The organism is Vibrio sp. 1S139 (genome assembly GCF_041439475.1).
In the GTDB taxonomy this organism is placed as follows: domain Bacteria; phylum Pseudomonadota; class Gammaproteobacteria; order Enterobacterales; family Vibrionaceae; genus Vibrio; species Vibrio crassostreae_C.
The window spans coordinates 115,344-197,825 of sequence record NZ_JBGOOD010000001.1; the positions used below are offsets into that span (position 1 = coordinate 115,344).

At 45.1% G+C, this 82,482-nt stretch carries 71 protein-coding genes, 1 tRNA gene, 1 pseudogene and 1 other annotated feature (1 of these 74 cut by a window edge); of the genes and pseudogenes, 42 read left to right on the forward strand and 31 right to left on the reverse strand.

Annotated elements, in window-relative coordinates; translation table 11 throughout:
- The 4 genes from mukF to fdhF form a co-directional block, all read left to right on the forward strand.
- Positions 1 to 236 carry the 3' portion of a chromosome partition protein MukF gene (mukF, locus tag ACED46_RS00470; protein WP_136982373.1) on the forward strand. 1,102 nt of this gene lie to the left of the window's left edge, so the window shows 236 of its 1,338 coding nt (coding positions 1,103-1,338); its start codon lies beyond the left edge, outside the window; it ends in the stop codon at positions 234 to 236.
- On the forward strand, positions 217 to 1,023 hold the full coding sequence (gene mukE / locus ACED46_RS00475; RefSeq protein WP_371720705.1) for a chromosome partition protein MukE: 807 nt from the start codon (positions 217 to 219) through the stop codon (positions 1,021 to 1,023). Before mukF ends, mukE begins: the two co-directional genes overlap by 20 nt.
- Positions 1,020 to 5,480, forward strand: a complete 4,461-nt coding sequence (gene mukB, locus ACED46_RS00480; RefSeq protein WP_371720706.1) for a chromosome partition protein MukB — start codon at positions 1,020 to 1,022, stop codon at positions 5,478 to 5,480. Before mukE ends, mukB begins: the two co-directional genes overlap by 4 nt.
- Positions 5,481 to 5,816: 336 nt before the next feature.
- A complete protein-coding gene (gene fdhF / locus ACED46_RS00485) occupies positions 5,817 to 10,046 on the forward strand; it encodes a formate dehydrogenase subunit alpha (RefSeq protein WP_371720707.1) in 4,230 nt (1,409 codons plus the stop codon).
- Between the two features lie 124 nt (positions 10,047 to 10,170).
- Here the strand turns inward: fdhF and ACED46_RS00490 are convergent, their stop codons facing one another.
- The 6 genes from ACED46_RS00490 to ACED46_RS00515 form a co-directional block, all read right to left on the reverse strand.
- On the reverse strand, positions 10,171 to 11,151 hold the full coding sequence (locus ACED46_RS00490) for an alpha-L-glutamate ligase-like protein (RefSeq protein ID WP_029235462.1): 981 nt from the start codon (positions 11,149 to 11,151) through the stop codon (positions 10,171 to 10,173).
- A 3-nt stretch (positions 11,152 to 11,154) separates the two neighbouring features.
- Positions 11,155 to 12,660, reverse strand: coding sequence for an inactive transglutaminase family protein (locus ACED46_RS00495; RefSeq protein WP_029235905.1), 1,506 nt, complete (start codon positions 12,658 to 12,660; stop codon positions 11,155 to 11,157).
- A gap of 17 nt (positions 12,661 to 12,677) precedes the next feature.
- Entirely contained in the window at positions 12,678 to 13,418 is a 741-nt protein-coding gene (locus ACED46_RS00500) for an ATP-dependent zinc protease (protein ID WP_371720708.1), read from the reverse strand.
- A gap of 312 nt (positions 13,419 to 13,730) precedes the next feature.
- Positions 13,731 to 14,702 (reverse strand): tRNA 5-methoxyuridine(34)/uridine 5-oxyacetic acid(34) synthase CmoB, encoded by a 972-nt coding sequence (gene cmoB / locus ACED46_RS00505; protein ID WP_017062084.1) that lies wholly within the window; start codon positions 14,700 to 14,702, stop codon positions 13,731 to 13,733.
- 186 nt (positions 14,703 to 14,888) lie between these two features.
- Positions 14,889 to 15,617: a carboxy-S-adenosyl-L-methionine synthase CmoA gene (gene cmoA / locus ACED46_RS00510; RefSeq protein ID WP_017062083.1), complete on the reverse strand. Its 729-nt coding sequence runs from the start codon at positions 15,615 to 15,617 to the stop codon at positions 14,889 to 14,891.
- Between the two features lie 139 nt (positions 15,618 to 15,756).
- A complete protein-coding gene (locus ACED46_RS00515) occupies positions 15,757 to 16,662 on the reverse strand; it encodes a DUF72 domain-containing protein (RefSeq protein ID WP_029235140.1) in 906 nt (301 codons plus the stop codon).
- Between the two features lie 314 nt (positions 16,663 to 16,976).
- Here ACED46_RS00515 and aspS point away from each other — a divergent pair, with 314 nt between their 5' ends.
- From aspS to ACED46_RS00600, 17 genes are all read left to right on the forward strand, one after another.
- Positions 16,977 to 18,755 carry an aspartate--tRNA ligase gene (aspS, locus tag ACED46_RS00520; protein ID WP_017062081.1) on the forward strand — a complete coding sequence of 593 codons (1,779 nt, stop codon included), beginning with the start codon at positions 16,977 to 16,979 and terminating at the stop codon, positions 18,753 to 18,755.
- Positions 18,756 to 18,926: 171 nt separating this feature from the next.
- Entirely contained in the window at positions 18,927 to 19,448 is a 522-nt protein-coding gene (gene ruvC, locus ACED46_RS00525) for a crossover junction endodeoxyribonuclease RuvC (protein ID WP_371720709.1), read from the forward strand.
- Positions 19,449 to 19,601: 153 nt separating this feature from the next.
- Positions 19,602 to 20,213 carry a Holliday junction branch migration protein RuvA gene (ruvA, locus tag ACED46_RS00530; RefSeq protein ID WP_017062079.1) on the forward strand — a complete coding sequence of 204 codons (612 nt, stop codon included), beginning with the start codon at positions 19,602 to 19,604 and terminating at the stop codon, positions 20,211 to 20,213.
- 103 nt (positions 20,214 to 20,316) lie between these two features.
- A complete protein-coding gene (ruvB, locus tag ACED46_RS00535) occupies positions 20,317 to 21,333 on the forward strand; it encodes a Holliday junction branch migration DNA helicase RuvB (protein WP_017062078.1) in 1,017 nt (338 codons plus the stop codon).
- 552 nt (positions 21,334 to 21,885) lie between these two features.
- Positions 21,886 to 23,472: a cytochrome ubiquinol oxidase subunit I gene (gene cydA / locus ACED46_RS00540; RefSeq protein ID WP_017062077.1), complete on the forward strand. Its 1,587-nt coding sequence runs from the start codon at positions 21,886 to 21,888 to the stop codon at positions 23,470 to 23,472.
- Positions 23,473 to 23,485: 13 nt separating this feature from the next.
- Positions 23,486 to 24,622 carry a cytochrome d ubiquinol oxidase subunit II gene (gene cydB, locus ACED46_RS00545; RefSeq protein ID WP_371720710.1) on the forward strand — a complete coding sequence of 379 codons (1,137 nt, stop codon included), beginning with the start codon at positions 23,486 to 23,488 and terminating at the stop codon, positions 24,620 to 24,622.
- A 31-nt stretch (positions 24,623 to 24,653) separates the two neighbouring features.
- The gene (gene cydX / locus ACED46_RS00550; protein WP_000270284.1) at positions 24,654 to 24,761 is read left to right on the forward strand and encodes a cytochrome bd-I oxidase subunit CydX; all 108 of its coding nucleotides are present in this window, start codon (positions 24,654 to 24,656) and stop codon (positions 24,759 to 24,761) included.
- A complete protein-coding gene (ybgE, locus tag ACED46_RS00555) occupies positions 24,754 to 25,056 on the forward strand; it encodes a cyd operon protein YbgE (protein ID WP_017062075.1) in 303 nt (100 codons plus the stop codon). Before cydX ends, ybgE begins: the two co-directional genes overlap by 8 nt.
- A gap of 172 nt (positions 25,057 to 25,228) precedes the next feature.
- Positions 25,229 to 25,666, forward strand: coding sequence for a tol-pal system-associated acyl-CoA thioesterase (gene ybgC, locus ACED46_RS00560; RefSeq protein WP_017062074.1), 438 nt, complete (start codon positions 25,229 to 25,231; stop codon positions 25,664 to 25,666).
- On the forward strand, positions 25,656 to 26,339 hold the full coding sequence (tolQ, locus tag ACED46_RS00565) for a protein TolQ (RefSeq protein ID WP_017062073.1): 684 nt from the start codon (positions 25,656 to 25,658) through the stop codon (positions 26,337 to 26,339). The genes ybgC and tolQ overlap by 11 nt, the downstream gene beginning before the upstream one ends.
- Before the next feature lie 3 nt (positions 26,340 to 26,342).
- Positions 26,343 to 26,786: a protein TolR gene (tolR, locus tag ACED46_RS00570; RefSeq protein ID WP_017062072.1), complete on the forward strand. Its 444-nt coding sequence runs from the start codon at positions 26,343 to 26,345 to the stop codon at positions 26,784 to 26,786.
- Positions 26,787 to 26,799: 13 nt separating this feature from the next.
- On the forward strand, positions 26,800 to 27,867 hold the full coding sequence (gene tolA / locus ACED46_RS00575; protein WP_017062071.1) for a cell envelope integrity protein TolA: 1,068 nt from the start codon (positions 26,800 to 26,802) through the stop codon (positions 27,865 to 27,867).
- Between the two features lie 12 nt (positions 27,868 to 27,879).
- Positions 27,880 to 29,232 (forward strand): Tol-Pal system beta propeller repeat protein TolB, encoded by a 1,353-nt coding sequence (gene tolB, locus ACED46_RS00580; protein ID WP_017062070.1) that lies wholly within the window; start codon positions 27,880 to 27,882, stop codon positions 29,230 to 29,232.
- A gap of 113 nt (positions 29,233 to 29,345) precedes the next feature.
- Positions 29,346 to 29,888 carry a peptidoglycan-associated lipoprotein Pal gene (gene pal / locus ACED46_RS00585; RefSeq protein WP_017062069.1) on the forward strand — a complete coding sequence of 181 codons (543 nt, stop codon included), beginning with the start codon at positions 29,346 to 29,348 and terminating at the stop codon, positions 29,886 to 29,888.
- A gap of 33 nt (positions 29,889 to 29,921) precedes the next feature.
- Complete coding sequence (ybgF, locus tag ACED46_RS00590; protein ID WP_371720711.1) at positions 29,922 to 30,704, forward strand: tol-pal system protein YbgF; 783 nt, start codon at positions 29,922 to 29,924, stop codon at positions 30,702 to 30,704.
- Positions 30,705 to 30,937: 233 nt separating this feature from the next.
- Positions 30,938 to 31,999 carry a quinolinate synthase NadA gene (nadA, locus tag ACED46_RS00595; protein WP_010437921.1) on the forward strand — a complete coding sequence of 354 codons (1,062 nt, stop codon included), beginning with the start codon at positions 30,938 to 30,940 and terminating at the stop codon, positions 31,997 to 31,999.
- 174 nt (positions 32,000 to 32,173) lie between these two features.
- A complete protein-coding gene (locus tag ACED46_RS00600; RefSeq protein WP_371720712.1) occupies positions 32,174 to 33,205 on the forward strand; it encodes a potassium channel family protein in 1,032 nt (343 codons plus the stop codon).
- A 75-nt stretch (positions 33,206 to 33,280) separates the two neighbouring features.
- Here ACED46_RS00600 and ACED46_RS00605 read toward each other — a convergent pair whose 3' ends face one another.
- Positions 33,281 to 33,850: a UPF0149 family protein gene (locus ACED46_RS00605; RefSeq protein ID WP_371720713.1), complete on the reverse strand. Its 570-nt coding sequence runs from the start codon at positions 33,848 to 33,850 to the stop codon at positions 33,281 to 33,283.
- A 170-nt stretch (positions 33,851 to 34,020) separates the two neighbouring features.
- Here ACED46_RS00605 and ACED46_RS00610 point away from each other — a divergent pair, with 170 nt between their 5' ends.
- The 6 genes and pseudogenes from ACED46_RS00610 (at position 34,021) to ACED46_RS00635 (ending at position 41,566) form a co-directional block, all read left to right on the forward strand.
- Complete coding sequence (locus tag ACED46_RS00610; RefSeq protein ID WP_371720714.1) at positions 34,021 to 36,474, forward strand: ATP-binding protein; 2,454 nt, start codon at positions 34,021 to 34,023, stop codon at positions 36,472 to 36,474.
- A gap of 248 nt (positions 36,475 to 36,722) precedes the next feature.
- Positions 36,723 to 37,172 (forward strand): L-alanine exporter AlaE, encoded by a 450-nt coding sequence (locus ACED46_RS00615; protein WP_017062062.1) that lies wholly within the window; start codon positions 36,723 to 36,725, stop codon positions 37,170 to 37,172.
- A gap of 180 nt (positions 37,173 to 37,352) precedes the next feature.
- Positions 37,353 to 37,443, forward strand: a tRNA-Ser gene (locus ACED46_RS00620).
- Between the two features lie 254 nt (positions 37,444 to 37,697).
- Positions 37,698 to 38,910, forward strand: a pseudogene (gene gltS / locus ACED46_RS00625) (sodium/glutamate symporter).
- 250 nt (positions 38,911 to 39,160) lie between these two features.
- Positions 39,161 to 40,087 carry a LysR family transcriptional regulator gene (locus ACED46_RS00630; RefSeq protein ID WP_017063521.1) on the forward strand — a complete coding sequence of 309 codons (927 nt, stop codon included), beginning with the start codon at positions 39,161 to 39,163 and terminating at the stop codon, positions 40,085 to 40,087.
- A gap of 225 nt (positions 40,088 to 40,312) precedes the next feature.
- The gene (locus tag ACED46_RS00635; protein ID WP_171732034.1) at positions 40,313 to 41,566 is read left to right on the forward strand and encodes a D-amino acid dehydrogenase; all 1,254 of its coding nucleotides are present in this window, start codon (positions 40,313 to 40,315) and stop codon (positions 41,564 to 41,566) included.
- A gap of 75 nt (positions 41,567 to 41,641) precedes the next feature.
- Here ACED46_RS00635 and ACED46_RS00640 read toward each other — a convergent pair whose 3' ends face one another.
- The 4 genes from ACED46_RS00640 to ACED46_RS00655 form a co-directional block, all read right to left on the reverse strand.
- Positions 41,642 to 42,379: a dienelactone hydrolase family protein gene (locus tag ACED46_RS00640; protein WP_371720715.1), complete on the reverse strand. Its 738-nt coding sequence runs from the start codon at positions 42,377 to 42,379 to the stop codon at positions 41,642 to 41,644.
- A 202-nt stretch (positions 42,380 to 42,581) separates the two neighbouring features.
- The gene (locus ACED46_RS00645) at positions 42,582 to 43,529 is read right to left on the reverse strand and encodes a pyridoxal-phosphate dependent enzyme (protein ID WP_371720716.1); all 948 of its coding nucleotides are present in this window, start codon (positions 43,527 to 43,529) and stop codon (positions 42,582 to 42,584) included.
- 92 nt (positions 43,530 to 43,621) lie between these two features.
- On the reverse strand, positions 43,622 to 44,920 hold the full coding sequence (locus ACED46_RS00650) for a HAMP domain-containing sensor histidine kinase (RefSeq protein WP_017063525.1): 1,299 nt from the start codon (positions 44,918 to 44,920) through the stop codon (positions 43,622 to 43,624).
- Positions 44,917 to 45,594 (reverse strand): response regulator transcription factor, encoded by a 678-nt coding sequence (locus ACED46_RS00655; RefSeq protein WP_371720717.1) that lies wholly within the window; start codon positions 45,592 to 45,594, stop codon positions 44,917 to 44,919. The genes ACED46_RS00650 and ACED46_RS00655 overlap by 4 nt, the downstream gene beginning before the upstream one ends.
- 125 nt (positions 45,595 to 45,719) lie before the next feature.
- Here ACED46_RS00655 and ACED46_RS00660 point away from each other — a divergent pair, with 125 nt between their 5' ends.
- Genes ACED46_RS00660 through ACED46_RS00670 form a run of 3 tightly spaced genes read left to right on the forward strand, consistent with a single transcriptional unit; the run spans position 45,720 to position 48,674 of the window.
- Positions 45,720 to 46,739: a glycosyltransferase family 2 protein gene (locus ACED46_RS00660; RefSeq protein WP_050634924.1), complete on the forward strand. Its 1,020-nt coding sequence runs from the start codon at positions 45,720 to 45,722 to the stop codon at positions 46,737 to 46,739.
- Entirely contained in the window at positions 46,736 to 48,223 is a 1,488-nt protein-coding gene (locus ACED46_RS00665; protein ID WP_017063527.1) for a glycosyltransferase family 39 protein, read from the forward strand. Before ACED46_RS00660 ends, ACED46_RS00665 begins: the two co-directional genes overlap by 4 nt.
- Positions 48,210 to 48,674 carry a GtrA family protein gene (locus tag ACED46_RS00670; protein WP_017062031.1) on the forward strand — a complete coding sequence of 155 codons (465 nt, stop codon included), beginning with the start codon at positions 48,210 to 48,212 and terminating at the stop codon, positions 48,672 to 48,674. Before ACED46_RS00665 ends, ACED46_RS00670 begins: the two co-directional genes overlap by 14 nt.
- An 85-nt stretch (positions 48,675 to 48,759) precedes the next feature.
- Here the strand turns inward: ACED46_RS00670 and ACED46_RS00675 are convergent, their stop codons facing one another.
- Positions 48,760 to 51,069, reverse strand: coding sequence for a YgiQ family radical SAM protein (locus ACED46_RS00675; RefSeq protein ID WP_371720718.1), 2,310 nt, complete (start codon positions 51,067 to 51,069; stop codon positions 48,760 to 48,762).
- A gap of 237 nt (positions 51,070 to 51,306) precedes the next feature.
- Here ACED46_RS00675 and ACED46_RS00680 point away from each other — a divergent pair, with 237 nt between their 5' ends.
- Both ACED46_RS00680 and ACED46_RS00685 read left to right on the forward strand, forming a co-directional pair.
- Complete coding sequence (locus tag ACED46_RS00680) at positions 51,307 to 51,987, forward strand: hypothetical protein (protein WP_371720719.1); 681 nt, start codon at positions 51,307 to 51,309, stop codon at positions 51,985 to 51,987.
- Between the two features lie 132 nt (positions 51,988 to 52,119).
- Positions 52,120 to 52,320, forward strand: coding sequence for a DUF4250 domain-containing protein (locus ACED46_RS00685; RefSeq protein ID WP_004736508.1), 201 nt, complete (start codon positions 52,120 to 52,122; stop codon positions 52,318 to 52,320).
- Between the two features lie 139 nt (positions 52,321 to 52,459).
- Here the strand turns inward: ACED46_RS00685 and ACED46_RS00690 are convergent, their stop codons facing one another.
- Positions 52,460 to 53,371 carry a LysR substrate-binding domain-containing protein gene (locus tag ACED46_RS00690; RefSeq protein ID WP_371720720.1) on the reverse strand — a complete coding sequence of 304 codons (912 nt, stop codon included), beginning with the start codon at positions 53,369 to 53,371 and terminating at the stop codon, positions 52,460 to 52,462.
- A 280-nt stretch (positions 53,372 to 53,651) separates the two neighbouring features.
- On the opposite strand from ACED46_RS00690, the gene metE reads away from it, so the two are divergent.
- A complete protein-coding gene (gene metE / locus ACED46_RS00695) occupies positions 53,652 to 56,015 on the forward strand; it encodes a 5-methyltetrahydropteroyltriglutamate--homocysteine S-methyltransferase (RefSeq protein ID WP_371720721.1) in 2,364 nt (787 codons plus the stop codon).
- Between the two features lie 92 nt (positions 56,016 to 56,107).
- Here metE and ACED46_RS00700 read toward each other — a convergent pair whose 3' ends face one another.
- The 6 genes from ACED46_RS00700 to ACED46_RS00725 all read right to left on the reverse strand — a co-directional run bounded on the left by ACED46_RS00700 (position 56,108) and on the right by ACED46_RS00725 (position 59,705).
- Positions 56,108 to 56,503, reverse strand: coding sequence for a GspS/AspS pilotin family protein (locus ACED46_RS00700; RefSeq protein WP_017062026.1), 396 nt, complete (start codon positions 56,501 to 56,503; stop codon positions 56,108 to 56,110).
- A gap of 1 nt (position 56,504) precedes the next feature.
- A complete protein-coding gene (locus ACED46_RS00705) occupies positions 56,505 to 56,801 on the reverse strand; it encodes a YciI family protein (RefSeq protein WP_004741234.1) in 297 nt (98 codons plus the stop codon).
- A gap of 195 nt (positions 56,802 to 56,996) precedes the next feature.
- Complete coding sequence (gene yciA, locus ACED46_RS00710; RefSeq protein WP_009846426.1) at positions 56,997 to 57,395, reverse strand: acyl-CoA thioester hydrolase YciA; 399 nt, start codon at positions 57,393 to 57,395, stop codon at positions 56,997 to 56,999.
- Between the two features lie 188 nt (positions 57,396 to 57,583).
- Entirely contained in the window at positions 57,584 to 58,150 is a 567-nt protein-coding gene (locus ACED46_RS00715; protein ID WP_017061509.1) for a septation protein A, read from the reverse strand.
- A gap of 133 nt (positions 58,151 to 58,283) precedes the next feature.
- On the reverse strand, positions 58,284 to 58,532 hold the full coding sequence (locus ACED46_RS00720; protein WP_017069991.1) for a hypothetical protein: 249 nt from the start codon (positions 58,530 to 58,532) through the stop codon (positions 58,284 to 58,286).
- Positions 58,533 to 58,817: 285 nt separating this feature from the next.
- Positions 58,818 to 59,705 (reverse strand): LysR substrate-binding domain-containing protein, encoded by an 888-nt coding sequence (locus ACED46_RS00725; RefSeq protein WP_371720722.1) that lies wholly within the window; start codon positions 59,703 to 59,705, stop codon positions 58,818 to 58,820.
- Between the two features lie 181 nt (positions 59,706 to 59,886).
- Here ACED46_RS00725 and hisC point away from each other — a divergent pair, with 181 nt between their 5' ends.
- Together hisC and ACED46_RS00735 are read left to right on the forward strand one after the other, a co-directional pair.
- The gene (hisC, locus tag ACED46_RS00730; RefSeq protein ID WP_371720723.1) at positions 59,887 to 61,029 is read left to right on the forward strand and encodes a histidinol-phosphate transaminase; all 1,143 of its coding nucleotides are present in this window, start codon (positions 59,887 to 59,889) and stop codon (positions 61,027 to 61,029) included.
- Positions 61,030 to 61,039: 10 nt separating this feature from the next.
- Positions 61,040 to 61,813: an ABC transporter substrate-binding protein gene (locus ACED46_RS00735; RefSeq protein ID WP_371720724.1), complete on the forward strand. Its 774-nt coding sequence runs from the start codon at positions 61,040 to 61,042 to the stop codon at positions 61,811 to 61,813.
- Between the two features lie 122 nt (positions 61,814 to 61,935).
- On the opposite strand, the gene ACED46_RS00740 is transcribed toward ACED46_RS00735, so the two are convergent.
- The 8 genes from ACED46_RS00740 to ACED46_RS00775 form a co-directional block, all read right to left on the reverse strand.
- Positions 61,936 to 63,255 carry a dicarboxylate/amino acid:cation symporter gene (locus tag ACED46_RS00740; protein ID WP_321163247.1) on the reverse strand — a complete coding sequence of 440 codons (1,320 nt, stop codon included), beginning with the start codon at positions 63,253 to 63,255 and terminating at the stop codon, positions 61,936 to 61,938.
- Between the two features lie 310 nt (positions 63,256 to 63,565).
- Positions 63,566 to 64,372, reverse strand: a complete 807-nt coding sequence (gene trpA / locus ACED46_RS00745) for a tryptophan synthase subunit alpha (protein ID WP_371720725.1) — start codon at positions 64,370 to 64,372, stop codon at positions 63,566 to 63,568.
- The gene (gene trpB / locus ACED46_RS00750) at positions 64,372 to 65,562 is read right to left on the reverse strand and encodes a tryptophan synthase subunit beta (RefSeq protein WP_048613233.1); all 1,191 of its coding nucleotides are present in this window, start codon (positions 65,560 to 65,562) and stop codon (positions 64,372 to 64,374) included. The genes trpA and trpB overlap by 1 nt, the downstream gene beginning before the upstream one ends.
- A gap of 131 nt (positions 65,563 to 65,693) precedes the next feature.
- Positions 65,694 to 67,133, reverse strand: a complete 1,440-nt coding sequence (gene trpCF, locus ACED46_RS00755; protein ID WP_017061499.1) for a bifunctional indole-3-glycerol-phosphate synthase TrpC/phosphoribosylanthranilate isomerase TrpF — start codon at positions 67,131 to 67,133, stop codon at positions 65,694 to 65,696.
- 25 nt (positions 67,134 to 67,158) lie between these two features.
- Positions 67,159 to 68,154, reverse strand: coding sequence for an anthranilate phosphoribosyltransferase (trpD, locus tag ACED46_RS00760; RefSeq protein ID WP_102332468.1), 996 nt, complete (start codon positions 68,152 to 68,154; stop codon positions 67,159 to 67,161).
- 9 nt (positions 68,155 to 68,163) lie between these two features.
- Positions 68,164 to 68,772, reverse strand: a complete 609-nt coding sequence (locus ACED46_RS00765) for an aminodeoxychorismate/anthranilate synthase component II (RefSeq protein ID WP_017063544.1) — start codon at positions 68,770 to 68,772, stop codon at positions 68,164 to 68,166.
- A 2-nt stretch (positions 68,773 to 68,774) separates the two neighbouring features.
- On the reverse strand, positions 68,775 to 70,364 hold the full coding sequence (locus tag ACED46_RS00770) for an anthranilate synthase component 1 (protein ID WP_371720727.1): 1,590 nt from the start codon (positions 70,362 to 70,364) through the stop codon (positions 68,775 to 68,777).
- A gap of 125 nt (positions 70,365 to 70,489) precedes the next feature.
- Positions 70,490 to 70,604 (reverse strand) — a sequence feature (Trp leader region).
- Entirely contained in the window at positions 70,551 to 70,676 is a 126-nt protein-coding gene (locus ACED46_RS00775; RefSeq protein ID WP_009848753.1) for a trp operon leader peptide, read from the reverse strand. (Overlaps the previous feature by 54 nt.)
- Positions 70,677 to 70,796: 120 nt before the next feature.
- On the opposite strand from ACED46_RS00775, the gene ACED46_RS00780 reads away from it, so the two are divergent.
- The 3 genes from ACED46_RS00780 (at position 70,797) to rluB (ending at position 73,528) form a co-directional block, all read left to right on the forward strand.
- Positions 70,797 to 71,651, forward strand: coding sequence for a PHP domain-containing protein (locus ACED46_RS00780; protein WP_017061496.1), 855 nt, complete (start codon positions 70,797 to 70,799; stop codon positions 71,649 to 71,651).
- A gap of 62 nt (positions 71,652 to 71,713) precedes the next feature.
- Positions 71,714 to 72,334: an L-threonylcarbamoyladenylate synthase gene (locus tag ACED46_RS00785; RefSeq protein WP_009848751.1), complete on the forward strand. Its 621-nt coding sequence runs from the start codon at positions 71,714 to 71,716 to the stop codon at positions 72,332 to 72,334.
- 159 nt (positions 72,335 to 72,493) lie between these two features.
- On the forward strand, positions 72,494 to 73,528 hold the full coding sequence (gene rluB / locus ACED46_RS00790) for a 23S rRNA pseudouridine(2605) synthase RluB (protein ID WP_017055112.1): 1,035 nt from the start codon (positions 72,494 to 72,496) through the stop codon (positions 73,526 to 73,528).
- Positions 73,529 to 73,746: 218 nt separating this feature from the next.
- On the opposite strand, the gene ACED46_RS00795 is transcribed toward rluB, so the two are convergent.
- The 3 genes from ACED46_RS00795 to yeiP all read right to left on the reverse strand — a co-directional run bounded on the left by ACED46_RS00795 (position 73,747) and on the right by yeiP (position 75,286).
- Complete coding sequence (locus ACED46_RS00795; RefSeq protein ID WP_017061495.1) at positions 73,747 to 74,229, reverse strand: RNA methyltransferase; 483 nt, start codon at positions 74,227 to 74,229, stop codon at positions 73,747 to 73,749.
- A 147-nt stretch (positions 74,230 to 74,376) separates the two neighbouring features.
- Complete coding sequence (locus tag ACED46_RS00800; protein ID WP_004741258.1) at positions 74,377 to 74,706, reverse strand: HI1450 family dsDNA-mimic protein; 330 nt, start codon at positions 74,704 to 74,706, stop codon at positions 74,377 to 74,379.
- Between the two features lie 10 nt (positions 74,707 to 74,716).
- Positions 74,717 to 75,286 carry an elongation factor P-like protein YeiP gene (yeiP, locus tag ACED46_RS00805; RefSeq protein WP_017055115.1) on the reverse strand — a complete coding sequence of 190 codons (570 nt, stop codon included), beginning with the start codon at positions 75,284 to 75,286 and terminating at the stop codon, positions 74,717 to 74,719.
- A gap of 137 nt (positions 75,287 to 75,423) precedes the next feature.
- Here yeiP and ACED46_RS00810 point away from each other — a divergent pair, with 137 nt between their 5' ends.
- Complete coding sequence (locus ACED46_RS00810; RefSeq protein WP_017061494.1) at positions 75,424 to 76,191, forward strand: hypothetical protein; 768 nt, start codon at positions 75,424 to 75,426, stop codon at positions 76,189 to 76,191.
- Positions 76,192 to 76,284: 93 nt separating this feature from the next.
- Here the strand turns inward: ACED46_RS00810 and ACED46_RS00815 are convergent, their stop codons facing one another.
- Positions 76,285 to 78,648, reverse strand: coding sequence for a DNA polymerase II (locus ACED46_RS00815; protein WP_102333648.1), 2,364 nt, complete (start codon positions 78,646 to 78,648; stop codon positions 76,285 to 76,287).
- 418 nt (positions 78,649 to 79,066) lie between these two features.
- Between ACED46_RS00815 and uvrY the strand changes: the two genes are divergently transcribed.
- From uvrY to pgsA, 3 genes are read left to right on the forward strand one after another with little or no spacing between them, the layout of a single operon-like run.
- A complete protein-coding gene (uvrY, locus tag ACED46_RS00820; RefSeq protein WP_004729778.1) occupies positions 79,067 to 79,711 on the forward strand; it encodes a UvrY/SirA/GacA family response regulator transcription factor in 645 nt (214 codons plus the stop codon).
- A gap of 15 nt (positions 79,712 to 79,726) precedes the next feature.
- Positions 79,727 to 81,559 carry an excinuclease ABC subunit UvrC gene (uvrC, locus tag ACED46_RS00825; RefSeq protein ID WP_371720730.1) on the forward strand — a complete coding sequence of 611 codons (1,833 nt, stop codon included), beginning with the start codon at positions 79,727 to 79,729 and terminating at the stop codon, positions 81,557 to 81,559.
- A gap of 46 nt (positions 81,560 to 81,605) precedes the next feature.
- Positions 81,606 to 82,166: a CDP-diacylglycerol--glycerol-3-phosphate 3-phosphatidyltransferase gene (pgsA, locus tag ACED46_RS00830; RefSeq protein WP_371720732.1), complete on the forward strand. Its 561-nt coding sequence runs from the start codon at positions 81,606 to 81,608 to the stop codon at positions 82,164 to 82,166.
- The last annotated feature ends 316 nt before the right edge of the window (positions 82,167 to 82,482 follow it).

The following is an 82,482-nucleotide window of genomic DNA, read 5'->3' on the forward strand; positions in this document are numbered from 1 at the left end:
CAGAGATGTTAAAAGCTCACAAACAGCAAGGCGCGCCAATTGATCTTGGCCTTGTGTTACGCGATTACCTCGCTGCACACCCTCGCACACACCATTTTGATTTAGCCAGAATTGTTGTCGACCAAGCCGTGCGCTTAGGTTACTCAGAGTCTGACTATCAGGCTATTCAGCCAGATTGGCAGGCAATTAACGATTTCGGTGCAAAGGTACAAGCAAATGTCATTAACAAGTACTGATGATTATATGCCAGAGAAACTGGTAAAAGCGATAGCGAACCCACTGTTCCCTGCGCTAGATAGCATGCTGCGTTCAGGTAAGCATGTTTCAACAGAAGACCTAGATAACCACGCGTTGCTGTCTGATTTTGAAGTTGAGCTTCAGCATTTCTATCAACGCTACAATACGGAATTGGTAAAAGCGCCGGAAGGTTTCTATTACCTGCGTCCGCGTTCTACGTCTCTGATTGGTCGTAGTGTGTTGTCTGAGCTCGACATGTTGGTTGGAAAGGTGTTGTGTTTCTTATACCTAAGCCCAGAACGTCTTGCTCATGAAGGTATCTTCACCAACCAAGAACTGTTTGATGAGTTGATGTCGTTAGCGGATGAGAAAAAACTCATGAAGCTAGCAACCAACCGTGCGTCTGGTTCTGACCTAGATAAAGAAAAGCTGTTCGAAAAAGTACGTACTTCTCTACGTCGCTTACGCCGTATCGGTATGTTGATTGCGATTGGTGAAACCGGCAAGTTCCGTATCAGCGAAGCGGTATTCCGTTTTGGCGCTGACGTTCGTGTTGGCGATGATATGAAAGAAGCGCAGTTACGTCTTATCCGTGATGGTGAAGCTATGGTGCATACCCAAGAGCCTAACCAAGGTAGCTTGTTGAATGAAGAACAAGCGGAAGCCACATCAGAAGTAGATGCAGACGTAGACGAAAACGGTCAACAAGACATTTTTAACGATCAAGCTGACTTTGACCTTGAGTCAAATGCTGGCGAACAAACAAAAGTAGAAGGTGAAGCATGATTGAAAGAGGTAAGTATCAATCATTAACCATGGTCAACTGGAACGGCTTCTTTGCGCGTACTTTTGATATTGATGGATTGGTTACAACGCTTTCTGGCGGTAACGGTGCGGGTAAGTCGACCACAATGGCGGCATTCATCACAGCACTGATCCCTGACCAAAGCCTTCTGCATTTCCGTAACACAACGGAAGCGGGTAGCTCACAGTCATCTCGTGATAAAGGCCTTTACGGTAAGCTTCAGCCAGGCGCATGTTATGCCGCACTAGATGTTGTGAACTCTCGTAATCAGCGTCTATTGTTTGCAGTAAAACTGCAGCAAGTCGCGGGTCGTGATAAGAAAGTCGACATTAAACCGTTCGTTATCCAAGGCCTTCCAAGCCATGTGAAACCAACGGATGTGTTGATTCAGAACGTTTCAGACAGCCACGCTCGCGTATGTCAGTTGAACGACGTGAAAGCGGCGGTTGCACAATACGAAGGCACGCATTTTAAGGCCTTCTCTTCGATTGTTGATTACCACTCGCAAATGTTTGAATACGGTGTGGTACCGAAGAAACTACGTAACAGCAGCGACCGTTCTAAGTTCTACCGCCTAATTGAAGCATCACTTTACGGTGGTATCTCAAGTGCGATTACGCGTTCTCTGCGTGATTACCTGTTACCGCAAAATGGTGGTGTGAAGAAAGCGTTCCAAGACATGGAATCAGCACTACGCGAAAACCGTATGACGCTAGAAGCGATCAAAACGACTCAGTCGGATCGTGATTTGTTTAAGCACTTGATCACTGAATCTACCAATTACGTGGCAGCAGATTACATGCGCCATGCTAACGATCGTCGCAACAAGCTTGATCAAACCATGAAGTTCCGTGGTGAGCTGTTTGGTTCTCGTGAAACCTTGCTTGATCAAAACAACTTGTTGAACCGCGTTCAAGAAGAACTAGAGTTACTTGTCGATCAAGAATCAGCACTAGAGCAAGATTACCAAGCGGCTTCGGATCATCTGCAATTAGTTCAAACTGCACTTCGTCAGCAAGAGAAAATTGCCCGCTACAGCGAAGATCTAGAAGAGCTTAACGAGCGTCTAGAAGAGCAAATGATGGTGGTTGAAGAAGCTCAAGAGCGAGTACTTCTTGCTGAAGAGCAGGCAACCATCACTGAAGAAGAAGTGGATAGCCTGAAAACTCAGCTTGCTGACTACCAACAAGCGTTGGATGTTCAGCAAACGCGTGCACTTCAATACCAGCAAGCGGTTCAAGCATTAGAGAAAACTAAGCAGTTGCTTGGTGATGAATCTATTACGGCAGAAAGCGCACTAACTCTGGTTTCAGAGCTAAAAGCACAAGAAGAATCAAGCACTCAAACGCTACTGTCGACGAAGCATAAACTAGACATGTCTTCTGCTGCTTCTGCACAGTTCGACAAAGCGCTCGCTCTTGTTAAAAGTATTATCGGTGACGTTGAGCGTAAAGAAGCGTCTAGCAGCGCTAAGCAAGCTTTAGAAAAAGGCCGTAACGCAAAACACGTTGTTGAAAATGAACAGCAGTGGCGTGCTCAACACCGCGATATGGCTCGTGATGTGGCTCAGCAGCGTCAAGCAAAAGAGCTTGCGACTGAATACCAAAAGCAACACAACATCTCACTGACTGACGAAGCGGTTTTCGATGAAGAACGTGAACGTCACGCTATGCAGATCGAATCTCTTGAGTACGCTCAAGAAGAACTGCGTGAAGCGAAGAGTGAGCAACGTCGTGTGCAACAAAACCACGACCAAGAGATTCAAAAGCTTGAGTCCATTGCTCCAGCGTGGATCACGGCAAACGATGCGCTTGAAGCATTAAGAGATCAAACCGACGCTGAGCTAGAAGATAGCCAAGCGGTGATGACTCAAATGCAGCAAGTGCTTGAAGATGAGAAATCTCAAGCGGTAGCAAAAGATCAGTTGGCTACGCGCCGAGCTGAACTTGAGCAAGAGATTGAGCGTTTAGCTTCGCCAGGTGGCTCTAACGATCCTCGTTTGAAAGGTCTGGCGGATACGCTTGGTGGCGTGTTGCTTTCTGAGATCTACGATGACATCACGATTGGTGATGCGCCGTACTTCAGTGCGATGTACGGCCCAGCTCGTCACGCAATTGTGGTTTCTGATCTTGATGGTATTAAAGAGAAGCTGGTGGATCTTGATGATTGTCCAGAAGACCTTTACATCCTAGAAGGCGATGTCGACGCGTTTGATGACAGTTCATTTAATGCCGATGAGCTTGAAGGCGCAGTATGTGTTCAGCTGAACGATCGCCAAATGCGTTACTCACGTTTCCCTGAGATCCCACTGTTTGGCCGTGCGGCTCGTGAACAACGTCTAGAGAAATTGCGCGAAGAGCGTGACGTTGTTGTTGAGAACCACGCGAAAGCCGCGTTTGACTCTCAAAAGCTGAATCGTCTATATCAAGCATTCAACAGCTTTGTTGCGAAGCACCTGCACGTTGCGTTTAACGCAGACCCAGAACAAGCACTTGCTGCGATTCGTGATAAGCGTAATCAAATTGTTCGCTCTCTGGCTGAGCTTAACTCTAAAGAGCAGCAGCAACGTAGCCAGCTTCTACAAAGCAAGCAGGCACTCGGTGCGCTAGATAAATTAGCTCCAATGGTTCGTATTTTAGAAGACGAAACATTGGCTGAGCGCTTAGCTGAATTAGAAGCACAACTAGAACGTCTGAGTGAAGCTAAGTCTTACTTGAATACGCACGACAAGGCGCTTGCTTCTCTAGAACAGATCGTATCTGCACTAGACGCTGACCCAGAGCAGTTCGAAGCTTTGGAAGCCGAATATCGTCAATCTGATAACGCGCTACAAACGCTAAAAGGCAAAGTGTTCGCACTGTCTGATCTGATTGAGCGTCGTCACTACTTTGCTTACGCAGATTCTGTTGACTTGCTTAACAAGAGCAGTGAACTGAGCGAGCAACTGAAAGCGAAATTGGTTCAAGCAGAACAAGCAAGAACCAAAGGCCGTGATGGCTTGAAGCAAGCTCGTGAACAGATGAACCAATACAACCAAGTATTGGCGGCATTGAAGAGCTCACATCAAGCGAAGCAAGAGACGGTTCAAGAGTTCAAACAAGAGCTACAAGAGTTTGGCGTAAACGCTGATGAAGGCGCTGAAGAGCGTGCTGTACGTCGTCGTGACGAGCTTCAAGAGCGTCTACATACATCTCGCAGCCGTAAGAGTGAATACGAGCGTACGATTACGTCAACAGAACTTGAGATGAAAGCCCTAGCTAAGCGTCTTAAGAAAGTTCAAAAAGAGTACACCGAGCTTCGTACTTTCGTTGTTGCAGCAAAAGCAGGCTGGTGTTCAGTACTTCGCTTAGCTCGTGAAAATGATGTTGAACGTCGTCTACACAAGCGTGAACTGGCTTACCTAACGGCGGGCGAGCTTCGTTCTATGTCGGATAAATCACTGGGTGCTTTACGTCTAGCTGTAGCTGACAATGACGACCTACGTGATTCGCTGCGTCTATCTGAAGACAACGCACATCCAGAGCGTAAGGTTCTGTTCTATATTGCGGTTTACCAACATCTTCGCGAGCGTATTCGCCAAGACATCATTCATACGGATGATCCGGTAGAAGCAATCGAAGAGATGGAAGTTGAGCTAGCCCGACTAACAGAAGAACTGACGCAGCGTGAAAACCGCTTGGCGATCAGCTCTGAGTCGGTAGCAAGCATCATCAAGAAAACGATTCAGCGCGAGCAGAACCGTATTCGTATGCTGAACCAAGGTTTGTCGAACATCTACTTTGGTCAGGTTAAGGGCGTACGTCTGAACGTTAAGATTCGTGAAAGTCACGAGATCTTGCTATCAGGTCTAGCGACTCAGCAAGAGCAACACAAAGACTTGTTTGAATCAACACGCTTTACCTTCTCAGAAGCGATGGCGAAGTTGTTCCAACGTGTTAACCCACATATCGATATGGGTCAACGTTCTCCACAAGTTCTAGGTGAAGAGCTACTGGATTACCGTAACTACCTAGAGCTAAGTGTTGAAGTTAACCGTGGTTCTGATGGTTGGTTACAAGCTGAATCGGGCGCACTTTCTACCGGTGAAGCGATCGGTACTGGTCAATCTATCCTATTGATGGTTGTTCAGAGCTGGGAAGAAGAGTCTCGTCGACTTCGTAGCAAAGACATCGTTCCATGTCGCTTGTTGTTCCTTGATGAAGCAGCACGTCTAGATGCGAAATCTATCTCTACACTGTTTGAACTGTGTGACCGTCTAGGTATGCAGCTTCTGATTGCAGCACCAGAGAACATTAGCCCTGAGAAAGGCACAACCTACAAACTGGTTCGTAAGGTCTTTAAAGATCACGAGCACGTACATGTTGTTGGCCTGCGCGGTTTTGCTCAAAACAAACCGGCATCCCCAGTTCAAGAGCTTATTGAAGAAGCTGAGCAATAACCTTGATAGCCGAGCAATAAGCTTGATAACTGAGTTATAAGCTCGAAAGCGACTCAATGATATTTGTACAAAGCCCCTAATCAATAGGGGCTTTTTTGTATCTTGAATCTAATTTCCTCAACTGAACTCCTCTCGCCTAATTCTTTTATCGATACTGATAAGACCACTCATACCTTATGGTTATTATCAATGGAACTTGTTTGAGGTCACACGCACAAAACCACAAATAATGTATGGTAATGACATAGATTTAATAATATTAATAATATTATTGTATTACTTAAATTTTAATTATTGATTACTCGCGTGTGCGAAAGGTAAAGGTAGGACTTAGGTATGATTCAAATCGTGATTGATGGGAAATATCGAATCGTCGAGCAAGGACAAACCGTTCTTGAAGCGGCAAAAACATGTGGTTTGGAAATCCCATCTTTATGTGGTTTGAACAAAACAGCGGATAAAGTGCCGTGTGATTTGTGTGTCGTTGAAGTTGATGGCGTTGGTGTTACTCGCTCTTGTGAGCTTGAAGTGTCTAATGGGTTGAATATTACCACTCAGTCAAAACAGTTAACGAATCATCGACAAGAAGCGTTGAATCGCATTATGACCGATCACTACGCTGACTGTGAGGCGCCATGCCAAACAGCCTGTCCTGCTGGGGTCGACATCCAATCTTACCTGCACCATATTGCTCAAAATGATCACATCAAAGCGATTGAGGTGATCAAAAAGACATTACCAATGCCGCTTTCAATTGGTCGTGTGTGTCCTGCTTTCTGTGAAACCGAATGTCGTCGTAACTTGGTTGATGAATCCATCGCGATTCGCCAACTCAAACGACACGCTGCCGACGCGGATTTAGCGGCTCAAGAGAGCTACATGCCAGCTAAGAAACCGAATAAAGGCAAGAGTATTGCAATTGTCGGTAGTGGCCCCGGTGGGCTTACGGCGGGTTATTACCTATCTAACGAAGGCTATGATGTCAGTGTCTATGAGTCGATGCCGCAAGCGGGTGGTTGGCTGCGTTACGGTATCCCTGAATATCGCTTACCTAAGTCGATTCTAGATAAAGAAATCGAGTTGATGTGTCGCAACGGAATGGTGGTTGAGTGCGGTAAAAAACTCGGTGTTGATTTTACACTGTCTGATTTAAGTAACGATTTTGATGCGGTTTGTTTAGCCGTTGGTGCATCGCAAGCGGTCGAGATGAATTACCCGGGTAGCGAACTCGGAGGTTGTTATTTGGGTGTCGATTATCTGAAAGATTACGTGACCGACCAGCAGTACGTCACTGGTAAAAAGGTTGCCGTGATCGGTGGCGGTAATACAGCGATTGACTGTGCTCGAACCGCAGTTCGTGATGGCGCGGATACTACGCTGATTTATCGTCGTACTCGAGATGAGATGCCAGCAGAAGATTACGAAATCGAAGAAGCTGAACATGAGGGTGTGAAGTTCCACTTCTTAACCAACCCTGCAGAAAACATAGCCGATGAAAATGGTCATGTATCAGAAATACGATTAGAACGAATGGCTTTGGGTCCTGCTGATGCTTCAGGCCGCCGCAGCCCTAAACCAACTGGCGAGTTCTTTGTTGAAGCGTTTGATACGGTTATTGCTGCCGTGTCGCAAAAGCCTGATCTGAGCTTTATGGACAATGAAGCGATTGATATTCCTCTTACTCGTTGGAATACCGCAGATGCTGATCCACAAACCATGCATACCGGAACCGGAAATATTTTCAGTATTGGTGATTTCCGACGCGGCCCTGCAACCGCAGTCGAAGCGGTGGGGGATGGGCGTATTGCTGCACAAGCGATCGATCGCTTCTTCCACGGTGATATGGACAATATTCCGGCCAAACCGTTTAACTCAAGAAAACACAAACAGCTCAAAGCGGTGGATCCTGAGCAATACCAGTCGATACAACGTATGGCTCGTAAGATCATGCCAGAACTAACGCCCGAGCAGCGTGAACAAAGCTTTGATGAAGTAGAAACAGGGTTTGATAATGCTGATGCAATAGCGGAAGCAGCAAGATGTCTAGAGTGTGGCTGCCAAGCCAATACCGATTGCGACCTACGAGACTACTCGACCGAATACAAAGCAACGCAAACGCATCCAGAGTACAAAATCGATGTGGCTTCGAATGAGAGTTGGCAGGCGATTCGTGCTGAAGAAGCGAAGGTCGGGTTAACAAGACAAAAATTTTCGGTCGATGACAGTTCTGAGTTCATTATCTTTGACGCCAACCGCTGTATCAGTTGTGGCCAGTGTATCCAAGCCTGTCGCGAACAGAATGTTCATGGCGTTCTAAGCTTCATGAACCAATCCGATGGCAAACCTGCATCAAGACCCGAATGTCGCCCTAACTTTGGGGCGGACAAGACCTTAATGGGCGACTCAAACTGCGTTCAATGTGGATCGTGTATTCAGGCGTGTCCAACCGGTGCAATGGTGGATGCTCGCGACAGAAAGCAGGGAGACACAGACGTACTCAAGAAAGTCGATACCATCTGCACCTATTGCGGTGTCGGCTGCAAGCTAACCATGCATATCGATGAGCAGAAAAACAAAATCCGCTATATCGAAGGCGGAGACTCTCCGGTTAATGAAGGCATGTTGTGTGTTAAGGGACGATTTGGCTTCGATTTTGTGGGCAGCGATGCGCGTTTAACCACACCATTAATTCGTAAAGATGGCTGGTTGCAACCTGCAAGTTGGGATGAGGCAGTTAAGCTTATTGCCGAGAAGTTTACTGCGATTAAGCAAGGCTTTGGCAGTAACGCTTTAGCGGGGTTCTCGTCGGCGAAAACCACCAATGAAGATAACTATGCCTTCCAAAAATTCATACGTCGTGAACTCGGTACCAATAACGTCGATCACTGTGCGCGCCTTTGTCACGCATCTACTGTTACTGGTTTAGAGGCTTCGCTAGGTAGCGGGGCGATGACCAATGATATTCCAAGCATCAAGCACTCAGATGTGATCTTTATTATTGGCTCCGACACCACGTCAGCACACCCAATTATTGGCTCGCATATCAAGCAAGCTGTGAGACATGGTGGAGCGAGATTGATCGTTGCCGATCCAAAACGAATCGATATTGCTGACCATGCTGAACTTTATTTAGCGCACCGACCGGGTACTGATGTAATGTTGATCAATGGTGTGATGCAGCAAATCATCAAACACGGTTGGTACGACCAAGAGTATATCGAAGACCGTGTGGATGGCTTTGATACCTTGCTTCAAGAGGTAATGTCACCAAGTTATTCACTAGACAAAGTGGAGCTGGTAACTGGCGTTAAAGCGGAAGACATCTTCGCAATGGCGCGATTGATTGGTACTGCAGAGCGTACAGCGGTGTACTACTCGATGGGCATTACGCAACATACCACTGGTCACGATAACGTTCGATCAATCGCTAACCTACAGCTCTTGTGTGGCAATATCGGAATTGAAGGCGGCGGTATCAACCCATTACGTGGTCAATCCAATGTTCAGGGTGCGTGTGACATGGGCGCATTGCCAAATAACCTTCCGGGTTATCAGAAAGTGTACAACCCAATGGTTCGTCAAAAATTCGCGATGGAGTGGGGTGTTTCTGACCTACCGGCTGAAACAGGCTTAACGTTGACCGAAATTATTGATGGAGCGTGTCATCGAGATGTTCGTGGTCTGTACGTAATGGGCGAGAACCCAGTGCTGAGTGACCCGAACCAAGCGCATGTGATTGAAGGTCTTGAAGCGTTAGATTTCCTCGTGGTTCAAGATATTTTCTTAACCGAAACCGCTCAATATGCCGATGTGGTGCTACCGTCTTGCTCGTTTGCTGAGAAGTCTGGTCATTTTACTAATACCGAGCGTCGTGTTCAGCGTATTAACCCGGCGGTATTGCCTCCAGGTGAAGCGAAAGAAGATTGGGTGATTATCCAAATGTTGGCTAATGCGATGGGCGGCAATTGGGAATATGACTCGGTTGCTGATATCACCAATGAGATAGCGCGTGTCACGCCACAGTATGGTGGTTTACGTTGGGAGAACATTACGGTGAACGGCGTGCAATGGCCAAGTAATAAGAACAACCCTGATGGCACACGTATCATGCACCAGACCCAATTTACGCGTGGGCGTGGTCAAATGGAGGCGATTCCGTTTAGATACGCTGCTGAGCTACCGGATGCGGAATACCCGTTAGTATTAACGACAGGCCGTATTCTAGAACAGTTCCACACCGGAACCATGACACGTAAAACAAAAGGGTTGGATAACTTAGCAGGGCCGCGTGCCATGGTGAGTGTTCATGATGCTGAAGCGCTAGGTATCTCTAATGGTCAGATGCTTAAGGTCTCAACACGTCGTGGTGAAATCGAAATCGCGGCCTTTGTGACTAAACGAATGCAAAAGGGTGTGGTATTTATTCCATTCCATTTTGTTGAATCACCAGTTAACCGTTTGACTACCACAGCGACTGATCCACACGCGAAGATCCCTGAATTTAAGGTGGCGGCTGTGCGTATTGATCCTATTCGTGAGCCTGAGAGTGAAGTAACAGAGGCTTAATCATATTAGCTCGGTGAAGACGGCTGGCATTAAAAAGCCGCGTAACTCTCAGAGTTATGCGGCCTTTTTATCGAGCTAGATTCAGTATCAATAACTGAGTCGTTTCGCTTTAATTTAGATGAGCTTAGTTTGGAACAATTTCGCTACCGTGAACACCAAATTGCTTAGCAGCGTAGGCAACGCGCTCTGCTGGTTTTGGGTATTCAGCCGGTGTGCCCAGGTTTTCAATATGATGCAAGCGAGGTAATAAACCTGCGCCGTTTGCAATCTGTATTGCTAATCCAGGGCGAGCGTTTAGCTCCAGTACCATCGGGCCTTCTTCTTGGTCTAAAACCATGTCCGTACCCATGTAACCAAGGCCTGTCATTTCCCAAGCACTTGATGCAAGTGTCAGCAGCTTTTCCCAATGGGGTACTTGTAGTAGCGCCAACTCTTTACCCGTATCTGGGTGGTGAGTCACTGGGTGGTCAAATTGAACCGCACGAACGGCTTTACCCGTAGCGATACAAATACCTACGCCCACAGCACCTTGGTGCAAGTTAGCTTTACCATCAGAAGCCGAAGTCGATAGACGCATCATCGCCATTACAGGGTAGCCCTTGAATACAATGATTCGTACATCTGGTACACCCTCGTAACTGAAGCCGTCAAAACACTCGTCAAACTTGATGAGGTTTTCAACTACAGCAACATCGTTCTTACCACCGAGTGAGAAAAGACCCGCGAGAGCGTTACTGATGTGGCGCTCTACGTCTTCTTCATTGATAGTCGAACCCGATGGCTTGGTGTAAACGCCGTCCTTGTGAGAAGTCACAACAAGGATACCTTTACCACCACTGCCTTGAGCTGGCTTGATTACGAAACCCGGCCACTCTTTTACCATCTTGTGGATTGTTTTTACTTCAGCTTGATGACCAATCACGCCAATCAGTTTTGGTACAGTAGCACCAGCCTGTTCAGCAATGATCTTCGTCTTAAGCTTGTCATCAACGAGTGGATACTTGGAACGATCATTGTAGCGACCAATATAACTATGGTTACGCTTGTTCATTCCCATTATGCCTTTGTCTTTCAACCTAAACGGTGAAGTAAACTGATCAAACATAACTTAGTCCTCCGCTAGCGGTTTAAAGCGACGAAGCTCGGTTAGACGGTATCCTGTGTAGTTACCTAGTAGCAAGATGGTCGCTAGAATAACAAGTTGTAAACCAATAAAGTTAAACGTTAAGTGCTGAATGAACGGGTTAGTCATGCCTAAGTAAACAAGAACCGCAGTGAATAGAGAACCACCACCTTGCAGCATTACTTCTTTCGCGCCTTCTTCTTCCCATAGGATAGACATACGTTCGATAGTCCAAGATAGGATAATCATAGGGAAGAACGTAATAGATAGACCTTCAGTCAGACCCACTTTAAACGCGACTACAGTAAACACAGAGATAATCATGATTACCGTGATGATTACGGCGGATATCCTGGCTACCAAGAGCAAGTTGAGTTTGGACAAGTAACTTCGAATAATCAGACCCGTACCTACAATAAGCAGGAAGCCAACAATACCCGTTACCAGTTGTGTTTGTACAAAGGCTACCGCAATCAGTACTGGCATGAACGTACCAGACGTTTTCAGGCCGATGATGACACGTAGGAACACAACAATCAGAGCACCGATAGGAATCAGCATGATGGTTTTAAACATCGCTTGCTCTTCTAACGGTAGGCTGTGAATTGAAAGGTTTAACAGTTGATCAGCAGAGACTTTACTATTGGTTGCTTCCGTTGGTGAAACCTCTTGAGCAATCATAGAGAAGTGAACTTTACTGTTCTGACCGCCAACAACATCCAGTAGAGAAACGTTTGATTCGTCCCAGATGAGTAGGTTTGGTTGAACTTGTTGTTCGCTTGATTCAGGAGAGAATAGAACCCACTCGTCGTTATCCCAGATCTGAATCATGTTTTGAATCGACTGACGACGACGACCATCTTCTAGCTCGATAACACCAACCACTTTGTTGTGTATTTTCGCCGCTGAAAGTAGCTTGTGTGTCGCTTCCACTTTGGTCATGTTGTTCAGAATCAGCGCTGAGTTTTGGCTGTCTGGATCATTAAGTGTTTTGATGAGCTCACGGGTAAAAGTGATATTGTCTGCAGAACGTTTTGTCGCTCTATCAATCAATGCAAGAGAAGCCGCTTCTTCAGGGCCGTCGAAGCTTGGTTGCGAGACTTCACCTTCTGGTGCGATAGCATCAACTTTTGCTTGGTTGTCGACTAGGAATTGTGTTTTGTAGTAGATGGTTTGAGGGCCATCTGCGTATCGAATAGACCACTCTGCGCGGCGACCTGATTCGGTATTCAAGTAAGAGATACCGTAACCCGGCGATGAAGCCGATTCGCCGATAAGTGTGTAGTTAGACTGAGTATGAGGAGCCGCTAAGGAAACTTTTGCTTCTTTGCCTACTGCGTTGAACTCGATGCGAGCTTCAACGTCCCAAACCTGTCTGGTTTCCCCTGGAGTCCAAGGTACACCGTAGGTCGTATGTCTGAACATACTCAGTGTTATACCTGCCACAATAAGCAGGAATATAGAGATATAAAATGGAATTCTTGACGTCATAGCTTACCCTACTATTGTTATTTAACTTCCGTTTGTACGTACTTTTTACTTACATCTACTAGCGCTATGTCTTTGATAAATTCGCTCCCTAGTAACACAGGGTGACTCATTTGAGAGCGATCCGCCAATGTAAATTGCGCTTTTTCATGGATTTTTCCAACTTTCACCCATAATTCGATCACAGCTCGACGTTCTGCTTGATCATTGGTTGATTGACGGATTTTTACATAACGTACAACAGGCGCTTCAATCCATTTCTGGTCTTCTTTAGCTTGGGCTTTGTCGTCTAGGTGAAATTTAACCCAGTTCTTGCCGTTACGTTCGAATTCTTTGATATCGACAGCGTTTAAAGAAGAGGTGGTTGCACCTGTATCAACACGAGCATCAAAGCTTTGCTTGATAGAGTCGATAAACACTTTTTCGATGCCGCCAAGGATAGTCGGTTGTGATATAGGAGCGATAGGAGCAACGGCAATAGCGACCGGTTCCCCTTCCTCTAGCTCTTCAATAACCTTGTGTTCCATGCTCGTTAGATGGGTATCTAATTGACTAGAAAGGGTAGTAATTTCGTCTTCTAAGCTTTCAATATAGTCACTTTGATTGCTTAGTTGCAGTTCAAGATTTTGAACCTTATTTGCGATGTTTGTCTCTGAGCGGGAAATAGCGTCGAGAGTTTCTTGGTGGTAGGTAGCACCATTTGTAAGAGTACAACCAGAGAGCAAACCAACCGCCACAATAGGCGATAATCGCTTAAACATAAAAAAACCTTTGAGAATTAGAGAATAGTTCAGACTATTTAGAAGTTTAGCCCACAAAAAAGGATGCGTGAAGCATCCTATTGTAAGAGTCTGGTCATATTGAATCGCAATGTGAGCGCTACGCCAATTATTGCTATTTGGAATAGCTCACTTATTAAACACAAGTCAATTTTTGTTCAATTCTTAAGCTAAGGAAGCAAGGTTCACCGCGAAATTAACAGTGGCTTTTTGACCATGCAAGCAATTGTTTTGCTGCCTTAATAGGCTTGTGCTTTATTTACTCAATATGCCACTGCTTTGTGGGCAGTAAATCTATGGCTTTGTTGCTACCAGAATCGCACGTCTCGGTGCAGGGTGACCTTCAACCGTTTTACTTGGATCGTTCGGATCGAGGTAATCTGGAAGAGAGTTGTGTGTCATCCATTCTGTGGTGCGTTGTTCACCAATTGTCGTGACATTTTCGTCAACGATTCGTACGTCTTCAAAACCAACTTGTTCTAGCCAGCGTTTCAGTGCGCGAGCTGAAGGGAAGAAGTAGACGTTTCTCATTTGCGCGTAACGGTCAACCGGAACTAATACTGCGTTCTCATCGCCTTCAATCACCAAGGTTTCAAGAACCAGTTCACCGCCAGACACCAATTGGTCTTTCAGTTGAATCAAGTGGTCCAGTGGTGAACGACGATGGTAAAGCACGCCCATGCTGAATACCGTGTCGTAGGCTTCTAGCTTTGGGAGCTGCTCAATACCTAGAGGTAATAGGTGAGCTCGTTGGTCATCGCCCATCAACTTACGAATTGCTTCAAACTGAACCAAGAATAGGTGGGAAGGATCGATACCAACCGTTAAGCGAGCACCTTCACCCAGCATGCGCCACATGTGGTAACCATTGCCACAACCTACATCGAGAACCGAACGGTTTTTTAATGGAGATATATGTGGAAGCACACGATCCCATTTCCAGTCACTGCGCCACTCTGTATCGATATGGATGTCGTGAACCGTATAAGGACCTTTTCTCCACGGGTGGAAAGTCTTCAATAAGCTTTCTAGCTTTTTCAGTTCGCCTGTGTGGTATGGCGTAGAACTACCAATCGTCACTGAATTTTTCAGGTCAACTTGATCTGGCACGTCTTGTGGAATCTTGTTTAGTGCACGTAGCCAGCGGTCAAAGTCACCGTGCTCTGCATTTTGCCAATCGGTCAGTTGCTGTGGCAGGACATTTAGCCACGGCTGAAGGCGAGTATCTTGGGCAATAAGTTGATAAAAATTGGCAAAATTAAACATAGGTTTTCACTGAGTTGGTGGTGTAGAAATTAAATTTGTCACTCCATTAAGAGTGTGGACAAACATGCTAGGGAATCTCGTTTATCGTGTTTGATAAGAGATCCCCAATTCGTTTGTTCCTCGCTCTTGAGGATGACATTTTAGTACGTGCTAACGGTGTCGCGACGGTTACGTAATCTAAAATGTTTACTTTATCGCGAACATTGAACCAAAGTTGAAACATTGGAACCAGACTTCGCTGCTTGAGAAGCCAATCTTATCAAATCGCTCTCTGTGAACAGGGATCGAATCCGGGCGCATCACGTTTTCAATTGCGCTACGTTTCTGACTTACTTCTAGCTCGCTGTACCCGTTAGCACGTTTGAAATCATGGTGCAGGTCGATAAGCAGTTCATTTGAGCTTTCATCTTCGAATACGTATTTTTCTGACAGGATTAAGATCCCGCCTGGGCGCAAGCCAGCATGAATTTTCTCAAGCAGAGCGTATCGATCGTCTGGAGAAAGAAATTGCAGCGTAAAGTTAAGCACCACAACAGAAGCGTCTTTGATTTCCACTTCACGGATGTCGGCTTCAATCACTTCTACCGGTGTGTCACTGCGGTAAGCATTAACGTGCAATTTGCAGCGCTCAACCATGGCTTCTGAATTATCGATCGCGAAAATCGTGCAGCCTTCTTGCTGAATGTGACGACGCATAGAAAGTGTCGCAGCACCAAGCGAGCAGCCAAGGTCGTAAATATTTGAGTGTGGCTTTACAAAGCGCTCAGCCAGCATGCCGATTGCAGAGATGATATTGCTATAGCCAGGCACCGAACGTTGAATCATATCCGGAAATACTTCAGCAACCCTTGCATCAAAGGTGAAGTCTCCAATTTTATCAATAGGAGCGGAAAAGATATTGTCTGTGTTGCTCATAGCATTTTCTCTCGACAGTCAGCGTAATTGGCACAAAATTCGTACCAAATAAAAGGGGGCGTATTTTACGTAAAAAAAACGCCACTGTCACGAAAACTGAGATTTAGCTCAAGGTTCGAAGCTACTTACAAGTGAGAGGTTAAAACATCGAGATTTGGTGATTGCCTTTTTGAGCTGGAAACTGAGCCAGTTCGGGCAGTAATAATGATGTATTTTCAGAGACTTGCTTTTGTAGCCTCTTATAAATAGCAATCGCAAGTTCAGGTGCGTGGTTATTGTCTGGGGTGTGGATCATTAAATAGGGCTGCTTGCCTTCATTAAGCCAGTTTGGGATTTTGGCAAACCAAGGCTTAAAAAACTCAATATTAGGTTCTTGGTCTGGGTGACCAATAAATCGAATCATCGGGTTATTGGCGGTAGCAATTGCATGAACAGGAACACGCGGTTTTTTCTGATGCGCATCGATCACCGCTTCTGTGGTGGGTGGCGCAGAGAAAACGGGGCGGCTGTCCATAATGATGCGATTGATGCCTTCCTCAACCAGCCATTGGTTGAAGCGTTTTTCCGCATCGCCCTTATCAAAGAAACCTAAGTGTCGAACTTCGACGCCAAGCTGCATATCTTTTGGGAATAAGGTGCAAAACTTTTGTAGGGCAGGCAGCATGCTGGGCTCAAAACTGTGCGGCAGCTGAATCGTCCATTGACCAATACGGTCATGCAGTGGCGACATCGTCATCAAGAACTCTTTGAGTTCGGCTTGGCAGTGTCTCAGTTGTTGCTGGTGGGTGATGAATTTGGGCAATTTGAAGGTGAACTTGAAATCATCGTGACTGGCGGCTTTCCAATTGTGAACGGTAGACATACTTGGCGTAGCGTAAAAGGTGGTGTTGCCCTCAACGGTATGGAAAACTTGGGTGTATTTTTCCAAGCGTTCGGCAGGCTTGGTGCCTTTACCGTAGAACTGACTTTGCCACTCAGAATGAGACCACATAGTTAATCCAAGTCTTAGAGGTAAAGTTTCTGTTGTTATTACACGATTATCCATCTATTACACCGTTATCCATCACGCCATCAGTCATTACAAAAAGTTTTTGGGTTGAAACGAAAATCTACTTTACGAGAGTTTTGCTGATTAAGGTACTTTCGAGATATAATTATCGCAATTTTTTCGGTTTTGATGAATCTTTGCGCACTTGATGGGCTAAAAAGCAGCAAAGCCAGATAAAACACAATAAATTCGAATGTGGAAGGTCGATTTTAAGCGAGTTTCCGCGTATAAATGTTCCTTTGCTCTGTTGTGTGGAATGACCACTGACAGCTTGGAAATTAGTAAATAATTAAGAGATTGGGAAATTCATTATGCGTACCCATTACTGTGGTAACCTGAACAAGTCCCTGGCGGGACAAACTGTAGAATTGTGCGGCTGGGTAAACCGTCGCCGTGATTTAGGCGGTCTTATCTTTATTGATATGCGTGATCGTGAAGGCATCGTTCAGGTTGTTGTCGATCCAGATATGAAAGATATCTTCCCGATCGCTAACCAACTGCGTAATGAATTCTGTATCAAGTTTACTGGTGAAGTACGAGTTCGTCCGGACAGCCAAGTAAATAAAGACATGGCTACTGGTGAAGTAGAACTTTACGCGACGGGTCTAGAGATCATTAACCGTTCAGAAGCGCTTCCACTAGACTTCAACCAAACGAACTCTGAAGAGCAGCGTCTTAAGTACCGTTACATCGATCTTCGTCGTCCAGAAATGAGCGACCGTATTAAGCTTCGTGCACGTGCTTCTAGCTTCGTTCGTCGTTTCCTAGATGAGAACTTATTCCTAGACATCGAAACGCCAGTACTAACGAAAGCGACACCAGAAGGTGCTCGTGACTACCTAGTTCCAAGCCGTGTTCACAAAGGTAGCTTCTACGCACTTCCTCAATCTCCTCAGCTTTTCAAGCAACTGCTGATGATGTCTGGTTTTGACCGTTACTACCAAATCGTTAAATGTTTCCGTGATGAAGATTTACGTGCTGACCGTCAGCCTGAATTTACTCAAATCGATATCGAAACATCTTTCATGACTTCTCAAGAAGTACGTAACGTGACTGAGAAGCTTGTTCACGATATGTGGAAAGAACTTCTAGATGTTGAACTAGGTCAATTCCCAGTAATGCCTTTCTCTGAAGCGATTCGTCGTTTCGGTTCTGATAAGCCAGATCTACGTAACCCACTAGAGCTAGTGGACGTTGCTGACTTGGTTAAAGATGTTGAATTCAAGGTATTCTCTGGCCCAGCTAACGACGAAAAAGGTCGCGTAGCAGTTATCCGTGTTCCAGGTGGTGCTAAGCTAACTCGTAAGCAAATCGACGGCTACGCTGAACACGTAAACATCTACGGCGCGAAAGGCCTAGCTTGGATGAAGGTTAACGACCGTGCTGCAGGCATGGAAGGTATTCAATCTCCAGTTGCTAAATTCCTAAGCGAAGACGTAATCAACGGTATTCTAGATCGTACTCAAGCTGAATCTGGCGATATCATTCTGTTCGGCGCAGACAAAGCGGGCATCGTTGCTGAAGCAATGGGCGCACTTCGTCTTAAACTAGGTACGGATCTAGAGCTAACAGACACATCTGCATGGGCTCCACTGTGGGTTGTTGACTTCCCAATGTTCGAAGAAGACGGCGAAGGTAACCTACACGCAATGCACCACCCATTCACATCACCACTAGGTGTGAACGCGGAAGAGCTAAAAGCGAACCCAGCAGCAGCAAATTCTGATGCATACGACATGGTAATCAACGGCTACGAAGTAGGCGGCGGTTCTGTACGTATCCACAACGCAGAAATGCAAACAGCGGTATTTGGTATCCTAGGTATCGAAGCACAAGAGCAACAAGAGAAGTTCGGCTTCCTACTTGAAGCGCTTAAGTACGGCACGCCACCGCACGCTGGTCTAGCATTCGGTCTTGACCGTCTAGCAATGCTGCTTTGTGGTACTGAGAACATCCGTGACGTTATCGCATTTCCGAAAACAACAGCTGCAGCATGTCTACTGACAGACGCGCCAAGCCTAGCGAACCCAGCATCACTGGAAGAGCTAGCAATCGCAGTTAAATTGGCAGAGAAAAAAGAGCAAGCGTAAGCCTGTTATCTTTTCTTGTTGATGAAGAGATCCTAGTTGATAGAGAGCTCTCAATTAATTAGCCAAGACTTGCCAGTAAATTAGAGAATGCCCGTTAATTTGACGGGCATTTTTTTTTGCGTTCGATATACTAAGCTCATAAAGCATGTATAAATAATCAGTATTGAAGTTATGTCTATTATCTTAGGAATTGACCCTGGCTCGCGTATTACCGGCTATGGCGTGATTCGTCAAAATGGTCGCCATCTATATTACTTAGGTAGCGGTTGTATTCGCACCTCTGAAAAAGACCTGCCGGGCCGACTCAAACAAATCTACGCCGGTGTGAGCGAAATCATCACTCAGTTTCAACCGGATGTGTTTGCGATAGAACAGGTCTTCATGGCGAAGAATGCAGACTCAGCGCTTAAGCTTGGGCAAGCTAGGGGCAGCGCGATCGTAGCGGCTGTAAATGCGGATTTGCCTGTTCATGAATACGCGGCTCGTTTAATTAAGCAAGCGGTGACGGGTAATGGTGGTGCGGACAAGTCTATGGTTCAGAACATGGTGATGAACATGCTTAAGTTACCCGCTAAACCACAGGCCGATGCTGCCGATGCTCTAGGCGTAGCGATCACTCACGCCAACACCAATAAAACCTTGTTAGCTCTTGCTGGTAAAGCGACAGGCGCAAGAAAAGGGCGTTACCGATAACCATAGGCTATGGCGTTTCTGAAGACAGAATCATTCGGTTTCTTAAGCTAAGCAAGCTTAAATAAATCATCCTAATAAACACAAAGAACTGGATAAGCATCCAGTTCTTTTATATTCTGTCCCTCAAATTATATTCCATCAAGAGAGTGAATTGTGATCGGACGTCTACGCGGTACATTAATAGAAAAACAGCCACCAGAATTACTAATCGAAGTGAGTGGCGTTGGCTATGAAGTTCAAATGCCAATGAGCTGTTTTTACGAATTACCAAACGTGGGCGAAGAGGCAATCATCTACACGCACTTTGTTGTACGTGAAGATGCGCAGCTACTTTATGGTTTTAACACGGTTAAAGAGCGTGCGCTGTTCCGTGAAGTGATCAAAGCGAACGGTGTGGGCCCTAAGCTAGGCCTTGGCATTCTTTCAGGCATGACGGCTAGCCAGTTTGTTCAAAGTGTTGAACGTGAAGACATCTCGACGCTGGTTAAACTTCCGGGTGTGGGTAAGAAAACCGCTGAACGTCTGGTTGTTGAAATGAAAGACCGCCTGAAAGGGTGGGGCGCGGGTGACTTGTTTACTCCAGCGACAGATGCAGCTCCGATTGATTCTATGCCAACCGTTCACGACGCGGAAGAAGAAGCGGTAAGTGCGCTACTTGCATTAGGCTACAAGCCGACTCAAGCTTCCAAGGTGGTTTCTCAAGTGGCTAAAGATGGCATGACCAGCGAACAGTTGATTCGCGAAGCTCTGAAATCGATGGTTTAATACCCAATATACTTGTTCGACAAAATAGACTCATTCACTTTGCCTTTACACAGAGTCAAGAAGCGCAGAGTCAACAAGAGCATAGTTAGGAATAGCAGAATTTATGATTGAAGCCGATCGCCTTATTGCACCGGATAACCCAGTATTCAAAGATGAAGATGTCATTGATCGTGCAATACGCCCTAAAGCACTGGCTGACTATCAAGGTCAGGATCACGTTCGTGGCCAGATGGAGATTTTCATCAAAGCGGCACAACTGCGTAACGAGGCGCTCGACCATCTGTTGATATTTGGCCCTCCAGGCTTGGGTAAAACCACGTTGGCGAACATTGTTGCCAATGAGATGGATGTCAACATTCGTACGACTTCAGGCCCTGTTCTAGAAAAAGCAGGCGACCTAGCGGCGTTACTGACCAATCTCGAAGAAAATGATGTCCTGTTCATTGATGAGATTCACCGTTTAAGCCCTGTGGTTGAAGAGGTGTTGTACCCTGCAATGGAAGACTACCAATTAGATATCATGATTGGTGAAGGCCCAGCGGCACGCTCTATCAAGATTGACCTTCCTCCTTTTACTTTGATTGGCGCAACCACTCGTGCTGGCTCACTGACATCGCCGTTACGTGACCGTTTTGGTATTACTCAGCGTCTTGAGTACTACAAGGTTGAAGATCTACAAAACATCGTTCAGCGCAGTGCAGATTGCCTTGGTCTTTCTATGGAGTCCGAAGGGGCGCTAGAAGTTGCTCGCCGAGCTCGTGGTACGCCACGTATTGCTAACCGTCTACTGCGCCGTGTTCGTGATTATGCGGAAGTAAAAGGCGACGGGCATATTTGTCCGGAGGTTGCTGACAAAGCGCTAAACATGTTGGATGTCGATGCTAAAGGTTTCGACTACATGGATAGAAAGCTTCTGCTGGCGATTATGGAGAAGTTTGGTGGTGGTCCGGTAGGTATCGACAACATGGCTGCCGCGATTGGTGAAGAGAGAGACACTATTGAAGATGTGTTAGAACCTTACTTGATTCAACAAGGTTACCTACAAAGGACGCCAAGAGGTCGAATCGCGACCGACAGAGCGTATTTACACTTTGGAATAGATAAACCCTCCAATCGTTAAATTATTCATTTTTAAAGATCCCAGTTGCATAAGCGCTGGTTTTTTTTGCTTTTTACTGAATAACAACTCTTTGAGCGAGTCGATAAAAAGATCGAAAAGGGAGCTTCAAAAATGGAAACTTTGATTTCAGGTTTGATTTAGATAACAGGAAATGAAATAAGTTGTCATATTTTTTGTTAATACTTTATAGGTAGTTGTAATTCGGATGTTGAGGCGGTGCTGAGCATTTGTCACAGATATCATGCGCTGTTATTAAGACAAGCATAATTGGTGTGATTTTAATCATAATTGTACAAAAATAACTCTAATTTGCTCGAATAAATTTGATACAAATCAACGCAGGGTTCTCCCATAAACCTTTTGAAACATACTGATTTTACCAGTAATATTAGCGCCAGCTATATTAGCTCATGCTTAACAATAGTCTAACTATAACGGTACGTTTTTGCTACAAATTTCAACTTGTAATAACAATTACATAAACTGTTTTAACATGGATTTTTGCGGTGAATAATCACACAAGTGTCATTCAGCCGACACAAAGGAGTTACCATGATTGATGTTGTTGATCTGTCGCGATTGCAGTTTGCATTTACAGCGATGTATCACTTCCTATTTGTTCCACTGACTTTAGGTATGGCATTTCTACTTGCCATTATGGAGTCAGTTTATGTAATGACTGGCAAGCAAATTTACAAGGACATGACCAAGTTCTGGGGTAAATTGTTTGGTATTAACTTTGCTCTTGGTGTAGCGACAGGCTTAACCATGGAGTTCCAGTTTGGTACTAACTGGTCTTACTATTCTCACTATGTTGGCGACATTTTTGGTGCTCCGCTAGCTATCGAAGCGCTTGTTGCATTCTTCCTAGAGTCTACTTTTGTTGGCCTATTCTTCTTCGGTTGGGACAGACTGTCAAAGCGTCAGCACTTAGCGGTAACTTGGTTAGTAGCACTTGGCTCTAACTTCTCTGCGCTTTGGATCTTGGTAGCAAACGGCTGGATGCAAAACCCAGTGGGTGCGGAATTTAACTTTGAAACTATGCGTATGGAAATGGTGAGCTTCGCTGAAGTTGTACTAAACCCAGTAGCACAAGTTAAATTCGTACACACAGTAGCGTCTGGTTACACAACGGGTGCAATGTTCATCCTTGGTATCAGCTCATACTACATTCTTAAAGGTCGTGATCTTGCCTTTGCTCGTCGTTCTTTCGCGATTGCAGCGTCTTTCGGTATGGCGGCGATCTTGTCAGTAATCGTACTAGGTGATGAATCTGGTTACGAGCTTGGTGAAGTTCAAAAAGTGAAGCTCGCTGCTGTAGAAGCGGAATGGCACACTGAAGAAGCACCAGCAGCATTTACTGTTTTTGGTATTCCGAACCAAGAGACAATGAATACTGACTACGCAATTAAAATTCCTTACGTAATGGGTATCATCGCAACGCGTTCGCTTGATACTGAAGTAACGGGCCTACGTGACCTACGTGATGACCACGTTGATCGTATCCGTACTGGTATGTACGCGTACGAGCTGCTTGAAAAGCTACGTGCAGGCGATAAGTCTGAAGAAAACATGGCTGCGTTCGACGAAGTGAAAGGTGACCTAGGTTACGGCTTGCTTCTTAAGCGCTACACAGACGACGTTGTTGATGCAACTGAAGACCAAATCCAAATGGCTGCGGATGATTCTATCCCAACAGTTTGGCCTCTATTCTGGTCATTCCGTCTGATGGTTGCTTGTGGCTTCATCATGCTGTTTGTATTCGGTGCTGCGTTTGTTCAAACGTGTCGTCAGAAAATCGAACAGAAACCATGGGTACTTAAAGCTGCGCTATTCTCAATCCCACTTCCTTGGATTGCGATTGAAGCAGGTTGGTTCGTTGCTGAGTTTGGTCGTCAACCATGGGCGGTTGGTGAAATCCTACCGGTTAACGTTGCTGCATCAGCACTGACTATTGAACAGCTTTGGACTTCTCTATTCGCTATCCTGGCACTTTACACAGTGTTCTTGATTGCTGAAGTTTACCTAATGCTGAAATTCGCACGTAAAGGTCCAAGTAGCTTGAAGACAGGCCGTTACCACTTCGAACAAAACGATAACTCTGTTGAAGACAAAGTTAGCCGTTCAGTTGAAGTATAAGTGAGGGAATATTATGTTTGATTACGAAAGCTTACGACTTATTTGGTGGGTATTGATCGGTGTTCTACTGGTTGGTTTCGCCGTAACTGATGGCTTTGATATGGGTGTTGCCGCTCTGTCACCTGTTATCGGTAAGAGCGACACTGAACGTCGTATTATGCTAAACACGATTGCCCCTCACTGGGATGGTAACCAAGTTTGGCTTATCACTGCGGGTGGTGCATTGTTTGCTGCATGGCCACTGGTTTACGCGACGTCTTTCTCTGGTTTTTACTTCGCAATGTACGTAACGCTAGCTGCACTTTGGTTACGTCCACTTGCTCTTGACTACCGCTCTAAGATCGAAGATCCAAAATGGCGCAAAACTTGGGACTACGCACTTTGCTTTAGTGGCGCAGTACCACCAATCATTTTCGGTGTGGCATTTGGTAACCTACTACAAGGTGTTCCATTTGAACTGAACGAATTTATGATGTCTAAGTACCATGGTACGTTCTTCGCTCTGCTTAACCCATTTGCATTGCTTTGTGGTGTGTTGGCTCTGATGTTGTTCGTGATGCAAGGTGCAACATGGCTTCAAATGAAGACAACAGAAGCGCTGCACGCTCGTGCTCGTAACGTTGCTCAGATCACTGGCCTAATTGCTATTGCTCTATTCGTTATTGGTGGTTTCTGGGTTCAATCTATCGAAGGCTATGTAATTACGAGCACTATCGATACGTTTGCTGACTCAAACCCACTAAACAAAGAAGTATCACTTCAAGTGGGTGCTTGGATGACAAACTTCGAAACTTATCCAGCAATGTGGGTTGCGCCGATCCTTGGTGTAGCAATGCCACTGCTTGCTGTGATTGCATCTCGCTTTGAGCGTGGTGGTTTCGCATTCTTGTTCTCAAGCCTATCGAACGCTGGTGTTATTCTAACGGCTGGTTTTGCAATGTTCCCATTCGTAATGCCATCAAGCCTGAACCCTAACCAAAGCTTGACTATGTGGGATTCAACAGCGAGTGAGCTAACGCTTGGTCTTATGACTGTCGTTGCGGCGGTAATGGTTCCTGTGATTCTTGGCTACACAACTTGGACATACTACAAAATGTTCGGTCGTCTAGATAAGAAACACATCGAAGATAACGACGTTTCAGCTTACTAAGCTAGAAGTTAAATAACTTAGGAGAAATTTTATGTGGTATTTCGCATGGATTTTGGGTGTACTTCTAGCATGTGCATTCGGCATCATCAATGCTCTATGGCTAGAGCATTCAGAAATGATGGACAAAGACAGTGAGTAATCTCGCAGAGCAAATCGCTAAGCTGCATCAACCAATGGATAAGACTCTGCTTAGAGCCTTAGCCCTAGTATTGGGTTTCATGCATGTGGGTTTAGTGATGTGGGATCCTGAAGCGTATGCGACAAGCATCGGTGGCTTTAACGCGATCATCGGACCAATGTTTATTTGGGCAGTATGCTCAAGCATGGTTTACGGTATCGGATTTAAGCCAAGAGCTTGGATGTGGCAGCTACTGTTTAGCCCATATGTTTCACTCACAATTTTGCTCTACCTAACGGTGCTGCGCCTTCTATAAAAGGCAAAGGATTTAGGTTCATAACAACGTGAGCCTTTATACTTGTTGGGTTTTTAGCCAAAAAGAGGTCATCTTATACAGATGGCCTTTTTTTTCGTCTCTTAAATCAAAAAATTCACAGCGATATACTATTAATGATAAGGAGTTAGGTTATAGTGAGATCTTTATCGTTTTGGATTGTGGTAGCAAATTGCAGGGATTATCTAAGCTATTTACGTGGCCAGTGACTGTGTATTACGAAGACACCGATGCGGGTGGCGTTGTATACCATTCAAACTATCTTAAGTTTTTCGAACGCGCTCGAACTGAGATGTTGCGCTCAATTGGCGTTTCTCAGCAAGTATTGTTAGAACAAAACATCGGTTTTGTAGTCCGACATATGGACATTGATTTTATTCAAGGCGCGCGTCTTGATGATTCTTTACAAGTCATTACAAATATTTACGAGTTGAAGCGAGCTACCTTGGTCTTCTGTCAAGAGATCGTAAATCCTGATGGCAAGGCATTGTGTAAAGCAATGGTTAAGGTAGCATGTATCGATAATCAAAAAATGAAACCCAAAGCAATGCCAACATTTATTCTCACGGAGTTAACGAATAGTGACTGCTGAAATCTCAATCTTAGGCCTAATTTTAGAGGCTAGTTTACTCGTTAAGATGGTCATGCTGACTCTTATGGGCATGTCTGTTGTTTCTTGGGCGATGATCATAAAAAGAAGTAAAGTGTTATCTCAAGCTTCTAAACAAACAGAAGTGTTTGAAGACAAATTTTGGTCAGGCGTTGATCTTGCAAAACTGTACCAAGAGAGCAACAAACGCAAAGACGAGCTTTCTGGTACTGAAGAAATTTTCTACGCAGGCTTTACTGAGTTCGCTCGCCTTCGTAAATCGAATGCAACATCACCTGACTTCATTATGGAAGGCACTGGCCGTGCGATGCGCGTTGCCGTTGCTCGTGAAGTCGATGAACTAGAAACTAACTTACCTTTCTTGGCGACTGTTGGCTCTATCAGCCCATACATCGGCCTATTTGGTACGGTTTGGGGCATCATGCACTCATTCATCGCACTAGGTGAAGTGAAGCAAGCGACGCTCGCAATGGTTGCCCCTGGTATTGCAGAAGCACTGATCGCAACAGCAATGGGTCTATTCGCTGCGATTCCAGCGGTAATGGCGTACAACCGCTTCAGCAGCCGAGTAGGCAAGCTAGAACACAACTACGCGACTTTCTCTGAAGAGTTTCACAGTATTCTTCACCGTCAAGCGATGGCTGGCAGGGAATAATAGATGGCTGGATACCAACCTAAAAAACGCAAAATGACAGCAGAGATTAACGTTGTACCTTACATCGACGTTATGCTTGTTTTGCTGATCATTTTTATGGTGACTTCGCCGTTTGTTACTCAAGGCGTTGACGTTGAATTGCCTCAGGCTTCAACGGCTAAATCGGCACAAGACCTACTGGGTGACGACAATGCAAGTTTCATCATCGTTGAAGTGAACAAAGACGGTGAACTTGGCTTGAGCGTTAATGACGAAGAAGTACAGCGTGGCTTATCAATGGAAGATATTATCGTCCGTGTGAAAGCCGAGTTGTCTCTGAAGCCAAACTCTCCAGTGGCGGTTGGTGGTGATGCCGCAACGCCATACGCTGAAGTGGTTTTATTACTTGATGAATTAAGCCGTGCAGGTGTGCCAAAGGTTGGCCTTTTAACGGATATAAGGGAATAGCTCCGTAGCATTCATGAAAGCGAATAATAAAAAATCCAATAATTTCAGATCACCGCTTCTTATTTCTCTTGGGCTGCACGTCATTTTATTCGTTGCGCTCATTTGGGGGGCGGATTTCACGATGTCAGAGCCAAAGCCTACAGGGCAGATGGTTCAAGCAGTGGTGATTGATCCTCAGTTGGTTCGCCAGCAAGCTCAACAGATTCGTCAACAAAGAGAAGCGGCAAGCAAGAAAGAGCAAGAGCGTCTTGACAAACTAAGACGTGAAAGCGAACGACTTGAAAAGAATCGTAAAGCTGAAGAAGAAAATATTCGCAAGCTAAAAGAACAGCAAGCGAAAGAAGCTAAAGCAACTCGTGAAGCTGAAAAGCGTCGAGTTGAGAAAGAGAAACAACGCAAAGCTGAAGAAGCGCGTTTACAGCAAGAGCAAAAGAAAGCCGCTAAAGCCGAAGCTGACCGTAAGCTAAAAGAAGCTGCGTTAGTGAAAGCCGAGAACGAGCGTAAAGCCAAAGAAGCGGCAATCGCAAAAGCTGAACAAGAACGCGTGGCAAAAGAAAAAGCAGCGAAAGAGGCAGCAGACAAAGCTCGTAAAGAGAAAGAAGCCGCTGAACTCGCGGAAAAGCAACGCATAGCGAAAGAGAAAGAAGCGGCAGCCGCAGCAGAGAAAGCCCGTAAGGCAAAAGAAGCTGCAGCAAAAGCAGAAAAAGAGCGTAAACAACAAGAAGCCGCATTGAACGATATCTTTGCTGGGCTTGAAACGGAAGCGACTCAAAACTCTTCAGCAAGACAACAATTTATCACTGATGAAGCGCAACGTTACGGGGCTATCTATACCCAACTGATTCAACAGAACCTGTTGTTAGAAGACAGCTATCGAGGACGCTCATGTCGAGTGAACCTTAAGCTGATTCCAACGGGCTCTAACGCGATATTGGGTAGTTTGAGTATCTTAGATGGCGATAGCCGTTTATGTGCAGCAACCAAGCGTGCGGTGGCACAAGTACAATCTTACCCGTTGCCTAAAGACCCAGACATTGTGAACTCACTGAAAGACATTAACTTAACTGTATCACCAGAGTAAAAGGACGAACTTGTGTTAAAGAAACTATTACTGAGTTTTGTTTTCTTAATAGCTACAAGCAGCCAGTTTGCACATGCAGCGCTGGAGCTGGTTATTACAGACGGTATTAACTCTGCAAGACCTATCGCTATTGTACCTTTCCGTTGGGAAGGCTCAGAGCCATTGCCACACGATGTATCAGCGGTTATCGCTTCTGACTTACAGCGCAGTGGTAAATTCAGCCCAGTTGCGACAAGCAAAATGCCTCAAACGCCTTACAGCGAAACTGAGGTTAACTTTGATGCTTGGACTAACCTAGGTGTTGACTCATTGCTTACCGGTAGTATCACTAAAAATGCCGAAGGGCAGTATGTGGTGAATTACCAATTGATCGACATTGTTCGTGGTCAACTGACCAAAGGACAAAGTCGTGCGCTGAGTGATGAAGGCCAATTAGTGCTTTCTAAAGATCACGTTCTATTCAATAAGAAGGCTACGGTTCCTGGTAATCGCTTGAGAGAGTACGCACACCGTATCTCAGACCTAGTGTATGAAGAGCTAACTGGTGAGAAAGGCGCGTTCTTAACTCGTATCTCTTACGTGGTAGTGAACGATAAAGACAAGTACCCGTATCAACTTCGTGTTGCTGACTACGATGGCTTTAACGAGCGTTTAGTACTTCGTTCTAAGCAGCCTCTCATGTCTCCAGCATGGTCACCAGACGGCAAAAAGCTAGCTTATGTGAGCTTCCAGAATGGCCAAGCTGAAATATTCATCATGAATATTTACACGGGTGAACGTGAGAAAGTGACGTCATACCCTCGTCACAATGGTGCGCCAAGATTCTCGCCAGATGGTAAAACATTGGCATTGGTATTGTCGAAAACGGGCAGCCTTCAGGTGTACACACTTGACCTTGCTAGCCGTAAGCTGACTCAAATTACCCGCGGCCGTTCGAATAATACTGAACCATTCTGGCACCCAGATGGCAAGTCTCTTATTTTCACATCGGATCGTGGTGGTAAACCACAGATTTATAATGTAAATTTGTCCAATAATTCGACTTCTCGTATTACTTGGCAAGGTAGCCAAAACTTAGGTGGCCAGATCACTCCTGATGGTCGATTCATGATCATGGTGAATCGCAGCAACTCAGGTTTTAACTTGGCTAAGCAAGATTTGGAAACCGGTGCGGTTCAGGTACTAACAAAAACATTGTTAGATGAGTCTCCAAGTATTGCACCGAATGGAGGTATGGTTATCTATAGCTCTATTTACAACAAAACAAATGTACTATCGATGGTTTCTATCGATGGACGTTTTAAAGCTAGATTACCGGCAACTAACGGACGCGTAAGAGCGCCTGCATGGTCACCGTTCCTCTAGGGAAAATTACATATTCTTTTAGCTATTGATAGTGTTAACTATTGTGGCATTTAACTATCTATAGCACTCTTAGTCGCTGTAGAAACTAAGTTTGATAACGTAAGGAAAAAAAGATGCAACTTAACAAAGTTCTTAAAGGCTTGATGATTGCACTACCAGTGATGGCAGTAACGGCATGTAGCTCAACTGATGAAGCAACATCTGCAACATCTGGTACTGAAAGCAACCAAACAACTTCAGGTTCAGAAGGCAATGTAGACACAACTGTTGTAACGCCAATTGACGCTAACGGTCAACTGTCTGAGCAAGAGCTTAAAGAGCAAGCGCTACGTGAAACTCAAACAATCTACTTCGCATTCGATAACTCTACTATCGCTGGCGATTACGAAGAAATGCTAGCAGCTCACGCAGCATACCTAGTTAAGAACGTTGACATGAACGTTACTATCGAAGGTCACGCTGATGAGCGCGGTACTCCTGAGTACAACATCGCACTTGGCGAGCGTCGTGCACAAGCTGTAGCGAAATACCTACAAGCTCTAGGTGTTCAAGCTGACCAAATCTCTATCGTAAGCTACGGTGAAGAGAAGCCACTTCTTCTAGGTCAATCTGAAGATGTGTACGCTAAAAACCGTCGCGCAGTACTAGTTTACTAATTTTAGTAGACTATATAATTGAGGAATTGCCTCATGTTCAGTAACACAAAGCGAGTCATTTTGCTTTCGTTACTGGCAAGTGCAGCGAACACCGCGTTCGCTGCACCAGCTCCAGTATCCGATCTCAATAGCACCGCAACCAATTCATCATCTTCCTCTCGATCAGCATCTAACGAATCAGATATTGAGCGTTTAGAGCGCCTGCTTCAAAATCGCAATCTCGTTCAGCTTCAAATGCAACAGCAAATCGACGACATGGCACTGGAGATCAGTGAACTTCGTGGTGAGCTGGAACGAAACAGCTACGATATGAAGCAAATGCTAGAGCGTCAGCGTGAACTGTTCATTGAACTGGATCGCGTAAGAGGCGAGGTGAAAGCAGCAGGAACAGCAACGGTAGCAGTGGCGGCGAGCGAAGGCTCTAAAGACGCTTCTGGTACGTTCAGTACTGATGTGGATGAGCAAACTGCTTATCAAAATGCTGTAGATATGATTCTAAAGCAACGAGACTACACGGGTGCTATCGCTGCATTCCAAAAGTTTCAAAAAGACTTCCCAGATTCTACCTTCACGCCTAATTCTCATTACTGGTTAGGTCAGCTTTATTTTGCTAAGAAGCAAGATAAAGAAGCCGTGAAAAGTTTTGCCGCTGTTGTATCTTACAAAGACTCAAATAAGCGAGCAGATGCTCTGGTTAAGCTTGGTGATATAGCAACGCGTAACAACAATGCGACGCAAGCTAAAAAATATTACCAACAAGTCGTGACCGAGTATCCAAACAGTGCCTCGGCAAAAGTGGCTAAGACTCACTTATAAATCAAAAATAGAGGTGCTTAGGTACCTCTTTTTTTATATCCGCAGTATTTCGATAAATACTGGCTTACTGCTGTTAGGTAACCAGTTACTCCCTTCGTAATAGTTACATAAAGACTTGTTTATGCTTTTTGAGTATTAGCGAGTAGCCGTTTGCAACCAATCCTTTTTGATCCCAATCGCTGTCCTGTGTAGAATACTCGGATTCTCGGAAGAAGTTGCGTAGAGCAAGAGCAATGAGTCATATACTAGATAAAATTGATACAGTTTACCCGTTTCCGCCTAAGCCAGTTCCTTTGAGTGATGCTCAGAAACAGGCACACATCGCGAATATCAAAACACTACTTCAAGAAAAAGATGCAGTTCTAATTGCACACTACTACACAGACCCTGAAATTCAGGCTCTGGCTGAAGATACTGGTGGTTTTGTTGGCGATTCATTGGAAATGGCCAAGTTTGGTAACCGTCATTCAGCAAGTACGCTGATCATCGCTGGTGTTCGTTTCATGGGTGAGTCTGCAAAGATTCTGACTCCCGAGAAGCGCATATTAATGCCAACGCTGGAAGCGGAATGTTCACTTGACCTTGGCTGTCCTGCTGATAAATTTACAGAATTTTGTGATGCTCATCCTGACCATACCGTGGTTGTATACGCGAACACCTCTGCGGCTGTTAAAGCTCGTGCAGACTGGGTGGTTACGTCGAGTATCGCTTTAGAAATCGTTGAAAGCCTAGACGCCGAAGGCAAACCCATTATTTGGGGCCCAGACCGTCACCTAGGTTCTTATATCGCAAATCAAACTGGCGCCGACATGCTGCTTTGGCAAGGTGAGTGTATCGTTCATGATGAGTTCTCAGCTGATGCTTTGAAGAAAATGAAATCGGTATACCCAGAAGCGGCTATTTTGGTTCACCCAGAATCACCAGCAAGTGTGGTTGAACTGGCGGATGCTGTAGGTTCAACAAGCCAGCTTATTAAGAAGGCGAAAGAGCTTCCTCACCCACAGATGATCGTGGCGACAGACAAAGGCATCTTCTTCAAGATGCAGCAATTGGTTCCTGAAAAAGAACTGATTGAAGCGCCAACAGCGGGTGCTGGTGCAACTTGTCGCAGCTGTGCACACTGTCCTTGGATGGCGATGAATGGCCTTGAAGCGATTGAAAATGCGCTTGAGAACGGTGGTGAGCAACACGAGATCTTCGTTTCTGACGAACTGCGTGTGAAGTCTCTTATCCCACTGAACCGCATGCTAGATTTTGCTGAGCAGTTAAATGTGCAGGTAAAAGGTAACGCGTAAGCCGTTCTTTTATCTAACCAACGAAAAACCAGCCAATAGTGCTGGTTTTTTTGTGTCTAAAGATAGCTCGCTAGTATCAATCTTGTGGTCATGTATCTTTTTCTGATGATACATCTTGTTGATATCAGGTATTTTTTCTAGCATGTAAGTAAGATCGAAGGATTTGAGGCTCGAATGATAATCTGGTTACAACTCAAACGTTGGGTCAAAGCAAATATCTTTGTTTTGAATGGAAAAAACTTACTGTTCACCTTCTTAGGCTACGTATTTCTGTCGTGGTCGAGTTTGTATTTAGCGGGTGAAACAGCGCTAACCAGCTCGTTTACCACGTTCGCTTACTACCTAGTCGTGACTGCGTCTACGGTTGGCTACGGTGATTTATCGCCCACAACAGAAGCAGGGCAATGGATCGTTATATTGTTTGTGATTCCGGGTGGACTGAGTCTTTTCGCGGCCTTGCTAGGTAAGGTAGCGACAGAAGGTGTTGAATATTGGCGAGCGGGCTTGCTAGGAAAAAGGAGAGTTAGAGTGGACAACCACATTTTGATGTTGGGGTGGAATGAGCAAAGAACCATTCATCTCATCCGCATGCTACAACACGAAGAAACGGGTAAACGACCAATCGTGCTATGTACGCGTTCAGATATCGAGAACCCGTTACCCGGTGAAATCAATTTCGTCAAAGTAAACAGCTACACCGATGGCAAAGAGATGGAGAAAACGGGCATTGAGTCTGCAAGTTGCATCCTGATTGATAACCCAGAAGACGACATTACGTTATCTGCGGCGCTTTACTGTGCCAACCGAAACCCTAAAGCGCACCTTCTTGTTTACTTTAAAGATGAAGCGCTGAGCGACCTGCTACACAAACATTGTCCAAACTCTGAATGTATTCCGGCTGTGGGTGCTGAGATGCTAGCAAAGGCTGCGGTAGACCCAGGTTCCAGTGCGCTTCACCAAGAATTATTGAGCTCAACAAGAGGCATGACACAGTATTCAACGTATTTCCCTGAAGACGCTGAGTCTGTCACCGTCGCGCCTATTTTCTCAGTGTTTAAAGAGAAGTATCAAGCAACTCTGATCGCCATTGATACGGGGAGCGGTATTGAACTCAACCCAGAGTTAGATCAAGTGGTCAGCAGTGGCACTAAGCTGTTTTATATTGCTGATGAGCGAATTGATGACTTCGATTGGAAAGGCTTCTAAAGCGACTATTTTATTTCGTCTGAAAACTAAAAAAGGCCTCATAATGAGGCCTTTTGGCTTGTATAAAGCTAACTGTTATTGAGCTTCAGCCAGTGCAATGCCATGCTGCGTTAGTCCGCAAAGCATCACAGGAACAGCGTTAAAGATCTCTTCGAACTGCTCTAGGCCTTCGATGCCTTGCTCTGCAAGCGTAGCAATTGACGTTTCTGGATCGTAAAGCATGCTCAGTGACAGCAGGACACCGCCAACGAGTGCGTTATCTTCGCTCTCTTCAGGCATTAGTGTTTCCCAATCGTCGCGAGCAATCTGCCAGCCTTGAAGCAAGCCTTCACAAAAATCACGAGCGGCAGTGTTCACCACTTCTTCGTCGTCTAATTGACAAGCTTCAGGCCAAACCCAAGTCCCTTCAATCAGTTCTGGGCGGGTTTTATTCCAAAGCTCGATGATAACTTCAATGTAGCTTTCTAGCTGTTCACCATCCGTAAAAGGTGCGACTTCTTCGCCACCCCATAAGAACGGTAGCCACTCATGCGGGGTTAACACATTCGGTGCCGCTGCCATTGCAGTGACAAAGCCCATTGTTTTGTGTTCTGTGATTAGCTTTCCTTCCAACTCTGGAAGCGCAAGAATATCTTGTAAAGTCAAAGTGAGGTACCGTAAAGGGAACATATTTGCGCTTATAGTACCAATGAACTTGTGCCAATCAAGCTTCAATCTAAAAAGGCTTGATGTCATGGATGATAAACACTAGGTTTAACAGAAAAGAAAACAATAAAAGAATTATGCAGATACGGTCGTCTTTAAAGAAAAAAAGCATGGTAGCGCTTGGATTATACCTTGCGATGTTTATTGCCATTGTCGGTAGTGTGACGTATTACGTCGTAGAATCCCCTGTGCGCGCCAAATTACAACAAAACCTCGACTTGCGTACGCAACTGTTATCCGCATTGATTACAGAGCCACTCAGTAGTTCTCGAGGCTTCGTAGACAGTCTCGTTGGGTTTGCTCAAGCGCATCGTAACGGTGAAGATGTTATTCCGCTCTTTAAGTCCATGTTGGCGGCGAGCGACGATACGATTGTCAGTGCCGGTATTTGGCCCGAACCTTATACGCTTGATTCTAAAAAGCTTCTCAACAGTTACTTTTTTAATAAAGCCGACGATGGAATAATCGACCAGATATATTCTTACAACAACCCCCAAAATGCCCCTTATCAAGAAGAGTATTGGTACACCTCTGTCGTCAACCAAAAACAAGGCACGATCTCTTGGAGCGATGTGTATATCGATCCATACACACACGTTCGAATGATTACGGCGTCTTCCCCTTATTATTACGACGGTACTTTTGCCGGTGTTGCCACGGTGGATCTCTCGCTCGAAGAGCTGCTTGGTTTTATCAAGAACCACGCCGAAGAATACAACCTTGGCATTACGCTCAGAGATAAGCTTAACCAAGTGTTGGTTTCGCATAACTTTAATCTCGTTGAAGGCATTTACATCAGTAGCAATCAATTTGGTGATTTCGGCTGGCAAGTGGATGTGGTGAACTCCAAATCACGAGTAGAAGACGAAGTGTTTCGTCAGGTGATGAGCATTGAAGGCGGTATTGTTCCGCTATTGCTACTTTGTGTCATGGCGGGGTATTACTTATTGAACCGTTATTTGATTAGTCCAATCACAAGGATTGCAGCACAGGTTGATAGTTCGAAAGCCGGCGAAATCATTGATGTGGATTACTCGAGTGATGACGAAATCGGCCATTTGATTAAAACCTTCAACGAAAAGACCATTTATCTCGAAGCGGAAAAGGTTAAAGCTCAGGCATCCACCAATGCAAAAACCGCTTTCCTTGCGACCTTGTCACATGAAATTCGCACTCCGATGAATGGGGTATTGGGTACCGCTCAAATCCTATTAAAAACGCCTCTAAATTCTGAACAAGAGAAGCATCTTAAGAGCTTGTATGAGTCCGGCGATCATATGATGACTCTACTCAACGAGATCTTAGACTTCTCGAAGATCGAGCAGGGCAGGTTGGATCTTGATGAAACGCGTTTCCCGCTTGATTCGATCATCGGCAGTATTAACAGTGTTTACTACACATTGTCTTCCGAGAAAGGGCTTCAATTCAAAGTGTACTCTGAGGTGACTTCGGGTCGTTGGTACTTCTCAGATAAAGCTCGCCTTCGCCAAATTTTGTTTAATCTATTGAACAACGCGGTGAAGTTCACCTCCAGAGGCTTTGTTGAGGTGTACCTGAAAGAAGTTGTAGAGGGGAGTGACACCTATCTGAGCATTCGAGTTCGTGATACCGGAATTGGTATTTCTAAAGAAGCTCAGAAGCGTATTTTTAAACCGTTTGAACAAGCGGAGTCTTCGACCACAAGGCGTTTTGGCGGTACTGGCCTTGGCCTCGCGATTGTGAAGAAAATTGCCCAGTTGATGGATGGCAGTATTACCGTCACCAGTGAAGAAGGGATAGGCACGAGTTTTGATGTTCGCTTGAAGATTCAGCCATGTCAGCCAGGAGAAATCGAGAGTTTGCCACATAAGAAGTTGGACTACTCTGGCTTAAAGGTACTGATCGTCGAGGACAACCGAACGAATACGGTGATCATTGAAGCCTTCATGAGCAGTAAAGGCTTTACCTGTAAGAGCGTCGAAAACGGTGAACTTGCGATACAAGCCGTGGTTGCTGAGCGCTTTGATTTGGTGCTCATGGATAACCATATGCCTGTGATGGATGGCGTTGAATCAACCACTGCTATTCGTGCTTTGATAGGCGATGTGTCATCGGTATTGGTGTTTGGTTGTACGGCTGATGTCTTTAAAGAGACTCGTGAGCGTATGTTGGGGGCAGGTGTGGATTATATTATTGCTAAGCCGATTGACGAGCGTGAACTGGATGATGCCTTGTTCCGCTATTCAAATAAGCTTTATCAATACCATGAAGTAAAAGCGGATGAGCTCGAAAGCCAAGACGTAAAACCACACGATTCGAAAAGTAAAAGCGAGTCACTGCCTAAACCTGATCTTCGCAACAAAGATAACACTGAAGAGCTGTTAGTGACGTTGTATGTGGCGCTAGAAGACAACAACCTAGAACTGATTCAATTTGCACTAGAGAGCCTACGTGTCCACGTTGAAGCTATGAACAACGCGGAACTTACTGAACAAGTCGATAAAGCGTTAGAGCAGGTTGCTTTAGGATCACCACCTACACAAGATGTCATTAATATCATTACTGTAAATCTACCTATGGCTTAAATGTTGTTTAATTACGGTTAGTAAATGACGAACTGTCCAATATTTGACCTTGGTTGGATTTTTTGGTGAAAGTGACTGCTTTTAAAGTGGTTTTTGGTTGTTAATTTACAACTTGATTTTTAATTTGGAGTGTATGACTACTAATCTTGTGATTTAATAGCGACATTATCTGGTGAGGTGCAAATGTGCCTTGTTTATATGTTACTAAATCACTAATTAAGCAGTGATATATTTTAGGTTTGTCGTCAATGAAGTCTCGTGGTCCATTTTGTATTCGAAACGCAGCTGCGGATACATTTGCTATGGTCGTTTTCTGTTTTATTTCTGGCATGATCGTAGAAGTGTTTATTTCTGGTATGACGTTTGAGCAATCTCTTGCTTCTCGAACGTTATCTATTCCTGTAAACATTGCTATCGCTTGGCCTTATGGCGTTTTTCGTGATTGGTTCTTACGCAATGGTGCAAAACTTTCAGAAAGCTCATTGATGAAAAACTTGTCTGATTTGATGGCATACGTGTTATTCCAGTCTCCAGTGTATGCGGGTATTTTGTTGGCAGTGGGTGCTTCAGGCGACCAGATCGTTACGGCTGTCACCAGTAATGCAGTTATCTCGTGCGGTATGGGCGTACTTTACGGCTACTTCCTCGATATGTGTCGTAAATGGTTTCGAGTTCCTGGCTACTATCAACAAGCTTAAGAAAAGCAACAAGCGTAAGTGCAGCGAAAGAATGAAATTTGGTTTGTTTTTGATCTAATGAGTTAATTTGTAATCGAACAAACCGAAAAAGGCACTTTTTTTGAGAATGCCCCTTGACCAAAGCAAGCAGAATCAATAAAGTAGCGCCTCGTTGAGTGACATGCTCAACACACAATTTGTGGAAGGATGGCTGAGTGGCTTAAGGCGCTCGCCTGGAAAGCGAGTATACGTTTATAGCGTATCTGGGGTTCAAATCCCCATCCTTCCACCACTATTCAAAACCCTAGCAGAAATGCTGGGGTTTTCTCGTTTTAGAGCCTCTATATCCCACCTCATCTGTATACCTCCCTAATATCCGTTCCTTTAATCATTGCTTTATAGTTATAATCTCTATTAATACCGTCGCAGAATTAACCATATTAGGTGTTTTTATCATAGATAATCGCTTGATTTTTTGGCCTGAATCTAGATTATTAATAGTACGCAATATTATGAATAATCTAACTATTAGGAACCCATAGCCTCATGACAGAAACCCTAGTTTCTCCAATGCTCTCTTTTACGATCGCGATTTCGTTACTGTTTATCGGTAAAGGTTTGATTGAGCGATCTGAAGTATTAAGAAAGTATTCACTGCCAGAGCCTGTGATTGGTGGCTTTGTCTGCGCAGCGACCGTAGCGGCGCTTTACTATATTTTTGAAATCCAAATCACCTTTAGCCTAGATGTCAGAGACTTTTTGCTTCTCTACTTTTTTGCTGGCATCGGGCTACAAGCGGATATTAAAACACTGATTAAAGGTGGGCGACCGTTGTTCATCCTACTGTGTCTTGCTGCCATTTTTATCGTGTTGCAAAACGTAGTCGGAATGGCAGTCGCTTCTGGCTTTGGAATGGATCCTAAAGCAGGCTTGCTATCTGGGTCTGTTAGCTTGATAGGCGGCGTAGGCACAACGTTAGCGTGGGCGCCAATGTTTGTGGAAGAGTTTGGTATTGCTAACGCGCTCGAACTTGGTGTCGCTTCAAACACGGTTGGTTTAATTGCAGCGTGTGTGATTGGTGGCCCGATTGCCAACTACCTGCTCAATAAACACAAAGTAAGCCCTTCTAATGAAGAAGAGGTTACGGTTGGTGCATTCCAAGAGAGTGAAACAAAAACGGATCTTAGTCACTACGGCGTTCTATGGGCGTGGTTGATTCTTAACTTAACACTAATGCTGGGTTACAGCTTGAGTGAAGTTATCGACTCTATGGGCCTAAAACTGCCGTTATTCGTTAGCTGTTTAATCGCTGGTATCTTAATCGGAAACGTCGGTCGTGCATTGTTTAAGAAGCGTCGTACACAAGAGAAAATCGCTCAAGGCCGAAAAGGCTTAGCGATGATCTCTGATATCTGCTTAGGCATGTTCTTAACCATGGCATTGATGGGGTTACGTATCTGGGACCTCGATGGACTGTTTGGCTATATCTCTGTTGTCATGAGTATCCAGATCTTGCTTTCCCTGTTGTTTACTGTGTTTGTCGTTTATTACTTGATGGGAAGAAACTACGATTCTGTGGTGATATGTTCAGGCTTTGGTGGTATCACTCTAGGCTCGACCGCAACAGCAATTGTGAACATGACCGCAGTAACTCACCGCTATGGCGCAAGCCCACAAGCGTTCATTGTGGTGCCATTAGTGTGGTTTCTTTGTTGATTTGATCAACGCATTGGTGATCAGTTTCTTTGTTGGTCTGTAGTGAAGTGACCGGTTATTGACTGCTTGAGGTTTACATCGGGATAATGACCACAAAGGCGATGACGAAAGTTGTCGCCTTTGTGTTATCTACAGCAAAAAATACACGTATATCAACCTTTGATGTAATGCCTTGAAGTGACTCGGTGCACAAGTTAGTAAGAGCAATTACGATCTTGATAAATTGGGATATATGTTCGCAGCAAATTTGTGAGACGCTTGATTAAGTGTCAGTTGAATTACAAGGAAGTTGAATGCACCACTTTAATATCCGTGCTCTCGAGTACTTAAACGCGTTATCAAAATACAGGTCGTTACGTAAGGCATCTAAGATGATGAACGTTGACCCTGCCGCGATGAGTCGAATGCTGACACAGTTAGAAGCGCAAGCGGAAATGAAAGTATGGGAGCGCAACAACCGCCAATCTCTGCTGACTGAGGCGGGGAACGAACTGTTGAACTACTATCGCTCCATTGTTCGTGGAGAGGCGGCAGTGCTTGCTCGACTAACCAAGCTTAAAAACCTCAAGGGCGGTAATGTTAGCATCGCGATTGGAGAAGGATTTATTACTAACTTGGTCTCTAAACCGATGCAAACCTTCATGACTCGTTATCCTGATATCAATCTTTCTATTGAGATCGCAGGGGCATTGGATGCAGTCAAGATGTTGGAAGATCAACAGATAGACTTTGCGATAACCTATGCGTCTGCACCACATCCTAAACTGCACTCTCACGTTGAACGCAGCCATCCGCTCGAATTGATTGCTCCGAAGGGGCACTTCCTTACGATGAAAGAAGCACCAGTGGTAATGCAAGATATTCAAGACGCTTCTCTCGCCTTGATCGATAACTCGACCGGCATGGGGAGGCTGGTAAAGCAGGCTGAACAAATTTCCCATCTTACCTTGCAGCCAAAGCTACAAACCAATTCGGTCACTGCACTGACAAACTTTGTTTCAGCAGGGTTGGGCGTCACCTTTATGCCCAAGCTCACCGTGATCGATGAGATAAAATCAGGGCAGATTGAAGTGGTTGCGACCGAGTTGGAGATGTTATCGAAGGCGACGGTTAAGGTTCAATCTTTGAAAGGCCGTGCACTCACGCTACAAGCCGAAACCTTGTTGGATTTTTTACTCGAGAACGCCACTTTCTTGAGTCATGACGCTTACAATATCTAGGCTTAATCAGTTTACTTAGCGACTCCTACCTAAGCTTTCAAATACCGCCAATATCACACTTCCAAACTGCTGGATTTGTTTTCGAGTCGAATTGATGTTTTGTCAATGCCACCTCTATTGTTAAGTCAACACATGCGGAATAAGTTACAAATTATTAACGAAACGAGTTTTAGACTGACAGCTGTGTTCGACAGATTTGGCTTTGTCAGGCATTAGGGGAAGAGAATGGAAGTTATTGTAATTGGCAGTGGTGTTATTGGATTGACCAGCGCATGGTACTTGGCAAAAGAAGGTCACTCGGTCACGGTTATTGATCGTCAAGATAGCAGTGGCAAAGAAACCAGTTTTGCGAATGCCGGGCAAATTTCTTACGGTTATTCATCACCATGGGCGGCACCGGGCATCCCTTTGAAAGCGATGAAATGGCTTACCCAAGAACATGCGCCACTTAAAGTGAAGCCTTCTCTTTCTCCAGAGTTAATGTCTTGGGCGACTAAGATGCTCGCCAACTGTAATGAAGCCAAGTACGCACAGAATAAATCGCGGATGTTACGAGTCGCTAACTACAGCCGAGATTGCCTGACTCATCTAAGAATCAGTGAAGATTTGGCTTATGAGGGCCGGCAGAAAGGCACCTTGCAAGTATTCAGAAGCGAAAAACAATTGGACGCTATTCAGCAGGATATGAAGCTGTTAACAGAGAGTGGAATCGAACACTCGTTGTTTGATGTTGAACAGTGTCTGTCAGTGGAGTCGGGTTTAGCAGACGTTAAAGACAAGCTGGTGGGCGGTCTGTATTTACCACACGATGAAACCGGTGATTGTCATCAGTTCTGTTTAATCCTGACTGAGAAAGCCAAGCAACTCGGCGTTCAGTTCGTGTTTGATACCGAAGTGGTAAGTTTGAATCATCAGAATCAAACCATTGAGAGTATTACAACGACTCAAGGCGAGTTCAAAGCGGATGCTTATGTGGTTGCTTCAGGAAGCTATTCTCGAGAACTGTTGAAACAAGTCGACTTGTCTATCCCGGTTTATCCAGTGAAAGGGTATTCGTTAACACTACCGATCGTGAATGCAGATAAGTCACCAACCTCGACTGTGATGGATGAAACCTACAAGGTAGCGATGACGCGATTTGATGACCGTATTCGTATCGCGGGTACGGCCGAGCTTGCGGGTTTTAATTACCTGATTCCAGAAAAACGCAAAGCCACGATTGATATGGTGATTAAAGATCTTTTCCCACAAGCGGGGGACTTTTCTAAAGCCGAATACTGGACTGGGTTAAGACCAATGACGCCAGATGGCACGCCTATCATAGGAAAGACGCCTATCAAGAACCTATTTACAAATACTGGACATGGGACATTAGGTTGGACAATGGCATGTGGCTCAGGAAAGATCTTGGCAAGCGTGGTCAGTGGCTCAGCTAGTGATATTAAAACTGATGACTTAAGTATCCACCGCTATTTGTAGTGAGATGATGCAGTGATAATTAAACAACCCCATTCTTAAGCCTTAGAATGGGGTTATGGGTTCTGAGGGAGAAGATTATCTGGTGGTGGTTTCTAGCACATGGGTAAATCTATCCCACGATTTTTGGTCAGCTTCTTGTTGATAGTTGTTTGAGCCGAATACAGTAAAGGCATGTGGCGCACCACTGTAGGTGATCATTTCATGCGGAACTTTGGTTGATTCAAGTTGAGCGGCGAGGCTTCCAAAGTCGTGCATTGAAATCATGGCATCAGCCGTGCCGTGGAACACGACTACGGGAGCTTTAGTCTGCGAGTAGTCTTGGCCTTTTGGTGTTGATAAACCGCCATGGAAGGTGACGTAAGCCTTCGAAGGAATCCCCGCACGAGCGGCTTCCAATACAGCGGCTCCGCCGAAACAGTATCCCATCATTACGTTGTTATCTAAGTTTCCGCCAAGTCTTTGTGCTTCCATGGCTCCTGCGTTGAGTAGCGCACGCATTTTTTCACGGTCTTTATACAATTCGCCCGTGTGCTGCTTTTTGTCTTTCACTTCGGTTGGGCGGATGCCTTTACCAAATAGGTCGATAGCGAACACGTTGTAACCGAGTTCGTTGAGCATCTCAGAACGCTTCTTTTCGTAATCAGTTAAGCCATCCCAATCGTGTATTAGCAACACCAAAGGGGCTTGGTCACTGGCTTCACTCCAATAACCTTCATAGTCCATACCGTCAACTTGGTAAGTAACGTTTTCTCCAGAAATTGCTGAAAAGGGAAGTAAAACTGAAAACAGACCTAGTGTAGTAAGTGCTCGCATACGTTAATCCTTCAGGTGACGAGTGGCAATCCAATGGAAAGTATAGATAACGTTATGATTCTCGCCAGATTGTCAGTTTGGATTTGATGGGTAAAGCAAGAAGGGCAGTTGTCTGAAATGAAAAGAGACTTAAACGAAAGAAACAATCACAGTAAGCCGTCACTGTGATTGTTCGCATAACAGGTTTAGGAGGTTTGAACCATTACCAAGCAGGGGCTGCGCTGCTATCGCTGTTAGAACCACTTGTTCTGATATCAGGATACTTACGCTGATAGCGAGGCAGCATTGATTCATTGCCTAAGATGCCACCTTGATGAATATAGATAATGGTTTTAGTTGGGTTATCTGCCTGCCATTGCTCTAAACATTGCCACATCAATGGATCGTAAAGCAGATCGAATTCAATGTCAGTTTGCTCCTGAAGATCTAGCCATGTCTGATAGTCTTGCTTATACAGTTTTCCAAAGTGGTGCTTTTTCGGGAGAGGTAATATCTGCGGATGTTCACTTTCGCCAAGCTCATTGAATTGCTGCGTTAAATAGTCACTGCCACCAACACAAGCACAGGTTAGCACTGGGATGTTGTGCATTTTTAAATGCTTATGAAGGTACAGCGCAGTACTGCCAGTTCCTGCGGGTAGGGCCACAACAAAATCGTATTGGTTTTCAAAGCGAGTCCAGCTCAGTATTTCCATCGCCAGTTGTTTTACGCCATATTCAGAAAGCTGAGAGCGTCCACCTTCTGGTAACACAATGCATTGTGAGTCAGGTTGTCTTACTTGCTCAATATATTCTTGTGGATGAAGCTCAGAGCCTGTTTCTTTGACTGAAATAACCTCAGCCCCGAGATCGATAGCGCCACGGTAGTTGCCGAGTGGGCGTTCTTGTAGCCATCGAGGTAGGTGATCAACGTAAAACTCAAGCGTCCAACCTTTGATTTTTGCAAGTGCGGCTAGCGAGAACAATGAGTTGGCTTGAGCGGAACCATAGCTTATTAGGGTGGTAGTGCTTGGGTGCTCGTCTTCCAGTAGCTTCATGAACTTTCTGGCTTTGTTGCCGCAAAAGTGGGAATGAAGCTGATCGTCACGCTTTAAGAAAAAGGTGTGGTCGTTGTATTGATGTTGAGTTACAGGGCTATTATTTAGTTTCATCGCACTTAGACAAAATGCTGACTCAAGAGCCAGCATTTTTAAATCAAATAGGACGGACGAGTATCTAGTAGCCAGAGGCGGCTGTAAACCAACTAAATCAAGTTTTCGTTCGATATTGACGCGGATGAATCGGCTTGAAAGGTGATCTTGGCTGTGCATCCACCACAGCTGCGATTAAACAATTCAAAGTCCCAATGAAAACGCTGACACAAGTCATCGACAATCAACAAACCTAGCCCGTGTCCATTCGGGTTGTATTGCTCCTGCAGGCCTTCGCCTTGGTCTTCAATAATAAGACTGTCTTGAGAAAGGGTAATAGTTACTGTACCGCTATTAGTGGCTGCAATCGCGTTTCTTAACAAGTTACCGACCAACATATTCATTATCGCGCTGGTGGCCTGAATTGTGGGTTCTGATTGAACTTGTAAGGTTATCGCGACTTCCTTCTCGTCAGCCTGCAACGAATTTTTAGAAACGATAGTCTCTAGCTCTTGCTGGCTGAATAAACGTAGCGGTGCATCGTCACTGTTTCTTTCATAGCGAACGAGACCAAGCAGTGCATCGACCATTTCAGACATTTGAACAATGGCTTCATCAATACGTTCAACCTGACGAGATTGAAATTCGGTTGTTTCGCTTCTCAGTAACAGTTTGTTGGCACCACGAGCAACAGTCAACGGAGTTCTTAGTTCATGACTTGAGTAGCGTGCGAAAGCTTGCTCGCGTTTTACTAGAGAATTGATTTCTCTTCTGTATTGATTGAGTTGATCCGTCAACTGACGAAACTCCACCGCCGCATCGTCATTCACTCCAAATTCTTCGTTTAGATTGAGCTTATTGGATTCAAGCTGTTCAGACAGGGAGTTGAAGGGCTCAATCAGCCGTTTAGACAACCGATAGAGCAGAGCTCCGAAGCTGAATATTAGAATAGAGAGAAGGGCTAATACAAATGTGGTGGCATAAACGAGCTCAAAGACACTAAGCTCGACACGGTCTATTTCAGAAAGCAGAACAATAGGGTGAGTTCTACCTTCATGAGTATACTCGCCTACATAGACCATGCGAGATTCTGGATCTTCACCGACCTCACCAATGAAATTTTCTTTGCCTTCAATATACTTTAAATACTTTTTCGGTAGATAGGAAAGATCGTTGTAAGCGATAGTCAGGTCATCAATACGAAGCTCTCCACTTTCACCTGACTGGAATAACCCGACTGCATAGTTGCGGTCAATTAGGATGCGTCTTTCACCCACGCGGTCTTCCGACAAGTACAGGGCTGTGATAAATACCACATAGACAAATGCCGACACAATTACGGCCATTAACCCAAAGAAAACCGCTAAGCGGCCCGTTAGGGTTTTTGTGCTTGTAAGAACATTTGAAATCAATTCGATGGCTCCAATCGGAAGCCAACTTTAGGCACCGTAATTAACATCTGAGTGTCGAAAGGCTTGTCGAGTTGATTACGTAACTGATAAATGTGACTGCGCAACACATCATTGTTGGGTTCGTTTTCTTCCCATAACTTGTAGGAAATAGCTTCACGAGTGACTACTTCAGGTGCGCTTTGGCACAGCATCTCAAGTATGGTGTAAGTGGTTGGGTTGAGCGCTAGTAGTTTATCTTGGCGGTAAGCTTTACGGGTTTTTTGGTCGATGGTGAGTTCATCGAACTGAAGTTTTGAAGAGGCGACTTTTCCGCGGTAACGACGAACCAGTGCGTTCATTCTGGCTTCTAAAATATCCAAATCGAAAGGCTTGGTTAGGTAATCATCGGCACCGTGGTCAAACCCTTTCAACATGTCTTCACGGCTATCAAGCGCGGTAAGCATCAGGATCGGGGTTGTGTTGCCTTGGTCTCTTAGCTTGTTACAAACCGTTAGGCCGTCCATTCTTGGCAGCATCAGATCTAATATGATGATATCAAAAGAGTTATCCATCGCGAGTTGCAAGCCAAGCTCACCGTTGTCCGCGTAATCGAGCTCCATCCCAATGCACTCAAAATAATCAAATAATACGCCTGCGATTTCACGGTTATCTTCGACTAATAGAACTCGTTTCATTTTGATTCTCATACAGAAATAGACGGTAACATTATCCTGAGTGAGCGTGAAAAATATGTCAATAACATAACTTTCACTTATGAGGGGGTAGATTGGATTCAGATTAAAAAATAGAAGAACGTATTATGTCTGAACTTCATATTAGCCGACCTAAAGTCTCCACATCACGGATCAATCCCGCCGTTTCACTATCGATCATTGTGCCGTTTTACGATGAACAAGAGGTGTTAGAAGAGTTTCATTCTCGCTTAACCAAGGTACTGGATAGCTTACCCATCACCAGTGAAATTGTTTATGTCGATGATGGCAGCAAAGACAACAGCTTGGATTTGGTGAGTTCATTCACTTCAATCAATAGCTCAATTTCTGTGATCGGTTTAAGCCGTAACTTTGGTAAAGAATCAGCGATGAGTGCTGGCCTCGAACACTGCCGAGGACAAGCTGTGATCTTGCTCGATGCCGATCTACAAGACCCACCCGAGCTGATTCCTCAAATGATTGCCAAATGGCGCGAAGGTTATGACGTCGTCAATATGCAGCGTAGCCAACGTGATGGTGAAACGTGGTTTAAGAAGTTTTCAGCAGCAAGCTTTTACAAAGTCATGAACGTGGCAGCGAAGATCGATGTTCCAGAAAATGTGGGTGATTTCCGACTGTTAAGCCGAGAGGTTGTCGATCATATCAATCAACTTCCTGAACGTAACCGTTACATGAAAGGCATCTTTTCATGGCCAGGTTTTAGACAAGCAACGATTCAGTTTAAGCGCGACGCTCGCTTCTGTGGCGAGACCAAGTGGAACTACCTGAAACTCATCGGATTGGCGATGGATGGCATCACATCATTTTCTATCCGCCCACTGCGTATTGCGACGGCCGTTGGTGGATTAGTGGCGCTTACTGCTTTCGTGTATGGCGTCTTCATCGTGTTCAAAACCATGATGTTTGGTGAGCCTATTACGGGCTACCCGTCAATGATGGTGGTTCAACTTGCCCTTGGCGGCATTCAACTTCTGAGTATTGGTTTAATGGGGGAATACATAGGTCGTATTTTCATCGAAACCAAGAACCGTCCTTTGTATCTGATCCAATCGGTGGTCGATACCCCTGCATTAAAAACGCATTTTAAATTAGAGGAGTCAGCATGAGCCTGAACCGAACGCACCTATGGTATTTGTTGGCTTTTGCATTGGTTCTAAGGCTCTTATCTCTGGCGACATACCCTTTAATGGACACTACGGAAGCGCGCTACGGTGAGATGGCTCGCTTGATGGTAGAAACCGGCAATTGGTTAACCCCTCAATTTGATTACGGCATCCCTTTCTGGGGTAAGCCTCCGATGTTTACCTGGATGAGCGCGATTGGCATTGAGCTGTTTGGTTTGAGTGAGTTTGCTGTGCGTGCGCCACACTGGTTAGCAGGTTTTGCGACGATTTTGTTGGTTGCGTACATGGCTAAGCGCACCGGACAAAGTGCCTTGGTGGCGGCCGTGGTATTGGCGACATGTGGGATTTTCTCTATCGCGGCGGGTGCTGTTATGACTGACATGGCATTAACGTTAGCGATGACCATAGCCATGTTAGGTTTCTACCTATGTTGGTTAGGAGGAGAGGGTTCGAAGGGAGAAGGGAGCGCGAAGACTAATCGGTCTTGGGGCTATGTCGGTTTCATTGGCTTAGCACTAGGCTTGCTGGCAAAAGGGCCGGTAGCGATTGTGATTATGGGTATCGCCGTTTTCCCTTGGTTAGTATTGCAACATGGATTTTTTGGCGCTTTTAAAGTGTTATGGCAACGCTTTCCACTGTTGTCAGGCTTAGGCGTGATGCTAGCGATTGCTTTGCCGTGGTACATCATGGCTGAAATGGCAACACCGGGTTTTATTGATTACTTTATTGTTGGCGAGCACTTTAAGCGTTTTGTTGTGAGTGGTTGGGAGGGCGATTTATACGGTTCTGCCCATGACCAAGCAAGAGGCATGATTTGGATTTTCTGGATTCAAGCGGCTGCGCCGTGGTCGATTGTGTTGCCTATTTTGACTTTCGCCCGTCGTAAGAAAATCGCAGAAGTTAACGCTGAACATAGTGGGTTGTTTTCATTCCTTGTGTGTTGGTTGGTCTCTCCTCTAATTCTTTTCACTATGGCGGGTAATATTCTTCCAGCTTACGTCCTACCGGGTATTCCAGCCCTTGGCTTGCTGGTGGCAACGCTTGTGGTAGAAAAAGATAAGAAGTGGTTCTCGAGTGTGGCTTTGGTGCTACCTGTGCTGTTAATGATTGCGATGGTCTACCTCAACCTAGGCAAAGCGAACGAGAAAAGTGACCGTATTATCTTCGAGCAGATCACGGATGAAGCGCCGAGCTTTTACATCGGTAAACGACCGTTCTCTGGGCAATTTTACAGTCATGGACAAGCGAAAAAGCTACTTGATGTTAAGCAGTTAGATGGTATCGACAAGTTCTATCTGATTGGTAAAAGAGCGGAAGTAGAAACCAAGATTAAAGACAACGCGTTAACCTGTATTTTAGAGCCGACGGTGAAGATCAAGCGCGCTCTATTTAGTTGTCATAGCCAAAACATCAAACCAAATCTATCGTTGAGCCATATTCGAAGTGATGGCGATGTTCAATTTTAACTCGTCATCGAGACTGTTTAGCCACAAGTTCGACGTGCTAAACCAAAAACTACAACCTCATCATAAGATGATTAAATTCGCTATGGTGGGGTCGGGTGGCTTTGTTGTCGATTGTGCCGTGTTTGCGTTGCTGCATTACGTTATTGGGCTGCCGTTAATGAGTGCTCGAATTGGCTCTTTCATCGTTGCAGCAACGACAACCTGGTTTGGAAATCGAGTGTTGACCTTTGAATTCAAAGGGCAGGGGAATTGGTCCGAAAAGCTGATTCAATGGCAAAAGTTCATGTTCTCTGCATCAATATCGGCGATACCTAATTTGCTGTGCTTTAAGTTGATGACTGAATTGCTGCCTGCATTTACTGGGGCAGTGTTTATCGCAATGGCGGTTGGCATCTTGGTGGGCATGGTCAGTAACTATTTGCTTAGTCAGTATTGGGTGTTTGCTCGTTAGGCTATCTTGTAACAGACACAAAAAAGCGCAGCTAAATAGCTGCGCTTTGTGTTTTTACGATAGCGAAGTAAATTGGCTCGCGATATTAGCGTTGTGCTGCGCGCTGGCGGTTCTTACCGTTACCCGCAGGTTTGCCACCTTGACCATTGCCCGTTTTGTTACGGTTTGGTTTGCCATTTCCGCCGCCTTGGTTAGCATTGCCTTGGCTACCGTTGCCGTTACCAGTCGGCTTCTTGCCACCCGGTTTCTTACCAGAGTGGTTACGTGGGCTTTCGCCACCAAGACCTGGCTGAGACTTGCTGTGCTTAGTAGCAAAGCGCTGTGAACCGTGACGACCAGACTTACGACGTTGTGCTGGTGTTTGTGCATCAAAGTCTTCTGCTGGTACTAGGCAGTTTGCTTTATCACCGATCAAGTGCTGTTTACCCATGCTGATCAGCGCTTCACGGATGATCTTCCAGTTTTCAGGATCGTGGTAACGAAGCAGTGCTTTATGCAGACGACGTTGACGATCACCTTTCGGCACAGGAACATCTTCACGCTTCTTATATTTCACGCGTTTCAGAGGGTTAGTCTCTGAGTAGTACATCGACGTTGCATTACACATTGGCGATGGGTAGAAGTTCTGTACTTGGTCACACTCGTAGTTGTGCTTTTTCAGCCACATTGCTAGGTTAAGCATGTCTTCATCTTCTGTGCCCGGGTGAGCAGAGATAAAGTAAGGAATTAAGTACTGTTTCTTACCGGCTTCAGCGCTGTACTTCTCGAACATCTCTTTGAAACGATCGTAAGTGCCCATGCCCGGCTTCATCATCAGATCCAGTGGGCCTTTTTCAGTATGCTCTGGAGCAATCTTCAAGTAACCACCAACGTGGTGAGTCACAAGCTCACGAACGTATTCTGGAGATTCAATCGCTAAGTCGTAACGTACACCAGAAGCGATCATGATCTTCTTAACACCCGGTACTTTTCTCGCAGAGCGGTACAGGTCGATAGTGTGTTGATGGTCTGTGTTTAGCTTTTCACAGATTTTCGGGAACACACATGATGGACGACGACAGTTAATTTCAGCTTTTGGATCTGAACAACCTAAACGGTACATGTTCGCCGTTGGGCCGCCCAAGTCAGAAATAGTACCTGTGAAGCCCGGTACTTTATCTTTAATGTCTTCGATCTCATCCAAGATAGATTCTTTCGAACGGTTCTGAATGATGCGACCTTCGTGCTCTGTGATTGAACAGAAAGAACAACCACCAAAACAACCACGCATGATGTTAACCGAGGTTTTGATCATGTCGTATGCTGGGATTTTCGCTTTGCCGTACATCGGGTGCGGAACACGCTTGTACGCAAGGCCAAACACGTAGTCCATCTCTTCTGTGGTCAATGGAATAGGCGCTTGGTTAATCCAAAGCTCGCGATCACCGTGACGTTGAATCAGAGCACGACCTGAGTACGGGTTTGTCTCAAGGTGCAGAATACGACTAGCGTGAGCGTAAAGAATACGGTCATTGTTTAGCTTTTCGTAACCTGGGATACGAACCGCTGTAGTTTTTGCATCGTGACGAGAAGGGCGAATAGTAATAGGTTGCGCTTTTACTTCTTCTTTTTCGTCTTTCTTGGTATCACACTGAGTTTCAACTTCGTACGGGTTAACCGGAACATACGCTTTGTTCGGCTTTTCGATACGAGAAGAGTCAATGATCTTGAAGCCTTCAGGGGCCGCAGGAAGATTGATAGCAGTACCGCGGATATTGGTCAGCGTAGACATGTCTTCACCATCGGCAATGCGGTGTGCTACTTCAACCAGTGCACGCTCAGCGTTACCAAAAAGAAGAATGTCAGCTTTTGCATCAAACAATACAGAGCGGCGAACTTTATCTGACCAGTAGTCGTAGTGAGCTACACGACGTAAGCTCGCTTCAATACCACCAAGCACGATTGGCGTGCCTTTGTAAGCTTCACGACAACGTTGAGAATAAACCAGAGTTGCACGATCAGGACGCTTGCCACCTTCATTGTTCGGAGTATAAGCATCATCGTGACGTAATTTGCGATCAGAGGTGTAGCGGTTGATCATGGAGTCCATGTTACCCGCTGTGATGCCGAAGAATAGGTTAGGTTTACCTAGCTTCATGAAGGCATCTTTATTGTCCCACTTTGGTTGAGCAATAATGCCCACGCGGAAACCTTGAGCTTCAAGCAGACGGCCGATGATAGCCATACCAAAGCTCGGGTGATCGACATAAGCGTCACCAGTTACAATAATAATGTCACAGCTATCCCATCCAAGAGCATCCATCTCCTTTCTACTGGTAGGCAAAAAGGGTGCAGTTCCGTAGCACTCGGCCCAGTATTTTTTGTGTTCGTGAATAGGAGTGATATCGCTGTACATATTTCAACCTCTGATTTTTGAGGCGGGAATTATAGCGGCATGAGCCTAGACTAGCCAGTAGAACATGCCCCTGTTAGTTCTGGTGTCTTTCGTCTTTTTACGGTAAATGGCGACAAAAGAACCATACAACAGCATAGTTGAAGCCTTGAATAACGTCGCTAATTTGTGATTTTGATTAGTGTTCGCAGCAGTTTTTGATATTATTCGCGAAAATAAGTCTGAAGAAGTAGATCCACAATGGTCGAAACGTTATTAGTACAATTTGCTCCGATGCTTTTAGGAGCCCAACTGATCTTAACCCTCATCTTGGTGAAAGGGGATATTTGTCCGGGGCAGCGTGGTCGTATCCACAAGATGTTACCTGCGATTGGCGTGCTGTGGCTTGCCGTTGCCTCAGTAAAAACTGAAGCCTTTCTGGTCGTGTTTGCGACCTTTTATTTCTATTCTCAAGTTCAAACTAAGAAGACACGCGATTCTGGCCCTATTTGGGTGATGTACTTAGCTTGTGGTTTGGCATTGTCTTACGTTGCTATCCAAGCGACGGAACAAGCAACTACCGTTGGTATCATCACTACTGTATTGCTAGTGGCACTGTTAGGCTCAGCGTTTGGCCATTTACTGCTGACGATTGCAAGAACACGCTTACAGGCATTTCACCGTGTTCTGCCTGTTGTTGGTGTTTTGACGGGCATGTTGGTGGTTTTGGCAACAGTCGTGAGTGTTTATTCTTTGTCTGAAGCTCAACTAGAACCAGTGATTTCAACGCTACTGTTCAGCTTTGCTTTGCTAATCTCAGCTATCGTGGTGTGGTGTTGGCATCTACTGTTCGTTAAAACCCCGGAAAAACTTCAACTGACGGTTTCGTTACTGATGTTATTGGCTGCGGCTGTGGGTTTAACGCCAGTGTGGGCACTTTAATCGCGCACTTTCATTAATTACGTGCGCTCATTAATCACGCATTCTCTTTAAGAAGTGTGATCAGTTTTTTAGCATGGCCTTGGTAAGCGTTCTAAACTTAATTTTAGTCGGTGTGTTCGTAAGGAGTACGAGATGGATTTAAGCAACGTCAAAGGTTTCGATAGCATTATCTTGCTGGGAATCGTGAATGAGAAACTTCGCCTAGAGTGCGATAGCTTTGAAGAGCTGATCAGTATGTATGAAATGGATATAGAAAGTGTCGTGGGCAAGCTCGATATGCTTGGCTATCAATACGACCCATTGACTAACCAGTTTAAGTCTTATCCAAGATAGTCTATTTTCGCGAATCAACAGATATCGAAAATCATCGATACTGAAACTAAAAAGTCACAGATTATCTGTGACTTTTTTTGTTTCTGGCGTTTGCCTTTCCGATTTAATACAGGCTTAAGCTAGCTCAATAATGAACCTCTTAAACGACCTCAATACCATCTAAGTGACTCTTACTCTGCTGTCTTGCTGTGCTAAAGAAAGCCTGTAGGTAACGTTTGTCTTTTTCTGAGTTTCTTACTGCGGCAAACAGTCTTCTTGAAAGCCCTTTACCTAACGGTTTGCTGGCTATCAAACCTTGTCTTGAGAACTCACTGAACGCCCAATTTGGTAATGCCGCGACACCTAATCCTGCCGATACCATTTGCACCAACATTAAGGTGTTGTCTGCTTGTTTCCACTTCTTAGGTTCTACACCTGCTGGTTGCAAAAAGTGTTTCACGACGTCTAAACGTTGTTTTTGAACAGGATAGGAGAGCATGGTGAGATCGCTAAGATCTTGCGGATCAATGCTCGCTTTATCGGCCAAAGGCGAGTTGATCGCGGTGATAAGACGCATCTCAAAATCGAAAAGCGGCTCGTAATGAACCTCAGAGCGAGGCTGTATATCAGAGGTGATCACCAAATCTAGCTCGCCTGCCATTAGCGCGGGTAGCGGCTCAAACCCAAAGCCTGACGAGAAATCTAGCGTTACGCTTGGCCAAGCCACTTGATATTCCTTCAAAGCAGGCATTAACCATTGGAAGCATGAGTGACATTCAATCGCCATGTGCAAACGACCATTCACATCCTCTTTCAGGCTCGCGAGTTCGTTCTCCGCTTTAGCTATTCTTGGCTGTATCTCATCGGCAAGCCTAAGCAAAATCTCACCTTCAGAGGTGAACTTAACTGGTCTAGTTTTACGTAGGAAAAGCTGACCACCGATACGCGCCTCAAGGTCTTTCAGTTGGTGAGAAAGCGCCGACTGAGTCAAGTGAAGAGAAGTTGCCGTCGCTGTTAGCGAGCCGCTGTCTCTTAAGGTAGTCAATGTTCGAAGGTGTTTAAGCTCTATCATGAGTTTTCCTCATATTCCCTAAGCCAATTCAATATTTCTTAATAATCACCCTACGGGGTTTTCTTTCATTTGTAAACGTCTAGATGTCCAGATGGATTTAATTTTTCAGCTTTAGATTATTCAAGATGAATATTTTTAATAAACAAGATGAATATTTGGACGTTGTTCATCGTTCAGATTAGGGAGATAGTTTAGCCATCTAGACGCCTTGTAAAGAACTTAAACCATAAGCTAGGCAGTTTGATCGAACACTAAAAATTATTGAATAAGGAACAGGTTCATGACTACGACAACGCATATTTTAGGCTACCCACGTATCGGCGAAAAACGCGAACTCAAATTCACTTTAGAAAAATACTGGCGCGGTGAGATTAACCAAACAGATTTAAAGCAACTCGGTAGCGAACTAAGAAATCGTAACTGGAATGTACAAGCTAAGGCGAATCTAAGCTTTGCAACTGCGGGTGACTTCGCATGGTACGACCATGTTCTAACAACGACGTTACTTCTAGGTCATGTACCTGAGCGTCACGCTGGTGGATCAGAAGGTGAAAAAGCCTTCCCAGATTTAGATACCTTGTTCCGCGTTGGTCGCGGTCAATCTCAAACTCAAATACAATCTCAAAGGCAGCCAACTTGTTGTGGCGCTAAGCACGGCTCTGAAAGCGCTAAAGATGGTGCAGCAGCATCAGATATGACGAAATGGTTCAACACTAACTACCACTACATTGTTCCTGAGTTCAGTAAAGACGACACCTTTGAAGTAAGCTGGCCGCAGCTGTTTGACGAAGTGAACGAAGCGATAAAAGCAGGACACAAAGTTAAGCCTGTACTTCTCGGCCCACTGTCATATTTGTACTTAGGCAAAGAAGTGGAAGAGGGCTTTGATCGCTTAACTCTATTGCCTCGCCTTCTTACTGCCTATCAAGCGATTCTGGCAAAACTCTCCAAGTTGGGCGTTGAGTGGGTGCAAATCGATGAGCCCATTCTATCTCTGGAACTTGAGACTAAGTGGGCAGATTCATTCAAGTTGGCTTATCAAGTGATTCAAGGCGATGTGAAACTATTGCTGACCACTTACTTTGATTCTGTGACTGATACGTTGGGCAAGATCGTGGAGTTGCCCGTCAACGGCTTACACATCGATTTGGCTGCCGCACCGCAGCAACTCGATGAAGTGGTGAATAAGTTACCGGAAGATTGGGTACTTTCTGCGGGTGCAATCAATGGACGCAATGTTTGGCGAGCAGACTTAGCCGCGCAGCTTGAGTTGCTGCAACCAGTGAAAGAAAAGCTAGGCGATAAACTATGGGTCGCAAGTTCATGTTCATTGCTGCATAGCCCAGTCGACCTTGAGTTAGAAGAGACGCTTAGCGAAGAAGTGAAGAGTTGGTTTGCCTTTGCAAAACAGAAAGTCACTGAGGTGAGCTTATTGGGTGCGGCGTTAGACGGCGACCAAAATGCCATTTTAGCGTGTGAGACGTATAGCCACCCGATTGTTGCACGCAAGAGTGCAACTCATGTGAATAAGCCGCAAGTTCAAGCTCGTATTAACACGATAACTAAAGCGCTAGCAGAGCGCACTGCTCCATACGCAGAACGTGCCGCGCACCAGTCTGAGGTGTTAGGCTTACCGCTGTTACCAACCACAACCATTGGTTCATTCCCACAGACAGGCGAGATCCGTGTTCAACGTAGCGCTTACCGCACTGGCAAACTGAGTGAAGCGGAATATAACACTGCATTGAAAGGCCATATTGCGGATGCCGTTAAACGTCAAGAAGCACTGGATTTGGATGTGCTTGTTCATGGCGAAGCTGAACGTAACGACATGGTGGAGTACTTTGCAGAAAACCTAGCAGGCTTTCAAACCACTAAGTTTGGTTGGGTACAAAGCTATGGCTCACGCTGCGTGAAGCCGGCGATTGTGGTCGCGGATATAGAGCGTGAGAAGCCGATGACCGTAGAATGGTCGACCTATGCCCAATCTCTGACCTCGAAGCAGATGAAAGGGATGCTGACAGGCCCAGTCACTATCTTATGTTGGACATTCCCACGTGAAGACATTTCACGCAAAGAGATCACTAATCAATTGGCATTTGCGCTGCGAGATGAAGTGTCTGATTTGCAAGACGCGGGCATCAACATTATCCAAATCGATGAACCAGCGATTCGTGAAGGTCTGCCATTGAAAAAGCGCGACCACGCAGAATACCTAGAGTGGGCGGTCGATGCCTTTAAGATCTCAGCGGCAAGTGCTAAACCAGAAACTCAGATTCATACCCACATGTGTTACAGTGAGTTCAACGAGATCATTGATTCAGTAGCCGCGCTAGATGCCGATGTGATTACCATTGAGACTTCTCGCTCGAACATGGAACTGCTGAAAGCATTTGAAGAGTTCAACTACCCGAATGCGATTGGACCTGGCGTTTATGACATTCACTCACCAAACATCCCGTCAGAAGAGTGGATTGTTGATTTACTTAAGAAAGCGGCAGAGAAAATTCCAGCGGAACGTTTGTGGGCAAACCCTGATTGTGGGCTGAAGACACGGAACTGGGCAGAGACGGAAGCGGCGCTGACTAACTTAGTTTCGGCAACTAAAGCACTGCGTAAAGAGTGGGAATCAACCGAGGCATAATTCAGCTTAGGATTTTGATTGCTTCATAAAACAAAGGCCTCGCATTTGCGAGGCCTTCTGGTTTTATACTTGTTCGAATCTCGAGCTAGAATCTAGCTGCTGCTCTGACACGTCTCTTTGCTGATCAACTTCTCAACCATCAGTTGTCCGCGAGTGTTGCGAATCTTGATGTTGTAAGCCAAGCCCATATCAAGGTTTGCTCTCACTTCAGAGTTGGTGCAGTAGCTATTCACACTCATGTCTACAACTTGGTTTAAAGGCTTAGCACCTTTTGCATCTTGGTTGTAGATCATCATGATTTCGATAACCGTGTTTTTTGCTAGCACGCGCATGACCGACAGTGGGCCATACTCAATCGGCAGGCCTGCAGATAAAACGCCAGCTCGGTGCTGCGCCATCATCTCTAGCTGTCTTTGTTCGTCTTGCTCACTTGAAGCACAGCCTGCAAGCAGAGCTAAAGCCAGTGAGCCAATAATCCATTTTTTCACGTTAAAATACTTTCTTGAATGGTTTTACAATCACATTTTGGTAAACGCCAGCATCAATGTACGGGTCAGCGTCTGCCCATGCTTGTGCATCTTCCAAAGAGTTAAATTCAGCAATCACAGTTGAACCTGTAAAGCCTGCTTCGCCAGGGTTATCTGAATCAATCGCTGGCATTGGACCTGCTGTTAACAGTCGGCCTTCATCGTGAAGTGTTTGTAGGCGTTCTAGATGTTGTGGGCGAACACTTAGGCGTTTTTCTAATGAATTTTCGACGTCTTGAGAAAAAATCACGTACCACATATTGAGATATCCTTATTTTACTTCACTAAATTTGGGGCGTTTAAATTCGCTATCTTGCTAATTTACGCGAACTAATTGGTATTGGAAGGGTTAATGATAAGAAATTGTGAATTGGTGCGAGAGAGCGCTATGGTCTTTAGCTATTTCATTTGCTGAAACTAAAGACCACTTACATGAACGACTGAGTGAAAAGTCCTATTTATTGATAGAGCGAGGCTTACCACTTTCATCAACCGCAACGTAGTTGAATGTCGCGCCACAAACCTTGTAGCGGTCGCCGATACCGTGATCAAGTACAGGCTTAACCCAGACTTCTAGGTCGATATTCATCGAGCTGCGACCAATCTTAGTGCAGTCACCATAAACACACACAACATCACCCACTGAAACCGGCTGTTTGAACTCGATACTCGATACTGAAACCGTGACTATCTTGCCGTTAGATATCTCTTTTGCCAGTATGCCGCCAGCAAGGTCAAGCTGTGACATTATCCAACCACCGAAAATCTGGCCTGCTGCATTTGTATCAGAAGGCATCGCTAATGTGCGAAGAAGTAAAGAACCAATCGGGTTCAAAGTTGATTGAATAGTCATTGTCGTACTCTTAATGGTATTGATTGTTTTATATAAAAATAGATGTGTTTACGAGACTCGTGGTGGTCTAATTTTTAACGTCTTCACCGAACACAAATAATCAACGGCCAATGATCACGAGTATCATTGGCCAATCGCATATTGATAATAATTGTATCAAATAGGGTATGAGGGCTCATCCCTAAGGGCTATTTCTCGTCGGTATTTTTATCCGTTAACTCTTTCTGCTGGTCTTTTGGTAGATGCTTATAGATATAAACACCAGTGAGCAAGGTGAAGAGCAAGGTCGCGATGAGTAGACCAAACACTTTGAAGTTGACCCAAACATCCAACGGTAGGCTGAAAGCAACGTAAACGTTGAGAACGGCACATAGGGTAAAGAACAGCGTCCATGCCCAGTTGATCTTGCCCCATACCGAATCAGGCAGTGTGATCTCTTTGCCTAACATACCTTTAATCGCTGATTTGCCCATGATGTGACTGACCGTCAGGCCAATCGCAAACAGTGCGTAAACGATGGTGACTTTCCATTTAATGAAGTTGTCGTCGTGCAAGAAGATGGTCATGCCACCAAATACGGCAACCATTAGAAAGGTGATGACCTGCATTTTTTCGACTTTCTTGTAGATGAAATAAGTCAAAATAATTTGAACTGCAGAGGCAACGATCAAAGCGCCGGTCGCGGTATAGATGTCGTACATCTTATAAAGCGCAAAGAAAATAATGAGAGGAATGAAATCAAGAATTTGTTTCATGAGACACTGACTATCCAGTTAGTTGAGTTGCTGACAGTCTAACGAAAACTGTCTCGATGCTAAATAGCTCGAGACAATTGGGTGCCAATTAATTCAATCTAACCACTCATCGTGTTTAAAGAGTTGAAGCAGGTTATCGCATTGACGAGGTTTGATAGCGAGGTATCAGCTTTTTGATATCTTCAAGGTAACCTTCGCTCTTTAAGCTGTCTAAGGTGTTTTCGAGCTCTTGCTCACTCATGGCAAAACATGTCGATTTACCGGTCGTTAAGTCGAGATACTCGTGATATTCACGCTCTGTGAAGTGGCCAATTCTGTCCATTAAAAGGGTTTTAATTCCATGGTGAATCAAGCCGTAATACGTATGTCTTTGTAAGGTCATAGCCTATCCTCCGTGAAAAGCTGCAGTTAAATTGTTGCAACCTGCTGTATATTGGTTGGGTTATCTATGACAAAGCAATTCGAATGCCATTTTCTCCAACGGAACAGAACAAATTCCCGACTAAATAGAATTGAACTTCTTTTCAAATAGTTAAAGGAAGGCTCGTTCTATTCTCTGACAATCAATACGCAACAGACATCAAATAGTTTCATTTTGAGAACGGTAAAATTCTCATTATGACGCTCTACTGCCGCATATAGTGGAGCCTACCAACGATGATTACCGCTAATCGACAAGCCAATCAACCAGCGTAGATAAGGATGTATTTTGTCGATTCTTGGGTTGCAGTAAGAAGTAACCATTTCCAGAGAAGACACTGCCTTCACTCACTTTCACCAATCTACCCAAATCAATATCTTGCTTGGCCAGCGTGATGTCGCCTATGGCAATACCAAACCCTTGAATGGCGGCGTTCATCGCTTGATCGAGTGTCGCGAATTGTTGGTTGTTCTTGCTTGAAAGGTCGTGGCTGCCTATGTGCTCTAACCAAAGTCGCCAATCACTTTGCTCATTGTTGGCGTGTAGCCAAGTGTATTGGGCAAGCTTGTGTGGCTTGATGATGGTCGACGCGTTGTTGATAAGATGGCTCTGCGTAATGCTTTGTGCTTGGCAAACGGGCGCTAGCTGCTCGTTAAACAATAATTGGCTGACAATCGATTGTTGGTTTGGTTTCTTACCATAGGTAATTACGGCGTCAAACGGGTCAAAGCTTGGTTCGAAGACGTGCTTGATGGTCGATGTGAGTTCGACATCAATTTCAGGATAGGCTTGCTGAAAAGACATCAGCTTAGGCAACAACCAAGAGGTAATACAGCTCGGTGCGTTGAGTTTGATCTTAGAGGGAGAGCTAGCCACTTGATTGAGAGCCGATTGCAGCTGATGAATCGTTCCTTGTATCAGGGGAACCAGTTCTTCTCCTTTCGGGGTTAAAGACAGCCCGCGAGCATGGCGATAGAAGAGATCACAGCCAAGGTTTTCTTCAAACGACAATACCTGACGACTCACTGCACCCTGCGTAACATTGAGCTCATGTGCCGCGCGCGTAAAGTTGAGATGCCTTGCAGTAGACAAAAACGCGAGCAAGGTTTTGGTTGAAGGAAGTGTGCGATTCATATCTTTACCTATGATTTTATATCATGGCTATTATGTGATTATTTCGATTCATTTATCAATAGTGTTCTGTTTGAATGTAAATACTTAGTCATCATATGTGATTCAATATGTGTATAAGTCACATTTTTTGAATATGAAGGCAATGATGAAGACATTGTGATTTTGTGAAAGGGATAGCTTCTTGACATCTTTTATTGATAGCTTAGTGCCTCAGGCTGTAAAAAAATTAATACCTTATCAATCGGCAAGAAGAATTGGTGGTGATGGACGTGTCTGGCTAAACGCCAATGAATTGGAAAGCTCGCTGTTTCAAGGAGAAGCAAGCCACAACCGATACCCAGACTTCTTACCACAAGATATTGCTAAGGCTTACCAAGATTACTGTGGTACTGATGCTGCGACTGTTGCTGTTCGTGGTGCAGATGAAGCGATTGATTTGCTGATCAGAACATTCTGTAAACCGGTGAGCGATAACATACTTATTTGTTCACCAACGTATGCGATGTATGAGTTTTGCGCTGATGCATTGGCGATTAATACCTTGGACTCTCCATTGCAAGAAGACTTTAGCCTGAACGTCGCTGATATTGTGAATAAGGCAAAACTGGCGAATATCGTGTTTCTTTGCTCACCAAACAATCCAACGGGCAATGTGATTCCTAAATCGGATTTGATTCAGGTACTGGAAGGCACGACTGGAAAATCTCTAGTGGCCGTCGATGAAGCGTATATCGAATTTGAACCACAAACGTCAGCTGTTAGCCTTATTGAGCGTTATCCGCACTTGGTTGTGATTCGCACTTTGTCTAAGGCATTTGGACTGGCTGCAGTTCGTTGTGGTTTTATCTTAGCGAGTCAAAATGTGATGCAGTATGTCGCGAAGCTGATTCCACCGTATCCGATGCCAGATTGCTCATCTCAAATCGTGCTAGACGCTTTGTCCGATGAACGAGTCTCAGTGATGCAAGACGCGACGCAAAAGCTGGTTGAACTACGTAACTGGTTTGCTTGTGAGCTAACGCGGTTTGATTTCATCGAGTCTGTTTACCCTTCATCGACAAACTTCATTTTGCTGCGTCAAAAAGCAGGGCACCAAGTGTTCAGTGTCTTGGCGAAGGACGGCATTGTGACAAGGAACCAAAACCATGAACCGGCTTTGCGTAACTGTGTTCGAATCAGTATTGGTAGCCAAGAGAGCATGCTAGAAGTGATAACGTCACTAACACGTTACCAAACCGAATTAGAACAGAGTCAACAAGGCAAACAAATTCAACAAGCTCAACATAAAGAAATTCAATCTCAACTCGATAAAGATCATATCTAGGATGGCAATGATGAAAAAGATAATACTAGGACTCGCTTGTGCGGCCGCTTTACTTGGTACAACGGTACAGGCGAAAGAAATCCGTTTAGCGTCGGACTTTACGTATCCGCCATTCAACTATAAAAACAGCGACGGTGTGCCTGTCGGGTTTGATATTGAGATAGCTGATGCTTTGTGTGAGCAAGCTAAACTCGATTGTACTTGGGTTTCACAAAGCTGGGACTCGCTAATTCCAAGTTTGTTGGCAAGAAAGTCAGATGTGATCATGGCGTCAATGCGTATCACCGAAGAGCGTAAGCGTAAGATCTTGTTTACTGATAAGTACTACCAAACACCAGCCGTATTTGTTGCTGCTAAAAGCGCTGAGTTCAGCGTCGATCAGGCAGGCTTAGCGGGCAAAACCATAGGTGTTCAGCAAGGTACGATTCACGATCGCTACGTAACCGACAAGTTTGGCAATGTTGCCAACATTAAGCGTTACACAGGGCAAGATGAAGTTTATCTGGATCTGCAAAATGGTCGTCTAGATCTAACCTTTGGCAACTCGGATCAACTGTCATTAGCTTTCTTAGATAAAAAAGAAGGTGAGGGCTTTGAATTTAAAGGTAAAGCAGTAACCGACAAAGCCTACATTGGCGAGGGTACGGCGTTAGCACTAAGAAAGCAGGATTCAAAACTGGCGAAACAATTCAATGCCGCGATTGAAGAGATCAGAGCGAACGGTACTTACGACAAGATCGCCGCTAAGTACTTTACGTTTGATATCTATGGCGCTGATTTGTAATTCGTCTAACGCCTAAAAATTAGAACACCAAAAACAAAAATCCGAGGGCTGTAAGGCTCTCGGATTTTCTAGTTTATGCTGGTGGTGTCAATTCAAGTCACCATCAACTTAGCGTTTTAATATTACGCTTGCTGTTTTTGTAGCTCAGCTTCTTTCGCTTCGTCTTCGATTAGAGAATCAACGATGACTGCACATGCAGCATCACCAGTGATGTTTAGAGCAGTACGAATCATGTCGAAGATACGGTCTAAAGCGAACAACAGAGGTAGACCTTCGATAGGGATACCAGCTGCTAGAAGAACCGCAACCACTAGGAAAGAAGGACCTGGCACACCCGCTTGACCAACTGCGCCAAGCGTAGACGTTACGATGATAGCAACGTAAGCACCCATAGACAGGTCGATGTTGAACAGCTGTGCGAAGAAGATAGCAACTAGGCCATAGTAAATTGCGTTACCAGACATGTTGATCGTCGCACCAAGTGGCAGAACGAATGAAGCCGTAGAGTTACGAACGCCAAGTTCTTTCTCTACCGTTTCCATTGTTACTGGCAGTGTCGCCATTGAAGATGCTGTTGATAGTGCAACCGCTTGAGGCTTCTTCATTGCCACTAGGAACTTCTTAGCAGAAGTCTTAGTGAAGATTTGAATCATTAGCGGGTAAGCAACAAAGCCGAAGATCAGAATCGCAGCGATGTAGACAACGAACAGTTTGAACACAACCATAAGTGCGCCAAAGCCGAATGTACCCACAGCTTCTGCCATTAGGCCGAATACGCCTAGTGGTGCAATGATCATAACCTTGTTGATCATCCAAACCATAGCGTCAACAATCGCGTTTACGCCATTGATGATAGGGTCACGTTTCTCTTTCGCTTGTTTAGAAATCGCAATACCGAAGAATAAGCAGAAAACTAGAATTTGCAGAATGTTTGCTTCATTCAGTGATTGGAAAACGTTGGTCGGGATCATGCCTGTGATGGTTGCCCAGAACGTTGGAAGTTCACCTTTCGCAGCGTATTCAGAAGAGAACATGCCTTCAACGCCAGAAACATCGATACCACGACCTGGTTCGAATATTTCACCCATTACTAGCGCTAGTGCTACAGCAAGTGCAGACGTTAGTGCAAAGTAACCTAGAGTGGTCACGCCCACTTTACCTGCTGATGAGCTGTTGCCTAGACCAGCAGCACCTGAAATTAGGGCAACCGCGACTAGAGGGATAACCAGCATCTTGATCAAATTGATGAAGATAGCACCCAGTGGAGCGAACATAGTTGCGCTGTCACCCATCATCGCACCGACTAGGGTACCGATGATCATTGCAATAACGACTTGAACGCCGATGTTGCTTAGTAAACTCTTTTCTTTTAACACTTCCATAACCTCTGTGCTACTAAATATAAAAATCCCAGAACTACTCACCAATGTACGATGTACCATTGGATTAATATTTCGCGAGAAGTTTTACACGTATCTTTTACATTTATCAATATGAGCAGAGATGAAAGAACACCAAAAAGCAGTAATCAAATGTCATTTGATGATTTTTCACACTAAAGCAAACGTTTGCTTTTTGATTTGTCATTATTTTTATAAATGGTGGTGATGTTTTGGTGGGGTATTATAGGTGTGCTACAGGTTTGTATGAGGTGTTGTTTTTATCAGAAATTTAACAATTGAGAGGGTTTGGACGTGTTCTCGGAGAAAAACTCCCACAGCGCTAATTATCGCACTAGTGGGAGCCTATTTATTATTTTTGCGTTGCCGCTTTCATTGGCGTAACAAACTTAGCAAGTGCTTTAAGCATTGCTTCTGGTTGTTCAACGTTGTTTTCAATGATTTTCACAACCGCAGAGCCAGAGATAGCACCAGCAGCGCCAGCTTCGATGGCTTCTTTTACTTGCTCAGGAGCAGAGATACCGAAACCAAGCAGTGCTGGTGGCGCATCAAACTTGTTCAAACGGTCAAGTAGGGCTGTCACAGGCATGTTTGCTTTGGTTTCTGCACCCGTTACGCCAGCACGAGAAAGTAGGTAAGTGTAACCACCACCTAGCTCAGAAACCGATTGAAGCGTCTCATCACTTGCTGTTGGTGGAGCAATAAATATTGGGTGAATACCAAACTTCTTAGCTGCAGCAACAAACTCGCCACTCTCGTTGGTTGGTACATCAGCAATCAATACTGAATCGATACCTGCATTCGCACAACGCTCGTAGAAGTTCTCGATACCACGTGCGTACACCAAGTTTGCGTACATCAGTAGGCCGATTGGCAGATCTGGGTATTTAGCACGAATTTGACCAATAAGATCAAAACACACATCTGGCGTTACTTTTGAATCTAACGCACGAATGTTTGCACCTTGGATTGTCGGGCCATCTGCAAGCGGATCGGAGAATGGAATACCAAGCTCAAGTGCATCTGCACCCGCTTCAACCAAAGTTTCCATGATCTTAAGCGATTGCTCAGGGTTAGGATCGCCAACTGTTACGAATGGTACGAATGCGCCCTGATTCTTTTCAGCTAAGCGAGTGAAGAGTGATTGATAGCGATCCATTATAATGCTCCTTTCTCTTTAAGAATGTCGTGTACAGAGAAAATGTCTTTGTCACCACGGCCAGATAAGTTAACGACTAATAGCTGTTCTTTCTCTGGATCATCGTGAGCCATTTTGATTGCATGAGCCAAAGCATGAGATGACTCTAGCGCTGCGATAATACCTTCGTTACGTGCGATAGCTTGGAAAGCTTCTAGTGCTTCGTCATCGGTTACGTTGTCGTATTCAGCACGGCCAATAGCATTTAGGTGCGCGTGTTGAGGGCCAACTGATGGGAAGTCTAGACCCGCAGATACAGAGTAAGACTCTTCTACTTGACCATTCTCATCTTGCATCAGTGGTGCTTTCATACCGAAGAAGATACCAGTTTTACCGTGTTTAAGCGGCGCGCCGTGTTGGTCGGTATCAATACCTTTACCAGCAGGCTCTACACCGATTAGGCGTACAGACTCTTCTTCAATGAAATCCGCGAACATACCGATAGCGTTTGAACCACCGCCGACACACGCGATAACTGCATCAGGAAGGCGACCTTCACGAGCTAGAATTTGGTTCTTCGTTTCTTCACCAATCATGCGTTGGAAATCACGAACAATCGTTGGGAATGGGTGAGGGCCCGCTGCAGTACCCAATAGGTAGTGCGCGTCTTCATAAGTTGCCGACCAGTCACGTAGCGCTTCGTTACATGCATCTTTTAGCGTTGAAGAGCCAGAATGAACAGGGATAACCTCTGCGCCCATTAGCTTCATACGGAACACGTTCGGGCTTTGACGTTCAACGTCTTTTGCACCCATGTATACACGACACTTAAGACCTAGTAGAGCACACGCTAGAGCCGTTGCCACACCGTGTTGGCCTGCCCCAGTTTCAGCGATGATTTCCTGCTTACCCATACGTTTTGCTAGCAATGCCTGACCAAGAACTTGGTTTGTCTTGTGAGCACCGCCGTGAAGTAGATCTTCACGCTTTAGGTACAGTTTGGTTTTTGTACCTTTTGTTAGGTTGCGTGCTAGCGTTAGCGCCGTTGGACGACCAGCGTACTCTTGAAGAAGCGTCATGAATTCGCTGCGGAACTCAGGATCGGCTTGTGCATCGATAAATGCTTGTTCAAGTTGGTCTAGTGCTGGCACTAGGATCTGCGGTACGTATTGACCACCGTATTCACCAAAGTAGGCATCGAGTTTAGCCATTGTGTTATTCCTTCAATTCTACTGATGTGTATTCACACCAAGTCATTTAATCTTGTTTGAGCTTCGCAAAAGGCAAAGCTCACAAATATGTTTTTAGTTTCTGCTTTCTAATTTCTAGCGCCGAGTTTGGACTAGTAATTGCGAATCGCAGCAAAAGCACGCTGCAGCTTGTCTGCGTCTTTTTTACCTGGAGCTGATTCAACGCCAGAGTTTAGGTCTAATCCTAAGCAACCCAACTTAGCGGCTTGGTTAGCATTTTCTGGGTTTAGGCCACCCGCCAACATGATTGCGCTTTGGTTGTTGATTAGGTTCCAATCGAACACTTGGCCTGTGCCACCAGTTTGAGAACCCACTTTAGTATCTAGCAGGTGACGAGTCACGTTGCTTTCCAGTAATTCTGGTAGCGAGCTCTCAGCATCGGGAGCAACACCGTAAGCTTTCCAAATCTCAACGCTTTCAGGTAGTGACTGTTTTAGCTCATCGACAAACGCTTGAGACTCATCACCGTGCAATTGCACAGCGAACAGGCCTAGCTCAGAAACCGTTTTCGCAACGTCAGTAACGCTGTGGTTTTGGAACACACCCACGTAGTTCAAAGGTGCGCCGCTCATAGTCAAACGAGCCGCTTCGATATCCACATGACGCTTAGATGCTTCAACGAATATCAGACCACCGAATACCGCACCAGCTTGATAAGCCTTTGCTGCATCGTCAGAGTGAGTTAAACCACACACCTTGTTTTCACCCAGTGTTACTTTGCGTACCGCAAGCTCGAGGTTCTTCTCTGCCATTAGAGAGCTACCGATTAGGAAGCCATCTGCAAACGTTGAAAGGTCACGAACTTGTTGATGTGTGTAGATGCCAGACTCTGAAATCACAACTGCGTTTGGAGCCAGTTCGCGAATCAGCGGCGCCAACTCTTTAGTACGGTTCAAATCAGTCGAAAGGTCACGAAGATTACGGTTGTTAATGCCGATCACCTTAGCGTTTAGAGCGACTGCACGGTGAAGCTCTTCTTCGTTGCTGACTTCGGTCAATACACCCATGTTGAGTGAGTGAGCGACTTCCGCCAGCGCTTTGTACTCTTCGTCATCTAATACCGATAGCATTAGCAAGATAGCATCAGCTGAGTAATGACGAGCTAGATACACTTGGTAGGTATCAACCATGAAGTCTTTACACAGGATAGGCTGCTTAGCAATGCTGCGAACTTTAGGTAAAAACTCAAAGTCACCTTGGAAGTACTTCTCGTCTGTCAGCACAGAAATCGCGTTTGCGTGGTTGTTGTAAACAGAAGCAATGTAGTCGAGGTCAAACTCGTCACGGATTAAACCTTTTGACGGAGAGGCCTTTTTACATTCAGTGATGAAAACCGTTTGTTCTCCGCTCAGAGCGTCATAAAAGCTGCGGTCTGTTGCAGTTAGTGACGCTTTAAACTCGTCTAATGGTTGAGTCTGCTTACGTGCTTCAACCCATTGGTATTTATCACGAACGATTTTTGCTAATACTTCCGCCATTTCAGCTTCTTTGACTGAAACGTGGGTCGACAGTTTATCGGTAGTCTGTGTCATGTTCTTTGTCTCGATTCGTCGTTCGTTAGGCGTGTGCAGCAAGCTTTTGTACAAGCTCGTATGCTTTGCCAGAGTTCATCGCGTCAATTGCTTGCTGTGCGTTGGCTTTTAGGTCTTCGTGACCAAACAGACGCATCAGTAGAGCAACGTTGACTGCCACTGCGCCAACTTGAGCATCAGTGCCTTTACCCGTCAGGATATCGGTTGTGATGGCTTTGTTCTCTTCTGGCTCGCCGCCCTTGATTGCTTCAAGAGGGTGAGTGTTCAAACCAAAGTCAGCCGGAGTCACTGTGTACTCGTGAATCTTGCCATCTTTAATCTCAGCAACGATAGTCTCGCCGTGAATCGCTACTTCATCTAGGCCGCTACCGTGCACAACAGCTGCACGCTTCATGCCCATTTGCAGCATGGTTTCTGCGATAGGGCGTACCAGCTCTTTGCTGTAAACACCCATTAGCTCGATGTTAGGGCGAGCAGGGTTAATCAGTGGGCCAAGAATATTGAAGATAGTGCGCGTTTTCATTGTTTGACGAACCGGCATCGCGTGACGTACACCAACGTGATATTGCGGAGCAAATAGGAATGCTACGCCAAGTTCATCAACAGCCGTACGTGTGTCTTCAGCTGTCATCGCTAGGTTGATACCGAACGAATCCAGTAAGTCAGAAGAGCCTGATTTGCTCGATACGCTGCGGTTACCGTGCTTCGCGACTTTTAAGCCACACGCTGCGGCAACAAATGCAGAAGTCGTCGAAATATTAATGGTGTTGTGACCGTCGCCACCTGTACCAACGATGTCTGCGAAATCGTAATCAGGGCGAGGGAACGGGTTTGCATTCGCAAGCAGTGCTTTCGCCGCACCAGCGATCTCATCGGGCGTTTCGCCTTTGATTTTTAGTGCAGTCAGCGCAGAAGCCATCAAGATTGGGTCAAGTTCCCCCTTGATGATCACATCAAACAATTGTTGGCTTTCTTCTTGAGTAAGAGACTGCTGTTCGTAAAGTTTATTAATCTGTTCCATGATCGTTTCCTATTTTCCAGTCTTTTCAAGGCGAAGAGGTTTCTCAAGAGCCCATTCGATAGCGTTTGCTAGAAGCGTTGCACCGTAGGTCGTCATAATTGATTCAGGGTGGAATTGGAATCCACACACCTTGTCTTGTTCTTGAACCACAGACATCACCAAATCATCTACTTCAGCGGTCACCGTTAGGCTATCAGATACATGCGTTGCCACTAAAGAGTGGTAGCGAGCGATAGCCAATGGCGAAGGTAAGCCTTGGTAAGTCGCATGGTTTTGGTGTTCCATCATCGACACCTTACCATGAATGATTTCGCCAGCGCCTGCAACGGTGCCGCCATAGGCTTCAACAATCGCTTGGTGGCCTAAGCAAATACCAATCATTGGCACTTTACCTTTTAGAAGCTGAATAAGCTCTGGCATACAGCCCGCATCTGCTGGAGCGCCAGGGCCTGGTGAAAGCAGTGCAACAGGGTTGTCTAGTTCGTTGATCGCCGCTTCAACTACTTTTGCAGGAATGTTGTTACGGTAAATTTTTACGCTGTGACCTAATGAACGAAATTGGTCTACAAGGTTGTAAGTGAACGAGTCGAAGTTATCGATGAATACAATATCAGCCATGATTACGACTCCTTCTTATTTGTTAGGTTCTTAGTATGAGCTGCTTGAATCGCTGAGATAACCGCTTGTGCCTTGCCGCGAGTTTCATCGGCTTCTGCTTGTGGGTCTGAGTCGAATACTACACCAGCGCCAGCTTGTACTTGTGCCACGCCATCTTCAACGTAAGCAGAGCGAATTACGATACAAGTATCCAGAGTACTTTCACCTGTTAGGTAACCGACTGCACCACCGTAGCTACCACGACGCGTTTTTTCTACATCACGAATAAGCTGCATTGCGCGGATTTTTGGTGCGCCCGTTAGCGTGCCCATGTTCATACAAGCTTGGTAAGCGTGTAGAGCATCTAAGTCTTCGCGTAGCTGACCAACAACACGAGAAACCAAGTGCATTACATGGCTGTAGCGGTCTACTTTCAACAAGTCTGCTACGTGGCGAGTGCCAGCTTCCGCGATACGTGCTACATCGTTACGCGCTAGGTCGACTAGCATCATGTGTTCTGCGTTTTCTTTCTTGTCGGTGCGCAGTTCAAGCTCGATACGGCTATCTAGGTCGAAATCGATTTGACCATCAGGACGCTTACCGCGACGACGAGTGCCCGCAATTGGGTAGATCTCGATTTGGTTGGTTTCAGTTTCGTACTTCAGCGCGCTTTCTGGAGAAGCACCAAACAGAGTAAATAGCTCATCTTGCATGTAGAACATGTAAGGGCTTGGGTTGCTTTGTTTAAGTTCTTTATAAGCCGCCAGTGGAGCAGGGCAAGGTAAAGTAAAGCGGCGTGAGGGCACCACTTGGAATACGTCGCCTTTAACTACGTACTCTTTTAAATCACGAACCGTTTGGCAGAAGTCTTCATCTGAAACGCTCGGTACCGCTTCAACGTTGTCGAGCGGCGTTACTTCAGTGATTGCTTTCAGTGACTGGCACTGAGTTTTAATGTCGGCTAAACGGTCAGTTAATTGCGCTTTGATACTGTCATCTTGAGCGAACAAGCTCGCGTGAAGTAGGCCTTCGTTCTCTTGGTGATCGAAACGCAATAGTGTTTCAGCTACATAGAAGACAAAGTCAGGACAATTGTTGGTTGCTTCAGCATCACCTAGTGGCTCAAAGTTTGCCACGATGTCGTAAGCGAATAAGCCCGCCATGAATAATGCGTGTTTGTTATCCGCGTCTTGCTCAAAGCTGTGCTGAACCAAACGCAGTGCATCGAATGAAGAGGCTTCTCTTAAACGTGAGTCTTCGTCTAATTCGTTGCTTGGTTCGATAAAAGTCAGCGTCAAAACGTTATCAGTAAGGTCAGATTTAATTTCTGCTTTCACGTTTTGAGTGAGATGTTCGATAAGCGCTTGACCGTTTTCAGTCAATGCTTGAAAGGTTACTTCATGTCCGCGACATACGATGCGAACAGCAGAGTCGATAAGGAGTAGGCTTGTCAGGTTCTGTTTAGATTCAATCTCGGCAGATTCCAACAAAAGACTATCAGTTTTGTTTTCACACAAAGTATGAAAAACGCTGGTTGGATCTTGCGAGTAAGGAACTGAGGAATTGATGACCTCAATGGTTCCCAGCTTTTTGATTTCAATGGCCTTGTTCACAAGACCTCCTTTATGATTCTTTAAATTTCCTGCCGTACATAGTCGCATAAAGATACCTTTCACCCAATCTAGAATATGGTCAATTCGATGATTTGTTAGTCAGTTGAATGTGAGATGTTCGACAAATTAAAAAGCCCGCTATTAAAGCGGGCTTAGTGATAACTTTTTTATAAACAAACTGTTTAATTAGAAGTACACGTTAGCCCACCAAGAACTTGTCCAAGTGCGCCACCAATTAAGCTCTGAACTTGCTTCTACTGAAGAAAGTTCTAAAACTTTATCTTTATGGTTTTGGTTAAATTCTTGTAACATGGTGAACCTATCAAATGTGATACTTCGTATTTGTGTACTAGTTAACTAGTTCTCTGCTTGCGGGTCAAGTGTGTTGACACAAATATAACGATAAAAATTGAAAACAATGAAAAAGAATATATGAGAATTGATCTACATAGTCATACAACAGCCTCAGATGGCCGACTTACTCCACCTGAGCTAATTGACCGAGCGCTTGGCTTTAACATCGAAGCGCTAGCGATTACAGATCATGACACGACTGATGGGCTTGCTGAAGCACGCAGCTACATTGCGGATAACAACCTTCCTATTCAGTTGATAAACGGCATTGAGATTTCGACTGTTTGGCAAAACAAAGATATCCATATTGTTGGGTTAAACGTTGATCCTGAGTCACCAGAACTCAAAGCGCTCATTGAACAACAGAAGCAACACCGTATTGGGCGTGCTGAGATGATCGCTCACCGTCTTGAGAAAGCGACTCGTGAAGGGGTGTTAGAAGAAGTTAAATTGATTGCGGGTGATGCACCAATCACTCGCGCTCACTTTGCTAAGTGGCTAGTCGACAATGGCTATGCGAAAACTATGCAGCAGGTGTTTAAAAAGTTTCTTACTCGTAATAACCCAGGTTATGTGCCGCCAACTTGGTGTTCAATGAGTGATGCTGTCACGGCTATTCATGCTGCTGGTGGACAAGCCGTACTCGCTCACCCTGGGCGATATGGACTTACAGCCAAGTGGGTTAAGCGCCTGCTAGCGGCATTTGTTGAAGCGAAAGGGGATGCGATGGAAGTAGCTCAACCTCAGCAAGCGCAACAAGAAAGACGCACACTCGCGGATTATGCTATACAATACAAACTATTAGCCTCCCAAGGCAGTGATTTCCATTACCCATCTCCGTGGATGGAACTTGGACGCAATCTCTGGCTACCTTCTGGGGTCGAAGAAGTATGGAAAGATTGGGAGTTTCAAACGGTTTCACCATCTGAATAGTCTTTAGGTGAGCCAGCTCCTTCTGATGATAGAGTCGAGAGATTCGATAACGAGGATCAACAATGAGCCAGTTTTTTTATGTACACCCAGATAACCCACAAGCACGCTTAATTACTCAAGCGGTTGCGATTATTCGCAATGGCGGCGTTGTGGTTTATCCAACAGATTCCGGTTATGCGCTGGGCTGTCAGCTTGAAAACAAACAAGCACTTGAACGTATCTGTAAAATTCGTCGCATCGATGACAAGCACAATTTCACCTTGTTATGCCGTGATCTTTCTGAGTTATCACTGTATGCACGCGTAGATAACGTGGCTTTCCGTCTGCTGAAAGCACACACGCCAGGTGCTTACACGTTTATCTTTAAAGCAACTAAAGAAGTGCCAAAGCGTTTGATGAACGCCAAGCGTAAAACGATTGGTATTCGTGTCCCAGACAACAAGATTGCACTCGACCTGTTGGAAGCGATGGGCGAACCACTGATGTCGACGTCTCTGATTCTTCCGGGTAACGAGACTACAGAGTCGGATCCAGAAGAAATTCGTGACAGCCTAGAGCATGCGGTTGATGTGATTTTGAATGGCGGTTACTTAGGTGAGCAACCGACGACCGTTATTGACTTCAGTGACGATGATGCCGTGGTTCTACGTCGTGGTGCTGGCGATCCTGCGCCGTTTGAATAATCGCTTTACTGATTAACAGTCTGTAACGATACAGCAAACCTGCCACAGTAAATAACAAGTGCTTTTTGGCAGGTTATTTGCGATAATACGCGACCGCGATTTGGTCGTGAAAAATTCATTCGACGTCTGTGAAGACGACAATTAGGTAGAAAAGAGTAAATGAGCGAAAAATTACAGAAGGTTTTAGCGCGAGCTGGTCACGGTTCTCGTCGTGAACTAGAAGGTTTAATCAAATCTGGTCGTGTAAGTGTTAACGGTCAAGTTGCGAAACTGGGCGAGCGTCTTGAAGACGAGAACTCAGTGATCCGTATCGATGGCCATACTGTTTCAGGCAAGGCTTCTGAAGAAGTGGTTTGTCGTGTACTTGCTTACTACAAACCTGAAGGTGAGCTTTGTACTCGTCACGACCCTGAAGGCCGCCGTACTGTTTTCGATCGTCTACCTAAGATCCGTGGTTCTCGTTGGATTTCAGTTGGTCGTCTTGATGCAAACACATCAGGCCTTTTGCTTTTCACTACTGATGGTGAGCTTGCAAACCGTCTAATGCACCCAAGCCGTCAGGTTGAGCGTGAGTACCTAGTACGTGTATTCGGTGAAGTGACTGAGCAAAAAGTTAAAAACGTTACTCGTGGTGTACAACTAGAAGACGGCATGGCTCGTTTTGAAGATGTTGTTTACGCTGGTGGTGAAGGTATGAACCATACTTTCTACGTAGCGATTAACGAAGGTCGTAACCGTGAAGTTCGTCGTCTTTGGGAATCTCAAGAAACGACAGTAAGCCGCCTGAAACGTGTACGTTACGGTGATATCTACCTTGATAAGAAACTGCCTCGTGGCGGTTGGAAAGAGCTAGATCTTCAAGAAGTTAACTACCTGCGAGAGCTTGTTGAGCTTAAGCCTGAGAAAGAGACACTGTTGGATCTTGATCCTTCAAACACTTCTCGTAAGCGTGAGCGTTCTCGTAGCCAAAAAATTCGTCGTGCTGTTAAACGTCACGAAGAGCGTGCAAACGCACCAAAAGGCCGTAGCAACCAAACTAAGCGTAAGAAGCCTGCAACTCGCGGTACTACAACACCTGATTCAGGTCGTAGCGCTCCAGCTGCAAACAAAGGCAAACCTCAGGCTAACAAAAGTAAGCCTAAACTGAACAACGGTCGTCCGGCTAAACCAGCTAAGCCAAGAACACGTCAGTAATTACGTAATTTCTTACGCGTAAAGCTTCATTAGCTGAAAGCACTGAATACTAAAAAACCTGCTCATTGAGCAGGTTTTTTTACGTCTGGAGAAATAGCAGATGCGGGATGCGAGTAACCGAGTATCGAAAACATGCTGCCATAAGTGACAGTAAGCGAGCTTTTCGCATCTCTTATCTCGTGTAGGCGCATCTATAATCTGCTCGTATCTCGTTTCTTTTACTTATGATTCGAAAAGTTATCGCCTTTCGCCAGTCGGTCGTAAAGCACAACATTCACTGATGCCGCTAGATTCATACAGCCGTTGGTCGGAACGTAAATCGTCTCACGACAGAAATCTGTGATTTCTTTCTTTAGCGTGCCATCTTCTGGGCCAAAAATGTAAAACGCACGTGGTGGGTGCTTGTAATCAGGTAGAGGCTTAGCACCTTCAATCAGATCAACAGCAACCGGCACGCAGCCTACTGGAATAATATCTTTCAGCTCTTCAACACCAATCAAAGGCAGGGCTAAGTGCTTTTCTTTGGTATCGGTATGGAATTTTCGCGCATGGTCGTAGCGTGTGCCAGTGTAAAACACAGAGTTGGCGCCGTAGCAGCCAGCTGCTCGCATCACTGAGCCTACGTTTTCTGGCGTCTTTGGGTTAACTAGGCCAATGCAGGCATAGCCTTTTGATTGTGTGTCTGTTTTTGCTTTGGTCATAATCAGTGAATCTAACGTTGATGATGAAAGTGATGAATCACGATGGAAAATAGCGTGATAAAAATAGCCGAGCAATGGGCTCGGCTAACTTTTAACTCGCTTACATGAATACTTGTTTACTCATGCAGATGAGCGTCAACAGCGGTATTAGTCGCGTTTCCACAGCATGTGACAGAACTTATGTTCTGGATCACGGCTGATTAACATGCGAGCAAATACGTCGTCTAGAACGTCATCAGCTTCATTCACAAGACCAATGCGCACTTCAGCGTAGATCTCTTTGTCGACTTCAAAGCCAACATGTTCAACCCAATCATCGCCAGTTTCAACAAGCTCTGCTGCGCCACGATCTTCAAACTGAGCAGTGAAAAGAATCACGTCTGCAGGCTCTAGGTTGTCAGGTGCCATCTCTAGGAAGATGTCGTATGCAGTGTCAATTGCGTCGTCATAAGACATTAGGTCGTTAGCTTCGGTCATAATAAGTATCTTAGCTTGCGCGGTTCATGTATTTACGTTCAGCAGTGTTTACTACTACTTTGTCGCCAGTCGCGATGTATTCAGGTACTTGAATAGTAAGACCTGTAGAAAGACGAGCAGGCTTAGTACGAGCAGACGCTGATGCACCTTTGATTGAAGGATCAGTCTCTTCGATAACTAGTTCAACAGATGTTGGTAGCTCAAGCGTTGCAGCGTTGCCGTCGATAAGGATCGCGTACATGCCTTGAGTTTCTTCGTTGATGAACAGTAGTTCGTCTTCGATAGTCTCACCGTTGAAGATGAATTGTGTGTAATCTTCGTTGTCCATGAAGATGTACTCGTTGCCATCAACGTAAGAGAACATTACTGCACGCTTAGTTACGTCAATAGTTTCAACAATTTCGTCAGCCTTGTGGCGAACTTCAGTTTTAACGCCAGTTGCTACATCGTTACCACGGAAGCGGTAAATCTTTTGGCCGCCACGGCCGCCTGGTGTTGTTACTTCGATATCTTTAACGATCACTGTTTTGCTTTCTACTGTGATAGCAAAACCTTTTTTAATTTCACTTGCTCTAGGCATTTTGTGTTTGTCCTTAGTGGGTCTATCCGCTGATTATATCTCGGAGATGCTATAAATAGGAATAGCTTGAATCATAAAGTCACCTAGGCGATCATAGAGTTATAGTTAAATCATTATTTTATTTACCGAAACGACCTATGCAGCTACCCGTTATTGACCCAACACAGCCTTTTCAACCTGAATTTCAACCTGTGGTTAACGATCTGATTACCTTTCTAAAAGGTGGGTTAGGATCTAATCTGCACAGTATTTATATTTATGGCAGTGTGGCTCGTAAGCAAGCCGTCTTCGGTCGCTCCAATCTAGATGTGGTTGTGGTGACCCATCGACCGTTTCCTGACCAACGAACCACTTTGTTGAACACCATCAAATGGCGTTTCCAAAAGAGCTTCCCGCAGGTAACTCAAGTGGCGATAAAAACTACCTTAGTGAGTGAGATAGTCGATTTCGACAATATCTTCACTTGGGGTTTTATGCTCAAGCATTTAGCCGTGTGTGTGCATGGTGAAGACTTATCAGACTGCTATGGTGATTTTGAAACAAGTTGGGAAATCGCTAAGCACTGGAATATGGATGCGGAAAACTGGTTGGCGGTGTATCGCAACAAGATCGCACGAGCGACAACGCCAGAACAACAAGTCGCTGCGCAGGTGATTATTGCCAAGAAGCTTCTACGGGCGAGTTACTCACTGGTGATGTACCGCGATAAATATTGGTACGATGATCCTGTTGAATGTGGCCAACAGTTCTTGAAGTATCACCCAGATCGAGAAGTCGAAATCCAAAGGTTGGGCATTTTACTTTCTGGTCGACCAATCCCTAAACGTTCGGTGATCGGTATTCTTGATGGCTTTGGTGAGTGGTTGATTAAGCAGTATCAGAAAACCGAGTTCAGAATCGGATAGAGATTTATAACCGATCCATTGATACTAAAAAGCAGAGTGTGCTGAAGAACATATCTCTGCTTTTTTCGTTTTAAGAGCATATTGAATATAGTGCTAGAACAAACCCAACTGCTGCCCACTAACTCTTTCAAAGTCTAAACCGATGAAGGGCAGTATTGCCTCTGCGACCGGTTTAATCTGCTTGTCGATATAGTGCTGATAATCGATACCACTCTTTAAATACTCCTTGGGCTCAGGGCCACTCAGAGTAATCAAATACTCAATGCGTCCTTTATTTTGGTATTGAAGAGGGCGCCCTAACTGAGCATTGATCTCATCGGCCATACGAGCTGCGCGAACCTGCGGCGGAATGTTCTTTTGGTATTCATGTAATTTGCGGCGTAAGCGCTTTTGATACACCAATAAATCATCATGTTTGCCAGCAGAGGTTTCATCAACAAACTGTCTGACGTAGTCGGTTGGATCTTGATCGTGAAACACCATCTCATACAAGGTTTGTTGGAATTGCTGTGCGAGAGGTGTCCAATCGGTGCGTGCACTCTCAAGCCCTTTAAATATGATCTTTTCTTTATCGCCTTGAGTGATTAATCCGGCATAACGTTTCTTCGAGCCGGTTTCTGAACCTCTAATGGTCGGCATTAGAAACTTGCGATAGTGAGTCTCGTATTCCAATTCGAGTATTGAGGTTAGGTTGTGGGTCTCTTTTAAGTGATTCGTCCACCAATCGTTGATGTAAGCGACCAGTGTGTTCCCGATCTCGTCTGCTTTTTGCTGATCATAACTGCCGTTCAGAGACACGAAGGTTGAATCGGTATCGCCGTAAATCACTTGATAGCCTTTGTCTTCGATCAGAACCTTGGTTTGCTTCATGATCTCATGTCCACGCATGGTAATTGAAGACGCTAACCGGGTATCGAAGAAACGACAACCAGACGAACCTAACACACCATAGAATGAGTTCATGATGATCTTAATCGCCTGAGAGAACGCTTTCTCGTTGTTCTTCTTCGCCACATCACGTGCAGCCCAAAGGTTTTCGATCATCTCGGGCAAGAAGTGTTTAGAGCGGTGGAATTGCCCACCTCGAAAGCCATCAACGGCTTGGTTTTCTGCTGGGCCTAGTTCAAGCTTCAACCCTTCAATTAGTCCCATAGGGTCAATCAGAAACGAGCGAATGATCGATGGATACAGGCTCTTAAAATCGAGTACCAAAACCGAGTCGTACAGATTGGGAATTGAATCCATCACATAACCGCCGGGGCTCGCAATCCAATTCTCTGGCTCTAAGTTCGGTGCGACATAACCCGCTCTGTGGATTTGAGGCAGATATAAGTTAGTAAAGGCCGCAACAGAGCCACCAACGCGATCCAGCTCAACACCGGTTAATCGAGAGCGCTCAATCGCGAAGTCGAGTAGGTGAGTGTGCTCGAAGATGCTGTTTACCAGTACGCAGTCTTGAAGGTTGTACTTAGCGAGTGAGGGTTTATCGAACTTAAACATTCGGTTTATCTCATCCATACGGTCATGAACGTTATGGATGTCTTTGCCTTCCCCAAGCAGCTCTTGCGATACCGACTCAAGAGACCAAGAACGGAAGTGGTAGGTCGCTGTCTTGAGCATATCAATACCATCCAAGACAACGCGCCCCGGAATCGTGATAAAACCTTGCTGATTTTGAGCAGAACTGCGGAAAAAGCTCGGTTGGTTGTCTCTGCCGATGTTGAGCTTCACTTCGTTCCATTCTGAACGTTTGTGCAGCAGCCTAAAATCGAAGTCGATAACATTCCAGCCAATGATGATGTCAGGATCAAATTCAGAGAACCAAGCTATCATGGCTTCAAGTAGCGCTTTCTCGTTGGCAACCCATTGGATATTGGTTTCAGCTTGTTGTGCTTCACCGACCATGATTACTTGGCTGTCCATCGGGCTGTCTAGGCCAATTGAATAAAGCACGCCTTTTTCCGAACACTCAATATCAAGCGAGACCACAGATAGACTGGGTAAGTAATCACCTGCTCGGCATTTTGCGTTTGAGACTCGACGATGCTGATTTTTTTGCACAGCAGATCCGGTGAACTCAATACTTCCCTTGATAAAACGTTCCATCAAGAATCGATCGGCGAGTCGAATATCGCTTTCAAAGGTTTGGATTTCTTCGTTGTGAAAGGCTTGCGCTAAACCAAAGCTGCTTCTCGACAGTGAGGTGTAACACGCGGCGAGAGGTGTTTGCTCGAATGTGGCTAATTCTAGAGGCTTAAATTGGCAATCGATCGACTCTTTCGCTGCGATTGCCTGACATGCCTCAACGTCAGATTGAGCGACAAAAAATACCGGTTTTTCATTTTGAATCGTCAGCAGAGTAGGGCCTTGAGGGGTGCTTAACCACAAGTCGATTTGTGTGCGCCCTGAAAAATCTCTTGCTTGTCTTGTGAGTACAAAGCCTTGCTGAATATCCAATGTAGTAACCTATTGAAATGGGGAATCGAATACTACCATCTAGCGACCCTCTGCGCACAAAAGGCAGTAAAAATACTAACTAAATTCTAGTTAGTAGAGGCAAATAACGGGACTCTATAAGCAAATAAGTGAAATTGTCGCGAATGGTTATTCAATGGTATTGAAAATATCTTTATCTTATGTAATTTTATTGGGTGTTGTTTTAACTGGTTGATTTTTAGAAAAAGCTTGTTGTTTTAGTTAGCTTATTTGTTAATAAGTACTTGCTAAAGTTCGTGTTTCAGCACATATTCAACAGAGCTTTTTTTTAGTAATTAAGTTAAGATGTACTCAATGCTGCGATCCACTGTTCAATTGTTTCAAACAGATGAAATGACACAGTGGTTGCAGAGCCAATTAATAGTGTGGAGATACAAGTTTGATAAATGTTTTCCTTGTAGATGATCACGAGCTGGTTCGCACAGGGATACGACGTATTATTGAAGACGTCCGTGGAATGAACGTAGCAGGGGAAGCTGAAAGCGGTGAAGATGCTGCAAAATGGTGTCGTACTAACAATACTGACGTTATTTTGATGGATATGAATATGCCTGGTATTGGTGGCTTAGAAGCAACCAAGAAGATCTTGCGTTTCAACCCTGATGTTAAAATCATCGTTTTAACTGTTCATACGGAAAATCCGTTTCCAACTAAAGTGATGCAAGCTGGAGCTGCTGGTTACCTTACTAAAGGGGCAGGTCCGGATGAAATGGTAAATGCAATTCGAGTGGTTAATAGTGGCCAACGATACATTTCACCAGAAATTGCGCAGCAGATGGCTTTGAGCCAATTCTCGCCTGCGTCTGAAAATCCATTCGCAGACTTATCTGAACGTGAACTTCAAATCATGATGATGATTACCAAAGGTCAGAAAGTGACGGATATTTCAGAACAACTCAATCTAAGTCCTAAAACAGTCAACAGTTACCGCTACCGCTTGTTCAGTAAGCTGGATATCAGTGGCGATGTAGAGCTGACGCATTTAGCGATTAGACATGGAATGTTAGACACTGAGACCCTTTAACACTGAGATCGTATAGTGACCAACTTGTTTGACTCAGTCTCATTCCTCAAGACAGTAACAGAGCAGCCCGGCGTTTATCGAATGTATAACGCCGAGGCTGCCGTTATTTACGTCGGTAAAGCTAAGAACCTCAAAAAACGCCTTTCCAGTTATTTCCGTAAAAAAGTCGACAGTGAAAAAACACGCGCTCTAGTTAGTAATATTGACAAGATCGATGTCACTGTAACGCACACGGAAACAGAAGCGCTCATTCTTGAGCACAACTACATCAAGCAGTACTTGCCTAAATACAACGTACTTTTGCGTGATGATAAGTCGTACCCTTATATTTTTATTAGCGGTCACAAGCATCCTCGTTTGTCGATGCACCGTGGTGCTAAGAAGAAAAAGGGCGAATACTTTGGTCCTTACCCTGATTCCGGCGCTGTGCGTGAGACGCTACACCTAATCCAAAAGATTTTCCCTGCCCGCCAGTGTGAAGATACGGTTTATGCCAATAGAACGCGCCCGTGTTTGATGTATCAGATTGGTCGTTGTGCTGCGCCATGTGTTAGCTCAATCATCTCTGATGAAGAGTACAGTGAACTTATCGACTACGTTCGTCTGTTCCTGCAAGGGAAAGACAAATTAGTCCTTGAGACGCTCATCGACAAAATGGACAAGGCAAGCCGTGAGCTTCGTTTTGAACAAGCTGCCGCTTTCCGTGATCAAATCCAAGCGATTCGACGTGTGCAAGAACAACAATACGTATCTGACGATTCAATGGAAGATATGGACGTGTTGGGATTTGCTCAAGAGAATGGCGTAGCGTGTATTCATATCTTGATGATTCGCCAAGGCAAGGTTTTAGGCAGTAGAAGCCATTTCCCTAAAATTCCCAACAATACGGTGCGAGAAGAGGTCTTTTCGAGCTTTTTAAGCCAATACTATCTTGCGCATAGTGAAGCGAGAACCATCCCAACCCGTTTGATTCTCAATGCCGATTTGATGGAAGATGTCATACCGATTCAAGAAGCCTTGTGTGAAGTAGCGGGTCGTAAGATTCACTTCAATACCAACCCTTCAGGTACTCGAGGTCGTTACCTTAAATTGTCTAATACCAATGCATTGACGGCTATTACCACCAAGATTAATCACAAGATGACGATTAATCAGCGCTTCAAAGAGCTCCAAGAAGTGCTGTCGATGGATGCTATCAAGCGCATGGAATGTTTTGATATCAGTCATACCATGGGTGAAAGCACGATTGCGTCGTGTGTGGTGTTCAATCAAGAAGGCCCGGTTAAACCAGAGTACCGTCGTTACAACATCACCGGCATTACAGGTGGCGATGATTATGCAGCGATGGCTCAGGCGCTTGAGAGACGTTATTCGAAGCAACTCGATGTCGACAAGATCCCAGACATCATCTTTATCGATGGTGGTAAAGGTCAGCTAAACCGCGCTCATGAGATCATTTCTCAATATTGGGGTGATTGGCCGTTTAGACCAAGAATGATGGGTATTGCGAAAGGCGTGACGCGTAAACCGGGTTTAGAAACTTTGGTAACCCTTGAAGGTGAAGAGTTTAATTTACCTAGCGATGCACCAGCGCTGCATCTTATCCAGCACATTCGTGATGAGAGCCATAATCATGCGATTGCAGGGCACAGGGCGAAACGTGGTAAAACACGCAGAACCAGTGCTTTGGAAGGAATTGAAGGGGTAGGACCTAAACGTCGTCAAGCTTTGCTGAAATATATGGGTGGCTTACAAGAACTTAAGCGTGCAACTGTCGAAGAAATAGCCAAAGTGCCGGGCATTAGTCATTCTTTGGCAGAAAACATTTATCAAGCATTGAAACAATAGTAAAAATCCCGCACCATTAAAGCGCAATTAATAAGAGCCCAATAATATGCGTTTGAATATACCTAACATTTTGTCCTTACTGAGACTATTTTTGATCCCAGTATTCGTTGTCGTTTTCTATCTACCTTATCAATGGGCTCCTTTCGCTGCTGCGATGGTGTTTTGGGTAGCCGGTTTCACTGATTGGCTAGATGGCATGCTAGCTCGTAAGTTAGGGCAAACGTCTCGCTTCGGTGCCTTCATTGACCCTGTGGCTGACAAAGTGTTGGTCGCTACGGCTCTTATCCTGATTACAGAGCATTACCACTCTATTTGGATAACTATTCCAGCCGTGACCATGATTGCTCGTGAGATCATCATTTCAGCGCTTCGTGAATGGATGGCTGAAATCGGTAAACGCGCAAGTGTTGCGGTATCTTGGGTTGGTAAAGTCAAAACGGTTTCTCAGATGTTCGCTCTTTGGGTACTTATCTGGAGATACGACGACTGGATGGTGTGGGTAGGTTACATTGCACTGTATGTCGCCACCGTTCTTACTTATTGGTCAATGGCACAATACTTGATGGCTGCCAAAGACGATTTGTTAGACGAAAAACATCATTGCTGAAGAAGCGAGCTGAGGCTCGCTTTTTTGATCTTTAACCTAAGGTTAAGTTATCAATAGTGGATATCTAATGTGATATAGATCTCCTTTGAATAACCCGCTCACAGTGTGTTTTGAACATAAAGTCAGCTATTTGGCCTGTTTCGTATGAAATCTATTCAAACGAATTAAAAATACAAAAATAATATTGACTCAATCGTCTGAATCCGTAGAATGCATCCCGTACCCAAGAGGATGGCAATGAGCGATTCGATTGGAGTTACTAAGGCGCCTTGGCAGAGTGGCTATGCAGCGGATTGCAAATCCGTGGACCTCGGTT

What these genes read in the sequence shown, in the direction of transcription:
- mukE (WP_371720705.1), top strand. Translation starts at nt 217, where the DNA reads ATGTCATTAACAAGTACTGATGATTATATGCCAGAGAAACTGGTAAAA.
- mukB (WP_371720706.1), top strand. Translation starts at nt 1,020, where the DNA reads ATGATTGAAAGAGGTAAGTATCAATCATTAACCATGGTCAACTGGAAC.
- fdhF (WP_371720707.1), top strand. Translation starts at nt 5,817, where the DNA reads ATGATTCAAATCGTGATTGATGGGAAATATCGAATCGTCGAGCAAGGA.
- ACED46_RS00490 (WP_029235462.1), bottom strand. Translation starts at nt 11,151, where the DNA reads ATGTTTGATCAGTTTACTTCACCGTTTAGGTTGAAAGACAAAGGCATA.
- ACED46_RS00495 (WP_029235905.1), bottom strand. Translation starts at nt 12,660, where the DNA reads ATGACGTCAAGAATTCCATTTTATATCTCTATATTCCTGCTTATTGTG.
- ACED46_RS00500 (WP_371720708.1), bottom strand. Translation starts at nt 13,418, where the DNA reads ATGTTTAAGCGATTATCGCCTATTGTGGCGGTTGGTTTGCTCTCTGGT.
- cmoB (WP_017062084.1), bottom strand. Translation starts at nt 14,702, where the DNA reads ATGTTTAATTTTGCCAATTTTTATCAACTTATTGCCCAAGATACTCGC.
- cmoA (WP_017062083.1), bottom strand. Translation starts at nt 15,617, where the DNA reads ATGAGCAACACAGACAATATCTTTTCCGCTCCTATTGATAAAATTGGA.
- ACED46_RS00515 (WP_029235140.1), bottom strand. Translation starts at nt 16,662, where the DNA reads ATGGATAATCGTGTAATAACAACAGAAACTTTACCTCTAAGACTTGGA.
- aspS (WP_017062081.1), top strand. Translation starts at nt 16,977, where the DNA reads ATGCGTACCCATTACTGTGGTAACCTGAACAAGTCCCTGGCGGGACAA.
- ruvC (WP_371720709.1), top strand. Translation starts at nt 18,927, where the DNA reads ATGTCTATTATCTTAGGAATTGACCCTGGCTCGCGTATTACCGGCTAT.
- ruvB (WP_017062078.1), top strand. Translation starts at nt 20,317, where the DNA reads ATGATTGAAGCCGATCGCCTTATTGCACCGGATAACCCAGTATTCAAA.
- cydA (WP_017062077.1), top strand. Translation starts at nt 21,886, where the DNA reads ATGATTGATGTTGTTGATCTGTCGCGATTGCAGTTTGCATTTACAGCG.
- cydB (WP_371720710.1), top strand. Translation starts at nt 23,486, where the DNA reads ATGTTTGATTACGAAAGCTTACGACTTATTTGGTGGGTATTGATCGGT.
- cydX (WP_000270284.1), top strand. Translation starts at nt 24,654, where the DNA reads ATGTGGTATTTCGCATGGATTTTGGGTGTACTTCTAGCATGTGCATTC.
- tolR (WP_017062072.1), top strand. Translation starts at nt 26,343, where the DNA reads ATGGCTGGATACCAACCTAAAAAACGCAAAATGACAGCAGAGATTAAC.
- tolA (WP_017062071.1), top strand. Translation starts at nt 26,800, where the DNA reads ATGAAAGCGAATAATAAAAAATCCAATAATTTCAGATCACCGCTTCTT.
- pal (WP_017062069.1), top strand. Translation starts at nt 29,346, where the DNA reads ATGCAACTTAACAAAGTTCTTAAAGGCTTGATGATTGCACTACCAGTG.
- ybgF (WP_371720711.1), top strand. Translation starts at nt 29,922, where the DNA reads ATGTTCAGTAACACAAAGCGAGTCATTTTGCTTTCGTTACTGGCAAGT.
- nadA (WP_010437921.1), top strand. Translation starts at nt 30,938, where the DNA reads ATGAGTCATATACTAGATAAAATTGATACAGTTTACCCGTTTCCGCCT.
- ACED46_RS00600 (WP_371720712.1), top strand. Translation starts at nt 32,174, where the DNA reads ATGATAATCTGGTTACAACTCAAACGTTGGGTCAAAGCAAATATCTTT.
- ACED46_RS00610 (WP_371720714.1), top strand. Translation starts at nt 34,021, where the DNA reads ATGGTAGCGCTTGGATTATACCTTGCGATGTTTATTGCCATTGTCGGT.
- ACED46_RS00615 (WP_017062062.1), top strand. Translation starts at nt 36,723, where the DNA reads ATGAAGTCTCGTGGTCCATTTTGTATTCGAAACGCAGCTGCGGATACA.
- ACED46_RS00630 (WP_017063521.1), top strand. Translation starts at nt 39,161, where the DNA reads ATGCACCACTTTAATATCCGTGCTCTCGAGTACTTAAACGCGTTATCA.
- ACED46_RS00635 (WP_171732034.1), top strand. Translation starts at nt 40,313, where the DNA reads ATGGAAGTTATTGTAATTGGCAGTGGTGTTATTGGATTGACCAGCGCA.
- ACED46_RS00640 (WP_371720715.1), bottom strand. Translation starts at nt 42,379, where the DNA reads ATGCGAGCACTTACTACACTAGGTCTGTTTTCAGTTTTACTTCCCTTT.
- ACED46_RS00645 (WP_371720716.1), bottom strand. Translation starts at nt 43,529, where the DNA reads ATGAAACTAAATAATAGCCCTGTAACTCAACATCAATACAACGACCAC.
- ACED46_RS00655 (WP_371720717.1), bottom strand. Translation starts at nt 45,594, where the DNA reads ATGAAACGAGTTCTATTAGTCGAAGATAACCGTGAAATCGCAGGCGTA.
- ACED46_RS00660 (WP_050634924.1), top strand. Translation starts at nt 45,720, where the DNA reads ATGTCTGAACTTCATATTAGCCGACCTAAAGTCTCCACATCACGGATC.
- ACED46_RS00665 (WP_017063527.1), top strand. Translation starts at nt 46,736, where the DNA reads ATGAGCCTGAACCGAACGCACCTATGGTATTTGTTGGCTTTTGCATTG.
- ACED46_RS00670 (WP_017062031.1), top strand. Translation starts at nt 48,210, where the DNA reads ATGTTCAATTTTAACTCGTCATCGAGACTGTTTAGCCACAAGTTCGAC.
- ACED46_RS00675 (WP_371720718.1), bottom strand. Translation starts at nt 51,069, where the DNA reads ATGTACAGCGATATCACTCCTATTCACGAACACAAAAAATACTGGGCC.
- ACED46_RS00680 (WP_371720719.1), top strand. Translation starts at nt 51,307, where the DNA reads ATGGTCGAAACGTTATTAGTACAATTTGCTCCGATGCTTTTAGGAGCC.
- ACED46_RS00685 (WP_004736508.1), top strand. Translation starts at nt 52,120, where the DNA reads ATGGATTTAAGCAACGTCAAAGGTTTCGATAGCATTATCTTGCTGGGA.
- ACED46_RS00690 (WP_371720720.1), bottom strand. Translation starts at nt 53,371, where the DNA reads ATGATAGAGCTTAAACACCTTCGAACATTGACTACCTTAAGAGACAGC.
- metE (WP_371720721.1), top strand. Translation starts at nt 53,652, where the DNA reads ATGACTACGACAACGCATATTTTAGGCTACCCACGTATCGGCGAAAAA.
- ACED46_RS00705 (WP_004741234.1), bottom strand. Translation starts at nt 56,801, where the DNA reads ATGTGGTACGTGATTTTTTCTCAAGACGTCGAAAATTCATTAGAAAAA.
- yciA (WP_009846426.1), bottom strand. Translation starts at nt 57,395, where the DNA reads ATGACTATTCAATCAACTTTGAACCCGATTGGTTCTTTACTTCTTCGC.
- ACED46_RS00715 (WP_017061509.1), bottom strand. Translation starts at nt 58,150, where the DNA reads ATGAAACAAATTCTTGATTTCATTCCTCTCATTATTTTCTTTGCGCTT.
- ACED46_RS00720 (WP_017069991.1), bottom strand. Translation starts at nt 58,532, where the DNA reads ATGACCTTACAAAGACATACGTATTACGGCTTGATTCACCATGGAATT.
- ACED46_RS00725 (WP_371720722.1), bottom strand. Translation starts at nt 59,705, where the DNA reads ATGAATCGCACACTTCCTTCAACCAAAACCTTGCTCGCGTTTTTGTCT.
- ACED46_RS00735 (WP_371720724.1), top strand. Translation starts at nt 61,040, where the DNA reads ATGAAAAAGATAATACTAGGACTCGCTTGTGCGGCCGCTTTACTTGGT.
- ACED46_RS00740 (WP_321163247.1), bottom strand. Translation starts at nt 63,255, where the DNA reads ATGGTACATCGTACATTGGTGAGTAGTTCTGGGATTTTTATATTTAGT.
- trpA (WP_371720725.1), bottom strand. Translation starts at nt 64,372, where the DNA reads ATGGATCGCTATCAATCACTCTTCACTCGCTTAGCTGAAAAGAATCAG.
- trpB (WP_048613233.1), bottom strand. Translation starts at nt 65,562, where the DNA reads ATGGCTAAACTCGATGCCTACTTTGGTGAATACGGTGGTCAATACGTA.
- trpCF (WP_017061499.1), bottom strand. Translation starts at nt 67,133, where the DNA reads ATGACACAGACTACCGATAAACTGTCGACCCACGTTTCAGTCAAAGAA.
- trpD (WP_102332468.1), bottom strand. Translation starts at nt 68,154, where the DNA reads ATGGAACAGATTAATAAACTTTACGAACAGCAGTCTCTTACTCAAGAA.
- ACED46_RS00765 (WP_017063544.1), bottom strand. Translation starts at nt 68,772, where the DNA reads ATGGCTGATATTGTATTCATCGATAACTTCGACTCGTTCACTTACAAC.
- ACED46_RS00775 (WP_009848753.1), bottom strand. Translation starts at nt 70,676, where the DNA reads ATGTTACAAGAATTTAACCAAAACCATAAAGATAAAGTTTTAGAACTT.
- ACED46_RS00780 (WP_017061496.1), top strand. Translation starts at nt 70,797, where the DNA reads ATGAGAATTGATCTACATAGTCATACAACAGCCTCAGATGGCCGACTT.
- ACED46_RS00785 (WP_009848751.1), top strand. Translation starts at nt 71,714, where the DNA reads ATGAGCCAGTTTTTTTATGTACACCCAGATAACCCACAAGCACGCTTA.
- rluB (WP_017055112.1), top strand. Translation starts at nt 72,494, where the DNA reads ATGAGCGAAAAATTACAGAAGGTTTTAGCGCGAGCTGGTCACGGTTCT.
- ACED46_RS00795 (WP_017061495.1), bottom strand. Translation starts at nt 74,229, where the DNA reads ATGACCAAAGCAAAAACAGACACACAATCAAAAGGCTATGCCTGCATT.
- ACED46_RS00800 (WP_004741258.1), bottom strand. Translation starts at nt 74,706, where the DNA reads ATGACCGAAGCTAACGACCTAATGTCTTATGACGACGCAATTGACACT.
- yeiP (WP_017055115.1), bottom strand. Translation starts at nt 75,286, where the DNA reads ATGCCTAGAGCAAGTGAAATTAAAAAAGGTTTTGCTATCACAGTAGAA.
- ACED46_RS00810 (WP_017061494.1), top strand. Translation starts at nt 75,424, where the DNA reads ATGCAGCTACCCGTTATTGACCCAACACAGCCTTTTCAACCTGAATTT.
- pgsA (WP_371720732.1), top strand. Translation starts at nt 81,606, where the DNA reads ATGCGTTTGAATATACCTAACATTTTGTCCTTACTGAGACTATTTTTG.